The sequence below is a fragment of the Rhizobium mulingense genome (assembly GCF_029194105.1).
Lineage (GTDB): Bacteria > Pseudomonadota > Alphaproteobacteria > Rhizobiales > Rhizobiaceae > Rhizobium > Rhizobium mulingense.
In genome coordinates this window covers 55,515-166,389 of record NZ_JARFVE010000008.1, presented here as the reverse complement: position 1 = coordinate 166,389, position 110,875 = coordinate 55,515, and the positions used below count along the sequence as shown (strand labels likewise).

Annotated in this window: 110 protein-coding genes and 5 pseudogenes (1 of these 115 running past the window's edge); 46 read left to right on the top strand and 69 right to left on the bottom strand. The window is 62.8% G+C overall.

The features are described 5' to 3' along the window. Both PYR71_RS19725 and PYR71_RS19720 read right to left on the bottom strand, forming a co-directional pair. Positions 1-263, bottom strand: partial view of a metallophosphoesterase gene (locus PYR71_RS19725; RefSeq protein ID WP_275620555.1) — the start only. It extends 583 nt beyond the left edge of the window; 263 of the gene's 846 nt are visible here — the first part of the coding sequence; the start codon lies at positions 261-263; its stop codon lies beyond the left edge, outside the window. Positions 264-400: 137 nt separating this feature from the next. Then, a complete protein-coding gene (locus PYR71_RS19720) occupies positions 401-1,003 on the bottom strand; it encodes a superoxide dismutase (protein ID WP_275620554.1) in 603 nt (200 codons plus the stop codon). A 213-nt stretch (positions 1,004-1,216) separates the two neighbouring features. On the opposite strand from PYR71_RS19720, the gene PYR71_RS19715 reads away from it, so the two are divergent. From PYR71_RS19715 to PYR71_RS19705, 3 genes are all read left to right on the top strand, one after another. Next, positions 1,217-1,543, top strand: coding sequence for a hypothetical protein (locus PYR71_RS19715; RefSeq protein ID WP_275620553.1), 327 nt, complete (start codon positions 1,217-1,219; stop codon positions 1,541-1,543). Positions 1,544-1,738: 195 nt separating this feature from the next. Further along, complete coding sequence (locus PYR71_RS19710; protein WP_183919762.1) at positions 1,739-2,392, top strand: class I SAM-dependent methyltransferase; 654 nt, start codon at positions 1,739-1,741, stop codon at positions 2,390-2,392. Between the two features lie 59 nt (positions 2,393-2,451). Further along, positions 2,452-3,183: a sulfite exporter TauE/SafE family protein gene (locus tag PYR71_RS19705; RefSeq protein ID WP_183919764.1), complete on the top strand. Its 732-nt coding sequence runs from the start codon at positions 2,452-2,454 to the stop codon at positions 3,181-3,183. An 11-nt stretch (positions 3,184-3,194) separates the two neighbouring features. Here PYR71_RS19705 and PYR71_RS19700 read toward each other — a convergent pair whose 3' ends face one another. Next, positions 3,195-3,536 (bottom strand): nuclear transport factor 2 family protein, encoded by a 342-nt coding sequence (locus tag PYR71_RS19700; RefSeq protein WP_183919766.1) that lies wholly within the window; start codon positions 3,534-3,536, stop codon positions 3,195-3,197. 113 nt (positions 3,537-3,649) lie between these two features. On the opposite strand from PYR71_RS19700, the gene PYR71_RS19695 reads away from it, so the two are divergent. Continuing rightward, positions 3,650-4,924, top strand: a complete 1,275-nt coding sequence (locus PYR71_RS19695) for an MFS transporter (protein ID WP_183919768.1) — start codon at positions 3,650-3,652, stop codon at positions 4,922-4,924. Here PYR71_RS19695 and PYR71_RS19690 read toward each other — a convergent pair. Then, positions 4,886-5,503, bottom strand: coding sequence for a TetR/AcrR family transcriptional regulator (locus tag PYR71_RS19690; protein ID WP_183919770.1), 618 nt, complete (start codon positions 5,501-5,503; stop codon positions 4,886-4,888). The two genes, PYR71_RS19695 and PYR71_RS19690, sit on opposite strands and share 39 nt — an antisense overlap. Positions 5,504-5,620: 117 nt before the next feature. Here PYR71_RS19690 and PYR71_RS19685 point away from each other — a divergent pair, with 117 nt between their 5' ends. Then, positions 5,621-6,304 (top strand): glutathione S-transferase N-terminal domain-containing protein, encoded by a 684-nt coding sequence (locus PYR71_RS19685; protein ID WP_275620552.1) that lies wholly within the window; start codon positions 5,621-5,623, stop codon positions 6,302-6,304. 7 nt (positions 6,305-6,311) lie between these two features. Here PYR71_RS19685 and nadE read toward each other — a convergent pair whose 3' ends face one another. From nadE to PYR71_RS19665, 4 genes and pseudogenes are all read right to left on the bottom strand, one after another. Further along, on the bottom strand, positions 6,312-7,145 hold the full coding sequence (gene nadE / locus PYR71_RS19680; RefSeq protein ID WP_275620551.1) for an NAD(+) synthase: 834 nt from the start codon (positions 7,143-7,145) through the stop codon (positions 6,312-6,314). A gap of 102 nt (positions 7,146-7,247) precedes the next feature. Next, entirely contained in the window at positions 7,248-8,453 is a 1,206-nt protein-coding gene (locus tag PYR71_RS19675; protein ID WP_275620550.1) for an adenylate/guanylate cyclase domain-containing protein, read from the bottom strand. Between the two features lie 23 nt (positions 8,454-8,476). Next, positions 8,477-10,095: pseudogene (locus tag PYR71_RS19670) on the bottom strand (DHA2 family efflux MFS transporter permease subunit). A gap of 72 nt (positions 10,096-10,167) precedes the next feature. After that, a complete protein-coding gene (locus PYR71_RS19665) occupies positions 10,168-11,364 on the bottom strand; it encodes an HlyD family secretion protein (RefSeq protein ID WP_275620549.1) in 1,197 nt (398 codons plus the stop codon). Positions 11,365-11,500: 136 nt separating this feature from the next. On the opposite strand from PYR71_RS19665, the gene PYR71_RS19660 reads away from it, so the two are divergent. Beyond that, positions 11,501-12,403: a LysR family transcriptional regulator gene (locus tag PYR71_RS19660; protein ID WP_275620548.1), complete on the top strand. Its 903-nt coding sequence runs from the start codon at positions 11,501-11,503 to the stop codon at positions 12,401-12,403. A gap of 294 nt (positions 12,404-12,697) precedes the next feature. Here the strand turns inward: PYR71_RS19660 and PYR71_RS19655 are convergent, their stop codons facing one another. After that, complete coding sequence (locus PYR71_RS19655) at positions 12,698-13,585, bottom strand: branched-chain amino acid aminotransferase (protein ID WP_275620547.1); 888 nt, start codon at positions 13,583-13,585, stop codon at positions 12,698-12,700. A gap of 248 nt (positions 13,586-13,833) precedes the next feature. Here PYR71_RS19655 and PYR71_RS19650 point away from each other — a divergent pair, with 248 nt between their 5' ends. The 4 genes from PYR71_RS19650 (at position 13,834) to tam (ending at position 18,225) form a co-directional block, all read left to right on the top strand. Then, positions 13,834-14,877, top strand: coding sequence for a zinc-dependent alcohol dehydrogenase family protein (locus tag PYR71_RS19650; RefSeq protein WP_275620546.1), 1,044 nt, complete (start codon positions 13,834-13,836; stop codon positions 14,875-14,877). A gap of 577 nt (positions 14,878-15,454) precedes the next feature. Then, positions 15,455-15,922, top strand: coding sequence for a cupin domain-containing protein (locus tag PYR71_RS19645; RefSeq protein WP_275620545.1), 468 nt, complete (start codon positions 15,455-15,457; stop codon positions 15,920-15,922). Positions 15,923-16,084: 162 nt separating this feature from the next. Next, positions 16,085-17,359 (top strand): hemolysin family protein, encoded by a 1,275-nt coding sequence (locus PYR71_RS19640; protein ID WP_275620544.1) that lies wholly within the window; start codon positions 16,085-16,087, stop codon positions 17,357-17,359. A gap of 95 nt (positions 17,360-17,454) precedes the next feature. Continuing rightward, entirely contained in the window at positions 17,455-18,225 is a 771-nt protein-coding gene (gene tam, locus PYR71_RS19635; RefSeq protein WP_275620543.1) for a trans-aconitate 2-methyltransferase, read from the top strand. A gap of 107 nt (positions 18,226-18,332) precedes the next feature. On the opposite strand, the gene PYR71_RS19630 is transcribed toward tam, so the two are convergent. The 6 genes from PYR71_RS19630 to speB all read right to left on the bottom strand — a co-directional run bounded on the left by PYR71_RS19630 (position 18,333) and on the right by speB (position 24,584). Continuing rightward, positions 18,333-19,370, bottom strand: a complete 1,038-nt coding sequence (locus PYR71_RS19630) for an Ldh family oxidoreductase (protein ID WP_096765031.1) — start codon at positions 19,368-19,370, stop codon at positions 18,333-18,335. A 221-nt stretch (positions 19,371-19,591) separates the two neighbouring features. Continuing rightward, positions 19,592-20,389, bottom strand: a complete 798-nt coding sequence (locus PYR71_RS19625) for an ABC transporter permease (protein WP_275620542.1) — start codon at positions 20,387-20,389, stop codon at positions 19,592-19,594. Beyond that, complete coding sequence (locus PYR71_RS19620) at positions 20,386-21,243, bottom strand: ABC transporter permease (RefSeq protein WP_275620541.1); 858 nt, start codon at positions 21,241-21,243, stop codon at positions 20,386-20,388. The genes PYR71_RS19625 and PYR71_RS19620 overlap by 4 nt, the downstream gene beginning before the upstream one ends. Continuing rightward, entirely contained in the window at positions 21,240-22,274 is a 1,035-nt protein-coding gene (locus PYR71_RS19615; protein ID WP_275620540.1) for an ABC transporter ATP-binding protein, read from the bottom strand. Before PYR71_RS19615 ends, PYR71_RS19620 begins: the two co-directional genes overlap by 4 nt. A gap of 60 nt (positions 22,275-22,334) precedes the next feature. Next, positions 22,335-23,417: an ABC transporter substrate-binding protein gene (locus PYR71_RS19610; RefSeq protein WP_183919800.1), complete on the bottom strand. Its 1,083-nt coding sequence runs from the start codon at positions 23,415-23,417 to the stop codon at positions 22,335-22,337. 108 nt (positions 23,418-23,525) lie between these two features. Continuing rightward, entirely contained in the window at positions 23,526-24,584 is a 1,059-nt protein-coding gene (gene speB / locus PYR71_RS19605; protein ID WP_275620539.1) for an agmatinase, read from the bottom strand. A gap of 174 nt (positions 24,585-24,758) precedes the next feature. Here speB and PYR71_RS19600 point away from each other — a divergent pair, with 174 nt between their 5' ends. Further along, positions 24,759-25,637, top strand: a complete 879-nt coding sequence (locus PYR71_RS19600) for a LysR substrate-binding domain-containing protein (protein WP_183919805.1) — start codon at positions 24,759-24,761, stop codon at positions 25,635-25,637. A gap of 166 nt (positions 25,638-25,803) precedes the next feature. Further along, entirely contained in the window at positions 25,804-27,321 is a 1,518-nt protein-coding gene (gene zwf / locus PYR71_RS19595; RefSeq protein ID WP_275620538.1) for a glucose-6-phosphate dehydrogenase, read from the top strand. A 12-nt stretch (positions 27,322-27,333) separates the two neighbouring features. Here zwf and PYR71_RS19590 read toward each other — a convergent pair whose 3' ends face one another. The 3 genes from PYR71_RS19590 to PYR71_RS19580 all read right to left on the bottom strand — a co-directional run bounded on the left by PYR71_RS19590 (position 27,334) and on the right by PYR71_RS19580 (position 28,709). Then, the gene (locus PYR71_RS19590; RefSeq protein ID WP_275620537.1) at positions 27,334-27,651 is read right to left on the bottom strand and encodes a hypothetical protein; all 318 of its coding nucleotides are present in this window, start codon (positions 27,649-27,651) and stop codon (positions 27,334-27,336) included. A 132-nt stretch (positions 27,652-27,783) separates the two neighbouring features. After that, positions 27,784-28,239 (bottom strand): NUDIX hydrolase, encoded by a 456-nt coding sequence (locus PYR71_RS19585; protein WP_275620536.1) that lies wholly within the window; start codon positions 28,237-28,239, stop codon positions 27,784-27,786. Positions 28,240-28,316: 77 nt separating this feature from the next. Continuing rightward, complete coding sequence (locus tag PYR71_RS19580) at positions 28,317-28,709, bottom strand: hypothetical protein (protein ID WP_004679798.1); 393 nt, start codon at positions 28,707-28,709, stop codon at positions 28,317-28,319. A gap of 207 nt (positions 28,710-28,916) precedes the next feature. Here PYR71_RS19580 and PYR71_RS19575 point away from each other — a divergent pair, with 207 nt between their 5' ends. The 3 genes from PYR71_RS19575 to PYR71_RS19565 all read left to right on the top strand — a co-directional run bounded on the left by PYR71_RS19575 (position 28,917) and on the right by PYR71_RS19565 (position 34,543). Further along, entirely contained in the window at positions 28,917-30,473 is a 1,557-nt protein-coding gene (locus PYR71_RS19575) for a helicase HerA-like C-terminal domain-containing protein (RefSeq protein WP_275620535.1), read from the top strand. Positions 30,474-30,812: 339 nt separating this feature from the next. Further along, a complete protein-coding gene (locus PYR71_RS19570; protein WP_275620534.1) occupies positions 30,813-32,408 on the top strand; it encodes an ABC-F family ATP-binding cassette domain-containing protein in 1,596 nt (531 codons plus the stop codon). Positions 32,409-33,022: 614 nt separating this feature from the next. After that, a complete protein-coding gene (locus tag PYR71_RS19565; protein WP_275620533.1) occupies positions 33,023-34,543 on the top strand; it encodes an ABC-F family ATP-binding cassette domain-containing protein in 1,521 nt (506 codons plus the stop codon). Positions 34,544-34,708: 165 nt separating this feature from the next. Here the strand turns inward: PYR71_RS19565 and PYR71_RS19560 are convergent, their stop codons facing one another. The 3 genes from PYR71_RS19560 to PYR71_RS19550 all read right to left on the bottom strand — a co-directional run bounded on the left by PYR71_RS19560 (position 34,709) and on the right by PYR71_RS19550 (position 36,821). Continuing rightward, positions 34,709-35,488, bottom strand: coding sequence for a VOC family protein (locus tag PYR71_RS19560; RefSeq protein WP_275620532.1), 780 nt, complete (start codon positions 35,486-35,488; stop codon positions 34,709-34,711). A gap of 46 nt (positions 35,489-35,534) precedes the next feature. Beyond that, entirely contained in the window at positions 35,535-36,002 is a 468-nt protein-coding gene (locus PYR71_RS19555) for a DUF1579 domain-containing protein (protein WP_275620531.1), read from the bottom strand. A 90-nt stretch (positions 36,003-36,092) separates the two neighbouring features. Continuing rightward, on the bottom strand, positions 36,093-36,821 hold the full coding sequence (locus tag PYR71_RS19550; RefSeq protein ID WP_183919823.1) for a DUF899 domain-containing protein: 729 nt from the start codon (positions 36,819-36,821) through the stop codon (positions 36,093-36,095). An 86-nt stretch (positions 36,822-36,907) separates the two neighbouring features. On the opposite strand from PYR71_RS19550, the gene PYR71_RS19545 reads away from it, so the two are divergent. Continuing rightward, complete coding sequence (locus PYR71_RS19545; protein WP_183919825.1) at positions 36,908-37,426, top strand: MarR family winged helix-turn-helix transcriptional regulator; 519 nt, start codon at positions 36,908-36,910, stop codon at positions 37,424-37,426. Positions 37,427-37,689: 263 nt separating this feature from the next. Here the strand turns inward: PYR71_RS19545 and PYR71_RS19540 are convergent, their stop codons facing one another. After that, positions 37,690-38,112, bottom strand: coding sequence for an organic hydroperoxide resistance protein (locus PYR71_RS19540; RefSeq protein WP_038687646.1), 423 nt, complete (start codon positions 38,110-38,112; stop codon positions 37,690-37,692). Positions 38,113-38,355: 243 nt separating this feature from the next. Between PYR71_RS19540 and PYR71_RS19535 the strand changes: the two genes are divergently transcribed. Then, a complete protein-coding gene (locus PYR71_RS19535) occupies positions 38,356-38,838 on the top strand; it encodes a MarR family winged helix-turn-helix transcriptional regulator (RefSeq protein ID WP_275620530.1) in 483 nt (160 codons plus the stop codon). A 28-nt stretch (positions 38,839-38,866) separates the two neighbouring features. Here the strand turns inward: PYR71_RS19535 and PYR71_RS19530 are convergent, their stop codons facing one another. From PYR71_RS19530 to PYR71_RS19485, 10 genes are all read right to left on the bottom strand, one after another. Beyond that, the gene (locus PYR71_RS19530; RefSeq protein WP_183919831.1) at positions 38,867-39,100 is read right to left on the bottom strand and encodes a hypothetical protein; all 234 of its coding nucleotides are present in this window, start codon (positions 39,098-39,100) and stop codon (positions 38,867-38,869) included. Between the two features lie 166 nt (positions 39,101-39,266). Beyond that, positions 39,267-39,503, bottom strand: coding sequence for a 30S ribosomal protein S21 (gene rpsU / locus PYR71_RS19525; RefSeq protein ID WP_009996690.1), 237 nt, complete (start codon positions 39,501-39,503; stop codon positions 39,267-39,269). Positions 39,504-39,557: 54 nt separating this feature from the next. Beyond that, on the bottom strand, positions 39,558-39,842 hold the full coding sequence (locus PYR71_RS19520) for a cold-shock protein (protein ID WP_097582792.1): 285 nt from the start codon (positions 39,840-39,842) through the stop codon (positions 39,558-39,560). 234 nt (positions 39,843-40,076) lie between these two features. Continuing rightward, the gene (locus PYR71_RS19515) at positions 40,077-40,286 is read right to left on the bottom strand and encodes a cold-shock protein (protein WP_004676036.1); all 210 of its coding nucleotides are present in this window, start codon (positions 40,284-40,286) and stop codon (positions 40,077-40,079) included. A gap of 246 nt (positions 40,287-40,532) precedes the next feature. Next, positions 40,533-41,267 carry a L,D-transpeptidase family protein gene (locus PYR71_RS19510; protein ID WP_183919833.1) on the bottom strand — a complete coding sequence of 245 codons (735 nt, stop codon included), beginning with the start codon at positions 41,265-41,267 and terminating at the stop codon, positions 40,533-40,535. A 141-nt stretch (positions 41,268-41,408) separates the two neighbouring features. Next, positions 41,409-42,215 (bottom strand): L,D-transpeptidase, encoded by an 807-nt coding sequence (locus PYR71_RS19505; RefSeq protein ID WP_183919835.1) that lies wholly within the window; start codon positions 42,213-42,215, stop codon positions 41,409-41,411. Between the two features lie 199 nt (positions 42,216-42,414). Further along, on the bottom strand, positions 42,415-43,338 hold the full coding sequence (locus PYR71_RS19500; protein ID WP_275620529.1) for an alpha/beta hydrolase family protein: 924 nt from the start codon (positions 43,336-43,338) through the stop codon (positions 42,415-42,417). Between the two features lie 120 nt (positions 43,339-43,458). Further along, the gene (locus PYR71_RS19495) at positions 43,459-45,084 is read right to left on the bottom strand and encodes a cisplatin damage response ATP-dependent DNA ligase (RefSeq protein ID WP_275620528.1); all 1,626 of its coding nucleotides are present in this window, start codon (positions 45,082-45,084) and stop codon (positions 43,459-43,461) included. A 198-nt stretch (positions 45,085-45,282) separates the two neighbouring features. Continuing rightward, positions 45,283-46,293, bottom strand: coding sequence for a ligase-associated DNA damage response exonuclease (locus PYR71_RS19490; RefSeq protein ID WP_275620527.1), 1,011 nt, complete (start codon positions 46,291-46,293; stop codon positions 45,283-45,285). A 45-nt stretch (positions 46,294-46,338) separates the two neighbouring features. Continuing rightward, entirely contained in the window at positions 46,339-47,145 is an 807-nt protein-coding gene (locus PYR71_RS19485; RefSeq protein ID WP_275620526.1) for an alpha/beta fold hydrolase, read from the bottom strand. A 122-nt stretch (positions 47,146-47,267) separates the two neighbouring features. Between PYR71_RS19485 and PYR71_RS19480 the strand changes: the two are divergent. After that, positions 47,268-48,235, top strand: a pseudogene (locus PYR71_RS19480) (glycerophosphodiester phosphodiesterase family protein); the annotation flags it as partial. A gap of 2 nt (positions 48,236-48,237) precedes the next feature. Here the strand turns inward: PYR71_RS19480 and PYR71_RS19475 are convergent. Continuing rightward, a complete protein-coding gene (locus PYR71_RS19475) occupies positions 48,238-50,535 on the bottom strand; it encodes a sensor domain-containing protein (protein WP_275620525.1) in 2,298 nt (765 codons plus the stop codon). A 231-nt stretch (positions 50,536-50,766) separates the two neighbouring features. Between PYR71_RS19475 and PYR71_RS19470 the strand changes: the two genes are divergently transcribed. Next, a complete protein-coding gene (locus PYR71_RS19470) occupies positions 50,767-52,134 on the top strand; it encodes a TIGR03808 family TAT-translocated repetitive protein (RefSeq protein ID WP_275620524.1) in 1,368 nt (455 codons plus the stop codon). Positions 52,135-52,181: 47 nt separating this feature from the next. Here PYR71_RS19470 and PYR71_RS19465 read toward each other — a convergent pair whose 3' ends face one another. Together PYR71_RS19465 and PYR71_RS19460 are read right to left on the bottom strand one after the other, a co-directional pair. Further along, positions 52,182-52,646: a YbhB/YbcL family Raf kinase inhibitor-like protein gene (locus PYR71_RS19465; protein WP_275620523.1), complete on the bottom strand. Its 465-nt coding sequence runs from the start codon at positions 52,644-52,646 to the stop codon at positions 52,182-52,184. 19 nt (positions 52,647-52,665) lie between these two features. Continuing rightward, on the bottom strand, positions 52,666-52,905 hold the full coding sequence (locus PYR71_RS19460) for a hypothetical protein (protein WP_275620522.1): 240 nt from the start codon (positions 52,903-52,905) through the stop codon (positions 52,666-52,668). A 216-nt stretch (positions 52,906-53,121) separates the two neighbouring features. On the opposite strand from PYR71_RS19460, the gene PYR71_RS19455 reads away from it, so the two are divergent. Further along, entirely contained in the window at positions 53,122-53,787 is a 666-nt protein-coding gene (locus PYR71_RS19455) for a glutathione S-transferase family protein (RefSeq protein ID WP_275620521.1), read from the top strand. Positions 53,788-53,869: 82 nt separating this feature from the next. Here PYR71_RS19455 and PYR71_RS19450 read toward each other — a convergent pair whose 3' ends face one another. Then, positions 53,870-54,766, bottom strand: a complete 897-nt coding sequence (locus PYR71_RS19450; protein WP_275620520.1) for a LysR substrate-binding domain-containing protein — start codon at positions 54,764-54,766, stop codon at positions 53,870-53,872. Between the two features lie 112 nt (positions 54,767-54,878). Between PYR71_RS19450 and PYR71_RS19445 the strand changes: the two genes are divergently transcribed. From PYR71_RS19445 to PYR71_RS19425, 5 genes and pseudogenes are all read left to right on the top strand, one after another. Then, entirely contained in the window at positions 54,879-55,079 is a 201-nt protein-coding gene (locus PYR71_RS19445) for a hypothetical protein (protein ID WP_275620519.1), read from the top strand. A gap of 37 nt (positions 55,080-55,116) precedes the next feature. Then, the gene (locus PYR71_RS19440; protein WP_275620518.1) at positions 55,117-55,482 is read left to right on the top strand and encodes an MmcQ/YjbR family DNA-binding protein; all 366 of its coding nucleotides are present in this window, start codon (positions 55,117-55,119) and stop codon (positions 55,480-55,482) included. 294 nt (positions 55,483-55,776) lie between these two features. Beyond that, positions 55,777-56,571 carry a phosphodiester glycosidase family protein gene (locus PYR71_RS19435; RefSeq protein WP_275620517.1) on the top strand — a complete coding sequence of 265 codons (795 nt, stop codon included), beginning with the start codon at positions 55,777-55,779 and terminating at the stop codon, positions 56,569-56,571. A gap of 340 nt (positions 56,572-56,911) precedes the next feature. Further along, complete coding sequence (locus PYR71_RS19430) at positions 56,912-57,469, top strand: DUF2087 domain-containing protein (protein ID WP_183919862.1); 558 nt, start codon at positions 56,912-56,914, stop codon at positions 57,467-57,469. Between the two features lie 29 nt (positions 57,470-57,498). After that, positions 57,499-58,002, top strand: a pseudogene (locus tag PYR71_RS19425) (ABC-2 family transporter protein); the annotation flags it as partial. Positions 58,003-58,018: 16 nt separating this feature from the next. Here the strand turns inward: PYR71_RS19425 and PYR71_RS19420 are convergent. Both PYR71_RS19420 and PYR71_RS19415 read right to left on the bottom strand, forming a co-directional pair. Next, on the bottom strand, positions 58,019-58,639 hold the full coding sequence (locus tag PYR71_RS19420; protein WP_275620516.1) for a glutathione S-transferase family protein: 621 nt from the start codon (positions 58,637-58,639) through the stop codon (positions 58,019-58,021). Between the two features lie 343 nt (positions 58,640-58,982). Then, a complete protein-coding gene (locus PYR71_RS19415; RefSeq protein ID WP_275620515.1) occupies positions 58,983-59,339 on the bottom strand; it encodes a DUF4406 domain-containing protein in 357 nt (118 codons plus the stop codon). Between the two features lie 127 nt (positions 59,340-59,466). Here PYR71_RS19415 and PYR71_RS19410 point away from each other — a divergent pair, with 127 nt between their 5' ends. After that, positions 59,467-60,222 carry a DeoR/GlpR family DNA-binding transcription regulator gene (locus PYR71_RS19410; protein ID WP_275620514.1) on the top strand — a complete coding sequence of 252 codons (756 nt, stop codon included), beginning with the start codon at positions 59,467-59,469 and terminating at the stop codon, positions 60,220-60,222. Here the strand turns inward: PYR71_RS19410 and PYR71_RS19405 are convergent, their stop codons facing one another. From PYR71_RS19405 to PYR71_RS19385, 5 genes are all read right to left on the bottom strand, one after another. Continuing rightward, entirely contained in the window at positions 60,223-61,230 is a 1,008-nt protein-coding gene (locus tag PYR71_RS19405) for an asparaginase (RefSeq protein ID WP_275620513.1), read from the bottom strand. 737 nt (positions 61,231-61,967) lie between these two features. Then, positions 61,968-62,963: an NAD(P)H-quinone oxidoreductase gene (locus PYR71_RS19400; RefSeq protein ID WP_275620512.1), complete on the bottom strand. Its 996-nt coding sequence runs from the start codon at positions 62,961-62,963 to the stop codon at positions 61,968-61,970. Positions 62,964-63,041: 78 nt separating this feature from the next. Beyond that, positions 63,042-64,859 carry a GGDEF domain-containing protein gene (locus PYR71_RS19395; protein WP_275620511.1) on the bottom strand — a complete coding sequence of 606 codons (1,818 nt, stop codon included), beginning with the start codon at positions 64,857-64,859 and terminating at the stop codon, positions 63,042-63,044. Between the two features lie 159 nt (positions 64,860-65,018). After that, positions 65,019-65,261 (bottom strand): ribbon-helix-helix domain-containing protein, encoded by a 243-nt coding sequence (locus PYR71_RS19390; protein ID WP_010032767.1) that lies wholly within the window; start codon positions 65,259-65,261, stop codon positions 65,019-65,021. 159 nt (positions 65,262-65,420) lie between these two features. Beyond that, positions 65,421-65,969 carry an HdeD family acid-resistance protein gene (locus PYR71_RS19385; RefSeq protein WP_275620510.1) on the bottom strand — a complete coding sequence of 183 codons (549 nt, stop codon included), beginning with the start codon at positions 65,967-65,969 and terminating at the stop codon, positions 65,421-65,423. 142 nt (positions 65,970-66,111) lie between these two features. Here PYR71_RS19385 and betI point away from each other — a divergent pair, with 142 nt between their 5' ends. From betI to PYR71_RS19365, 4 genes are all read left to right on the top strand, one after another. Beyond that, positions 66,112-66,699 (top strand): transcriptional regulator BetI, encoded by a 588-nt coding sequence (gene betI, locus PYR71_RS19380; protein WP_275620509.1) that lies wholly within the window; start codon positions 66,112-66,114, stop codon positions 66,697-66,699. Between the two features lie 11 nt (positions 66,700-66,710). Beyond that, positions 66,711-68,174 (top strand): betaine-aldehyde dehydrogenase, encoded by a 1,464-nt coding sequence (betB, locus tag PYR71_RS19375; RefSeq protein WP_275620508.1) that lies wholly within the window; start codon positions 66,711-66,713, stop codon positions 68,172-68,174. Between the two features lie 199 nt (positions 68,175-68,373). Further along, on the top strand, positions 68,374-70,026 hold the full coding sequence (betA, locus tag PYR71_RS19370; RefSeq protein ID WP_275620507.1) for a choline dehydrogenase: 1,653 nt from the start codon (positions 68,374-68,376) through the stop codon (positions 70,024-70,026). A 78-nt stretch (positions 70,027-70,104) separates the two neighbouring features. Next, on the top strand, positions 70,105-70,542 hold the full coding sequence (locus tag PYR71_RS19365; protein WP_275620506.1) for a VOC family protein: 438 nt from the start codon (positions 70,105-70,107) through the stop codon (positions 70,540-70,542). Positions 70,543-70,614: 72 nt separating this feature from the next. On the opposite strand, the gene PYR71_RS19360 is transcribed toward PYR71_RS19365, so the two are convergent. Continuing rightward, positions 70,615-71,088 (bottom strand): DUF6644 family protein, encoded by a 474-nt coding sequence (locus PYR71_RS19360; protein ID WP_275620505.1) that lies wholly within the window; start codon positions 71,086-71,088, stop codon positions 70,615-70,617. Positions 71,089-71,094: 6 nt separating this feature from the next. Beyond that, complete coding sequence (locus PYR71_RS19355; protein WP_275620504.1) at positions 71,095-71,481, bottom strand: DUF6152 family protein; 387 nt, start codon at positions 71,479-71,481, stop codon at positions 71,095-71,097. Positions 71,482-71,623: 142 nt separating this feature from the next. On the opposite strand from PYR71_RS19355, the gene PYR71_RS19350 reads away from it, so the two are divergent. Continuing rightward, on the top strand, positions 71,624-72,967 hold the full coding sequence (locus PYR71_RS19350; RefSeq protein ID WP_275620503.1) for a chloride channel protein: 1,344 nt from the start codon (positions 71,624-71,626) through the stop codon (positions 72,965-72,967). A 35-nt stretch (positions 72,968-73,002) separates the two neighbouring features. Here the strand turns inward: PYR71_RS19350 and PYR71_RS19345 are convergent, their stop codons facing one another. Further along, a complete protein-coding gene (locus PYR71_RS19345; protein ID WP_323115747.1) occupies positions 73,003-73,914 on the bottom strand; it encodes a LysR family transcriptional regulator in 912 nt (303 codons plus the stop codon). Positions 73,915-74,014: 100 nt separating this feature from the next. On the opposite strand from PYR71_RS19345, the gene PYR71_RS19340 reads away from it, so the two are divergent. After that, positions 74,015-74,776 carry an SDR family NAD(P)-dependent oxidoreductase gene (locus PYR71_RS19340; RefSeq protein WP_183919358.1) on the top strand — a complete coding sequence of 254 codons (762 nt, stop codon included), beginning with the start codon at positions 74,015-74,017 and terminating at the stop codon, positions 74,774-74,776. Positions 74,777-74,845: 69 nt separating this feature from the next. On the opposite strand, the gene PYR71_RS19335 is transcribed toward PYR71_RS19340, so the two are convergent. Further along, positions 74,846-75,292 carry an RrF2 family transcriptional regulator gene (locus tag PYR71_RS19335; protein WP_183919360.1) on the bottom strand — a complete coding sequence of 149 codons (447 nt, stop codon included), beginning with the start codon at positions 75,290-75,292 and terminating at the stop codon, positions 74,846-74,848. Positions 75,293-75,712: 420 nt separating this feature from the next. Between PYR71_RS19335 and PYR71_RS19330 the strand changes: the two genes are divergently transcribed. The 8 genes from PYR71_RS19330 to PYR71_RS19295 all read left to right on the top strand — a co-directional run bounded on the left by PYR71_RS19330 (position 75,713) and on the right by PYR71_RS19295 (position 85,222). Further along, positions 75,713-76,453, top strand: coding sequence for a phosphoadenylyl-sulfate reductase (locus tag PYR71_RS19330; protein WP_275620502.1), 741 nt, complete (start codon positions 75,713-75,715; stop codon positions 76,451-76,453). A gap of 115 nt (positions 76,454-76,568) precedes the next feature. Continuing rightward, positions 76,569-77,522, top strand: coding sequence for a sulfate adenylyltransferase subunit CysD (cysD, locus tag PYR71_RS19325; RefSeq protein ID WP_011424472.1), 954 nt, complete (start codon positions 76,569-76,571; stop codon positions 77,520-77,522). Position 77,523: 1 nt separating this feature from the next. After that, positions 77,524-79,020, top strand: coding sequence for a sulfate adenylyltransferase subunit CysN (cysN, locus tag PYR71_RS19320; protein WP_183919366.1), 1,497 nt, complete (start codon positions 77,524-77,526; stop codon positions 79,018-79,020). Positions 79,021-79,481: 461 nt separating this feature from the next. Next, positions 79,482-79,754: a hypothetical protein gene (locus PYR71_RS19315; protein WP_275620501.1), complete on the top strand. Its 273-nt coding sequence runs from the start codon at positions 79,482-79,484 to the stop codon at positions 79,752-79,754. A gap of 640 nt (positions 79,755-80,394) precedes the next feature. After that, positions 80,395-81,165 (top strand): SDR family NAD(P)-dependent oxidoreductase, encoded by a 771-nt coding sequence (locus PYR71_RS19310; RefSeq protein WP_275620500.1) that lies wholly within the window; start codon positions 80,395-80,397, stop codon positions 81,163-81,165. 240 nt (positions 81,166-81,405) lie between these two features. Continuing rightward, a complete protein-coding gene (locus PYR71_RS19305) occupies positions 81,406-81,846 on the top strand; it encodes a lipid-binding SYLF domain-containing protein (RefSeq protein WP_275620499.1) in 441 nt (146 codons plus the stop codon). 331 nt (positions 81,847-82,177) lie between these two features. Further along, on the top strand, positions 82,178-82,819 hold the full coding sequence (locus PYR71_RS19300; RefSeq protein ID WP_275620498.1) for a peroxiredoxin-like family protein: 642 nt from the start codon (positions 82,178-82,180) through the stop codon (positions 82,817-82,819). Between the two features lie 105 nt (positions 82,820-82,924). Then, positions 82,925-85,222, top strand: a complete 2,298-nt coding sequence (locus tag PYR71_RS19295; protein ID WP_275620497.1) for a PBP1A family penicillin-binding protein — start codon at positions 82,925-82,927, stop codon at positions 85,220-85,222. A 73-nt stretch (positions 85,223-85,295) separates the two neighbouring features. On the opposite strand, the gene PYR71_RS19290 is transcribed toward PYR71_RS19295, so the two are convergent. After that, complete coding sequence (locus tag PYR71_RS19290; protein ID WP_275620496.1) at positions 85,296-86,162, bottom strand: LysR family transcriptional regulator; 867 nt, start codon at positions 86,160-86,162, stop codon at positions 85,296-85,298. A gap of 71 nt (positions 86,163-86,233) precedes the next feature. On the opposite strand from PYR71_RS19290, the gene PYR71_RS19285 reads away from it, so the two are divergent. Next, positions 86,234-87,205: a quinone oxidoreductase family protein gene (locus PYR71_RS19285; RefSeq protein ID WP_275620495.1), complete on the top strand. Its 972-nt coding sequence runs from the start codon at positions 86,234-86,236 to the stop codon at positions 87,203-87,205. 234 nt (positions 87,206-87,439) lie between these two features. After that, positions 87,440-88,393, top strand: a complete 954-nt coding sequence (locus tag PYR71_RS19280; protein ID WP_275620494.1) for an NmrA/HSCARG family protein — start codon at positions 87,440-87,442, stop codon at positions 88,391-88,393. A 40-nt stretch (positions 88,394-88,433) separates the two neighbouring features. Here PYR71_RS19280 and PYR71_RS19275 read toward each other — a convergent pair. Both PYR71_RS19275 and PYR71_RS19270 read right to left on the bottom strand, forming a co-directional pair. Further along, positions 88,434-89,337: pseudogene (locus PYR71_RS19275) on the bottom strand (LysR family transcriptional regulator). Positions 89,338-89,449: 112 nt separating this feature from the next. Beyond that, positions 89,450-90,487, bottom strand: a complete 1,038-nt coding sequence (locus tag PYR71_RS19270) for a LacI family DNA-binding transcriptional regulator (RefSeq protein ID WP_275620666.1) — start codon at positions 90,485-90,487, stop codon at positions 89,450-89,452. A 504-nt stretch (positions 90,488-90,991) separates the two neighbouring features. Between PYR71_RS19270 and PYR71_RS19265 the strand changes: the two genes are divergently transcribed. Both PYR71_RS19265 and PYR71_RS19260 read left to right on the top strand, forming a co-directional pair. Continuing rightward, positions 90,992-92,494 (top strand): DegQ family serine endoprotease, encoded by a 1,503-nt coding sequence (locus PYR71_RS19265; RefSeq protein ID WP_275620493.1) that lies wholly within the window; start codon positions 90,992-90,994, stop codon positions 92,492-92,494. A 434-nt stretch (positions 92,495-92,928) separates the two neighbouring features. Further along, positions 92,929-93,129, top strand: coding sequence for a hypothetical protein (locus PYR71_RS19260; protein WP_096770843.1), 201 nt, complete (start codon positions 92,929-92,931; stop codon positions 93,127-93,129). A gap of 320 nt (positions 93,130-93,449) precedes the next feature. Here the strand turns inward: PYR71_RS19260 and PYR71_RS19255 are convergent, their stop codons facing one another. The 18 genes and pseudogenes from PYR71_RS19255 to PYR71_RS19170 form a co-directional block, all read right to left on the bottom strand. After that, positions 93,450-93,635, bottom strand: coding sequence for a hypothetical protein (locus PYR71_RS19255; protein WP_275620492.1), 186 nt, complete (start codon positions 93,633-93,635; stop codon positions 93,450-93,452). 147 nt (positions 93,636-93,782) lie between these two features. Further along, positions 93,783-94,211: a DUF1515 domain-containing protein gene (locus PYR71_RS19250; protein WP_275620491.1), complete on the bottom strand. Its 429-nt coding sequence runs from the start codon at positions 94,209-94,211 to the stop codon at positions 93,783-93,785. Positions 94,212-94,236: 25 nt separating this feature from the next. Further along, positions 94,237-95,259 (bottom strand): phage tail tip lysozyme, encoded by a 1,023-nt coding sequence (locus PYR71_RS19245; RefSeq protein ID WP_275620490.1) that lies wholly within the window; start codon positions 95,257-95,259, stop codon positions 94,237-94,239. Continuing rightward, positions 95,256-95,378 (bottom strand): annotated as a pseudogene (locus tag PYR71_RS19240) (tail fiber domain-containing protein); the annotation flags it as partial. The pseudogene PYR71_RS19240 and the gene PYR71_RS19245, both read right to left, overlap by 4 nt. 23 nt (positions 95,379-95,401) lie before the next feature. Further along, the gene (locus PYR71_RS19235) at positions 95,402-95,719 is read right to left on the bottom strand and encodes a hypothetical protein (protein ID WP_275620489.1); all 318 of its coding nucleotides are present in this window, start codon (positions 95,717-95,719) and stop codon (positions 95,402-95,404) included. Beyond that, positions 95,716-96,720 carry a tail fiber domain-containing protein gene (locus tag PYR71_RS19230; RefSeq protein WP_275620488.1) on the bottom strand — a complete coding sequence of 335 codons (1,005 nt, stop codon included), beginning with the start codon at positions 96,718-96,720 and terminating at the stop codon, positions 95,716-95,718. Before PYR71_RS19230 ends, PYR71_RS19235 begins: the two co-directional genes overlap by 4 nt. After that, a complete protein-coding gene (locus PYR71_RS19225; RefSeq protein WP_275620487.1) occupies positions 96,686-97,102 on the bottom strand; it encodes a GNAT family N-acetyltransferase in 417 nt (138 codons plus the stop codon). The genes PYR71_RS19230 and PYR71_RS19225 overlap by 35 nt, the downstream gene beginning before the upstream one ends. Beyond that, the gene (locus tag PYR71_RS19220; protein WP_275620486.1) at positions 97,099-98,922 is read right to left on the bottom strand and encodes a hypothetical protein; all 1,824 of its coding nucleotides are present in this window, start codon (positions 98,920-98,922) and stop codon (positions 97,099-97,101) included. The genes PYR71_RS19225 and PYR71_RS19220 overlap by 4 nt, the downstream gene beginning before the upstream one ends. Continuing rightward, positions 98,919-99,626 carry a phage adaptor protein gene (locus PYR71_RS19215; RefSeq protein WP_275620485.1) on the bottom strand — a complete coding sequence of 236 codons (708 nt, stop codon included), beginning with the start codon at positions 99,624-99,626 and terminating at the stop codon, positions 98,919-98,921. The genes PYR71_RS19220 and PYR71_RS19215 overlap by 4 nt, the downstream gene beginning before the upstream one ends. Before the next feature lie 244 nt (positions 99,627-99,870). Beyond that, on the bottom strand, positions 99,871-100,437 hold the full coding sequence (locus PYR71_RS19210) for a hypothetical protein (RefSeq protein WP_275620484.1): 567 nt from the start codon (positions 100,435-100,437) through the stop codon (positions 99,871-99,873). A gap of 241 nt (positions 100,438-100,678) precedes the next feature. Then, positions 100,679-101,464: a hypothetical protein gene (locus PYR71_RS19205; RefSeq protein WP_275620483.1), complete on the bottom strand. Its 786-nt coding sequence runs from the start codon at positions 101,462-101,464 to the stop codon at positions 100,679-100,681. Between the two features lie 21 nt (positions 101,465-101,485). Further along, positions 101,486-102,460: a phage major capsid protein gene (locus tag PYR71_RS19200; RefSeq protein ID WP_275620482.1), complete on the bottom strand. Its 975-nt coding sequence runs from the start codon at positions 102,458-102,460 to the stop codon at positions 101,486-101,488. Positions 102,461-102,492: 32 nt separating this feature from the next. Further along, complete coding sequence (locus PYR71_RS19195) at positions 102,493-103,524, bottom strand: hypothetical protein (RefSeq protein WP_275620481.1); 1,032 nt, start codon at positions 103,522-103,524, stop codon at positions 102,493-102,495. Positions 103,525-103,559: 35 nt separating this feature from the next. Continuing rightward, positions 103,560-103,871, bottom strand: a complete 312-nt coding sequence (locus tag PYR71_RS19190) for a hypothetical protein (RefSeq protein WP_275620480.1) — start codon at positions 103,869-103,871, stop codon at positions 103,560-103,562. Between the two features lie 16 nt (positions 103,872-103,887). Next, on the bottom strand, positions 103,888-105,978 hold the full coding sequence (locus PYR71_RS19185; RefSeq protein ID WP_275620479.1) for a hypothetical protein: 2,091 nt from the start codon (positions 105,976-105,978) through the stop codon (positions 103,888-103,890). Continuing rightward, positions 105,978-107,549 carry a terminase large subunit gene (locus tag PYR71_RS19180; RefSeq protein ID WP_275620478.1) on the bottom strand — a complete coding sequence of 524 codons (1,572 nt, stop codon included), beginning with the start codon at positions 107,547-107,549 and terminating at the stop codon, positions 105,978-105,980. The genes PYR71_RS19185 and PYR71_RS19180 overlap by 1 nt, the downstream gene beginning before the upstream one ends. Further along, on the bottom strand, positions 107,515-107,985 hold the full coding sequence (locus tag PYR71_RS19175) for a terminase small subunit-like protein (protein WP_275620477.1): 471 nt from the start codon (positions 107,983-107,985) through the stop codon (positions 107,515-107,517). The genes PYR71_RS19180 and PYR71_RS19175 overlap by 35 nt, the downstream gene beginning before the upstream one ends. Before the next feature lie 19 nt (positions 107,986-108,004). Next, positions 108,005-108,241 carry a spike base protein, RCAP_Rcc01079 family gene (locus tag PYR71_RS19170; protein ID WP_275620476.1) on the bottom strand — a complete coding sequence of 79 codons (237 nt, stop codon included), beginning with the start codon at positions 108,239-108,241 and terminating at the stop codon, positions 108,005-108,007. A gap of 180 nt (positions 108,242-108,421) precedes the next feature. On the opposite strand from PYR71_RS19170, the gene PYR71_RS19165 reads away from it, so the two are divergent. Beyond that, positions 108,422-108,715, top strand: a complete 294-nt coding sequence (locus PYR71_RS19165; RefSeq protein WP_275620475.1) for a hypothetical protein — start codon at positions 108,422-108,424, stop codon at positions 108,713-108,715. Between the two features lie 411 nt (positions 108,716-109,126). Beyond that, positions 109,127-110,029 (top strand): dienelactone hydrolase family protein, encoded by a 903-nt coding sequence (locus PYR71_RS19160; RefSeq protein ID WP_275620474.1) that lies wholly within the window; start codon positions 109,127-109,129, stop codon positions 110,027-110,029. A 200-nt stretch (positions 110,030-110,229) separates the two neighbouring features. Here PYR71_RS19160 and PYR71_RS19155 read toward each other — a convergent pair whose 3' ends face one another. Continuing rightward, positions 110,230-110,763, bottom strand: coding sequence for a YidB family protein (locus tag PYR71_RS19155; protein WP_275620473.1), 534 nt, complete (start codon positions 110,761-110,763; stop codon positions 110,230-110,232). Positions 110,764-110,875: the final 112 nt, after the last annotated feature.

The following is a 110,875-nucleotide window of genomic DNA, read 5'->3' as shown; positions in this document are numbered from 1 at the left end:
TTGCCGAGCAGGAAGAGCGCCTCGTGCCTAAGCTTCTCATAGACCGGCAGGATATCGTCGAAGCTTGAAAAGCTGCGGTCGATGACATCGCCGAGCGTCATGACGAAGCTCAAATCTTCGCCGTTGAAGATCTCGATCGCCTCGGCGACCTTGGCGAGGCTGTTGGCGTAGTAGCGGTTCATTGCCGCATGCGGAGGGATGGCCGCATATTGCGGATCGGCCATGATGCCGAAGCGGAACAGGGGAAGGGCGGACGAGGACATGGGGCGTGATTAGGTTCGGCCGGTAACAAGGATGTGACGACGGATATGAAAACGAACACCCGGCGTTCGGGGAGAACGCCGGGTGCAAGATCAACGAGGCCGAGACATCGCCGCGGAAGGCGGCAAGTCGGTGCCGCCTACTTCGTGGCTTCTTCGTAGCGTTCGAGGACGTAGTCCCAGTTGATCAGGCTGTCGATGAAGGCTTCGAGATATTTGGGGCGGGCGTTGCGATAGTCGATGTAATAGGAGTGTTCCCAGACGTCGACGCCGAGGATCGGGGTGGCGCCGTGGACGAGCGGGTTTTCGCCGTTCGGGGTCTTGGAGATTTCGAGCTTGCCGTTCTTGACGGAAACCCAGGCCCAGCCGGAGCCGAACTGGGTGGCGCCGGCATTGGCGAAATCGGCCTTGAACTTGTCGTAGCCGCCGAGATCGGAGGTGAAAGCCGATTCGAGCTTGCCCGGCAGCTTGTTGCCGCCGCCACCCTTCTTCATCCACTTCCAGAAATGGATGTGGTTGTAGTGCTGGGCGGCGTTGTTGAAGAGGCCGGCATTGGTGCCGAAGGACTTCTTCACGACGTCTTCGAGCGAAAGATCCGAAAGGCCGGCTTCGGCGGCGAGCTTGTTGCCGTTGTCGACATAGGCCTTATGGTGCTTGTCGTGGTGAAACTCCAGCGTTTCCTTCGACATGAAGGGGGCAAGGGCTTCGTAATCATAGGGAAGTTCAGGCAATTCGAAAGCCATGTCAGATCTCCTCTTGGCAATAGATTGCGTCATCGGCAGGTGAGGCGGAACATAGGAGGGGAACGGGGGAGAGGCAACCGGCGAAATATCAAAAAACGACCGGCCGGAGGAAAATTTGCCTCAGTTTCAGAGCTGACATCGCACGCGCAAATCGCCTGACATACCCGCCCGGAAAACGGCCTCGAGCGCAATGCTCAACAAGGGAGATCCGATATGAACAGGAATATAATCCAGCTTCCGGCCGCAGCCGCGCTTGCTTGTCTCGCCGGCGCGACCCATGCCTCCTCCGACGAGGCCTGGCAGCAGTTCGCGGCCGATGTGGAGGCCAAATGCAGGAAGGCGGCAGTCGCGCTCGAGAAGCCTGCCGTCAGCGTCGATCCTTTCGGCAGCGCCCATTACGGGCTCGCTCTGGTGACGGGAAAGCCGAAAGGCGCCAAGGGGCTTGTCGCCCAGATCTGCGTCTATGACAAGCAGGAGAAGTCGGTCGAGATCGGTAGTGCGATGGATGTCAAGAAGCTTGGATTGGCGCCGGCCAAATAGCCGGCCGCGGTCACGATTTGCGACTCCAGTTGCATCCGGGCGGAACCCAAGACCACCCTTAGGAGTTGACGTTCCGGGTTTTTAGAGCGCCGCGCGTCTGTGAGAGGCGCCGAGGCGCTCTATGTTTGTGATAAATGCATGATCCTTTTATAAAATTGATTCCGATTCTTGGGGTTGTGCGCAGGAGGCATAGGCATGTCGGAACTTCGCAACCGGGCGGAAGATCAGCAGAAAATCTATCAGCGCTGGGCGCCGATCTATGACCGCGTCTACCGCGGCATCCTGCGCGACGGCCACCGCAAGCTTGCCGCCCTTGCCGCTGCGGCCGGCACCGACATTTTGGAAATCGGCGTTGGCACCGGTCTGACGCTCGCCCACTATCCCAGCCGCTGCCGGGTGACGGGCATCGACATTTCCGAACATATGATTGCGCGTGCGCGCGAAAAGGTGCGCAGCGAAAACCTGCGGCATGTGCAGGCACTCGAAGTGATGGACGCGCATGCGCTGGGCTTTGCCGACCAGTCCTTCGACGTCGTTTGCCTGCCTTTCGTCATCACGCTCATCCCCGATCCCGAGCGGGCGCTCGACGAGTGCGCCCGGGTGCTGCGGCCGGGCGGTGAGATCATCCTGGCCAGCAAGCTCGGCGACGGCGCCGGCCTGCAGGGCGCGATCGAGGCGGCGGTGGCGCCGCTGGTGCGGCACATCGGCTGGTCCTCCGCCTTCCGCATCAACCGCATCCTCGCCTGGGCCGAGCGTCGCGGCGACTTTTCCGCGAACGATATCTTGCCGGTCTTTCCAAACGGCTTTTTCAAGATCGTCCGGCTGAAGCAGCGCGGACTTTCGGCCTGAGGTCAAAAGTTTCTCACGCGTCGCCGATTCTGATGCTACTGTTCGCCTGAGGGGACTGCATGACATCGGATATCTTCTTTTTCATCGCCGTCGGCTTCTGTGCGCAGATCGTCGACGGTGCGCTCGGCATGGCGTTCGGCGTGCTGTCGACGACGAGCCTTCTCGCCTTCGGCCTGCCTGCTGCCAATGCCAGCGCCATGACGCATGTGACGGAAATGTTCACGACGGCCGCTTCCGGCCTGTCGCATGCCTATCACCGCAATGTCGACTGGCGGCTGGTGGCGCGGCTGGCGCCTGCTGGCATGATCGGCGGCGCGATCGGCGCCTATCTGCTGGCCAATATCAACGGCAAGGTGATCGAGCCCTTCGTGTCGGCCTATCTGATGGCGATCGGCCTGCTGATACTCTACAAGGCCTTTCGCCCGCCAACCAGGCGTGAAGTGCGCGACTGGGCGGTGCCGCCTGTCGGGTTTTGCGGCGGCATGCTCGATGCGATCGGCGGCGGCGGATGGGGACCAGTCGTCACCAGCACGCTCGTCGGGCGCGGCCATGATTTGAAACGGGTGATCGGCTCGACCAATTTCACCGAATTTGCGGTAACGCTGACGATTTCGCTGACCTTCATCCTGACGCTCGGTTGGTCGGAGCTCAATTCGGCGATCGGCCTGATAATCGGCGGCGTCGTCGCCGCCCCTTTCGGCGCGATCCTGGTCAAGCGGCTGCCGGTGCGGGCCCTGATGGTGGCGGTCTCCATGGTGATCATCACAACATCGGCCATGCGGATCTTCTAACTGCGCCGAGCCTACAGATTCCGGCCGAAATAGACCTCCACCGAGGCGATCTTACCGCCGCGGAAACGCAGGCTCTCCATATTGTGGAAGCTTGTGCCGTCCAGTTTTTCGACGCGGTAGCGAACAGCCGCCTCATCGCCATCGACCGCCAGGAACTCGATGTCGATACGGCGGAACAACGGCTCCTTCGGCCAGCAGCGCTCGAAATAGGCAGCCCGGTCGATATGGTCGTCACGCGGACTGGAAAATGTGAAATCCTCCGTCAGCATGGTGCCGACTTTATCCTTGCGGTCTTCGAGATAGGCGGCGTAGAGATCACGGACGGTCTGCTGCCTCGTGCGCATATCGTTCATGGCAATCCTCCGATTAACCGGTTGCATCACGCAATCGGTATGCTCTAGCACATTTACCCTAGATGATCCAGTTTCGGCGCAATTGTGCCCCGTGGTCGACGCCGAGGCAGGGAATGACCGATATGAAAATGGATGCGGCGAGCGTTAAGGCAGGCTCGATCTACTGGAAGCGCAACCTTGCGATCTCGCTGATCGGCTCCTTCACGACGATCGTGGCAATGACGCTGCTACTTCCCTTCTTGCCACTCTACGTCGAGGAACTCGGCGTCAGCGACCATGCGGCAATCGTGCAATGGTCCGGCATTGCCTACGGCGCCACCTTCCTGGCTGCCGCTCTCGTCGCGCCCCTCTGGGGACGGCTCGGCGACATCTACGGCCGCAAGCTGATGCTGGTGCGTGCCAGCCTCGGCATGACGCTGGCGATCTCGCTGATGGGCCTGGCCGGCAATGTCTGGCAGTTGGTGGCGCTGCGGCTCTTCGTCGGGCTTGCGGGCGGCTACTCCTCCGGCTCGATGGTGCTGGTGGCGACGCAGACGCCGAAGGATCGCTCGGCCTGGGCTCTCGGCGTGCTCTCCTCCGGCATCATGGCCGGCAATCTCGTCGGGCCGCTCCTTGGCGGAGTGCTGCCGCCGATCATCGGCATCCGCGGCACGTTTCTCGCCGCCGGCGGCATGATCTTCCTCGCCTTTCTCGCCACGACCCTGCTGATCAAGGAGGAAAAATCGCAGGCCCGCAAACAGGCGGCCAAGGCGAGCGGCGGTTGGAAATCCATCGCCGACAAGCGGCCTGTGATCGCCATGCTGGCAACCGGCATGCTTCTGATGCTCGCCAATATGTCGATCGAGCCGATCATCACCGTCTATGTCGCGCAGATCGTGCCCATCGCAACGCAGGTGACGATGATCTCGGGCCTCGTCATGTCGGCGGCCGCCCTCGGCAGCATACTTTCCGCCTCCTGGCTCGGCAGGTTGGCCGACAGGATCGGCCATTGGTCGGTCATTGCGGGCGCGCTCGCCGCCGCCGGGCTGCTTCTGGTCCCACAGGCCTTCGTCACCAGTTCCTGGCAGCTGATCATCCTGCGCTTCCTGATGGGGGCTGCCCTTGGCGGGCTGCTGCCCTGCATCGCCGCCGTCATCCGCCACAGCGTGCCGGACAGTGCGGCCGGCAGCATTCTTGGCCTCTCCGTCTCCTCGCAATATGTCGGCCAGGTGGCCGGCCCCGTCCTTGGCGGCTTCGTCGGCGGGCATATCGGCATGCGGGCGGTTTTCCTTGGCACCTCGGTGCTGCTCCTTGCCGGTGCCGCCTACGCCTGGATGGTGCGCCCTGGAACGATTGACGCCGGGTCGAGATCAGCGCCGGGCGCTGCCGCAGATCAGCTCGACGCCTGAGCGGGCGATCGCCTCGAGCATCTCTCGGCTGTCGCCGGCGCGGGCGCGCACCGCGAGCGAATGCATGACGGCGGAAGCAAGCCTTGCCAGCATTTGCGGATCGGTTTCCGCGGGAAGTTCACCCCTTTCCACGGCAAGGCGCATGCGCTTTTCGATTTCGCCGTCGAAATCGCTGAGGCTGCGGCCGAGCACCTCGCGAACCCGTTCACGCTCGACCGCTTCGACGGTCGCCGTGCCGATCAGCAGACAACCGCGGGCGGCGGTTTCGCCATGCAAATAGATATCCAACGCGCCGGCGTAGACGCGGGCGAGATTATCGCGCAGCGGCAGTGACGGATCGAGCGCCTGGGCCAGCGTATCCATGCCGTCCTGCCGATAACCCTCCAAAGTATCGAGATAGAGATCCTCCTTGTCGCCGAAGGCGCCGTAGAGGCTCGGGCGGTTGAGGTTGGTCGCCGCGCTGAGATTGTCGAGCGAGGCGGCGGCAAAACCTCTGTCCCAGAAGACGTCCCGCGCCTTGGCGAGCGTTGCCTTGGCGTCGAAGGCCCTCGGGCGGCCACGCTTCTTCTCATTCTTCATATTTTGTACTGCTTCGCATTAAATTTCTTGACGAAGGTTATTTTATGCGAAACAGTACAGAAGTTCAATGATATCGAACAGGCGGCGCCGACCGCCTGCATGAGAGAGGAAATCGCCATGAAACTCTATATGAACGCCGCGGCCTGCTCGCTTTCACCGCATATCGTCTGCCGGGAGCTGGGGCTTGATATCGAGCTCGTCGAAGTCGACCGGAAGACCCACCGGACGAGCGACGGCAGGGACTATCTTGCCATCAACGGCAACGGCTATGTGCCCGCGCTGATGCTCGACGACGGCAAGGTGCTGACCGAAGGACCGGCGATCGCGCAGTTCCTCGCCGACAGCGTCCCGCAAGGCGCCGCGATGCTGCCGGAGGTCGGCAACCTCAGACGCAACGAGGTGCAATCCTATCTGAATTTCATATCCGCAGAACTGCACAAGCCGATGGTGCTGCTGTTCGAGCCGGCTTATGCCAGCGTGCATGAGCGGATCCGCGCTCAGGTCTCGAAGCGCCTTTCCTGGCTGAGCGGCCGTTTTGCCGGACCCTATCTGACCGGCGAGGCCTTCACTGTGGCGGACGCCTATCTCTTTGTCTGCCTGAACTGGTCGCCCTGGACGGAGATCAATCTCAAGCAATGGCCGCCGCTGCACGGCTTCATGGCCCGCGTGGCGGCCCGCCCGAAGGTGCGCGAAGCATTGCGGGCCGAAGATCTCGAGGCCTTCGATGCCGACGGTGTGTATTTTGCGCCGAATGCCTATCTCGCCTCGTCGGACTGGACGCGCGTGCCGGTGCAGCCTTAAACGCTCCTCAGAGCGCGTTGGCGGCTACCGGCAGCGCGCGTTTATGGGCGGTGGCGCGATAGGCGGCGAGAATACGGCGGCGGGCGATCTCGCCGACCGGCCGGCCTTCGAGAAAATCGTCGATCTCGTCATAGCTGACGCCATAGGCCTCCTCGTCGGGGCGCAGCGGCCGCTGGTCTTCCAGATCGGCGGTCGGTACCTTGAAGATGAGCTCGTCGGGGGCGCCGAGCCGCTTTGCCAAGAGGCGGACGCGGCGTTTGTTGAGGCCGGCAAGCGGCAGGATATCGGCGGCACCGTCGCCGAATTTCGTGAAGAAGCCCATGACTGCTTCGGCCGCATGATCGGTGCCGATGACGAGGCCGCCAAGCGCGCCGGCCAAAGCGAACTGGGCGATCATCCGTTGGCGGGCCTTGATGTTGCCGAGGATGAAATCCTGCCGGCCGGCATCGGCGAAGGCAAGACCGCCATCCTGAGCGGCGGCCAGCATCGCATCCGTCGCCGCCTTGATGTTGACCACCATCGAGCGGTCGGGACCGATCGTTGCAAGCGCCCTCTCCGCATCGGCCTCATCAGCCTGGACTCCGTAGGGAAGACGCACGGCAATGAATTCGGCCGCATGGCCGCCGTCACGCAACTCGCGCACGGCCTTCTGAGCCAGCAAAGCCGCCGTCAGCGAATCGACGCCGCCGCTGATGCCGAGGACGTAGCCGCGCATGCGCGAGCCGACGAGATAATCCTTGAGGAAAGCGGTTCGCCGTTCGATCTCTCGCTCAGGATCGATATCGGCGGCGACACCCAGTTCGCGGATGATCTCGCCTTGTTCGTCGAACAGCACGGTCATAAGCTCCTCCTCCCCGCTTGCGGAATTCCGGCGCCACTATGGCGAAAAGATGGGGGAAGACGAAGCCGTTTCGGGCAGACCTGCCATGCATGCACCGCACACCTACCGCACGATCGTAAACAGCTCCGCCGGATCGGCAAACCCTTTCAGCCTATGCGCCCCGACCGACAGCACATCCCCTGCCCCGGCGTCCCGACGGAACGGTGCCGACATCAGCAAGGCCTCTCCCAGTTCGCCGCAGGCGGTCTGGATGCGGCTGACCAGGTTGACGTCGCGGCCGATCAGGGTGAAGTCGAGGCGGCGGCCGGAACCGATATTGCCGTAGCTGACTTCGCCGTAATGCAGGGCGATGCCGGCCTTCACGCCGATACCTTCATATTGGAAATGGTCGATCTCATCGAACATGGCGCGGGCTGCCGCAAGAGCAGCGCCGCAGGAATGGGCCGCGTCATAGCCGGGGAAGAAGGCGAGCACGGCGTCGCCCATGAATTTCAGCAGTTCGCCGCCCTCGCGGGTGATGGCCGGCACGATCCTGTCGAAATAGGCGTTGAGCATGCCGAGCACGGTGCTGCCGGGCAGCCGGTTCGACAGCTCGGTGAAGCCGCGCAGATCGCAGAGCAGCAGGGCTGCCTCCATCGATTCGATCTCACCCCGGCGGATGCGTCCGGCCAGAATCCGGCTTGCCGTCAGCGGACCGATATAGGTATCGAGCAGGCTGAGCTCGACCTGGCGAAGAATGCGCAGCTCGCTGGTGTTGCGCAGCGCCGGCAGGATGCGCTCGATCACTTGGCGCTCCGAGACGGTGAAACCGCCCGGCCGCCTGGTGCCGAAGACGGCGGCGCTGACCGGGCCGTCGACATTGCAGAGAGGCGCGATGACGAGCTGCATCAGGCCGCGATCGGCAAAGACATCGATATGCTGCCAGCGGCCATGGACGCTTTCGCCAGGCCCGACGATCAGCGGTTCCCTGGTTTCCATGACCTTGCGCAGCGGCGTGTTCGCAATAGCGACCCGCGCGCCATGTTCGCGGTCATGGATCTCGACCGGCTCGCCTGGCGCCCAAGCAATGGTGCGGCCGATAAACTCCGGATGCAGCGTCATCAGATGCAGGGTCATCCGATCGACCGGCAGGCCGAGCGCCTGAAGCCGGCGGCCGAGGCCGGAGACGAGGCCGGCTTCATCGAGCGCGTGGCATTCGTCGCCGGAAAGCCACTCGATGATCGAGAGCAGCGCGCCTGTGCTGACGGCATGACCAGTGGCCTTTGGCTGAAATCGGTCGAGATCGGGAGCATGGATTGCTGAGGTCATGGAGTTCTCCTCCCGGAGACGGGTTAGTGGGCGCCACCGCCGGCGAGCTGACCGGCTTTTTCAGCAGCAGGCTTGCCAGCAGGGCGACGACGAGGGCGACGCCAAGCAGGAAGAAGGTGTCACTGAAGGCCATGATATTGGCCTGCCTGCGTATCTTGAGCGCGATGGCGACGACGGCCTTGTGGCTGGCGAGCGCCTGATCGCTGACGCCGTGGCTCATGAAGTAGCCGGTCAGCCTGGCAATGCGATCGCGAGTGGCTTCCTCGAATACCGAGACCGAATGCGTCAGGATGTTCGAATGGAACTGTTCGCGCTTCGACAGGAAGGTCTGCAGCGAGGCGATGCCGACCGCGCCGCCCAGATTGCGCATCATGTTGAAGAGCGCCGAAGCCGAACCGGCATTTTCCTTCTCGATGCCTGATGTGGCGATCGCCGACAGCGGCGTGAAGACCAGCGCCTGGCCGACGGCGCGGACGATGTTCGGCCAGAAGAGCTGGTCGCTTGCATAGTCGCCGGTCATGTGGACGTTCATGAAATTCGAGGCGGCGAAGAGGGCAAAGCCGATAACGATCAGCAGCCGGACGTCGAACCCTTTCATTAGGCGAGGCACCAGCGGGATCAGCAGTAGCTGCGGAATGCCGGTCCACGCGAGAACCATGCCGATCTGCTCGGAATTGTAGCTCTGGATGCGAGTGAGATAGATCGGCAGCACGAAGACCGAACCGTAAAGCGCGATGCCGAGCAGGAAGTTGGCGACGATGCCGAAACCGAAATTGCGGCGCAGCAGCAGGCGCAGGTTCAACAGCGGCTGGGCCGTTCTCAGCTCGATGACGATGAACAGGCTCAGCGAGACGGCGGCGATAACGGACAGGCGGAGGATGAAATCGGAGCCGAACCAGTCTTCCTTGTTGCCCTCTTCCAGCACGGTCTGCAGGGCCGCGAGGCCGATCGCCATGGTGATGATGCCTGGCCAGTCGCCCTTGGACAGCAGCTTCAGGTTCATCGGCGCCCGATCGAGCGAGGCCCAGAGCAAGCCGACCATCAGCGCGCCGGGCACCAGGTTGACGTAGAAGATATGTTCCCAGCCCCAGTTTTCGGTGAGATAACCGCCGATCGTCGGCCCGATGGCCGGTGCGAAGGTGGCCGACAGGGCAAAGAGCGCCAGGCCGATCGGCTGCTTGGCCTTGGGCAGCAACGTGATGATGATGGTGAAGGCCATTGGGATCAACACGCCGCCGGAAAAGCCCTGAATGGCGCGCAGGATGATCATCTGCTGCAGGTTGGCCGCGAAGGCGCAGGCGACCGAGAAGATCAGGAAGAGAATGGCGTTCGCCAGCAGATAGTTGCGCAGCGAAAAGACCCGCGCCAACCAGCCGCTGAGCGGAATGACGACGATCTCGGCGATCAGGTAGGAGGTCGAGATCCAGCCGCCGTCATCCGTGCCGGCGCCGATGGCGCCCTGGATATCGGCAAGCGAGGCATTGACGATCTGGATGTTGAGGACCGCCATGAAGGCGCCGAGCGTCGAGCCGACGACAGCCGACCACATGCGAAGCGCGCTCATGGCGGCAGGTGTGGCGGGCGCTGCTGCGGCGGGGCGCGCAAGCGAATTGCCGTTTGCGGCGATCTGAAGAGTGGCCATGACCTGTCTCCTTCCAGCTGGTGCGGAAACTTTCCGATGATGGGGTTCGGCGATCTTTCGGAACGAGAAGGATTATCCGGAGGCCCGGGAAGCCTCGCTCTGGGCAGCCTTGGTATCGACTTCGGGCTCGACCGACATGCCCGAGCGCAGCAGTCCGCTCAAGGCCTCGTCGTCGATGACGATCTTGACGGGGATGCGCTGGACGATCTTGGTGAAGTTGCCGGTGGCGTTGTCAGGCGGCAGCAGCGAGAATTCGAGACCGCTTGCCGGCGAAACGCTGTCGACATGACCCTTGATCGATATATCGGGAAAACTGTCGACCTTGATCTCGACCGACTGGCCGGGACGGACATAGGTCAGCTGCGTTTCCTTGAAATTGGCGACGACATAGACTGCGTGCAGCGGCACGACGGCCATCAACTGGGTGCCTGAAGTGACATACTGGCCGACGCGGATCGAGCGGGCGCCGACCGTGCCGTCGACGGCGGCGACGATGTCGGTGTAAGACAGGTTGAGTTCGGCCTGGTGGGCAGCCGCGGCCGCCCGGTCGCGCTCGGCAACCGCCTGTTCGCGTTGGCTCCGGAGCACCGGCACCTTGTTTTCAGCCGCGACGAGGGCCGCCCGGTCGCGCTCGACGGCGGCAGCCGCCTGGTCACGGGCCGACTGGGTCTGTTCGGCGCGCGACTGGGTGCCGGCACCGCTGGTGATGAGGCGGGCCGAACGCGCGGCGTCGGAGACGGCAAAATCGAGCGAGGCCTGCGAGGCGTCGATCGTCGCCCTGGCCTGCCCGATGACCGACTGCTGCAGGGCGATCTGGGCATCGATATTGGTGATGGCGGCCTCGGCCGCCTTCAGATCGGCTCTCGCCTGCGAGAGTGCGGCCTGGAAATCGCGGTCGTCGATGCGGGCAAGCACCTGGCCTGCTTTGACCACGTCGTTGTCGTTGACCAGCACCTGCCTGACATAGCCGGCGACCTTCGGGGCGACGGTGGTGTAATCGGCCTTCACATAGGCATCGTCGGTGGATTCGATGAAGCGGCCGACGGTCCAGTAGCGGTGGCCGAAATCACCCGCGAAAGCGACGCCGGCAAGCAGCGCGGCGGCGATGACGGCGCGCTTGACGATGCTGCGGCCGGTCTTTTCAGGCGCTGCGATAACCGGGGTTTCGGCAGCGGGCATCGCAGGCGCCTGGGCGGCCGGCGCCTCGGCCAAAATCCGCTCGGCCTCTCCGGCAATTTCGAAATCCTGCTTGCGGGGTAGTTCGACCATCGTCTCTTCCTTCGTCTGGCGCCCCGTTTCGGCGAGGCTTGTTCGATGCGAGGGAAGATGCGCTCTGCCATTCACTTTGATAATCTGCTTATATCGGGAGGGATCATCAACTCTCAGCGGATAATCCGAGGGCGATATGGATCGGCTGACAAGCCTTGCAGTCTTCGGCCGGGTGGTGGAATGCGGCGGTTTTTCCGCTGCCGCGCGCCGGCTCAACATGTCCGTCACCATGGTCGGCAATCATGTGCAATCGCTGGAGGAGCGGCTCGGTGTCAGGCTGCTCAACCGCACGACGCGCAAGGTCAGCCTCACCGAAACCGGCAAATATTATTATGAGCGCTCGTCGCAGATCCTCGCCGAACTCGATGAGGCGGACCGCACGGCGAGCGCGCTGAGCACGACACCTCGCGGCACGCTGAAGGTCTATACCAGCGGCGCCATCGTGCGTTTCCTGCTGCCTGTGGTGAGCGAGTTCATGGAGCTTTATCCGTCGATCTCGCTCGATTTCAGCGTCGGCGAAGGGATGGTCGACATGATCGAGGATGGCTACGATCTGGTGATGCGCACCGTGCCGCCGCCGGACTCCTCGCTCATCGCCCGCAAGCTGACGCCCTGGCGCCATATGCTCGTCTGCTCACCGGCTTATGCCGAAAACCATCCGATGCCGACGAAGCCGGCCGAGGTTGCTGATCATAATTGCCTGCAATATGCCTATTACCCCTTTGGCGACGAATGGCGCTTCGAGGATGGCGACGGCAGCAAGGAGAGCGTCAAGATCGGCGGTAATGTCGTCTCCAACAGCGCGGAGATGCTGCGTTTCCTGACGCTGAACGGAAAAGGCATCTTCCTGGCGCCAAGCTTCGTCGTGTTCGACGACATCGCCGAAGGGCGGCTGGTGAAGATCATGCCGGACTACCGGCCGGTGGAATTCAACATCAACGCCGTCTATCCCAACCGCAGCCACCTGCCGACCAAGGTGCGGCTGTTCATCGATCTCTTGGCGGAGAGATTTGCGGAGCATCGGAAGTGGATGACGTGAGGGGCGCGGGTGTAGCCGCCCCCTCTGCCCTGCCGGGCATCTCCCCCGCAAGGGAGGAGATTGGCAGGAAGCCATGCCTCGCCTTCCATTTACGGCTCATGACGGCCCGTTGTTTAGGGAAGCCATCGCGCCCATCCGATCTCCCTCCTTGTGGCGGATGCCCGGCAGGGCAGAGGGGGTGTATCCCGATCTCAATTCTGCCGGCGGGATCGCGCCGGCCCTGCGCTTGCGCTCCGCGTTCGTCGTTGCAATCGATTCACTGGATCGATTGCTCCCTCTCCGCGGGGCCGCTGCTCACTCTTCACTTTCGCTTCTTCCGTGGGCCCAGTTCATGTAGAGCTCCAACGCCTTGCGGGTGACGGGGCCTTCCTGGAAATCGCGGTCGTCGAGGCGGGTGACGCCGACGACTTTGGAATAGTTGCCGGTGGTGAAGATTTCATCGGCGGCCAGGAAATCCTCGACGGCCAGGGTTGCTTCCACGACGTCGAAACCGGCCTTGCGGAGCAGGCCGATGACGCGGGCGCGGGTGATGCCGGCGAGGAAGGTGCGATTGGCGGCCGGAGTCATCACCACGCCGTCGCGGACCATGAAGACGTTTGAAGAGGCGGTCTCGACGACATTGCCGTTCAGGTCGCGCACCAGAGCATTATCGAAGCCGCGGCTGCGGGCTTCGGCGATCATGCGGCCGCTATTGGGATAGAGCGAACCGGTCTTCGCCTCGGTCATCGCCGTTTCCGGCGACGGGCGGCGATAGGGCGAAACGGTGAGGCTGCTGCCGCCATGACGCCCCATCGGCGCCTCGAACAGGCAGAGCGCGAAGCGGGTCGATGCCGCGTCGACAGAGACGATGCTGCCGGGCGAACCGTGTTCGCCCCAATACATCGGCTTGATGTAGATCGCCGTCGCGCCGTCGAATTTGCCAACGCCTTCCCAGGCGAGCGCGGCGATCTCCTCGGCCGACTTCACCGGCTTCAGGCCCATGGCGAGCGCCGAGCGGTTGATGCGCTGGCAGTGCAGATCGAGATCCGGGGCGATGCCGTCGAACCAGCGGGCGCCGTCGAATACCGTGGAGCCGAGCCACATGGCATGCGAGGTCGGCCCGATCAGCGGCGGATTGCCGGGAAGCCATTCCCCATCGACGTGAGTCCAGGTGGTGGAACGCGGTGATGTATCGACGGCCATTGCTGCTCTCCCTTGCATATCCGGGAAAGCAAAAGCCTTGGCGGCGAGCCGGGTCAAGGACAAATCCCGGCCGCAAATACGGAAGCAAGAAAATGCCGGGGGATGGCGCCGGGCCGCAATATTCGTGCGCGACGACTGCGGCGTCGGCGATGGGTGCATCAGCAAAAATGATGGAATCTCTGTTGGAATGGCTGCCCGCCGCATGGCATCATGGACGCTTGAGCGGAGAGACGTGAAGGAGGACGCCGGTGAAAGCCATGTATTACGAAGCATTCGAGCAGGCCCCCGAAATCCGCACCCTCCCCGATCCGACGCCGACAGAGGATGGCGTCGTCATAGCGGTCGGCGCCAGCGGGCTCTGCCGCAGCGACTGGCACGGCTGGATGGGGCACGATCCCGATATCCGCCTGCCGCACGTGCCGGGGCACGAGCTTGCCGGAAAAGTCGTCGCCACCGGCCGCGGCGTGATGCGCTTCAAGGTGGGCGACCGGGTGACCGTGCCCTTCGTTTCCGGCTGCGGCCATTGCAGCGAATGCCACTCCGGCAACCAGCAGATCTGCCCGAACCAGTTCCAGCCGGGCTTCACCCATTGGGGCTCCTTTGCCGAATATGTGGCGATCGACTATGCCGACACCAATCTGGTGCATCTGCCGGATACGATCGACGATGCGACGGCGGCAAGCCTCGGCTGCCGCTTCGCCACCTCGTTTCGCGCCGTCGCCGACCATGCGCGCACCGGACCCGGCGAATGGATCGCCGTGCATGGCTGCGGCGGCGTCGGCTTGTCGGCGATCATGATCGCCACTGCGCTCGGCGCCAATGCGATCGGCATCGACATATCGGAGGAGAAACTCGCCTTCGCGCGCGGCTGCGGGGCGGTGGCGACGGTCAATGCCTCAAGCGTTGCCGACGTGGCCGAGGCGGTGCGCGAGATCACCAAGGGCGGCGCGCATGTCTCGATCGACGCGCTCGGCCATCCCACCACCTGCTTCAACTCGATCAAGAACCTGCGCCGCCGCGGACGTCACGTGCAGGTGGGGCTGATGCTTGCCGAGCACGCGACGCCGCAAATCCCGATGGCTCAAGTGATCAGCAACGAGCTGGAGATCTACGGCAGCCACGGCATACAGGCCTGGCGCTACGACGCCATGCTGTCGATGCTGGCAGCCGGCAAGATCGCCCCGCAGAAACTGATCGGACGGCGCATCAGCCTCGAGGAGGCCGTGCCGGCGCTGATGGTGCTCGACAAGGCGGAGGGGACGGGAATCAGCGTCATCACGCAGTTTTCGTGAGAGAAGTCCGGCCTCTCGCCTGTGGCAAGCACGGGAGGCAGAAAACGGCGTTTATCTCTTCCTCCGACTGAAGAGGGAAGCAGGCGAGTGCTACACGCCTCTTCTCCCCAGCGGGGAGAAGGTGCCGGCAGGCAGATGAGGGGGTGCGCGGCGAAGCCGCGATGCGCTGAGCGCAAGCGAAGAGCAATAGATAGGATTTGCCGTGTGGCCCCCTCATCCGACCCTTCGGGCACCAGCCTGGGCGAGCCGCGGGTCTCGCCCGTCCTTCGGACTGCAAAGAGCGCGCGCCAATGGATCGAGCCTTCGCCGAGGCTCCAGTGGCGTCGGACGGCCGGAACAGCCGCCGCGTTCTGTGCGCCTCTTCTGTGTCGCCGGAATTAGGCGCGGGCGGCCGGAAATGCGGCCTCCGCATATTTGTCGCAGCCGGCGGGCCTTGCGAAAATGGCCGGCGGCACCGATATCGCCGTCGCCGGCTTGCCGACGGAGATCGTCGCCAGCCACGACGACAGGGCTGTTGTCAAAGGCGGCGGCAAGCTTTAACGGCTGCCGCGCAAACAAAAATCAAGAAGAAGGAGACATGATGTCCAACTCATTTGTGAAAACGCATGCCAGCGACGACGCAAAGCGCTTCTTCGTCCTCGGCGACCGGGTCGAGCGACGGGTTCGTATCCGCGGAAACTGGCTCAACGTCTTCGACGTCACCGTGCCATCAGGCAGCCGGACCCCGAAACATGCTCATGCAGGCCCTGAGGTGTTCCGCATCCTTGAGGGATGCCTGACGATCTGGCGGCTGACCGACAACGGCCCCGAGGAGATCGAGGCCGGCGCCGGCGACATCGTCACCATCGCGCCCTTCATGGTGCACGGCTACGCCAACCGCGGAAACGTTCCGGCGGTGTTTTCCGCTGTCGTCGATCGCGACATGGCTGAATTCATCGAAGCGGAAGGCGCAAGCGAGCCACCGCAGACCAGCCCTTCGGGGGAAACCATCGCCCGCATGACGGCGGCCGCCAATGCCTATGGGATTACCATCCTGGCGGCGTGATGAGACCTTCCGCCTGGTTCGCGCTTGCCGTCTCAGGCATTTCCAAAGACTGAGGGAACCGACATCGATCTTAAACGACGATGGAAGACGATCGGCGATGCGTATATATAGCCTCGTCGAACGCCTCGCCGCGTCGCCTGATTAATAACGAATAGGGTCCCTGTGTTTCTGGAAATTGGAATTGTGGCGTTTCTCACCATTCTCAATGGTGTGCTCGCCATGTCTGAGCTGGCTGTCGTGTCTTCTCGAACAGCCCGCCTGAAGGTTCTCTCCGACAATGGCAGCAAGGGTGCGGCCCAGGCCATCAAACTTGCCGAAAACCCCGGCCGCTTTCTCTCCACGGTTCAGATCGGCATCACCCTGGTCGGCGTTCTCTCAGGCGCCTTCTCAGGGGCCACGCTCGGCGGCCGTCTGTCCGGATGGCTGGAAGCACAGGGAATGTCGGCGGCGGCTGCCGACGCTGTCGGCGTCGGTTCGGTCGTCGTGGCGATCACCTATCTCTCTCTCATCGTCGGCGAACTTGTTCCGAAGCAGATCGCGTTGCGGGAACCCGAAGCAGTCGCGGCGAAGGTCGCACCCGCCATGGCGGTGCTTTCAAGAATCGCCCTGCCCCTCGTGTGGCTTCTGAACGCCTCCGGAAACCTGGTTCTCAAGCTGCTGGGCCAGACAGGAAAAAGCGGCGATAACGTCTCCGACGAGGAGATCAAGACAGTTCTGGCCGAGGCGCAGTCCGCGGGCGTGATCGAAAGCGAAGAGTCCGCGATGATTTCAGGCGTCATGCGGCTGGCGGATCGCACCGCCCGGGCGCTTATGACGCCCCGGCGCGACGTCGAAATCATCGATATCGACGACAGCCTTGACGAAATTCGCGCTCAGCTGCACCGGACGAAGCGGTCTCGGCTGCCCGTTCGAAAAGGCAGTTCGGACGAGGTAATCGGCATTCTTCCGGTCAAGGATTTCTACGATTCGATGTCCGAACACGGCAGTGTCGATATCAAGGCCCTGACGCAAGACGTACCTGTGGTTTCAGACCTTTCAACCGCCATTCATGTGATCGAAGCGATCCGGAAATCGTCGGTACACATGGTGCTGGTTTTTGACGAGTACGGCCATTTCGAGGGAATTGTTTCGTCGGGCGACATTCTGGAAGCGATCATGGGCGCTCTGCAGGAGGGGCCGGTCGACGAGCAGGCCATCGCTCGCCGCGACGACGGCTCCTACCTGGTGTCCGGCTGGACGCCGATCGACGAATTCGCCGAATTCCTGAATCTCAAGCTCGACGACGATCTCGAATATCAGACTGTGGCCGGCCTGGTGCTGGAAGAGCTGAAACATCTGCCGGAACTGGGTGAGAGCTTCACGCGAGACGGATGGCGCTTTGAAGTCATCGATCTCGACGGCAGGCGCGTGGACAAGATACTTGTGTCTGCGGCGTGAAAGCCGGCGCCTTGAGATCGTCGAGCTCGACGAAGGGACACCGACAGGATCGGCATCCGCCACGGGAAATGTGGTCTGACATCGGGAGGTACGCCATGGCATGGTCCGCCAGCCAATATGTGAAATTCGAGGACGAGCGCACGCGACCGGCGCGTGATCTCCTGGCGCAGGTGCCGCTGCAGAGCATCGGCCGCGCCGTCGACCTCGGCTGCGGGCCAGGCAATTCGACCGAACTCATCATCGAGCGTTATGGCGCCGAAGGCGTCTCCGGGCTCGACAGCGACGTCAATATGCTCGAGGCGGCCCGCAAGCGGCTTCCCGGCACCGCCTTCGTCGAGGCGGATCTTGGCAGCTGGCAGCCGAAGGAACCCGCCGATCTGCTCTTTGCCAATGCCGTCTTCCAGTGGCTTCCCGATCATCTCGACATTTTCGAGCGGCTGATGGACGGCCTTTCGAAAGGCGGCGTTCTTGCCGTGCAGATGCCCGACAATCTCGGCGAACCCTCGCATCTGGCGATGGAAGAGAGCGCCCATGCCGGCCCGTGGAAGGCCGCCTTCGAGGAAAAGGGCGTGCGCCGCCAGCCATTGGCTCCGCCCTCCGCCTATTATTCCAGGCTGATTGCCAAGGCGGCGCGCATAGATATCTGGCACACCATCTACAATCACCCGATGGCGGATGCGGCGGCGGTCGTCGAATGGGTGAAAGGCACCGGGCTGATGCCCTATCTCGCCCATGCCGGCGAGAGACATCGCGAGGCATTCCTGGCCGATTATCGGGAACGGGTGGAAAGGGCCTATCCGAAGCTGTCGGACGGGCGGGTGCTGCTGCGGTTCCCGCGGATTTTCATGGTAGCGGTGAAGAAATAGCCGGCTGCGGCCGGATGCTCGCTCGCACCAATGGTTTCGCAGCTTGTGTCGATCAATTTGTCGCTGCCCGCGGAGCCGCTGCACATTTCCGGGCAACGTGCATTCGTCTAGTTAACGGCAGCCAATCCGCCCGCCAACAGCGCATCCAGTTGGGCAATCTCAGCTGCGGTCAGGCTGATACCTTTGGCTTCCGATTGGATGCGCGCGGCGAAGCGGCGCTGCGACGGAAGCCGCGCACCTTGTCCGACGATCGTTTCGAAGAGCACTTCGGCGCGCGCGAATGGGTCGCCGGGGCGGCCTTTGGCGAAGGCTTCGGGTGACATTGCAATGATCAGTTCGCCATGGAACGGCGCCAAGATCGTCGTGCCGAGGTAGTCTAGAACCTCGGGGCTGGTGAGATCGCCGATCATGATGCCGGCGAGCAACTCTATCATGGTGGCGATGGCGGACCCCTTGTGGCCGCCGAAGGGCATCATTGCACCTTCGAGGGCAGCAACCGGGTCAGTGGTTGGATTGCCGGCAGCATCAATCGCCCAACCTTCCGGCAGTTGCTTGCCGGCGCGGCGGTGCAGTTCGATCTCGCCGCGGGCGGCCACCGAAGTGGCAAAATCGAACACATAGGGCGGCTGGTCCTTGCGAGGCCAGCCGAAGGCAAACGGATTGGTGCCGAGCAGAGGCTTGCTGCCTCCGGATGGGGCAACCGTCGCATAGCTCGGGCACATCGCCAATGCTGCCAGACCGCGCGCGGTTACCGCCTCGACCTCTGGCCACAGGGCCGAGAAATGCGAGCAGTCGTTGATGACCATGGCGGCGATGCCGAGCCGCGTTGCGCGTTCCGCCAGCGCGGGTACGCCGAGTTCAAACGCCGCATTGGCGAAACCGCCCTGCGCATCGACTCTGACGATGGCGCTGCCGTCATCCGGCGCGAGAGCAGGAACGGCATCGGGCTTCACCTTGCCGGCCTTTACCGTGCGCAGCGCACCCTCGATGCGGTAAATGCCGTGCGACTTGCAGGCATCGCGTTCTCCGGCCACGATGACATGCGCCAGAGCCGCCGCCTGGATCTTGTTCAATCCTGCGCGCTCGAAGATGGCAAGGACTCGATTTTGCAGGGCTTCCACGCTCATCATAACGGCTTCAGTCATGCGATTCTCCATCCGAAATTAAGCTCGGTTTTCGCCGCCCTGCCTTCTTTGAGCGCCACACGCGGCAAAGTCTTCAACTGTCCTGCAGCCCAGTTGCGCCATCGTTGCCGTTAGTGCGACTTTCAGGATGTTCATCAAATGATCGCCGCCGCGACGCCCATGGCGGCAGAGGCAAACAGCAGGACGCCCTTGCGTTCCGTCGCGGCGACGGATTGCCTCGATCAGGGTTCGCTGGAGGTCATCGCGCCCAGCAGTTTCGGCAGGTCGCCGAAGCGTGCGACGAGACTGAAGACGATCGCTGCCGTCGCCACAAACAGGACCGTCACCGCCGCCATGGTCGGCGTGTAGCCGTAACGCAGCGAATTGAAGATCTTGATCGGCAGCGTTTCCAGCGTGAAACCGACCGTCATGTAGGCAACGATATATTCGTTGAGCGACAGCACAAAGGCAAAAGCATAGCCGGACACGATGTAAGGCGAGATCAGTGGCAGAACAACGGTTCGGAACACGGCACGATCATCGCCGCCCAAGGTCGAGGCGGCCTCCACGAGCGAGCGGTCGATGGCCGAAAAGCCGAGCGAAATGGTCACCAGCGGCAGCGTGACGAAGAAGATGGCGTGGCCGATCACCGCCGTCCAGGGCTGGCCGTAAAATCCGGTCGTGGCCCAGAAAGTCAGCAGGCCAAGCGCCGTGATAACCGGCGGCAGGGTAAAGGGCGCCACGCCAAGCAACTGGAAGATGTTGGCCCAGGGCGCGTAGCGGCGCCAAAGGAACCAGGCGAGCGGCAAGGCGATCAGCACCGCCAGCGCCGCCGACGACAGCGCCAGTACAAGTGACGCGATTAGCGCGTTGCGCCATTCCATGTCGAGAAAGATCTGACCGTACCAGCCGAGCGAGAAGCCTTGCGGTGGGAAGGTGAGGCTCTGCTTGGCGTTGACCGACACGCCGGCGACGACGATCAGCGGCAGAGCCAGAAACAGCCCGACCAGCCCGAAAAAAACGTTGCGGAGAATGGTCATGCGAGGGCCCCTCCCCGGCGGCCAACGAGAAGGGTCAGCGCGACAAGGCCCAGCGTCACCAACACCAGGAACACCGCCATCGCAGCCGCGAAGGGCATGTTCGATTGATAGATCGCCTGGTCGGTAATGTGCACGGAAAGCGTCCAGTGCTGCGGGCGGCCGAGCAGTTGCGGCAACAGATAGGACCCGAGCGCGAAGATGAAGACCATGATCAGCGTGGCGACGATCGTATCGCGCAGCGCCGGCACTACAACGGTGAAGAAGGCTTTGACAGGCGAAGCGCCGAGCGTGCGCGCGGCCTCAGACAGGGTTGGATCAAGCCGCACCAGCGCCGGGTAGAGCACCAGGACCGTATAGGGGAAGGCCTGATAGACCATGCCGGTGAATACGGCGCCGACGCTCGGCGTTAGGGCGACTGGTTGCTGCATGAGGCCGAGCCACACGAACAGGTTGGTGATGCCGGCCGTGCGCGAAAACAGCGTCGACCAGGCGAAACCGATGATTACCTCGGACAGGGACAGGATCGAAAGGAGTGCGACCAGCCAGACCACCTGGGTGCTCCGCTTCATCCGGATCAGCAGATATGTGAAAGGCAGGGCCAGAACGACACACATAACGGCCACCGCAATCGCAAGGATCAGCGAGAAGCTGAGCACGCCGCCGAAGAAGGCCGAGAGGAAGCGGACATAATTGTCGAAGACAAAATCAGGCGTGTAGAAGCCGCCCTGCTGGCGCTTGAAGAAGCTGACGGAAATCATCGTGCCGAAAGGCACGACAAAGAAGACGATCAGCATGATCGCCGGGAAGGCTAGTGGGGCATAGTCGCCAAGCGTCCGCGGGGCATCGCGTCTCATTGCTCGAGCACCACGCAGTCCTTGTCGGTGAGCGCAATACCCACCTTCTGACCCACCGCGACGTCAGGGCGCTCGCGCGGCGTAGAGACCGCAATGAACTGCTGACCGCCGACATTGACAAAGGTTTCGATGACCCCGCCCAGATCGCGCACAAAGGTGACCTCGCCCGTCAGTGCACCGGCCTTCGGCGGGCCCAGGCGTACATCTTCCGGCCGGATCGAGAGCGTGGCGCGCTCGACGCCCGCCGACAGCGACAGGGCGGTGACTGGCTGCCCCAGTATATTGACCGCGCCGCCCTCTCGCCTGGCTTCGACCAGATTTGTCTGGCCGATGAAATCAGCGACGAAGCTGTCTGCCGGTCGACGATAAATTTCGGTCGGCGACGCCGCCTGGCGTATCTGACCGCCGTTCATGACCACGACCGTATCGGCCATGGTCATCGCCTCACGCTGGTCGTGCGTCACGGCAATCGTGGTGATGCCGAGCCGCTGATGAAGCTGGCGGAGCTCCACCTGCATGGCTTCGCGCAACTTGGCGTCGAGCGCCGATAGCGGCTCGTCGAGCAGGAAGAGTTTTGGCGAAATCGCCAGTGCCCTTGCGATCGCGACGCGCTGCCTCTGGCCGCCAGAGAGTTTCGACACGGCGCGATCGGCGTAACCCGGCAAATAGATCATCGCCAGCAGCTCTTCGACCCGCTTCGCCTGCTCTTCCTTGGAACGGCCGCGAATGCGCAGTGGATAGGCGATATTCTCGCCAACAGTCAGGTGCGGGAACAGCGCCAGCGACTGGAAGACCATGCCAAGCTCGCGCTGGTGCGTCGGCGTCCTGGTGATGTCGTTTCCATTGAGCGTGACGCGGCCCGCTGTCGGCAGATCGAGACCTGCGATCATGCGCAGTAAGGTTGTCTTGCCGCAGCCGGAAGGGCCGAGCAGACAGACGAACGCGCCGTGCGGCACCGTCAGGTCGACATTGTCGACGGCGCGAAAGGCGCCGAATTCCTTGACGATATTCTGTAGCGTGAGTCCCGACATATGCCTCTTCCTAACCGGATGGGCGGGCCCCCGACGAGGCCCGCGAAAGAACGATCAGTGTCAGCCGGCGATCATTTCCGTCCACTTCTCGTTCAGCCAGTCGGCCTTGGAGGTGTACATGTCGTAATGCGGAATAATCGGTTCGATGTCGGAAGAAACCGCCGCAAATTCCTTCTCGTTCAGGTCGGTCGTTTCGCGCTTGACCGTTGGCGACGTGCCTACCTTGCGTGACAGCACAGCCTGGACAGACGGCTGACACATATAGTCGATGAAGATATGCGCCTCTTCCGTCTTCTTCGACGCCTTCGACAGCGCCCAGGAGCCTGCGTCCTGAATGCCGCCCTCCTTCGGGAAGGTCGAGCGAACGGGCTGGCCGTCCGCGGCGGCGAGGCCGGTCACGTCATGATAATACTGTCCCATCGGGATTTCGCCCGACTTTAGCGCCTGTTCGAACTGCGCCTCGTCGCGATACCACAGGCGGACATTCGGCTTCAGCTCGGCCAGCTTGGCGAACACCTTGAGGATGTTCTCCTCGGTGTCGAGCGCTTGTGCGCCGCCGAAATAGGTCTTTGCCGTCACATCGAGCAGGAATGAGTTGGAGACGAGTGCCAGCAGACCAAGCTTGTCGGCATTGGCGGGATCCCACAGTGCGGTCCAACTTGTCGGCGCTTCCTTGTAAACATCGGTGTTGGTTACCAGCGTGATGAACCACGAGACTGCCCCGATGCCGGCAACCCGGCCATCCGGATATTTGTTGATGAAGCGCTCAAGCAGATTGCTGGAATTCTTGATCTTGGCAATGTCGAGCGGAGCCCATAGTTCTGTGGCCTGCCCCTTGCGCATCGCCACCTGCGACATCATCGAAACGTCTGCCGGCGCCTGGCCTGCCTGGGCTGCCTGCTGCATCTGCACCAGCCAGGCCTCGCCGGTCGGCTCTGCGATGGATTCAACTGCGATGCCGGTTGCCTTGGTGAACTCCGGAAAGATGTTCTTGTCGAACGAGTTCTTGAAGTAGCCGCCATAAACGCCGACCTTCAGCGACTTGTCCTGGGCGCGCAGCACATGCGGCATTGCCAGCATGGCAACGCCCGCACCGATGCCGACGCCGAGCACGGTGCGGCGGTTCATTGTCAACTTCGTCATGGTCATTCTCCTCACCGATGCGGCGCCGCCGCTTCCCTCTGTCAATTAAATCGAGGCCTTTGCAGCCTTCTTGTCATTCCGGGCCGCCTTGAGCTGCGGCCAAGGCCGTCAGGCTGCGCGGCGGATTGCCGGGCTGAACACCATCAGGCTCAATATTTCGAACAGCATCTGCGCGCCCGCATGAGCCGTGTTGGTGGTCGCGTCATACTGCGGCGCGACCTCGACGACATCGCCGCCGACCAGGTTCACGCCCTTGAAGCCGCGTATCAGCTCAAGGACTTCGCGGGTGGTGAACCCACCGATCTCCGGCGTGCCGGTGCCCGGGGCGAAGGACGGATCCAGGCTGTCGATATCGAAGGAAAGATAGGTCGGCCCGTCGCCGATGACGGCCTTCGCCTTTTCGATAATCGCAGGGATGCCGATCGCTGAGATCTCCTCGGCATGGATCACCGTCATGCCCGAGGCGTAAGAAAACTCCCAGAGATACTCGGCCGAGCCGCGAATGCCGATCTGAACCACGCGCGTCGGGTCGAGCACACCGTCCAGCACCGTGTTGCGGAACGGGCCGCCGTGGTGGAACTTGGTCAGATCGTAAGCGCCGCCGGTATCGCAATGGGCGTCGATATGGATCATGCCGACTGGCCGTTCCTTGCCGACGGCGCGCAGAATCGGATGAGTGATCGAGTGGTCGCCGCCTACGGAGAGCGGCAGAACGCCTGCCGCCACGATCTGCGCCACGCGTTTTTCGATATCCTCGTGCGACAATTCCAGCCGGTAGCGGCTCTGAAACGCCACGTCGCCAATGTCTGCCACGCGCAGTTCCTGAACCGGCGCGCAGCCGAGCACGTGATTGTAAGGCCCGATGCGCTCAATGGCGCGTAGCGCGCGCGGCCCGAAGCGCGAGCCCGGGCGATTGGTCACGCCAAGATCCATCGGCACGCCGAGGATCGCCACCTGCAAGTCGCCGAAGTCCGGGTTTTCGTTGTCGACCTGCATGAGCGGGGCGGAGAGGAATGTCGGGATGCCTGAATAGGGCGCGAGCCGGGTGCCGCTCTTGTTGAAGATCTTCTCGGCCACCTTGCGGAACTCGGGGTCGTGCAGCTCCCCGCCGTGGCTCTCGCCATATTTGGTTCGGAGTTCGGAAAGCTTGGTTTCATTCCAGGACATGGCGGCCTTCTCGAGTGCGATGATGCTGCTATCAGATATGGAATTCAGTCGTCCTCGGCTGCAGCTCTGCGGCAGAGTCCCGATGGCTTCTTTCGATCATTGAACGGCAAGCTTGCTGGAAAATCAATTGATATTAATATGCAGTTTCGTGCGAGTTTTTCTCACAGGTCCATCATGTCCAGCCGCCTTCCGCCACTCAACCCGCTACGCGCCTTTGAGGCCACTGCCCGTCATGGATCGGTTTCCGCCGCGAGCCGCGAGCTGAATGTCACCCACGGCGCTATCAGCCATCAGATACGCACATTGGAGGAATCTCTCGGCGTGCGCCTGTTCGAGCGCGGCGGCAAATGGCTGAAGCTGACAAGCCAGGGCGCATTGTTGATGCCGGTCGTCTCCAACGCGTTTTCGGAGATCGCAGCAGCGAAAGCCGCGATGACCCGGCCAGCGACCGGCGGCACGCTACGGGTGACCTGCGTTGCGGCAGTGCTGTCGCTCTGGCTGATGCCGCGGCTGCAGGAGTTCACCGATCAATATCCCGACATCCAGCTCGACCTGCGCGCCTCGAATGACCCGAACAATCTGAGCTCCCCGGATGTCGACCTGTGCATTCTCTACGGCAGCGGCAATTGGCCCAATTATTGGTCGCGCCTGTGGAGCCGGATGGAGCTCTTCCCTGTCGTCAGCCCGGCACTCATGAACAGGCGGCCGCTGCGTTCCCTGCGCGATCTGCGCGACCACATGCTCCTGAACGCCGATCGCGGCAATGAATGGAACACCTGGCTTGCGGCCGCCGGCGTTGCGATGCCGGCGCGCCAGCACATGATGAGCGACGCGCGCCTGTCGATCGAGGCGGCCATGCACGGCCATGGCGTGGCGCTCGGCGACAATATCACCACCGCGCACATGATCGCACGGGGCGAGCTGATCGCGCCATTCGACCTTACGGTTCCGGCCAACGACGCGGTCTATGTGGCATGCCGAACCGAGGCTCATGCGACGCCGATCGTCCGTGTCTTCATCGACTGGTTCTATGCTTCGCTCGTCCATAACTGAGGGCTGTTTAATTGATCGGGCGCCAACCATGACATTGCACACCTCTCGCAACCAGCGGGTCTGGGCACTGCTGGCCCGTAATGTCAAATGCCTGTTACCCCTCGCCGCCTATGTTGCGGCGGAAGCGGCAGGCTTTATAGTCGGACACAAATCTCGGAGATGACACATGAACGCTGCCCCCACCCCGCCGGTCACCCTCGTCATCTTCGGCGCCACGGGCGATCTGACGCGCCGCCTCCTGGTGCCGGCGATCATCAACCTGACGCGCCAGCGCCTCGTCGGTGAGGATCTCAGTATTCTCGGCATCGGCATCGAGCCGGGCGACGATGAATTCCTGCGCGGGCGGCTCGACGCATTCCTCAACCACCTCAACGCCGATGAGCAGTCGGTCAAGGACGAAGCCTGGGAGAGCCTGCGCCGGCGCATAAGCTACACATCGGGTGATTTCACCAAGGACGAAATTTTCCTCGAGATCGGCAAGCGTCTGGGGCCGGATGCCAATGCCGCCTTCTATCTTGCCGTGCCGCCGTCCTTCTTCGGTTCGATCGTCGAGAAGCTCGCCGCCCATGGCCTGACCGACGAGAAGGATGGCACCTTCCGCCGTGTCGCCATCGAGAAGCCATTCGGCACCGACCTTGCCTCGGCACGGGCGCTGAATGCCCAGATCCTCGCCCAGATCGAGGAAAGCCAAGTCTACCGGCTCGACCATTTCCTCGGCAAGGAGACGGTGCAGAACCTGATGACGGCGCGTTTTGCCAATATGATAATCGAGTCACTGTGGAACAGCCGCTATATCGATCATGTGCAGATCACCGCCACCGAGATCGTCGATGTCGGCAGCCGCGGCAAATTCTACGATGCCACAGGCGCGCTGCGCGACATGGTGCCGAACCATCTCTTCCAGCTGCTGGCGATGATCGCCATGGAGCCGCCGAACAGCTTCGACGCCGAAGCGATCCGCAACGAGAAAAGCAAGGTGCTGAAGGCGCTGCGCATCTACACGCCAGAGGAGGCAAAAACGCACGGCGTGCGCGGCGCCTATACGGCCGGCCGGCTCAACGGCGTCGAGCTTCCTGCCTATCGCGACACCAATGACGTCTCGCCGGACAGCCGAACCGAGACTTATGTGGCGCTGAAGCTCTATGCCGATACCTGGCGCTGGGCGGGCGTACCCTTCTATCTGAGAACCGGCAAGGCGCTCACGGCGCGCGACACCGAGATCGTCATCACCTTCCAGCCGGTGCCCTTCGCGCAGTTCCGCGAGACCGAGGTCAATCGCCGCCTGCCGCCGAACCGGCTAGTGATCCAGGTTCAGCCGGATGAGGGCATGAGCATGGAGATCTCGATCAAGTCGCCGGGGCTTTCGGTCGATACCACGCCGGTTTCCCTCGACTTCCGCTATGCCGACAAGTTCGATATCGGCAAGACCACAGGCTATGAATCGCTGCTCTACGACCTCTTCATCGGTGACCAGACGCTCTTCCAGCGCGCCGACGGCATCGAGGCCGGCTGGGCGGCGGTGCAGCCCTTCCTGGACATCTGGGCAAAGGACGAGAGCATGCCCGAGACTTACGCCCCGGGCAGCATGGGGCCGGCCTGCGCCGACCGCCTCATCGAGCGCGACGGACGCAAATGGCATGAACTCGGCGTCATCCTGCACAGCGAGGCGAAGAACGGCAAATAGCGCCCTTCCCCTTTATCGACCTTCACGGCATGCGGGGCTGACGGAGGCGCCGCTTTTGCCGCCTTCGGTGGCCAGCGCGCCCCGGGCCTTGGGCGGCGGGCAGCGCGCCCAGTCGACGCGGCCGCTCGGGGCGCCGTTGTCGATGCTGCCGGTTTCGATCGAATCGAGCGGGATGACCAGCCCCCTTTGTGTCTCGGCGCCCGGCGACGTACCCAGCGGCGGCGTGCCGTCGATCCGGCCGCTGGCATCCATGCCCATGTTCGACTGGGCGAGGACCGGCGTGGAGAGGCTGAGGAGAGCAATCGACGTTGCTGCAATAAACCTGCGCATGATGCTGTTCCTTCTGGTGTCGGCGATGAGACAGAAACAGCGATCCGGCTTTGCTTGTTCCCAACGGAACGGGCGTCGGCGATCAAAGTTTGGCGAACAGACTACCGGCTGCGGGGAAACGCCTGCTCGGGCTTAATCGCGCCAGCGTGACCGCACCGTCTCGAGGCCTGTCGGATAAAGATCGAGGCCGGCATCGCGCACCGTGTCGCGGCCGAACCAGCGCGCCATCGCCGCTGTCTCGTCCAGCTCGGAATAGCGGATTTCGTCACGATCGTAGAGGGTTTTCTCGGCCAGCTCGATATCGGCGGCGAAGATGAATTCGTGACCGGTCACGCCATGATGCTCGAAGATGTTTTCGAGCAGATGCCAGGGGCCGACGATGCGGATCGCCGTTTCGAGCTCCTCCCGGATTTCGCGGTGCAGGGCCTGTTCGCGCGTTTCGCCGAATTCGATCGAGCCGCCGAGCGGGCGAATGCCCTTGATGCGGCCGCCGTCATCCTCCACTTCCGCGGCGAGCAGCCGATCTTGCCTCCAGGCGAGGCCGATCACTTTCACTCTGATCTGCTGCGGCGGGCGCCAGACGGTCATGCAGCTCTCCTTCGGGGCGCTGACAAATAGAAAAGCCTCGCAGCGAATACCGCGAGGCTCCTCTGTTCCGCCAACGTTCAAACGAACTGGCTGAGCCCCGGAACCGAGGCGACGACTTCGTCGACGACCTCTTCGCCGGCATATTGCTTGGCAATGGCGATGGTTTCCTTGGCGAGCGAAGTGATCTCGCCCATGCCGAGGCCCTCGCCCATCAGCTGCTGGCCGAGGCCCATGATGCCGCCACCGCCGAGAGAGCTCATCAGCCCGCCAAGCAGGCCGCCACCGCCGGCACCGGCGCCGTTGAACTGGGCGACGAGATCAGCGCCGCCGGGGATCGCCTCGATCATCCGCGCGACTGGGCCGTCTGCCGCCTCGCGCTGCAGGAAGCCGAGCATCATGCCGAGCGCCTTTTCGGCCAGATCCGGCGCAATACCCACGCGATCGGCGATCTGGGTTACAATTTCATTCATGTCAGCCTCCTTTTGACGTTAACGTCAACGTTATTCGAAGTTCGATCGCAACTCAAGCTGCGCTTTCAAACGGCGGTTTTGCTTTCCATGCAAACAGTTGTCCGCATGCTTCCGCCTGCTTATAACAGTGAAACGATGGTTCGATGAAGGCGGCGCAAGCCCAAGCCTTCTCAACAAATGGCGCGGGCGCCGAAGGGAGAGTTGCGGATGATCGAGGACGGCAAGATTTTCATCGGCGCGAGCCGCAATCCCGACGATAGCATCAACAAGCCGGAATATCTCGACCTGAAATTCGGCAACCGCCACGGCCTCGTCACCGGCGCCACCGGCACCGGCAAGACGGTGACGCTGCAAGTGCTGGCGGAAGGCTTTTCCCGGGCCGGCGTGCCGGTGTTTGCGGCCGACATCAAGGGCGATCTTTCCGGCATCGCCGCCAAGGGCGAACCCAAGGACTTCCTCACCAAACGGGCCGAGCAGATCGGCTTTGCCGACTATGAATTCGACCTGTTTCCGGTGATCTTCTGGGATCTGTTCGGCCAGAAGGGCCACAGGGTACGCACCACCGTCGCCGAGATGGGGCCGCTGCTGCTCTCCCGACTGATGGATGCCTCCGAACCGCAGGAAGGCGTCATCAACATCGCCTTCAAGATCGCCGACCAGGCCGGGCTGCCGCTGCTCGACCTTAAGGATTTCACCTCGCTGCTCAACTATATGGGCGAGAACGCCACTGCGCTTTCTACCCAGTACGGGTTGATCTCCAAGGCCTCGGTCGGCTCGATCCAGCGGGCGCTGCTCGTTCTCGAACAGCAGGGTGCGGAGCATTTCTTCGGCGAGCCGGCGCTGAAGATCACGGACATCATGCGCACCAGCAATAACGGCTATGGTCAGATCTCGGTGCTTGCCGCCGACAAGCTGATGATGAACCCGCGCCTTTACGCCACCTTCCTGCTCTGGCTGCTGTCGGAGCTGTTCGAGGAACTGCCGGAGGTCGGCGATCCCGACAAGCCGAAGCTGGTCTTCTTCTTCGACGAAGCGCATCTGCTCTTCAACGATGCACCGAAGGTCTTGGTCGAGCGCGTCGAGCAGGTGGTGCGGCTAATCCGCTCCAAGGGTGTCGGCGTCTATTTCGTGACGCAGAACCCGCTCGACGTGCCGGAAACGGTGCTCGCCCAGCTCGGCAACCGCGCCCAGCATGCGTTGCGCGCCTATTCGCCGCGCGAGCAAAAGGCGGTGAAGACGGCCGCCGAGACCTTCCGCCCGAACCCTGCCTTCGACTGCGCCACCGTCATCACCAATCTCGGTACCGGCGAGGCGCTGGTCTCGACGCTGGAAGCCAAGGGCGCGCCGTCGATCGTCGAGCGCACGCTGATCCGGCCGCCGTCCGGCCGCGTGGGCCCGCTGACCGACAGCGAACGCCAGCAGGTCATGGACAGGAGCCCGGTTCTCGGGATCTATGACGAAGACGTCGACCGTGAATCCGCCTTCGAAATGCTTGCGGCGCGCGCTAAAAAGGCGGCGGAAGCCGAGGCCGCCAAGCGGGCGCAGGAAGAAACGGCAGAGCAGCCAGGCACGACCTCCGGCTGGAACCTGCCGGGTTTCGGCGGCGATGACGACAACCGCCAGGGCCACGGGCAGTCGCGCGGCCGATCGGGCTACCAGCGGGAAACGGTGGTCGAAGCGGCGATGAAGAGCGTCGCGCGAACGGTCGCTACCCAGGTCGGTCGGGCATTGGTGCGCGGGATATTGGGGAGCTTGAAGCGGTAGAGTCCGCGCCGAGCCCCATCCGACCTTCGGGCCACTTCTCCCCGAGGGGAGAAGGGGACGTGTCGCGACCTCCTCTCTGTGCTTCGAAAGACGGGTGAGACGCGAGGTTCACCCGCATCGATGCCGGAAGGCTGATGAGGGGGCGCCGAATTCCCATTCCTTTGCCCCGGTGTAAGGCTGGCACGATCGCGACCACCCTGAATACCTGCCCTGCCTTGAACCTTCGGCCTTTCTTCCCTAAATTCCCCGCCATCGACCATTTCAACAGGATGTGTGCCGCAATGGATTTCAACTCGATCGCAATGCCAATTCGCCTTGCCAACGGGGAAATCCATAACCATGCCTGCATCCATCACTCTCTCGCAAATTTCCTGGGCCACGCCTGAGGGGCGGCCGCTTTTTTCCGATCTCGATTTAAGTTTCGGCAGAGACCGCAGCGGTCTCGTCGGGCGCAACGGCGTCGGCAAGACGACGCTGCTGAAGCTTGTCACCGGCGATATCAGGCCGCTTTCCGGATCGATATCGATCAATGGCCGCCTCGGGGTGCTGCGCCAGAGCGTTCAGGTCGCGGCTGACGAAACCATCGCCGATCTCTTCGGCGTGGCCGCCGCGCTCAAGCTTCTGCGTCGTGCCGAAGCCGGCGAGGCAACGGCCGACGAGCTTGCCTCGGCGGACTGGTCGCTGGAGGCCCGCATCGCCGCCGCGCTCAACCGAACCGGACTCGACGCGGAGCCGCAAACGCTGCTTGCCGCACTCTCCGGCGGGCAGCGTACACGGGCCGCGCTTGCCGCGCTCATCTTCAGCGAGCCGGATTTCCTGCTGCTCGACGAACCCACAAACAATCTCGACCGAAAGGGCCGCGAGGCCGTCATCGCGTTGATTTCAGGCTGGCGTGCCGGCGCCGTCATCGTCAGCCATGACCGGGAATTGCTCGAAAGCGTCGATCAGATCGTTGAACTGACCTCGCTCGGCGCGACGCGTTACGGCGGCAACTGGAGCCATTATCGCGAGCGCAAGGCGCTGGAGCTTACGGCAGCCGAACATGACCTCGCCGATGCCGAAAAGCGCATGGCCGAGGTCGCAAGGAAGACGCAGGCTACGGTGGAACGCCAGGCGCACCGGGACAGCGCCGGGCGGAAGAAGGCGGCCAAGGGCGGCATCCCCCGCATCCTGCTCGGCGGCATGAAGGAGCGGAGCGAGACGACCGGCGGCGACAATGCCCGGCTGGCGGAACGCCGGCGCACCGAGGCGCTGGAGGAAGCAAAAGCGGCGCGCGAGAAGATCGAGATCCTGCAGCCGCTATCGATGAGCCTGCCGCCGACGGGGCTGCCGGCAAACAAGATCGTGCTGAAGATCGATGGCGCGACGGCAGGCTATCAGCCTGATGAACCCGTCATCGCCGATCTGTCCTTCGACGTGACGGGACCGGAACGCATCGCCGTCAGCGGACCGAACGGCTCGGGCAAGACGACCTTGCTCGCGCTCATCACCGGCGAGTTGAAAGCCTGGGCCGGCACGGTGGCGGTGATGACCGGTTTCGCCATGCTCGATCAGAAGGTCGGCCTTCTCGATCCGTCGGCCTCGATCCGCGACAATTTCCGCCGGATCAATCCGCAAGCGGACGAAAACACATGTAGGGCAGCACTTGCCCGCTTCATGTTCAGGGCCGATGCGGCATTGCAGACGGTTTCGACCCTCAGCGGCGGCCAATTGCTGCGCGCCGGCCTTGCCTGCACGCTCGGCGCCGCGCCGCCGCCGCTGCTAATCCTCGATGAGCCCACCAACCATCTCGACATCGACTCGATATCCGCGGTCGAGGCCGGGCTGCGTGCTTATGACGGGGCGCTCATCGTCGTCAGCCATGACCAGACGTTTCTCCAAAACATCGGCGTGACGCGGCGGCTGCAATTGCCGCGCGGCGATGCGGGTGGGTGATTTCAGGGGGCAGTGCCCTCCGCCAGCGGCGCCTTCCATTCCCTACCCGGCTATGAGAGCGCGGCATCCTCCGATGTAGCCTCGAGGACACGTTCGGCGCTGCTTCTTGCATCCGCCCGCCAGCGCACCCGTCTCGTCCTTCGGGCCGCCTCAGTATGAGGCTCTTGGGGGCGGCGCGCACCTCTCGCGCCTGCGGTGATGAGCGCGGCATCCTCCAACGTCCCACATGCTGGGGTGCGAAGCCCGAGAGGGCGTAACCTCGAAGCACGCCGCAACATTGCTTCCTGCATCCCTCTGACGCCGCCTCCCTTGCCTCATTTTGCCGGCAATGGTATTTCCATCCTGCAACCCATTCGAGAAAGGAGGATCACGCTATGCAAACTTACTTCCGGCATCATCGCCAGCGTGGTCCCGTCGACGCCCTGCAAATGCGTTTGCAGGGCTGACCAGAGACCGTTTCTCGACATCTCTTCCTGGTCTGCCCTTCGTGGCCAATGCGGCGCCATATCCCAAGCTGCGCGCGCATTTCTGTAACGTCCCGGGCCTGAAAGGCGCAATTCCGTGATGGCTGATGCCCCGGATGCCCCACTCCCGGTCAAGACCAGAGAACGATCATGACACTCATCGCTATCCGCAATCTCGGCGTGACGCTGGGCAACTCCTTGTTTTCCAATCTTAACCTCGTCGTCAATGCCGGCGACCGCATCGGTCTCGTCGCTGCCAACGGGCGGGGAAAATCGACGCTGCTTGCCTGCATCACCGGCGCGCTCGAGCCGAGCGAGGGCGAGGTCACCAAAGCGCGCGGGTTGACCATCGGCCATGTCGCCCAGAATGTGCCGGCCGCCCTTTTCGACACGGCGTTTTACGATGCGGTGCTGCAGGCTCTGCCGGCCGACCAGGCCGAAAGCGAGAGCTGGCGCGTCGACGTCGTGCTGGAATCGCTCGAGGTGCCGGAGGCCATGCGGCGACGGCCGCTGCAGCAGTTGAGCGGCGGCTGGCAGCGGCTCGCCATGCTGGCCCGTGCCTGGGTCGGCGAGCCCGACGTGCTTCTGCTCGACGAGCCGACCAACCATCTCGATCTCGAAAAGATCGCGCAGCTGGAAAGCTGGCTGAATGCGCTGCCGCGCGACGTGCCAGTGATCCTTTCCAGCCATGACCGCGCCTTCCTCGATGCGACGACCAACCGGACTCTGTTCCTGCGGCCGGAACAATCTCCGGTCTTTGCCCTCCCCTATTCCAGGGCGCGCGCCGCCCTCGACGAGGCCGACGCCGCCGAAGCGCGACGCTACGAGCGCGATATGAAGACGGCGGAACAGCTGCGCAAACAGGCCGCCAAGCTCAACAATATCGGCATCAATTCCGGCAGCGACCTGCTCGTTGTTAAGACGAAGCAGTTGAAACAGCGGGCGGAGAAGCTGGAGGATGCGGCAAAACCAGCGCATCTGGAGCGCTCGGCCGGCGCCATCCGGCTTACCAACCGCGGTACGCATGCCAAGGTGCTGGTGACGCTGGAGGATGCGGCGGTGACGACGCCGGATGAAACGCTGCTGTTCAGGACCGGCCGGCAATTTATCCGCCAGGGTGACCGGATCGTGCTCCTCGGCCTCAACGGCGCCGGCAAGTCGCGGCTGGTGACGATACTGAAGCAGGCGATCGAACGGCCGGAGGCGGCGCCGGGCGGGATCAAAGCGACGCCGTCGCTGGTTCTCGGCTATGGCGACCAGGCGCTCGCCGATCTTGCCGACGGCGACACGCCGATCGGCACGATCATCCGCCGTTTCGATGTCGGCGACCACAGGGCGCGGGCGCTGCTCGCCGGAGCCGGCATGACGATCGACATGCAGGCCAAACCGATCGGCCAGCTTTCCGGCGGCCAGAAGGCGCGGCTCGGCATGCTGGTGCTGCGGCTGACGGAGCCGAATTTCTATCTGCTCGACGAGCCGACCAATCACCTCGACATCGAGGGACAGGAAGCGCTCGAAAGCGAGCTGATGGCGCACGAGGCGAGTTGCCTGCTGGTCTCGCACGACCGCAGTTTCGTGCGGGCGGTCGGCAACCGCTTCTGGCTGATCGAGAAGAAGCGGCTGGTGGAAGTGGAGAGCCCAGAAGGGTTCTTTGCTTCGGTGGCGGGGTGATGTGTTGTTTACGGCGTGCCGTGTGGCCCCCTCATCCGCCCTCCGGGCACCTTCTCCCCGTTGGGTAGAAGGGGAATCGAGACGTCGCGGCATATCCCTTCTTCCCTCGGGGAGAAGGTGCCGGCAGGCGGATGAGGGGGCCGCTTGCGATCAAAAGTGGATCAACTACCGCTTCGGCGCCACCAGGCAGAAGAAGGCGCCCTGCGGGTCGGTGGCCTGGATGATCCAGCTGCCGCCGGGGACTTCCATCGGGCCGTTAACGACCTTGCCGCCGCCCGAGGTGACGCGTTCGATCGCGGCATCGAGGGTGGGCACGATGAAATAGTAGCACCAGAAGGGCATCGGCATGTTGTCCGGCTTGGTCATCATGCCGCCGGTCTGCCGGCCGCCATGGGCGAAGATGTAGTAGGTGCCCATCGGACCCATGTCCATCTCGCTGTCCTTCGTCCAGCCGAACAGCTTGGAATAGAAGGCGAGCGCGTCCTTGCCGTTGCCGGAATAGAGCTCGCGCCAGCCGATATTGCCCGGCGCGTCGAAGGCGAGTTCGGGCCAGGTCTGCTCCATCGGCGCCGGCGTCATGATGCAGATGACGGCGCCGTCCGGATCGGCGACCACGGCGAAGCGGCCGACGGTCGGGATGTCTTCCGGCGGACGGCGGACCGCACCGCCATTGGCGGCGAAATCCTTTGCCGACTGGTCGACATCGTCGACGCTGACATAACCCGTCCAGTTCGGCGGAATGCCCTGGCCTTCGAGTTCGGCCGGGAACTCCATCAGACCGCCAACGCCGATCCCGTTGGCCTGGAAGATCGTATAGGTCGGCATGCCCTCCACCTTCATCTCGGAGGTGGTCCAGCCGACGACGGAGCTGTAGAATTTCGCGGCAGCCGCGGTGTCTGGTGTCATCAATTCGCACCAGATGAACTTTCCATGCGTCTCAGACATTATACTCTCCCTTTGTCGGCGCCCCGCTTCGAGTGCGCCGCGATGGTCAGATCTTGCGGGTGTAATGCGCTTCCATGAACTGCTTCCACGAACCGTCGGCCTGTCTGGCGCTGGAGGTGAAGGTGCGGTGATCTGGGTTGATGAAGGTGATCTGCTCGCGGTAATCGGCCAGACCTTCGCCATTGAAGTCGGGTCCCGTCGTATAGAGGTCGAGCACATTGCCGGAGGCATCGACCTCGCCTTCATAGACCCACATGAAGTCCATCATCGAGCCGATCCAGCTGCCGACATATTTGCCCTTTTCGGCGTTGTAGCCGAGCGTCAGGATCGTCGTGGCCTGCTTGCCGTCGGGCATGCGGCCGTGCCCTTCGGCGACGAACCAGATGCCATGCAGCGAGCGGACGGTCTCCGTCCAGTCTTCGCCGCCGCCCATCTCGGGTGCGGTGACGCTCCAGTCGCCGATCAGCCTTTCCAGGAAGGAATGTTCCTTCAGCACTTCAGCCGTCTTCATCATCCTCTTCTCCCTTGAGTGATGGCGACCCCTATTCTTAGAGCATGGCGTCGTCCGGAAACCGCCCCACGAATTTCGGCATCATGTGCCTGCTCAGTGACAGCAGGATGGCGCCGTTTGAGCATCCTCATATTCGTCATGGCGGCGCACGAAATTCATTGTGCCCTGCTCGTTGCGGCCCTTCGGCGCGCGGTCGAGGATCATCAAAGTGCCGATCAGTTCCTCCGGCCCGCGGGCATAACTCGAATAGGTATGGAAGACCTCGCCCTTGTCGTTGCGGTAGAAGGCACTGAGGCCCGGCAGTTCGTCATGGGCCTCGGCCGGCTCAATAGCAGTGAAATTGTAGAAGACCTTGTCTTTGGCAAGATCCTCGGGGCTGAACGAAACGTGATAATCGAAATTGAAATCGCTGCCGAAGGATGACACCCAGGGAAATTTCCAGCCCATCCGCCTTTTGTAGGCGGCGATCTTCTCAAGTGGGGCGCGCGAGACGGCTACCCAGGTGACGTCGTGATGGTTGAGATGCGGCAGGGCGCCGTCGACGTGATCCGAGAGGAATGAGCAGCCGGGGCAGCCGGCCTCCCAATCCGGGCCGAGCATGAAATGATAGATCAGCAGCTGGCTGCGGCCGTCGAAGAGATCGGCAAGCGATTTCTTTCCCTCGGGCGTATCGAAGACGTAATCCTTGTCGACCTTCACCCAGGGCAGCGTCATACGGGCGGCGTTGACGCTGTCGCGCAGCTTTGTCGCCTCCTTTTCCTTCAAGAGCAGGGCGCGGCGGGCTTCCAGCCATTGCTCGCGGGAAACAACTTCGTTCTGCATGGAATGCGCCCTCCTCCGGCGCTGCCGGCGAGCCGGCCCATCTCCTTCTGCTTGACTAGAAAGATTGATATCAATATAAAATGGTCATGTCAAATTCGGTTGAAATTCCTTTTTCTACAACGCTGCTGGTGCGCGACACCTGCCTCTGCCTGCATGCGCAGCGAGCGGCGCGAGCGCTGGCCCGGCTGTTCGACGATGCATTGCGACCGGCGGGGCTGACCAACGGGCAGTTTTCACTGATGATGTCGCTGAACCGGCCGGAGCCGCCGCCGATGGGGCCGGTCGCCACCCTGCTCGCCATGGACCAGACGACGCTGACGGCGGCGCTGAAGCCCTTACAGCGCAAGGGCTGGGTGAGCGTGATAGAAAATCCGAAGGACCGGCGCGGCCGGCTGCTCGTGCTCACCGGCGAAGGCAAGACGGTGCTGGCAAGAGCGCTGCCTATCTGGAAAGAGACGCATGCGGCGCTCGACGACAGGCTGCCGGATGGCGGTGCCACGCGGCTGCGGCAGGATTTGCAGGCGGTGTCGGAGATGAGTGGTGAGGCATCGAAGCCGGCCGCTCGCCGCGCCGGCCGAGTTACAGCGCGGGTGATGGCCGAGTAGAGCTAACTGAGCACGCCTCGGATCCGAGAAATCCTTGGTTTCCAGCGATGCGACCAGAGTGTAGGTGCTCGGGTCAAGCCCGAGCACGACGGAGATTGAGGAGCAGGATTGGCTGGAGGCGAGAGACCTCCCCTTGCTCCGTCGTCCTCGGGCTTGACCCGAGGACCCATGCTGCGAGCACTGCGTTCATGTCAGCAGCAGAAAGCGACCGCCCCGGCTAAAGTCGAAGGCCGTCGCCGGCAGTTTTGCTGAGCGCGCCTCAATCAGGCGACCGTGACCGGAACTTCGGTCGAAGTGCGCATGGCGTGGCTGTAGGGGCAAACGATGTGAGCTGCCGCGGCAAGCTTTTCGGCGGTTTCGCGGTCGAGGCCGGGGATATTGACGGTCAACGCCACTTCGATGCCGAAGCCGGTGCCGTCTTCGCGCGGGCCAATGCCGACTTTGGCCGAGACCGTCGTTTCCTCCGGAATCTTGACCTTCTGCTGGCCCGCGACAAATTTCAGGGCACCGAGGAAGCAGGCGGAATAGCCGGCAGCGAAGAGCTGTTCGGGATTAGTGCCGGTCGCACCGTCGCCGCCGAGCTCTTTGGGAACGGTCAGCGTCACGTCCAGGACGCCGTTATCGGAAACGGCGCGGCCGGCGCGGCCGCCGGTGGCAGAGGCTTGAGTCGTATAGAGAATAGGCATGACAATCTCCTTTGGTTGGCCCTTCGATCGGGGTTGGTTTTCTATATCGCGCAATTAAATTGCACGCAAGTGAATTTTGCAAATTGCATTTCGGGATCGGAAAGAGGACAATCGGCGCCTTAGAACAGGATGATTTTAGGCCGGCTCGGCCTAAAATCTGAATCCTGCTCTACGTTAAAGTGAGAGCATGATGTCGTCCGAAAACCGCTCACACTTTTCGGCCTCATGCTCGGGGATGATGATATGAAAGCGCAAGCGACAAAGACGATCGAAATACCGGAAGAGGAGAAGCGGCTGGAAAAGCAGCTATGTTTCGCCGTCTACGCAACGGCGCATGCCTTCACCCGCGCCTATAAACCGATCCTCGACAGGGTCGGCCTCACCTATCCGCAATATCTGGTGATGCTGGTGTTGTGGGAGCGCAGCGAGCTGCCGGTGAAAACCATCGGCGAACAGCTGGACCTTGATTCCGGCACACTGTCACCGCTGTTAAAACGGCTGGAGCAAAGCGGTCTGATCAAGCGCATCCGCGACCTGCGCGACGAGCGGCAGGTCATCGTGTCGCTGACTCCGAAAGGCCAGGTGATGAAGGGAGAGGTCGATACGATCATGACGGCGATCGGGCAGGCCGCCGGCTGCACGCTGGAGGAGATGGGGCAGATGCGCGACATGCTGCATCGGCTGCGCGGCAATCTCGGCCGGGCCGGCGCCGCCGCCGGCGGCTGAAGCCTCCTGCCCGGGCCTGCTCGCCGAATTACGGCCGCCGCTGAGCGGATTTGGCCGGCGACCTGCGCTTCTTTGCCGGCACCGCTTCCGCTCCGGCTTCCGCCTCTTGCTGCAAACGCATCGCCTTCAGCTTTTCCGTCTTCTTGTCGCGAGCCGAGGCCTCGGCCGCGATGATGGCGCGGGCCGTCTGATCGGTGGTTTCCGCCTTGTCACGGGGTGACAGCTTGGCGGGATTGAAGAATTCTCCCTTGGTGGCAGTCATATACGCCTTTCTCAGGTGCTGGCGATATTGAGCCACGGCCGGGCCGCGATACCGCGGCCGTGATTTCGGGGACGGCCGCGACCCACGGCGGGCCGTGGTTCCACGTTGGCCCGCGGTGTAGCGGCCGGGCCGTGGTTCACGTTGGCCGCGATGCCGCGGCCGGGGATCAGCGGGCGCGGAGAACCTTTTTCGGCGCCGGCAGCAAGCCCTCACGCTGCATCTTCTTGCGGGCAAGCTTGCGCTGGCGGCGAATGGCTTCGGCTTTTTCGCGGGCGCGTTTCTCGGAGGGCTTCTCGAAGGCGCTGCGCGCTTTCATTTCCCGGAACAGACCTTCCCGCTGCATCTTTTTCTTGAGCACGCGCAGTGCCTGATCGACGTTGTTATCCCTGACGAGTACCTGCAAGATGATATCCTTTCTTCGGCGGCGACGCCGCACTGTCCATAATAAAACGCGGGACTATTTCCCAATCCTGATGCTCGAAAGTTTGAGCCAGGACCCGGCGCCGTCCGACTTGGCCACCGCCTCGGGGGACGCCTCACATGGTGATTTCCCGGTATCGATGTCGGCCTCGGTGATGCGGCGTTCGAAATTCTCGGCGTCAAACCTGACGCGATATTGCACATGCCCGTGGTCGTTGGGCAGAATGCTGGCGATTCGGCATCGCTTCTCGGCTTTCGCGGTGCGCGTGAGGCCGGATTTCAGCACGATCGTGTCGCCGACTTTGTAGTTTGGCCTGCCCATTGCAGTGTCCCTCGACTCTTCGGCTGTTCAATTGGTCAATCAAAGACCGCGATCAAAGCAAAAAGGCCGGGCGCGGACCCGACCTCTTCCCGTCACTCAGCCTATCCGCCGCCACTGGTGGTCGGCCCGCCGCCACTGGTGGTCGGCCCGCCGCCATCATTTGGTCGGCTCGCTGCCAGTACATCCGTGGTCAGCGTGCCGCCGTATCGGTGATCGGCGGAGGCGAATGACAAATCATGCAGCCTGCAGGTTGTCGGCGGCGTTCTTGCCCGAGCGCTTGTCGCGAACGAGGTCGTAACGGACCTTCTGACCTTCGGTGAGTTCGCGCATGCCGGCGCGTTCGACTGCCGAAATATGGACGAAAACATCCGTGGAACCATCATCGGGCTGGATGAAGCCGAAACCCTTGGTACCATTGAACCACTTGACGACGCCTGAATTCATAACGATCTCCTTCCAACCGTTTGTGTGCGCCCGGGAAGGATGTCCGCGGGCAATATCGATGTTGAGACGAGATCTGACGAAGCGCTCTTGGCGCATGGACAAAGGTCACAAGCAAAATTCGATAGGCACCATGTAGGCCTTTTGTCGAATTAAGCAATGCTAAATCAGAAATAAAACTTTTCCGAGCGGGGAATTGGCAGGCGGAAGAGAAGCAGAGGCGGCCGGCCGGCGGCCGCCCCGGCGGCATCATTGCCAGACGACGATCGGCGCCTTCGTCGGAACGCGATCGTAGAGATCGATGATATCTTGGTTCAGCAGCCGGACACAGCCCGAGGAGACGGCCTTGCCAATCGAGCGCCAATCGGGATTGCCGTGCAGGCGGTAGAGCGTGTCCTCGCCGTTCGAGAAGATATAGAGCGCGCGAGCGCCGAGCGGGTTCTTCAGGCCCGGCTCCATGCCGCCGTTCTCGATCGAGTATTTGACCAGTTCCGGCTGGCGGGCGACCATCTCGTTCGGCGGCTTCCAACGCGGCCATTTCTGACGCCACTGGATGACGCCCGACCCCTGCCAGGCGAAACCCTCGCGGCCGATGCCGACGCCGTAGCGCATCGCCATGCCGTCGGCCTGGACGAGATAGAGGAAGCGAGACGGCGTATCGACGACGATGGTGCCGGGTGGCTGGCCGGTGGGGTCGAGGACACGCTGACGATAATAGCGCGGATCGATCTCTTCATAGGGAACGGCGGGAATGAGGAAGCCACCGTCTTCGACCGGGCCGTACATAACGGCAAGCTCGGCGCCGCTCGGGACGCTCGACGCTCCCGGCGATTGGAACAGGCGCATGGGCGAACGGTAGATGATCGAGGTATCGCCCGATGTCACGGTGTTGGCGGAGGAGGCGCAGCCGGTGAGCGCGGAGGCCGCCGTCAGAGCCGAAAGGGAAAGGAAGCTACGGCGGGAAAGATGTCTATCGGAACTCATGACGCGGGACTGATTTCCTTTTGATGCGGGAATCCTGGAATAACGACATAAGGAAATCTATCGGCTTGCGCCAAATAAACCATAGCTTCACGCAGACGTGTTCCTGATGGAGCCGACGATATGGGCAGCGCTGTTGCAGCGCTACATCACAACGATCTCGGCCTTGGCTGGAAGGCGATCATAGAGATCGACGACGTCCTGGTTCAGCATGCGCACGCAGCCGGAGGATGTGGCCTTGCCGATCGACTGCCAGTCTGGAGTGCCGTGGATGCGATAGAGCGTATCCTGCCCGTCCTTGAAGATATACATGGCGCGCGCGCCGAGCGGGTTCTGCAGCCCCGGATTCATGCCGCCGTTTTCGGCGGAAAAAGCGCGAACATCGGGCTGGCGCGAGACCATTTCGGCCGGCGGCGTCCAGCGCGGCCATTTCTGCTTCCACTGGACGACGCCGCGGCCCGACCAAGCGTAGCCGTCGCGGCCGAGACCGACGCCATAGCGCATCGCCTTGCCGCCCGCCTCGACGAAATAAAGGAAACGCGCCTTGGTATCGACGACGACGGTGCCGGGGCGCTCGGTCGTCTGATAATCGACCTCCTGGCGCAGGAATTGCGGCTGCATGCGGCTGACCGGGATCGGCGGCAGGGTGAAATCCTCGTCGCGCAGCTCGCCATACATCGCCGCATGCACCGGATTGGTGACCGGCAGGCCATAGGTCTGGTGGAACTGGGTCTTGTAAAGCTCACGCGTCTGCGGCACCGGCTGGTCAGGGATGGGCCGCACCCGGCGCGGATCGACGCCGGGCGGCTGGTAAAAGACCGGCGAGGTTTCCTGAACGAAGCGGGCGGGCGAATCGGCGGCGACATCGGGAATGAGGATGTTGCAGCCGCTGAGCGGCGCTACAGCAATCATAAGCCCGGCAATCGGAAAAACCCGGCGCATAAAATTCATGGGACCACCCTTATCAACGATCGGCGAGACGGCGATATTGCCGGAAGGATGGCATGCTCGGCTGGCGCGAGGCTGGCGTTGGGGTGGGAAAGACCAAGTCGAGCAAAATGATAAACCCGCCGCCAGGGTCGGCGACGGCGAGCTCATGCGTAATCAATCGTCCATTATGCTCCGGCAGCCTTGCCGGCATCGGCAGAGCTTACGCCGCTACTCCGTGGAAGAAGCGGATGCTCTGTTCGATCTCAGCCGGCAGCGCCGAGGTGTGGTTGCCGGCGACCGTGTCGGTTTCGATATGAATGCCGGCGGCGCGGGCGCGGCGGGCGAGCAGATCGGCACGGTCGTTGAAATGCGGCTCTTCGGTGCCGTGAAGCACCCGGATGGGGCATTTGAAGCTGTGGGCGTAACAGAGCGCCGAACGCACCTCGAATTCATGCGCATTGCTGTCGTCGAAGCGGATGTCCTGAGGATAGCGGCTGAAGAAGCGGAAGGCGTTCGGATTGCCGGAAATCGGCGCGGCGGCGCGGAACTTATGGGTGCTCATCGCCGTCAGCATGGTCAGCGTGCCGCCGATACTGTGGCCGGCGATGAACAGGCGCTGGGGATCGACGCCCGGCAGATGCGCCAGGCGCTCGGCGGCGGCGAGAACGTCATCGACCTCGTCGTAAAAGCCGGAGAAATTGCCCCTCTGGCCGTTTTCGCCGCGCAGCGACGGCATCATCACGACATAACCGGCATCCATATAGGGCTTCATCAACTGCCAGTGGCCGGTCCCCATGGCATTGCCGCCGTGCAGGAAGAGCACGGCCGGCTTGGCCGCGCGCTCGCGCTTGTATTTCGACACCCAGGCGACCAGTTCCAGCTCGCCGCCATAGCCGGAGCGGTAGAAGATCTTCTCGGCGTCGGCAGGCGCAGTCAGCGATTCGTATTTATCGGGCGCTGGGCCCTTCTGCAGGAGCTTCGTGCGGAAGTGGCGGCGGACCTCGGCGTAATCGTGCTTGGCAAGGCGCGGCTCGTCCGGCACGTCGAAAGCGGCCGCCACGCGCGGCAGGACGAGCGCGCCGGCAAGACCCGCCAGCACGGCACGGCGTTGCCGGAAAAAGCAATTTTGTTCATGCGAGCTCATGACGCAGCACCCAAATCATTTCCCCGGCCCGCAAGATTTGCACCGGAAACCGCGCTGCCGCCAAGACACATACTGTTGAAAATATCGCCCTGCGTCATTGTTGCGCAGGCGGCCGGCAACTCAGCCTGGCTTGGCGTCGATCATGGCGATCAGCGTGCGCAGGCGGTCGGCCTCGTAAGGTGGCTTATCCGGGCGAAGGCGGGCGATGCGCGGGAAGCGCATGGCGACCCCGGATTTGTGCCGCGTCGAGCGGTTGATGCCCTCGAAGGCGACTTCGACGACGAAGCCGAAATCCCGGTCGGCGCGGACGGCGCGCACCGGGCCGAAACGCTCTGTCGTATTGTTGCGCACGAACTTGTCGAGCAGCTCGAGTTCGGCATCGGTGAAACCGAAATAGGCCTTGCCGACCGGCACCAGCTGCTCGCCGTCCTCGTCGTCGGCCCAGACGCCGAAGGTGAAATCGGAATAGTAGCTCGAGCGCTTGCCGTGGCCGCGCTGGGCATACATCAGCACAGCATCGACGTTGTATGGATCACGCTTCCACTTGAACCAGGGGCCCTTCATGCGGCCGGCCTGATAGATGCTGTCGCGGCGCTTGATCATCACGCCTTCGATAACCGGATCGGGCGGGGCGGCGCGCAAAGCGTCAAGCTCGCCCCAGGACGAGAAAGGCACGAGCGGCGACAGATCGAAACGATCATGGGGGGCGCGGTCGATAATATCGGCGAGACGCTCGCGTCGATCGATATAGGTGCGGCCGCGAATATCTTCCTCATCGTCGAAGAGCAGGTCATAGGCGCGGATGAAGGCGGGGTAATCATCGAGCATCCTCGCCGTCACCGTCTTGCGGTTCAGCCGCTGCTGCAGGTCGGAGAAGGTGCGGGTCGGGCTGTTGGAGCGGGCGGTGCCGCCGACCAGCAACTCGCCGTCGACGACGCCGGAAAAATTGATCGCCTCAAGAATATCGGGAAAGGCGCCTGAAATGTCGTCGCCGGAGCGTGAATAGATCTTGCGCCTGTCGCCGGAGCGGGAAAGCTGGACGCGGATGCCGTCCCATTTCCACTCGGCGGCATAGTCGGCCGGATTAAGACTGGCCAGATCGCCCTCCTCCACCGCATTGGCGAGCATGACGGAATGGAAGATCGCCGGAGTGGCGAGTACCGGTTTTTCACCGCCGCCCGCGAGCCATCGGAACAGCGTCTCGTAAGGCGGCTGCAGGCCGTGCCAGAGGGTTTCGATCTCGGCGACGTCCTTATCGCCGAGATCGGCCAGCGCCTGCTTGGCAAGGCGGGCGGACACGCCGATGCGCAACGCGCCGGTCGTCAGCTTGATGAAGGCGAAACGGCCGGAGGAATCCAGCCGGTCGAGCAGATCGCGGACGTAGCCGCGCACTTCCGTGCGGCCGAGCGCGTTCATGCGGGTGACGACCTCGCCGAGTCGCGGCTGGGCCAGGGCCGAGCGGTCTATGTCCCGCTCATTGTCCCAGACGAGCGAAATGGTCTCGGCGAGATCGCCGACATAGTCGTAGGAATAATGGAACAGCACCTCGTCCATGCGCTCCAGCACCAGATCGCGCAGCATGGCCGGCTTGACGTTGCGCACCTCCAGCGTGCCGGCAATCGCGGCAAGACCGTAGCCGCGGTCGGGATCGGGCGTGTCGCGGAAATAGTCGGTCAGCAGCTTGAGCTTGCCGTTGCGGCTGGGGGTGAGAACCAGGCGGTCCAGGAGGTCGGCGAAGGCTTTCATGATGGCCTCCGTGCTTGGGAAAAAGACCCCTCCCCAACCCCTCCCCACAGGTGAGAGGGGCTAACCCGCGGCGCTGCGCTGCCCTCTTTCGACCTCGTTCGCAGCAGAGATTTTGCGGTGGGACGGTGCGAGACGTTAAGCCCCTCCCCCTTGTGGGGAGGGGATGGGGAGGGGTTTTGGTCCAGCACGCAGCTCATCTCAATCCGCCTCATCCTCATAACCCACCAGATGCAGCGGTTTCGCCTTGATGCCCTGCAACTGACACCAGCGCACCAGCGCCTCCTCGCGGCCGTGGGTCACCCAGACCTCGGCCGGGTGCAGCTCCCGGATCGTTTCGGTCAGTTCCGGCCAGTCGCAATGATCGGAGATGACGAGCGGCAGTTCGACGCCGAGCTGTTTGGCGCGCTGCCGCACCAACATCCAGCCGGAGGCGAAGGCCGGCAATGGTTCGTTGAAGCGTCGTGCCCAGCGGTCGGCAAAGGCCGAGGACGGGCCGATGACGACGGCGCCCTTGAAGGCCGACTTGTCGCGGCTTTCGATCGTGGCGGGCTGCAGCTCGCCGAGATCAATGCCTTGGCCGGCATAATAGTCGCAGAGCTTTTCCATGGCCCCGTGGATATAGATCGGTTCGGCATAACCGGCATCGCGCAGCAGCCGGATGACGCGCTGGGCCTTGCCGAGCGCATAGGCGCCGACGAGATGGGTGCGCTCGGGAAATTGCCGGAGCGAAGCCAGCAGCTTGCCGGTCTCGTCGAGCGGATCGGGATGATGGAAGACCGGCAGGCCAAAGGTCGCCTCGGTGATGAAGACATCGCAGGCAACCGGCACATAGGCCGCGCAGGTCGGGTCGGGACGGCGCTTGTAATCGCCGGAGACGACGATGCGGGTGCCGTTCTTCTCGATGGCGATCTGGGCCGAACCGAGCACATGGCCGGCGGGATGAAAGATCACTTTGACGCCGTTGACCAGCAGCTCCTCGCCAAGGGCTGCAGCCTGCTCGCTGGCACAAAAGCCGTCGCCGTAGCGCAGCCGCATGATGTCGAGCGTCTGGCGGGTGGCGAGCACGTTCACGTGACCGGGCCGGGCGTGATCGGAATGGCCGTGGGTGACGAGCGCCCGCTCCACCGGGCGCACCGGATCGACATAAAATCCGCCTTCCGGGCAATAGAGCCCTTCCGGGGCAGGATAAAGCAGCGCGTCAGCTCTCATGCTGCAAGAGATAGCGGGAACTGGGCGCGAGGCCAGAGGGAACGTTCAAGACGGAAGCCCGTCGAGGAAGGACAGCACTGCGGCGTTGAACTCGGCCGGCCGCTGCAGCGGCGCAAAATGGCTGACGCCCTTGAGATAGATCATCTGAGCGTCCGGAATGCTGCGGGCGAGATATTCCGCATGTTCCGGCTTGATGAATTCGTCATGTTCACCGAGCACGATTGCCACCGGCACGCCGATGCGGTTGAGATCGGCGGCCTGATAATTCGGCTCCGTCCGCATCATCAGGCTGACCGCCTCGACGAAGGGATGAAAATCGTCCGGCGTGGCCGACAGTTCGGCGTAATCCCTGGCATGCCTCGCGAAACAGCGGTCGATGCGCGGGGTGGCGACGAATTCCAGCGTGCCGCTCGGATCCATGTTGCAGGCGAAGAAGAACACTCCCTCGACACGTGACGGCGCCGTCATGGCGAGGATAAGGGCGATACAGGCGCCGTCGCTCCAGCCGATAAAGGCCGCTTTGTCCAGAGAGAGGTCATCCATGACCGCAAGTACGTCGGCGGCCATTAGCTCATAGGTGTAAGGACGGGCTTCGCGGCTGCTGCGGCCATGACCGCGGCTGTCGATCAGCACGACGCGGCGGCCACGTTGGAGCAGCGCCGGGACCTGATAGCCCCAGTTGCCGCTATGGCCGAGACCGCCGTGCAGCAGGATGACGGCCGGCCCGGCGCCGTAGCTCGCATACCAGATGCGGGCGCCCTCCCGCCCGACATGGCCTTCGACTGCGGCCGGCGGCAAGGGGGCCGTGCCGTGGTCTTCGAAATGGATGAGCTCGTCGTCGTGTCGTTCCATGGCGATGACAGTCCTTTCGGGTTTATCGGCGGCCAGCATAGAAAAGCCGGAAAACAGCCCAAGAACAACCAGAATCGCTTTCTAGCTGTTGCGTCCTTCGATGCAATCAGGGGGAGCAATATGGGCAGGATCTTTTCTATTGCGCCGGCGCATTCGCGCTCGCCGCGGCCGGTGTCTATCTCAACAATAGCAGCCTGCTTGCCGAGCATCGGCCGGGAAGCCCGGTGCTGCTCGCCCATCGCGGCATCGCCCAGCGCTTCGACGAGACCGATCTGAAGAATGACACCTGCACGGCGAGCCGCATGCTGCCGCCGAAACACGATTATCTGGAGAATACCATCCGCTCGATGCAGGCGGGCTTTGCCGCCGGCGCCGATATCGTCGAGATCGACGTGCATCCGACGACGGACGGGCAGTTCGCCGTCTTCCACGACTGGACGCTCGACTGCCGCACCGACGGGCACGGCGTCACCCGCGAGCAGGCGATGGCTGACATGAAGAAGCTCGACATCGGCTATGGCTACACCGCCGATGGCGGCAAGAGCTTTCCCTTTCGCGGCCGCGGCCTCGGCATGATGCCGACGCTTGCCGAGGTACTGTCGACCTTTCCGGATCGGCGCTTCCTGATCAACGTCAAGAGCCGCGACCCTTCCGAGGGCGAAAAGCTCGCCGCCGTGCTCAACGGGCTTTCCACCGAGCGACGGGCCGAGATCATCGTCTATGGCGGCGACGAACCGATCGACGTCATCCGCCGGCGCGTGCCCGATATCAAGACCGCCTCGCGCCAGAGCCTGAAGGGCTGCCTCACCGGCTATATCGGCTATGGCTGGACCGGCCTGCTGCCGGATGCCTGCAAGCAGCGGATGATGCTGGTGCCGATCAATATCGCCCCCTGGCTCTGGGGCTGGCCCGACCGCTTCCTCAACCGAATGCAGGATGCCGGAACGGAGGTCTTCGTGCTCGGCCCTATCGCGGCAGCGAATTCTCCACCGGCATCGACGACACCACGCAACTTTCGCAACTGCCGCAGAACTTCTCCGCCGGCATCTGGACAAACGACATCGAAGCGATCGGCAAGGCGATGAAATAAGGTCAGCGGAGCTGCGTCTGCAACAATCGGAGAATCTCCTCCGGCGAAACCGGCCGGGAGAAGCGATAGCCTTGAGCCTCCTCGCAGCGCGCGTGACGCAGGAAATGCATCTGGGCGTCGGTTTCGACGCCTTCGGCAAGCACCGAAAGCTTCAACGTCTGCGCCAGCGAAATCACAGCCGAAACGATGGCGACGGCGGTCTTGTCGCCCGGCAGCGCCTCGACCAGCGAACGATCCATTTTCAGCCGGTCGAAGGGGAAGGTCTTCAGCGCCGCAAGACTGGAATAGCCGGAGCCGAAATCGTCGATCGACAGGCGCACGCCGAGCGCCCGCAGCGATGCCATCATCGCCAGCGCGCGTTCGGCATCTTGCATCACCACGCTTTCGGTGACCTCGAGCTCCAGCCAATGGGATTGCAGGCCGTGACGCTCCAGCGCCTCGGCGACATGGCTTGCGAAATCCGGATCGGCGAACTGCTTGGCCGAGACGTTGACGGCGATCGTCAGCGGCGCCACACCGGTATCCTGCCAGGCGCGTGCCTGGCGGCAGGCCTCGTTCAGCACCCAGAGGCCGAGGGGAACGATGAGGCCGGTCTCTTCGGCGAGCGGGATGAAATTGATCGGCGGCACCCTGCCCTTTGCCGGATGGTTCCAGCGGACCAGCGCCTCGATGCCGGTGATGCGGCCGGTGGCGACATCGACTTGTGGCTGATATTCCAGGAACAGCTGATCACCTGTTATCGCCAGGTGCAGTTCCTCGTGTTCGCCGAGCGGCATGCCGACCGATGTGCCGGCGCCATCGTGATGCTGCAGCGTGTTGCGGCCGAGCTGCTTGGCCCGGTACATGGCGCTGTCGGCATTGGCAAGGAGTTCTTCGGCGGTTGCGCCGTCGACGGGGAAAGCGGCAACGCCGATGCTCGCGGTGATGGCGATATCGCCGCTCTCACCGCGCATCGGCCGGTTGATCGCCTTCTGAAGTTCGCGCAGGCGGCGGGAGATGCCGGCATCGTGGCTCGACTGGTGGACGAGCACCACGAGGAATTCGTCGCCGCCGAGCCGCACCACCATATCCGAGGCGCGGACGCTGTTGGCCATGCGGGTGGCGATCTCCTTCAGCACCTCGTCGCCGGCGGCGTGGCCGCGGCCGTCATTGACGTCCTTGAAATTGTCGAGATCGATATAGGCGACGGTGACCTTGCGGTTGTTGCGTCGGGCCTGATTGAGGATATTGGCCAGCCGCTCCTTCAGGAAGGCGCGGTTCGGCAGGCCGGTGAGATCGTCGTGATGGGCCATGAAATGGATGCGATCGTCGACCCGCTTGCGCTCGATGGCGATGCCGGCGATATGGGTGGCGAGCGCCACCAGCTTCATTTCATGCTCTGTGGGACGGCGGACTTCCCTGGAATAGAGGGCGAAGGTGCCGAGCACATTATTCTCAGAGGTGGCGATCGGCGTCGACCAGCAGGAGCGGAAGCCGAAGGGGGCAACCAGCGCGCGGAAATCCTCCCAAAGCGGATCGCTCATCACGTCCTCGACGATCACGGTCTGGCCGCGCCAGGCGGCGGTGCCGCAGGAGCCGACCTTGGGGCCGATGGTAACGCCGTCGATCAGGCGGCTGTAGCCGCCGGGCAGATTGGGAGCCGCGCCATGATAGAGCCTGGTGCCCTCGCTGTCGAGCAGCAGCACCGATCCGTCGATGCCGATGAGTTGCGCCTCGATCATCAGCACCAGCGCCTCGAGAATCATCGGCAGCGGCTCGTTGCAGGCGATCATTTCGAGCAGTTTCGCCTGTTCGCGATGGAGATCCTCCTGGAGCTTGCGTTCGGTGATATCGCGGGAAACGCCGATCAGCCCGACGATTTCGCCGCTTCCATTGCGCAGCGGTATCTTCGAGGTCAGCCGGCAGACCGGCCTGGGGCTGCCTGGAAGAACGACCGCTTCCTCCATGTCGATCCGAGCTTCGCCGCTCGCCATGATCTGCTGCTCGATGTCGAAATGCCGGCGCGCCACCTCGAAATCGAACAGGTCGAAATCGCGCTTGCCGGTGATCTCTTCGACGCTCCTGAAGCCAAGGTTGCTGGCGGTGACGGCATTGGCGAAGACGAAGCGGCTGTCGCGATCCTTGACATAGAGGAAATCCGGCAGTTCGTGGATGATCGCTTTCAGGCGCAGGTTCTCGACGTCTTCGGAGAGGTGGTAGGCGGTCGACGCCATCATCGCCTCGGTCGCGGCGACGAAGCGCCGCGTCTCGGCCGTCAGGGCCTCGGCCGATTCCCATCGCCTGGCACTCGTTTCGTGCATGACGCCATTCTCCCCCGCCCCGCGATCGTCGTTTCCCTTTAAAGTAGTCCTGAAGTCCTTCGGCTTGCTTAAGTGAAAGAGTGAACAACACGCCAAAATAAGCGGCGAGATCCTGCCCTCAACCTTGGCGGCAACCGCAATTTCGCGCGCCCGGGAAAAGCCTGTGCCATAAGAAGACAGGCGGGATGGCACGTTTCCTGCTAGAGGCGGGCCATGACAGGAGAGCCCGGAATGCCTTCACGCCGCGACATGCTTCTCTTTCTCGCCGCCTCGGCGGTCGCGGGCGGGACGTCGCGCGCGTTTGCCTCGCCGCTGACGGCTGCTGCCCAGCCTGATCTGCGCGGCGCGATCGACGCGGTGGAATATCGCGCCATCCCCGAAAGCGGCGACCGCAAGGCCCGCAACCTGGAGCAGATGATCAAACAGGCAGCGGCCGAGAACGTGCCGGTCTTCCTGCCGCCCGGCACCTACCGGATCTCCAATCTCACCTTGCCCGACAATACCCGCATCACGGGCGTGCCCGGCGCTTCACGGATCGTCTACACAGGCGAAGGCCATCTCTTCGCGGCCGAGAATGTGCGGCGCATCGAGCTTTCCAATCTCGTCATCGACGGCGGCAACCGCTGGCTCGGCGATTATGCCGGCGGGCTCGTGCAATTTACCGGCGTCGACGAGGTGCTGATCGACAATTGCGAAATCGGCGGCAGCCGCAAGCACGGCCTGCAGCTGGAGCGCTGCGGCGGACGGATCGAGCGCAGCCGCGTCTCGGGCGCCGCCCAGGCGGGACTTTATGCGGTGGATTCCGCCAATCTTTCGGTCACCGGAAATACGATCGCCGATTGCGGCAATGGCGGCATTCTCGTGCATCGCTGGAAGAAGGCGGAAGACGGCACGGTCGTTTCCGGCAACCGGATTTCCAACATCCGCGCCAATGACGGCGGCACCGGCCAGAACGGCAACGGCATCAACATCTTCCGCGCCGACGGCGCAATGGTGGTGAACAACCAGATCTCCGACTGCGCCTTTACGGCGATCCGCGCCAACTCCGCCTCGAATATCCAGATTAACAGCAACCAGTGCCGGCGCTCCGGCGAGACAGCGATCTATGTCGAGTTCGCCTTCGAGGGTGCTGTGGTCTCCGCCAACCTGATCGACGGGGCGGCCAACGGCATCTCGATCGCCAACTTCGACGAAGGCGGCAGGCTTGCCAGCGTCACCGGCAATGTCGTGCGCAACCTGACGCTGAAGGGCCCCTACGAGCACGAGGTCGGCTTCGGCATCGGCATTGCAGCGGAGGCCGATACGCTGGTGTCGGCCAATGTGATCGAAGGGGCGCCGCGCTGGGGAATGCAGATTGGCTGGGGCGCCTATCTGCGCAATGTCGTCGTCAGCGGCAATGTCGTGCGCAAGGCCCCGGTCGGCTGCGCCGTCTCGGTCGCCGAGGGCGCCGGCACTGCAGTCATCACCGACAACATCTTCCAGGAAATCGCCGAAGGCGCGGTTCTCGGCTTCGAGTGGGAGAAACGGGTCTCCGGCGAGCTGACGGAGGGCGGCTCGCCCTATGGGCAGCTCACCATCGAGCGAAACCGCATGTCCTGACGGACGGGGCGGCTTTCAAATCTCACGCGCGTGAATTCATAGCGTCGTCACTGCGTCTGATAGGTGCCGGTGACGGTCGCTTCCGCCAAGGCATGTTTCTTTGCCTCCGCCCACATGGCGCGGATGCCGGCGGCATCGGGTGTGAGAAGCTTCGGCACGTCGAGGGCAGCGAGGCGAAAGATATAATAATGCGGGCGATCGCCGGCCGGCGGTTGCGGGCCGTCGTAACGGGCGTTCCCGAAATCGTTCTTGTAGAACCGCGGCGCCTGTTCGGGTGCAGTGTCGACGCTTTCGGCAAGGGTCGTCCACTGCGCCGGGATATTGGCAATACCGCAGTGGCGGAACGTGCCACGGGGGGCATCCGGATCCTCGACCACAAGAGCAAAGCTCCTGGTCTGGTCGGGGGCGCCGCTCCAGGCAAGCGGCGGAAAGAGATTCTCGCCCGCGCGCGCATACTTCTTCGGGATCGGCTGATCCTGCGCGAAGGCTTTGCTGATCAATGTCAAGGTCATGACATTCTCCTTTGTCTTCTCAGGAACGGCCGCTTCCCTTCTTATGCTCGCTTTCCTGGTTGCGGCCGCGCATGATCGCGCGATCGTCGTTTCCGGTATCCGGATCCGGCTTCAGATCGCCTCCTTTGCGATGCGCTTGCCTCGCCTGCGAATTGCGCTGCAGATCTGCTGCGGCGTCGAAATCCTCACCGGCATTTGCCGTCTTCTCGCGTTTTTCGATGACGCGAAGCTGCTGTTCATGCGTCTTCTTCCCCGTCATGACATTCCTCCTGTCTCAGCACACGCCCCTACCTTTAGGGTCGAACCCGCCGGCCTTCTCGTTGTTCCCCAGACCGGGAATTGTGCTGCCGACTGATGGCGATTTCCGGCATTACGCAGCCGCATCAAAAGCTTTCATCGTCCCATCAGCGGCCAGGACTTTTTCGAGCGAGGTCCGGCGTTTACGGTTTCTCCGACACATCGAAAGGGTATGGCCATGCTGACAATTTACGGAGTCTATCGATCGCGCGCCTCGCGCGTCTACTGGATGGCGCATGAGCTGGGGCTCGAATTCCGGTCCGTGCCGGTGCTGCAGGCGAGGCGACTCGCGGAGCCCCTATCCGAGGGAGCGCCGCTCAATACGCACTCGCCTGATTTCGCCGCCGTCAATCCGATGGGGCAGATCCCCAGCATTCGCGACGGCGACCTCGTCATGCACGAGTCGCTGGCGATCAATCTCTACCTCGCCCGCAAGCATGGCGGTCCGCTTGCCGGACAAACCGTCGAAGAAGACGGATTGCTGACGATGTGGACGATCTGGGCAGCCTCGCAGGTAGAGCCGCATTCGGTCAGGATCGTGCTCACCTATGATAACGGTCTCGAAAACAGCGCCGAGGGCAAGGAGACGATCGCAGCCGCCTGCTACGGGCTGCGCCGGCCGCTTGCCGCACTCGAAAGCCACCTTGCCGGTCGGCAGTGGATCGTCGGCGACCGGTTCACCGTTGCCGATCTCAACATCGCCGAGGTGCTGCGCTATGCCCAGAGCGAGGCAGCGCTTTTCGATGCCAATCCGAACATCAAGGCCTGGATCGAACGCTGCCAGTCGCGCCCTGCCTACAGGGCGATGCAGGCGGGCCGCAGCAAGGAACCGGCCGAGGTTTGATCTAAAGCGCGTCGCGCTTTAGCTTTTTGTTTTTGCGCGTGTCGTTACCGCGAAACCGCTGCACACTTTTGCGCGACATGTCTTAGCGGAACAACGCCAGCGTGCCGGCCATTTCCTCGCGGATCCAGGCCTTGAAATCCTTGACTTTCTTCGGCTCGCGCACACCCTCGGCGGTGATGAAATAATGACCGAAGCCGGTCTTGGCGCGAATGCCGAAGGGGGCGACCAGCCGGCCCTCGGCAAGCGCAAAGTGGGCGAGCGTCTGCCAGGCAAGCATGACGCCCTGCCCGGCGATCGCCGCGTCGAGGCAGAGCGAAGCGTCGTTGAAGACGTGGCGGGTCGCAAGCGTCGCGCCCGAGAGCCCGGCCTCGCGCATCCAAACCTCCCAGCTGAACATGGCGCGACCATCGATGACCGCAGGTAACGCCAATATATCGGCAGGTTCGCGCAGTTTCGCCGCCATCTCGGGCGAGCAGACGGGAAAGACCTCCTGTTGCAGCAGCAGCTCGGCCTTCACGTCGGGCCATTTGCCGGTACCAACGCGGATGCCGATATCGACATCGCCGAGCGCCGGATTAACGAGATTGGTGGTTGCGTCGAGCCGCAGCTTGATGTCGGGATAACGCTCGGCGAAACGATCGAGCCGGCAGACGAGCCAGCGGGCGGCGAAGACCGGCGCCACCGAGATGGTCAGGATCGTATCGTCCTTGCGGCTGGCGATCGACACCGCCTGAGAAAGACGGGCAAATCCTTCGTCGAGCGCCATGAGCACAGGCCGGCCGGCTTCGGTAGCGATCATGCCGCGGGCGGTGCGCTCGAAGATCACCTGTCCCAGCTGTGCCTCAGCCTTGATCACCTGCTGGCTGACGGCGCCGACCGAGACACCAAGCTCGTCGGCGGCCGCCTGCAGCGAGCCGAGACGGCCGACCGCCTCCAGCGCCCTGAGGCCGTTGAGATGTACCGTATTCAGGTTCTTCATATAGTTTTTCTATAGCAGCGCCGCGGTAAACTCAATTGAAAATCCGTCCGCGCAAGCCGACATTGCAGCATAGGATCATGATCCAGCACCGCTGGAGAAAGCGAGGCCTGCCGTGTCGTTGCTGAAGTTTTTCTTGAAGCCTATTGCTGGCATCAGCAGGACGCAACCTACCAACACCCCGACCTGGGAGGAGGATCCACTGCGCCATCCAGAGGTCGAGCGCATGTCGCTGCGCGAAATCGCCGATCTGCCGCTCGGGGCGGAGACCGGTTTTCACCCGCAGGAGAGACCTGCGCTGGCGAAATGCGCGTGAAGATATGCTAGGCTCCGCCCGAGAAAAAGGGCGGACAATGGCCGGCGAAGTCGACCTTATCTTCGAACGTCTGAAGCGCCTGGTGGCGGAAGCCGGCCGGCCCGACGTCGAGGAGAGCACCTCCTATGGCAATCCGGCGCTGAAAGTTGCCGGCAAGAGTTTTGTGGCGGTGAAAAACCCCGAGACGATCGTCATCTCGACTTCGCTCGACGACAAGGATCATCTCCTGGAAATGGCACCGGACATCTACTTCCAGACCGATCATTATGTCGGCTGGCCGCATCTGCCGCTGCGCGCCGCCCTGATCGGCGACGAGGAATTGCGGCTGCGGCTGATCGGCGCCTGGCTGTTCCGGGCGCCGAAGAAGCTGGCCAATCGTTTCGGGCGTCAGCCCCGATCATAGGCCGGAGCGCGCTGAACGGCGGGGCGCTGCAGCATGCGGGCGTGGTGGGAGCAAGGCGGCGAAATCATCGGCAGTCAGTTTGACGATCATGTTATTCTCGGAGCTTGAGACGTGCGTCCGCTTTGGCGGGCGAGGGTATTTGCGGGTCGGTCGTAGAAAAACCTTACTTGGAACCTGCATTCGCCCGACGTCACGTCAACCCCGGCGTCGCGAAGCCTATCTGTTTCAGCAAAGAGATTTTCAGTGCCAGCAATTCGAAAAATCCTATTCGGACTCCTAGCAATTTTAACGGTCGTGATTGTCGTCAGCGCCGGCTGGCTCTGGCAGGTCGCGGGTGTCTACGGTTTCAACACCGTCTTGCGGCGCGGTGGAACCTATTGGACCGACATGAAACCTGACGACGAGCGCCTTTCCGCCTCCATGCGTTTGGCGTTGAGCCCCGTGATCCCCGCGGTTCTGCCCGGACCGCTGGTCTGGCACGAGCCGGAGACGGGCTTCGAGGTGGCGGAGCTGCCGGTTCTTGCCGATGGCGGCGAAGTCGATCGGATATTTCTCAGCAGAGTTGACCCGGCCCGCTTTCGATTTGTCACGCATAATGCGGCTGCGGGCGATACCGGCATCGACGAATGGGAAAAGGCTTTGCCTAACGCCGTGCTCATCGTAAACGGCAGCTATTATGACATGCATGGCAGGCCCGACACGCCCTTCGCCAGCGAGGGCATTGCGATGGGTCCTCAGCAATATGACGCGAAGGCGGGCGCCTTCATTGCCGGCAAAGACACTGCCGATATCCGCGATCTGACGCATCAAGACTGGCAGGCAGCTTTTGCCGGCGCGTCGAACGCCATGGTCTCCTATCCGCTCCTGATCGGCGATGACGGGCAGACGCATGTGAATGTGAAAAGCCGCTGGCTGGCGAACCGTACCTTTGTCGCCAAGGACGATTTGGGGCGTGTCGTCATCGGGACGACAAAGGAGGCATTCTTTTCCCTCGACCGGCTGGCAGAGTTTCTCAAGACCTCGCCGCTCAATCTCAAGATCGCGCTCAATCTTGACGGCGGTCCCGTCGCCTGCCGGAGTGTCGGCTGAATGGCTATCGGCAAAAATTCTACGCAAGGTGGGAGTCTCAGGCGGACGGCAACAGAGTAAGCCTGCTCCGCTGGCCGATTTCCGAGGCCAACTGGGCCATGCCGATCATGTTGACGGTCGAACGGAAGTAGGTCGGCCGCATGGTGGGAACTTGAACGTCGTTGAAATATCAGGATTACGATGATAAAAGCTGCCTCGGGTCTGCAGTTCACCCAGGCATCGCCGTTCTTCGGAACACGCTAAACCTGACAATGATGAAGATATGGACACCGATCCCGTGCCATGTCGGAAGGGCGATCACCGATAATCCATCCGGAACGGCACGACCAAAGGATAGGTCATGTCCAGAAAACCCATTCCGCTCGAAGTGAGCGACACGTCGGCATTTGCCAAATCGCTTCGCCTGCAGCTCGTTGCGTTTGAGGGCCTCCCCTCTCATCTCCAGCTCCTGAACATGCTGGCAAGGGCCGCCGGTTATGGAAATTTCCAGAGCCTGCGTGCGAAAACCGATCCCGCCGGAAGCGAGGCGCAGCCGCCGACGCCGGCACCTGTCGTCGATGCCGCGATCGACCGGAAGCACATCGACCGTGTTCAACGCAGCTTCGACGAAGAGCTTCGCCTGATGCGCTGGCCGTCGCGGCGCATGGATCAGATCACGGCGCTTTGGCTCTTGTGGTCGCGCATTCCCGCCGCGAGGGAGATGCCTGAAAAAGAGGTCAATGCCCTTCTTCGCGACAGGCACCTGTTTGGAGATCACGCCTTGCTGCGACGGGAGCTCTGCGAACTCGGCCTGATGCGCCGGACGCGCGACGGCAGTGTCTATCGACGCGTCGAACAGCCGATGCCGATCAACGCGGCGACGATCCTCAGTCAGCGTTCCTCACGCCAGGCGCACTGACTACTGCGGAGGCGCCTGATCGAAGACGGCTCATCAAGCCGTTCAGCCCCTGGGCCTATCTCGTCTTTTCCGGCCTCAATATCGGCTATGCCGGCCATATTATCCTGGCAGTGCCGCTGCTCTGCTGGGCCGTCCTGTCGGTCGACTTCGCCTGGTCTGCCGCGTCCGTGGCGTTCCTGCTTGCCGCAATCGTCAGCGCGACGCTGCTCACCGGCGCGATGATCACCATGATCGGTGCGACGGCACTGATGTGGGTGCGGTCGAACCACCTGTTTTCGATCTTCTTCGGCTTCTGGGAGCTGACGCGTTATCCGCTCAACATCTTTCCCGGCAGCATCCAGCTGACCCTGATCACCGCTGTTCCCCTGGCCCTGACCAGCTCGGTCCCGGTCGGCGCCCTGCTCGGCAAACCCATCCCGATCCTCGGCGATTGGGCCGCGCCCGTAACGCTCGCCGCCGGCCCGGCCTGGGTGCTCATCGCCATGGCCCACTGGCGCTACGCCACCCGCAAGTACCAGGGTGCGGGCGGCTGATGGGGTTGACCCCGCCTCAGCCCCGGTCGAGGGCCAGCGCCCGCTGGACGGCGGGGCGTTGCAGCATGCGGGCGTGGTGGTCGCTGACCTTTGCGAAGCGGGCGGGATCGACACCGTCGGCCGGCAGCCAGTCGGTCATGACGAAGAGATAGGGATCGGCGAGCGAATAGGTCTCGCCCATCACCCAGGGGCTTTCGAACATCTTCTCTTCGATCAGCATGAAGCAATCGGCCATATTCTGCGGCACCTTGGCCTTCATCGCCTCGAGCGCCGCCGGCTCGTCGGCCCAGCGGGAGCCGCGCCGGCGATGGGCATGGTTCACATGCACGGTCGAGCAGAGATAGCTGTTGAAGGATTGCAGCCGCGCCATTTCGAAGGCATCGCCGAGCGGCGCCAGCTTCGCGGCCGGGGCGCTTTCAGCGATGAAGCCGAGGATCGCCGGCGTTTCCGTCAGCATGCCGCGGTCGGTCACCAGCGCCGGCACGCGTCCTTTGGGGTTGATCTTCAGATAATCCGGCGAACGCTGCTCACCATCGGGAAAGCTGAGCTTTTTCGTTTCGAAGGCAAGGCCGGATTCTTCCAGGGCAACAAGGCTTGCGAGCGCGCAGGTTCCAGAGGCGTAATACAATGTCAGCATGGTTCTCGACTCCCTTTCGGGACGTGGTATAGCGCAGCCGTCGCGATGCCGGAACTGGGGAGATTGCGGTTTATCGGCAATGACCGGCGTGCCGTGCGGCCCCCTCATCCGCCCTACGGGCACCTTCTCCCCGAGGGGAGAAGAGGGAGCAAGGCACGCCGATATTGCCCAGATGAACCCACCTGTCCAAAGGCGCCTCATCCAATGGGGTCGCTGGCGAAGCGACATTCTCACTCTTCTCCCCAGCGGGGAGAAGGTTGGCCCGAAGGGTCAAATGAGGGGGTGAGCGGCAAAGCCGCGAATGCGCCAAACGTCAAGCGAAGGGCAACGTGGAGGACTCCCCTCACCCGCAGCCCGGTACATCCTCCAGCCGGTGCCAGACCGGGATGCCGCGTTCCCTTGCGATGCGCACATCGTTGTCGGCGCCCTTGGAATCGCCAGGCAGACGCAGCACACCCTCGCAGAGCTGCAGCAGCCGGCCGGCGACCGGATGGAAGATCTCCTCGTAGAGCGCATCGCCAACCGACTTGCCGCCGGCGGCGTGCCAGATCGGCAGCGCCACCCATTCGCCGATCATCGGCACGTGGCCGGCGGCAAACAACTTATGCGAAGGCTCCTCCAGCCGCTTCAGGTTGGCGGCCATCTTTTCCGGGTCGTCGCCCGTTCCCGACCGGTAAGGCCCGGCAATCAAAATCAGCATCTTTCACTCCATCGCTGAGCATTCCCGGCATCATGCACGGGATGTCCTGAAAATGCATGATATTTCTTGAATGTCGAGTCTTTTCGTGCAACTTTACACATCTCGTTCAATTTCGTGCAGAGAACCCATGCTGACCTCGCAACGTAAAACCCTCATTCTCGACATTCTGCGCCGTGACGGCCAGGTGATCGCCAAGCGCGTCGCCGAGGATTTTTCGCTTTCGGAGGACACGATCCGGCGTGATTTGAGGGAAATGGCGGCGGAGGGGCTGTTGAAACGCGTGCATGGCGGGGCGATGCCGGTGTCGCCCGATCTGCCGGATTTCACCCAGCGCCGCAGTGTCTCGTCCGAGATCAAGGCGCGGCTCGGGGCGAAAGCGGCGGCGATGGTCAAGCCGGGGCAGATGATTTTTCTCGACGGCGGCACGACGACGGCGGAGATTGCCCGGCACCTGCCGCGCGACATGCCGCTGACGGTCGCGACCCACAGCCCGACGATCGCCGCCGAACTGGAGCACCATCCGACGACCGAGGTGATCCTTGCCGGCGGGCGGCTCTACAAACATTCGATGGTGGCGACGGGGGCGGCGGCGATGGCGGCGATCTCGCAGCTGCGCCCCGACCTGTTCTTCCTGGGCGTCACCGCCGCCCATCCGGTGCACGGGCTGTCCACCGGCGATTTCGAGGAGGCGGCGATCAAACGTCATATCGCCCGCTGCTCGGCCGAAACGCATGTGCTGCTGACGCAGGAGAAGTTCGACCTCGTCTCGCCCTGCCCGGTGCTCGCAATTTCCGAGGTGGCAGGGCTGATCGTGCCGGCCGAGATGACCGACGAACGGTTGAAACCCTATCGCGATCTCAATAACACCATCGCCGCGGCATAGTCACTCAGCCAGCGCCGAGGTAACCCTGACATCGCCGACATGGATGCCGTTCCAATTGCGCATCGAGTTCGCGGCAAAGCCCATCAGGGCGGCATGCACCGTCGCTTCCGTCTCGAAGAAACGGGCGAGCGTCGCCGCCACCATGGCCTCGGCGGCGCGGGTGGCGCCATCTTCGCATTTCAGTGCGATGGCGAGGCCCTTTTCCGGGATCGCAGCGCAGAAGACGCCCTCGGCGCCGGTCTTGACGAAGATGCGGCCGGGGGCGACCTGCATCAGTTTCGTGCAGGCGCGGCCGGAGCCGGCGACATAGAAGGGCTCGGCCATGCAGGCCTCGATCAGCCGGCGGGATGCCTTGGCGCGCAAAGGCTCCAGGCCGTTGCCGGTCGCCATTTTGGCAAAGCCGTGGGCAAGGCCGCGCAAAGGCACGGCATAGGTCGGAATCGAGCAGCCGTCGGTGCCGCAGCTTTCCGCGCCGAGCACGGCGCCGGTCAAGCTTTCCATCGTCGCGCGGATCTCGACCTGCAGCGGGTGCTCATAGCCGACATAGCCTTTCGGATCGATATCCCGGTGGCAGCAGGCGCAGATGAAGCCGGCATGTTTTCCTGAGCAATTGTTGTGCAGCGCGGTCGGCGCCTTCAGCGTGCGGGCCTGCTGGATCAGGACCTTCTGGCTCATCGACCAATGGGCGCCGCATTCCAGCGCTTCGGCATTGCGGCCGGCGCGAGACAGCATGGAGGCGGCAAGCGCCACATGTTCGTCCTCGCCATTATGCGAGGCGCAGGCGAGCGCCAGCTCCTTGTCGCCGAAACCATAGGCGTCGGCCGCACCGCTTTCGACAAGCGGCAGCGCCTGCATCGCCTTGCAGGCCGAACGCGGGAAGACGGCGGCTTCGATATCGCCGAGCGAGAAGACGAGGCTGCCATCGCCATCGACGACCGCCACCGCGCCGCGATGGCGGCTTTCGACGAGCAGGCCACGGGTGACTTCGACGGCGACGGGATTGGTCATGGGCTCTCGTCCTGGTGCTGGCGGGATGCGGCAGGCATAACGCGTCAGGGCGCGAAAGCCAACGGGTTTAGGTCTGCCTGTTTGTGGCGGCGCGGGTTCCTCCTGACGGCGCCACCGACGCGGTAGGCAGGATGTTCGGCGGAGACGTCATGCCGCATTCCGGCATCGTCGGCCTTGAACCGACGATCCATGTTCGTTGCTAACGGAGGCCAGCATGGATGCTCGGCTCAAGGCCGAGCATGACGGAGCGTGGGGTGGCTTCTGGAGCAGAACCGCATGCCGGGCGGAGGAAGCCGTATTGATGAAGGCTGCTCGGGTCGCGCGGCCCACCCCGAGTGAAAGCAAGCCTTGGTTGGACGGGTAGCGACGCTATCCTGCAACCAAAATCACATTCGAAGGAAGTGTTTTGCATTCAGGTCTATCCATTTCAGCGTCGATATTGTGGGTCTTTTTCACGCTCAATTGTGGGTCTTTTTCACGCTCGTCTCTCTCGGTTTGGCGTGCTGGTTGGCGCGCTGGCCCAAAAGGACAAGCGTTGGAATCATCCTCGGAGCGCTTCTGGGGTTGGCTTTGATGTCGATTGCGTCAGTTCTGACCGGTTTCCTCGGAAGCGTTCTTCCCTTGGGGCAAATCGATTTCTGGCTCTCCAGTTTGACAGCGCAGATCTGAAGCAGACAATCATCACAGGAATTGACTGAAATGATCGTTTGCGCACCAATGCTGGTCCGAAGCTGACCTCAGACGGTGAGCACGACCTTGCCGATATGGCTGCCCTCCTCCATCAGGCGATGCGCCGCGACGATATCCTCGAAGGCGAAGACCTTGTGGATAACGGGAGCGACGGCGCCGGCTTCCAGCAACGGCCAGACTTCGGCGAGCAGATCGTCGCGGATGGCGCGTTTTTCTTCCGCGGTGCGCGGGCGCATGGTCGAGCCGGTGACCGTGAGGCGCTTGACCATGATCGGCGAGAGATTGACCTTTTCGGCGACAGCGCCGCCGAGAAAGGCGATGATCGACAGGCAGCCGTCCTTGGCGAGCGAGGCGAGGTTGCGCTCGAAATAGGCAGCGCCGATCATGTCGAGGATGATATCGACGCCCTGGCCGGTCTCGGCCTTGATCACCGCGGCAAAATCCTCGCTGCGGTAGTTGATCGCCCGTTTGGCGCCGAGCCTTTCACAAGCCTCGCATTTTTCGCGTGAGCCCGCCGTCGCGTAGACCTCGGCGCCAAAGGCACGGGCGAGTTGGATCGCCGTCGTGCCGATGCCGCTGGTGCCGCCATGGATCAGCACCGTCTCGCCCTCGGTCAACCCGGCCATCTGGAAGAGGTTGGCCCAGACGGTGAAGAAGGTTTCCGGCAGGGCCGCCGCCTTCACCGCGTCAAAGCCCTTGGGAAAGGGGAGGATCTGGCCTGCCGGCAGCAGGCAATATTCGGCATAGGCGCCACCATTTGCGAGCCCGCAGACCTTGTCGCCGACGGCATGATCGGTGACACCCGGGCCGACGCCGACGATTTCGCCGGATAGTTCCAGGCCGAGGATCGGGCTCGCATCTTTCGGCGGGGGATAGCTGCCCTGGCGCTGGGCAATGTCGGGGCGGTTGACGCCGATCGCCTCGGCGCGCACCAGGACCTGCCCCTCTTCGGGCACCGGCAGCGGGCGCCTGCCGATCGTCATCACCTCCGGCCCGCCGAAGGAGCCGAGATCGACGAAACGCATTTCCTGAGGCAATGGCATGGTGCGATCCTCCCTGATCCAAAACAGGGGAATTAAATCAGCACCGCCGGCTTGGAAAGGTTGGAAGCGGCAAGGGCGTCAATTCGCCTCGCCCAGGATGTGGAAGGCGAGGCCCTCCTCGCTCTCCTTGGCGGCCGATTTGATGACGGCGATTTCGGCGCTGACGCGGTTGATATCGTCAATGACGAGGCCCTCTGGCAGCTCGAGCACGCCGATCGAGCAACGCATCAGCGGAAACAGGGCTTCGGCGCCGGTGCGGTCGTGGCCGAGGATGCGGCCGTCGGCGCGGTGCTCTTCGGAATAGAGGTCGAGCACGTCGTCATGGAAATCGCTGATCAGCCGGTCGAGAATTTCCGCCAGCTCGTCCTGCGTCCAGCCGACGACTCCGATGAAGAAGTCGTCGCCGCCGACATGGCCGAGAAAATGCCGCTCGGCGAAGAAATAACGGCGCATCAGCGCAGCAAACAGCGAGATCGCATGGTCGCCGAGATGGAAGCCGTAGGCATCGTTGAACGGCTTGAAATTGTCGAAATCGCAGTAGCAGAAATGGCGGACCTCATCGCCGTCGCGGCCGCACTGGCGCATGAAATCGCGGATGGCGCGATTGCCCGGCAGGCCGGTCAGCGGGTTCTGGTCCTGGGCGGTCTTCAACTGCTTCTCGTTGATGACCTTGATCAGCGAGGCGGCGGAGACGACGCCGGCATAACGCATATTGTCGGTCAGGATCAGGCAGTTGCTGCCTTCCATATTGGCGAAGATCGCCATCAGATGCTCAGCATCGCTGTCGAGGCCGACGATCGGCGCCATCTCGACGAAATGCGAAATGCTGCGCTCATACATCTTGTTCTTCAGGAGATCGCGGCCGAAGGGCTGATAGATATATTCCTTGAGGTGATGCTCGTGGATGATGCCGCGCGGTTCGCAGTTGGCATTGAGCACGGGAAAGAAGGCCTGGCGCGGATTGCGGCGGAAAAGCTCGAAGACGCTGTCGATGGTGTCATTTTCGTAGACGGTCGGCAGGAGCTCGATCTGCTTGCGGATGAGGATCTCGTCGAGCGACTGGCTGCCCCGCTTGCTTTTACCAAGCTCCTGCAGATGCGGGAAGGACGGCGCCAGCTCTGATATATGCGTCGCCGGACGGGAGATGAACCAGCCCTGGACGAGATCGACGCCATATTCGCGGCAGGCGATGAATTCGGCCTCGGCCTCGATGCCCTCGGCGATGACGCGGGTGCCGAGCACATGGGCGATGTTGACAATGCTCTTCAAGAAATGGCGCTTGCGCGGGCTGCGGTCGATCTCGGCAACGAAATGGCGGTCGATCTTGAGGTAATCGACCGCATGATCGCACAACAGTTTCATTTCGCCGTGACCGACGCCGAAATCGTCGATCGCCAGCTTGAAGCCGGCCTTGCGCAACTTCGATACCAGGGCGGAAAATTCCGGCACGCTGGTATTGTCGAAACGCTCGGAGAATTCGAAACAGATCGAAGACGGCGGGATATTCGCGGTCCTTAGATGCTGCAGCAGGTTCTCGACGAGGCGCTCGCCATGCGGGATCAGCCGGACATCGAGATTGAGGAACAGCGTGGCGCTGGAGAAATTCGACAGCGTCGCGAATTTGGCGAGCGCGCGGCTCGCCAGCATCTGTTCGAGCTGCAGCAGCTGGCCGGCCTGATAGGCCTCGTCGAGAATGTCGGCCGGCGTGTCGAAGCCGATGCGTTCCTGGCCGCGCATCAGCGATTCATAACCGAACACCGTGCCGGTGCCGGCCTCGACGATCGGCTGGAAGGCATTCTCGACCACAAGCTTGGCAAGGGTGACGATCTGGTCGCTGGCATAACGGCGCAGGACGTCGGGCTCGACGGGGGCAGCCAGGGATGTGCCGGTTTTCATCTCGGCCGAGCTCCGGTGTGATTTGTTCTTCTTGAGCCAGGACCATGCGGCAGAAGGATCAATGAACCCTTTCGCCAATGTGAAAGTTTTGTGAAAGACGCGAACCATCGTTGCGCGTTCGGCGTTTATTCGAATTCCCCCATGCAATCAGAGGCTTGTTCAGGCGGAGCGACGGCGCTGCGCCTCATGATCGGCAAACATGTCGGCGACGCATCTGCCGCCCGAGGCAACGCTCTCGTCATCCAGGGGATCGGCCTTGATTTCGCCGAGCTTGCGGGCGCTATCCCAGAGGCGGAGCGCCTCGCGGACGACCTCGCTGCTCGAGGCGTAGCCGCCATTATCGACGGCGGCACGGATGCCCGCTGCCTGTTGCGGAGAGATGGAAACGGTGACCATCGGCATGAACTTCCTCCCTTTTTTATTCAGGCAGAACCCTGCCTTTGGGGGACGCATGACCATTTGCGGCGATCGCACAGGACCGCCCGCGGCTGGCGATCTGTCCATAACCCCTTCAGTCTAATCCCCTGTCATCTCCTTGTCAAAATGGGCTTGTCAAAAGCTTCAGCTGCGGATGCCGAGGCCGAAGGCGATCATCGTCCAGCCCTGGATAATGAGATCGGCAGCCAGGAACAGGCCGAGTACCCAGAGGCTGTTGACCGGCCAGCCGAGCGCGATGACGAAACCGGCAAGGGCGGTGATGACGCCGCTGGCGACAATCCAGCCCCAGCCCTTGGCCGGCTTCATGCGCCTGCCGACCCAGGTGCGAAAGACGCCGGCGATGACCAGAGCGAGCGACAGAAACAGCGTCAGCGCCGCCGATGTCAGGATCGGATTGACGAAGGCGCAGATGCCGGCCAGCACATAGAGCAGGCCGCTCAACGCCCAGAAGAGCACGTGATCCCAGCCGCGCACCTGGAAGGCGTGGACGAGATAGATGACGCCGCCGAACAGCATCAGCATGCCGACGTAATAGACGGAGACGACGGTCGCGAGCATCAGATTGCCGAGGGCGATCAGCCCGCAGACGAAGAGCAGCACACCGAGGCCGACGAACCAGATCCATTTCGACCGCAGCTGGGATGTCGGCATTCCGTCAAAGACATCTGTCATAATGCACCTCCCCTTTAATTTTGAATATGTTGCAGCAGAGGTTCGGGAAAAGATCCAAGGCAGCCCCGAATGTGAAAGATTTTTGTTGATTGATCAGTCAATCAACAATATTCTGCTCGCGATTTTATCGGGAGTTGACGGGTTGCCGAAAGTTGGAATGGAGCCGGTGCGCCGCAAGGCGCTTCTCGACGCGGCGCTGCGGGTGATCGGCGATCACGGCTCGCTTGCCGTCACAATGTCCGACATCGCCCGCCAGGCCGGCGTGTCCCCGGCCCTTGCCCATCATTATTTCGGCAGTAAGGAGCAGTTGCTGATCGAGACGATCCGCTCGCTGTTGCGGCAACTGCGCCGCGATACGGTGGCGGCCCTGAAGGCGGCGCGGACGCCGCGCGAGCGGCTGTCGGCCGTCATCCGCGTCAGCTTCCATGCCGACCAGTTCGCGCCCGACACGATCGCCGCATGGCTTGCTTTCTATGCCGAGGCGCAGCGCTCGGAAGAGACGCGCCGCTTCCTGGTGATCTACGCCCGCCGCCTGCGCTCCAACCTGCTTGTCGATCTCAAGGCGCTGCTGCCGACCGATGCCGCAGAACGCGCCGCCGAAGGCGCTGCGGCGATGATCGACGGGCTCTATATCAGGCAAAGTCTGAAATCGGCGCCGATCGGCATCGCAGCCTCGATCGCGCTGACGGAGGATTATTTGAACGCGCTTCTATCCACCCCCGCCCCCTAAGGACAAATGACATGAAAGCCCAGCCGAAAGCCTCGCACTTCATCGATGGCGAATATGTCGAGGATAGCGACGGCGCCGTCATCGAGAGCCTCTATCCCGCCACCGGCGAAGTGATCGCCCGGCTGCATGCCGCAACGCCTGCGATCGTCGAGAAGGCGATCGCCGCGGCCAAGCGCGCCCAGCCGGAATGGGCCGCGATGAGCCCTATGGCGCGCGGCCGCATCTTGAAGCGCGCCGCCGAGATCATGCGCGAGCGCAACCGCGAGCTCTCCGAACTGGAAACGCTCGACACCGGCAAGCCGATCCAGGAGACGATCGTCGCCGATCCGACCTCGGGCGCCGATGCCTTCGAATTCTTCGGCGGCGTCGCGCCGGCCGGGCTTAACGGTTCCCATATCCCGCTCGGCCAGGATTTCGCCTATACCAAGCGGGTGCCGCTCGGCGTCTGCGTCGGCATCGGCGCCTGGAACTATCCGCAGCAGATCGCCTGCTGGAAAGCTGCCCCGGCGCTGATCTCAGGCAATGCCATGGTCTTCAAGCCCTCGGAAAACACCCCGCTCGGCGCCTTGGAGATCGCCGAAATCCTGCATGAGGCGGGGCTGCCGAAGGGGCTCTTCAACGTCATCCAGGGCGACCGCGACACCGGGCCGCTGCTCGTCAACCATCCCGACGTCGCCAAGGTGTCACTGACCGGATCGGTGCCGACAGGGCGCCGCGTGGCGGCGGCTGCCGCCGGCAGCCTCAAGCATGTGACGATGGAACTCGGCGGCAAGTCGCCGCTCATCGTCTTCGATGACGCCGATCTCGATTCGGCGGTCGGCGGGGCCATGCTCGGCAATTTCTATTCGACCGGCCAGGTCTGCTCGAACGGCACGCGCGTCTTCGTGCAGAAGGGTATCAAGGTGGAGTTCCTGAAGCGGTTGAAGGTGCGCACCGAGGCGATGCGGATCGGCGACCCGATGGACGAGGCGACGCAGATCGGGCCAATGGTTTCCTGGGCGCAGCGCGAGAAGGTGATCGCCTATATCGAAAAGGGCAAGGCCGAGGGCGCCACGCTGATTGCCGGCGGCGGCATTCCGAACAACGTCTCCGGCGAAGGCTACTACGTGCAGCCGACCGTCTTTGCCGACGTCACCGACGAGATGACCATCGCCCGCGAGGAGATCTTCGGGCCTGTGATGTCGGTGCTCGATTTCGACGAGGAGGACGAGGTGATCACCCGCGCCAATGCCAGTGAATTCGGCCTCTCCGGCGGCGTCTTCACCGCCGACCTCACCCGCGCCCACCGCGTCGTCGACCGGCTCGAGGCCGGCACGCTCTGGATCAACACCTACAATCTCTGCCCGGTGGAAATCCCCTTCGGCGGCTCGAAACAATCCGGCTTCGGCCGCGAGAATTCGCTGGCGGCGCTGGAGCATTACTCCGAGCTGAAGACGGTTTACGTCGGCATGGGGCCGGTGGCGGCGCCTTATTGAGAGTGGGAGAAGACCCCTCCCCAACCCCTCCCCACAAGGGGGAGGGGCAAGCCCGCGGCATCGGTTTTGCTCTCCTTCGATCGCACCGTTTGCGGCGCTGATTTCGGAGTGAGTAAGTGCCGCAAGTTAAGCCCCTCCCCCTCGTGGGGAGGGGTTTGGGGGGACTTTGAACCGCTGCAAAAGAATCTAAGGGAACGTCATGCAACAAGCAGATTTCGTCATCATCGGCTCGGGTTCGGCAGGCTCGGCCCTCGCCTACCGCCTCTCCGAAGACGGCAAGAATTCCGTCCTCGTCATCGAGGCGGGCGGCAGCGATTTCGGGCCGTTCATCCAGATGCCGGCGGCACTTGCCTGGCCTATGAGCATGAAGCGCTACAATTGGGGCTATCTTTCCGAGCCGGAACCCAACCTCAACAACCGACGCATCACCGCGCCGCGCGGCAAGGTGATCGGCGGCTCCTCCTCGATCAACGGCATGGTCTATGTGCGCGGCCATGCGGAGGACTTCAACCGCTGGGAGGAGCTTGGCGCCAGCGGCTGGGCCTATGCCGACGTCCTGCCCTATTTCAAGCGGATGGAGCATTCGCATGGCGGCGAGGAAGGCTGGCGCGGTACCGACGGGCCGCTGCATGTCCAGCGCGGCGGCTTCACCAATCCACTGTTCCGCGCCTTCATCGAAGCCGGCAAACAAGCCGGCTTCGAGACGACCGAGGATTACAACGGCAGCAAGCAGGAAGGCTTCGGACTGATGGAGCAGACCATCTTTGCCGGCCGCCGCTGGTCTGCCGCCAATGCCTATCTGAAACCGGCGCTGAAGCGGGACAATGTCGGGATCGTCTACGGCCTGGCGCGCAAGATCGTCATCGAGGACGGGCGGGCGACCGGCGTCGAAATCGAACGCGGCGGCAGGATCGAGGTCGTCAAGGCGAACCGCGAGGTGATCGTCTCGGCCTCCTCCTTCAATTCGCCGAAGCTTTTGATGCTGTCGGGCATTGGCCCGGCTGCGCATCTGAAAGAGATGGGCATCGCGGTGAAAGCCGATAGGCCGGGCGTCGGCGCCAATCTGCAGGACCATATGGAATTCTACTTCCAGCAGGTGAGCACCAAGCCGGTGTCGCTCTATTCCTGGCTGCCGTGGTTCTGGCAGGGGGTGGCGGGCGCGCAATGGCTGCTGTCGAAGGGCGGGCTCGGCGCCTCCAACCAGTTCGAGGCCTGCGCCTTCCTACGCTCGGCACCCGGGCTGAAACAGCCCGATATTCAGTATCATTTCCTCCCCGTTGCGATCAGCTATGACGGCAAGGCGGCGGCGAAAAGCCATGGCTTCCAGGTGCATGTCGGCTATAACCTGTCGAAATCGCGCGGCAACGTGACGCTGCGCTCGCCCGACCCGAAGGCCGAGCCGGTGCTGCGCTTCAACTATATGAGCCATCCGGAGGATTGGGAAAAATTCCGCCACTGCGTCCGCCTGACCCGCGAGATCTTCGGGCAGACGGCCTTCGACGCCTATCGCGGCCCGGAGATCCAGCCGGGTGAAGGCGTGCAAAGCGACGAAGAGATCGATGCCTTCCTGCGCGAGCATCTGGAAAGCGCCTATCACCCCTGCGGCACCTGCAAGATGGGCGCCAAGGACGATCCGATGGCGGTGGTCGATCCGCAGACGCGGGTGATCGGCGTCGAGGCCTTGCGCGTCGCCGACAGCTCGATCTTCCCGCATGTCACCTACGGCAATCTGAACGGCCCCTCGATCATGACCGGCGAGAAGGCCGCCGACCATATCCTCGGCAAACAGCCGCTGGCGCGCTCGAACCAGGAACCCTGGGTCAATCCAAGGGCGGCCGTCAGCGACCGGTAATGGCGGGTCTGCTCAAGCGTCCGTTGTCAGACCAGACGACACCCTGTAGCTTGCAACGACACTCGGGAGACTGGAAACATGGCGCTCAAGCGGATGGACAATGTCGGAATCGTCATTGAAGATCTTGGAGGCGCGATCGATTTCTTTCGCGAACTCGGCCTCGAATTCGAAGGGCGGGCGACGATCGAAGGCGAATGGGCCGGACGAGTGACCGGACTGGGCGATCAGCATGTCGAGATCGCCATGATGCGCACACCGGATGGACACAGCCGGCTCGAGCTCTCCCGCTTCCTCAGGCCTGATGTCGTCGCAGATCATCGCGACGCCCCGGTCAACGCCCTCGGCTACCTCCGCGCCATGTTCATCGTCGACGATATCGACGAGACGCTCGAAAGGCTCCGCACCCGCGGCGCACAGCTAGTCGGCGAAGTCGTTCAGTACAAGGACGCGTATCGGCTCTGCTACATCCGTGGCCCTGAAGGGCTTCTCATCGGACTCGCCCAGGAACTCGGCTGAGCCTGACAGACCAGGAATGGTCCGCAAGTCGAAGGGCTTCTGAGGCTATAACGCCGTTTCACGAACATATCGTCAGAGAAATCCGATCCATCGCCCCGCCAATAAGGCGGCGGTCCAAGTTGCCGCCGACAGGGCTGCGGAGAAGCGCAGGCCGGGCCGGATCAGGCCGGTTGTCAGGAGCGTCTTCCACCCTTGCCCGAGATGGACAGCAAGGAGGTTGAGAAGGCCGAACCCGATCAGGGCGAGCTTGGCGAGGAAGGCGGGATTGGCGGCATATTCGACCGCTCGCACGCTGAAGAGACATAAGCCGGTGACGACGGCGGCGGCAAGGCCGATGCCCGCCGCGCGCGACAGAAACGGTGCGATGATCTCTGCCGGCACTTTGCGGAAGCAGCCGGCGAGCCTCAGATCGAGCGGCAGGATGGCGCCGACGAGAAGGCCGATCGCAAGGATATGGCCGGCATTAACGAACATGTAGAGGGTTGCGGAGCGCCGGAGCGCAACCGCGGGCATCGTGGCCGACACCCATTCGAGAACGGCGATCACGACGGATCAGTTCGTCCGGATGCGATCGGGATAGATATCGTAGCGCTTCTCGCCGATGGTGATGCGCACGGCCTTCATCCGCTTCTCGTTGCGATCCTGCGAACGGTTGCCGAGGGCGATCACCTGGTCGCCGGGCTTGGCAACGCCCTCGACGAAACCGGAACGCTCCGTCTGGCGCGGATTGCCGAGTTCGACGCGCCAGACGCCGTCATCGGCGGTCGCCACATCGAGCGTCGGATGCGGCCCGCCCCATGATATTTTCTCGATGGTGCCGCGAAGCTCGATCTGGTCCGCCTCCGCCCATGACCAGCCGTGATGGGCGGCAGCGCCTGTGGCAAGGGCAGCCGACAGGCCGACGGCAGCCAGAACATGCTTTATCGAAAGTGCAAACATGGATCTTCTCCCTACCCGAATGGGCAGGGAGGTGGAGCGCTGCATCAGCGAATAAAGCCATTTCACCAAATCTTGAAGAAAGGGATGGTCCTTGCCCGGCAAACGGGGTTAGGAAGACAGCATTTCCTACATTCGTTCCGGCATGCCAGTGTTGTATCGCAAGTCCCGACTTCTACGCCGCTCCCGTGTTCTCTGGGGTTCTCTAGCGCTCTGGCGTCCGCGGCTGATCTTCTGGTGCGGCGCTTTTGCGATCGGCATCATCAGCGTCGGCTTTGCCAGGCTTGCCGATCTCGCCCAGCGCGCCTTTGCCGGCCTGACCACATCGGGCGAATGGGGCTTCCTGCTGCCGCTTGTCATCACGCCGCTCGGCTTCATGCTGTCGGCCTATCTCGCGGCGCGGTTTTTCCCGAACGCGCAGGGCAGCGGCATTCCCCAGGCGATCGCCGCCCGGCATCTGCGCGATCCCGAAGACCGCACCCGCCTGCTGTCGCTGCGGCTCGTCTTCGGCAAGATCGTGCTGACGGTGCTGGGCCTCCTCAGCGGCGCGTCGATCGGCCGCGAAGGACCGACCGTGCAGGTGGGCGCATCGATCATGCTGGCGGTCGCCCGCTTCGGCGGCATGGCGCAAGCCCGCGGCCTGATCCTCGCCGGTTCGGCGGCCGGCATTGCCGCCGCCTTCAACACGCCGCTTGCCGGCATCGTCTTTGCCATCGAGGAAATGAGCCGGACCTATGAGTCGCGCGCCAACGGTCTTGTCCTGACCGCCGTCATCCTGTCGGGCCTTGCCGCGCTCGGACTTGCCGGCAGCTATAATTATTTCGGCTCGACATCCGTCGCGCCGGCATCGCTGCGCGACTGGGAACTGGTGCTCGTCTGCGGCATCGGCGGCGGCGCCCTTGGCGCTGCTTTCAGCGGCCTTGCGCTCCATGCCGGCCAGCATATCCGCCGTTTCGCGCAGCCGCAGCCGCTGCGGCGGATGGTCCTGCTGGCGGCCGTCTGTGGCCTTGCCGTCGCCGTCATCGGCATGCTCTCGGGCGGCACGACCTTCGGCACCGGTTACGACCAGGCGAAAGGCGCCGTCGAGGGTAATCCGCTCCCCCTCATTTTCTTCCTGGAAAAGCTGGTGGCCGGCTTCCTGTCGATGATATCAGGCATTCCGGGCGGCATCTTCGCGCCTTCGCTTGCCGTCGGCGCCGGCTTCGGCAGCACCGTCGGCCAGTTGATGGGCAGCGGCATTGCGCTCGCGGCGATCCTCGGCATGGCCGGCTATTTCTCCGGCGTGGTGCAGGCGCCGATGACGGCCTTCGTCATCATTCTGGAAATGACCGGCGATCACCAGGCCGTCATCCCGATCATGGCGGTGTCGATGATCGGCTACATCACCTCGCGGCTCCTGTCGCGCGAGCCGCTCTATCACGGCCTCTCACGCGTTTTCATCGCCGGGGCGATCAGAGCCCGGCGCGCCAGGGAACTGCTGGAAAGCTGATCGTGCCACCAGAGGCGTGATCGCATCGATAGCGGTCACTCGGCAGGAAGATTTGCCGAGCTCTCTGGGGCTCCGAACTCCGAAATGATGAACGAGATGATGCTTCGCACGCGTGGAGTCATACGCCGATCCCGGTGATAGACGAGCGACATAGGCCGCTCACGCAAATGCCAATCGGGGAAGAGCTGGACAAGAATGCCGGCCCGGATATCCGAAGCCAACAGGATGGCTGGCTGCATAACGATGCCCAAACCGGCACGAGCGGCCATGCGCACGGCCTGGCCGCTGTTGACGCTGATCGGCAGTCTGGGCACGACCTCAACCTCCTCCTTGCCTTTCGAAAGCCTCCACGGCGAGCGTGCTGCCGGCGTAAAGCCGATGGTTTCGTGGCCCGAAAGCGCGCTTGGATGAGCAGGATTTCCATGTCGAGCGAGGTAATCCGGCGACGCGCAAATCATCATTCGATAGGGAGCCAGCCGACGCGCGATGAGGCGGCTGTCGGGCAGGTCTCCGATGCGGATCGCGATGTCAAAACCTTCGTCGACGATATCGACGTTGCGGTCGGTCAAGGTGATATCCAGCATCACTTCAGGCGCGATCTCTCGATAACGCGGCAAAGCGGGCATCAGCACCTCCGCCCCGAAAGTCGTCGGCGCGGTGACCTTCAAGAGGCCACGCGACTTCGTCTGTGATGCCTCGGCGTCCTGATCCGCAATAGCCACTCGCTCCAGAATGTCCCGGCACTGCTCGAGGTAGCTCTTGCCGAAATCCGTCAGGCTCTGCCGGCGCGTGGTTCTGTTGAGGAGTCGGGTACCGAGCCGTTCCTCCAATGCGGCCACGTGTTGCCCGACCATTGCCGGCGATATGCCGAGCTTGCCCGATGCTGCGCTCATCGAGCCTTCCTGCACCGTTGTTACAAACACCTGCATTGAGCGAAAGAGACCCATTCGATAGTTCTGCTTTTAAATGATTGCGGATTTTCTCCAATTATCATGAGGCGGTGCTCGAATTACAACCGCCTCGACGCAATCATTCAAGGAGCAAGACATGCTGCAAACCCGGTTCATCGGCAAAACGGTTCTCATTACAGGTGCTGGAACGGGGATGGGGCGGGCTGCTGCCATTCGCCTGGCAGCGGAAGGAGCCCAACTCGTTCTCGTCGGACGCCGCCCCGAGCCGATCAATCGACTGCTGTCGGAGCTCGAGGCATCGGGCGGTGCGGCCATCGCAATTGCTGGGGATATCGCCGACAATGAAGCAGTCGCGGCGATTGCCGATAAGACAATCGAACGCTTCGGACGGCTGGATGGGGTCTTCGCCAATGCCGGAATTCTCGGCGAATTCAAACCATTGGCAGTGACTGATGCAAACGATTTCGACGCGCTGATCGACACCAATCTCAAGGGCACCTTCTACACGATCAAACACTGCCTGCCCGTCATGAAAGGCGGCAGCATTCTCATCAATGCTTCGTGGACAGCCGCCGGGGTGATGCCGGGCGCAGGGGCCTATGCCAGCACAAAGGGGGCGTTGCTTGCGATGATGCGAACCCTGGCAGTGGAGCAAGGCGCTCGCAACATCCGGATCAATGCCATCAATCCCGGGATTATTTTCACACCGATGGCGGATGATGTAATCGATCCGAATTTTGCCGCAAGGCTAGCCGCCCACACACCGCTTCGGCGAAATGGAACGTCAGAGGATATCGCAGGTACCGTCGCTTGGTTGCTCTCCCATGATGCCGACTTCGTCACTGGGCAAGAAATCACCGTCGATGGCGGCTATACGATTGGAGGTCTCCGCCCGTAGGGGAGATACCTGTGTCGCTTCAGCGCAAAAGACGCGCGGCAGCGCGGGAGAAAGCCGGCCGATAGCCGATCAGGCGAGCAGACGGGTGACTTCGGCGCCTTGCCGCGGGCCGGCGGCATCGGCGATCGTGGTCGAGAACAGCACCTTGCGGGTGGCGTCGGCGACCTTGGCGAAGACGTGGCGGATTTCACAGGTCTGTTCGCCGTCGCAATCGTCGCATTTTCGGTAGGCGGTGATCGACAGGCACGGCAGCGGCGCGATCGGGCCGTCGATGATGCGCAGGATTTCGCCGAAGGTGATGGTGTGGGCGGGCTTGAGCAGGAGATAACCGCCCTGCTTGCCGCGGCGGCTGACGACGATGCCGTGATGTTTCAGGTCGAGCAGGATCTGTTCGAGGAACTTCTTCGGGATCTTCTGCTGCGCGGCAATGTCAGAAATCATCACCGGTTCGTCGGCATCGGCATCCGCCAGAACCGTCAGCGCCCGCAGCGCATATTTCGCCTTTTGCGTAATCATCTCGGACCGTCGACACACACAGGCAGCGCGAATCTTCGCACCGCTTCAACATTACTTTCGCCTCTATTGCATAGCCAGCATGAACGGAATTTGAACGCGCCGGGGAAAGACTTGAGAGACAAGCACTTCGGCCTTGTTTTTCATTCTTGGCCAAGCTTAAGCAATCTATGCTAAAACAGCGCGTCCCGCACCTTTTTCGGCATCAATTCAGATTTCCAATTGACAGGCTGCGTGTAACTCTACTAAATTTATAGACATTCAGGCTGCCAACGCGGATTTCCATCGGCCGGCGGCTGCTTTTCTGCATTGCGGCAGGTTCGGAGAGATATTTGCTCTTCCGGCCGCAGCTTTCGAAATCCCTTTTTCTGTCCGATCCGGGCTTGAACTGCGATACTCCCGTCAACTAAGGACAGGATTCTCATGGCTGTTATCAATGCGAATGCAGAAGCCGAGGCGCTGAACGACAAGCTGGCAGGCCTCGACCTTGCCGGACGTTTGTCGCTGGTGGCGGGCCTTGGCGGGCGCGTGGTGTTCACCACCTCGCTCGGCATCGAGGACCAGGTGATCACCGCCGAAATCGGCACGCACCGCCTGCCGATCGACATCGCCACGCTCGAAACGGGCCGGCTGTTTGCCGAGACGCTGGCGCTGATCGAGGAGACGGAAGCCCAATATGACATCCATATCCAGCGCTTCACTCCCGAAAAGGCCGATATCGAAGCCTATGCAGCGAAATACGGCCTCAACGGCTTCTACGAAAGCGTCGAGGCAAGACATGCCTGCTGCGGCGTGCGCAAGCTGAAGCCGCTTGCGCGTGCGCTCGAAGGGGCGACGATCTGGATCACCGGCCTGCGCCGCGGGCAATCGGCCAACCGCGCCGAAACGCCCTTTGCCGAATACGACGCCGAACGGCACCTCCTGAAGGTCAATCCGCTCGCCGACTGGGACCTGGAGGCGATCAAGGCCTTCGTTTCGGAAAACGGCGTGCCGGTCAATCCGCTGCATTCGCGCGGCTATCCCTCCATCGGCTGCGAGCCCTGCACCCGGGCGATCAAGCCCGGCGAGCCGGAGCGCGCCGGCCGCTGGTGGTGGGAGCAGGACGAGACGCGCGAATGCGGCCTGCATGTCGCCGAAGAGGCCTCAGCGATCGCCGCACGATAATCAACCCTCACGGCTTTCCCGATCAGGGCGCGGCGACCGCCGCAGCCTTTGGGGAAGCCAACATCAAAGAATTGTTTGCAGGTAGCCGCAAACGACCGATAGCCTGGAGTAAGACATGCCCGATAGCCGTCCGGATACGGAACTCAGCAACCCGCAGAGCGCCAAGGCGCCGCTCGACCCGCATCTGAAGGCGCTGGAAAACGAATCCATCCATATTTTCCGCGAGGTGGCGGCCGAATTCGAGCGTCCAGTGATGCTCTATTCGATCGGCAAGGATTCCTCGGTGCTGCTGCACCTGGCGCGCAAGGCCTTCTATCCCGGCCGCGTGCCTTTCCCGCTGCTGCATGTGAACACCGGCTGGAAGTTCCGGGAGATGATCGCCTTCCGCGACGAGACCGCCAGGAAATACGATCTCGACCTGATCGAGCACATCAATCCGCGCGGTGCGGCCGAAAACATCACGCCGTTCACGCATGGTTCGGCCGCCTTTACCGACATCATGAAGACCGAGAGCCTGCGCCAGGCGCTCGATGCCGGCCAGTTCGACGCCGCTTTCGGCGGCGCACGGCGCGACGAGGAGGCTAGCCGCGCCAAGGAGCGCATCTATTCCTTCCGCACGCCCGATCACCGCTGGGATCCGCGCAACCAGCGGCCGGAACTCTGGAACATCTATAACGGCATGATCCGCAAGGGCGAGAGCGTGCGCGCCTTCCCGCTGTCGAACTGGACGGAAGTCGATATCTGGCGCTACATCCAGGCCGAGGACATTCCGCTGGTGCCGCTTTACTATGCCAAGAAGCGCAAGTTCGTGGAGCGTGACGGCATGATGATCCTGGCCGAGGACCCGCGGCTCGAACTTTTGCCCGGCGAAGTGCGCCAGGAAGGCATGATCCGTTTCCGCACGCTCGGCGACTTCCCGCTGACCGGCGCCATCCGCTCACAGGCGACCACGCTCGAAGAGGTTATCGCCGAACTCGAAATCGCAACGGTGTCCGAACGCCAGGGCCGCGCCATCGACCGCGACCAGTCCGGCTCCATGGAAAAGAAGAAGCGTGAAGGATATTTCTGAGATGACCGCAGCCAATACCGCCGTCTCGGCCGCAACCGCCGTCAGCCTGCCCGCGGCCGAGCCGCAGAAGGCCCAGCGCGATTCCCGCCCGCTGCGTCTCATCACCTGCGGCAGCGTCGATGACGGCAAGTCGACGCTGATCGGCCGCCTGCTTTGGGACACCAAGGCGGTCAAGGAAGACCAGGCCGCTACGCTGCAGCGCGATTCCACCGGCAAGCAGAACGATCTCGGCCTGCCCGACTTCGCGCTCTTGCTCGACGGCCTGCAGGCCGAGCGCGAACAGGGCATCACCATCGATGTCGCCTATCGCTATTTCTCGACCGACAAGCGGTCCTTCATTGTCGCCGACACGCCCGGCCACGAGCAATATACGCGCAACATGGCGACCGGCGCCTCGACCGCCGATCTCGCCATCCTGCTGGTCGATGCCCGCTTCGGCATTCTGGAACAGACGCGCCGCCACGCGACGATCGCCTCGCTGCTCGGCATCAAGCAGTTCGTGCTTGCCGTCAACAAGATCGACCTGACGGGCTATGACCGCGCCGGCTTCGACAAGATCAGCCACGAATTCCGGGAATTCGCGCTGTCGCTTGGCGTCAAGCAGATCACCGCCATTCCGATGTCGGCGCTGAAAGGCGAAAATGTCGTCTATTCCGGCCAGGCCGCCATGCCCTGGTATGCCGGCCCGACGCTGGTGGAGACGCTGGAGCTTGCCACCGTGCGCTCGTCGCAGACGGTCGGTTTCCGTCTGTCAGTGCAGCGCGTGTCGCGCCCGGGCGAAAGCTTCCGCGGCTATCAGGGCACGGTCGCCGGCGGCTCGGTGAAGCCGGGCGACAGCGTCATGATCCTGCCGTCCGGCATGGTCGCCAATGTTTCCAAGATCGTCACCTTCGATCTCGTGCGCAACGCCGCCGTCGCCGGCGATGCGATCACCCTGGTGCTCGACCGCCAGGTCGATGTGGCGCGCGGCGACATGATCGTCTCGATCGACGCCCAGCCGCAGGTCGGCCTCGCCTTCGACGCACAGATCGTCGCGCTGCAGCCCGAGGGCATCGAGCCCGGCAAACGCTACTGGCTGAAGAGCGGTTCGCGCCGCCAGCGCGTCCAGGTGCAGCCGTTAAGCCAACTGGAATTGAAGACCGGCACCTGGAACGCCGCCCAGCGGCTTTACATGAACGCGATCGGCAAGGTGCGCCTGTCCTTCGACGAAGCGGCGATCTTCGATCCGTACGAGCAGAACCGCCAGTCCGGCTCTTTCATCCTGATCGATCCGGAGACCAACAATACGGTCGCCGGCGGCATGGTGACCGGCAAGCGTAGCGAACTCGGCGGCCTGCACACCGGCGACGCCCGCGTCATCCTCTCGCTTCCGGCCGATCTTGCCGAGCAAATCATGGCCAGCGAACTCTTCGCCAGCCGCAGCCACGAGGCCGAAGTGCGCCGCATGACGGCGGCCGAAGCGGCCGACCTCTGGTCGAGCGCTGCAAGCGATATCTGACAGGAGATAGGGGGCCTGCAAGACTGGCCTCTTATGCGAGGTCGAATCCGCCGACGCTGGCTGGCGGATTCCTCGCGAAGGGTGCTGTCGCAAATTTCAATGATGACATCGATCAGACCCTCGGACGTTGCCCGACGGCTTTCGGCCCGAAGCGGCCGAACTCCTAGAACAGCCAGAAAAGGTCTCCATCGTCAGGGCGTCGGGTGTCGTCCAATCCCCTGTCATCAACCCACCTGGAAGAAGACGTCAGTCGGAGCGAACTCGCAAAAGAGGAAAGTTTGCGAGTCCCAGATGGTCACGCCTACAGGTCGTAGATCTCATGAGCCACGACTGCCCACGGCCCTTGGAAGCGACGTGATTGTTCTGCAGTCGGTGGCTCACAAGGATGTGATGAAGAATCGGCGAATATCGGCGGTGGCCAGCGTGTTGTCGTCCAGGGCAGAAACGAAGGAGTTCTTGTGATGAAGATCCATCCCTTGATTACCGCGGCGTTCTTGCTGATTTCCACCTGCGGCGTTGCCCAGGCGGACGACCACCTTTTCCAGGCGGAACAGCATGGATTGAAGTCCGGCGGCACGGCAGCTTCCACGACACATGCCTTTACGACCAATAGTGCCGGTCACAGCGGTACATTGGCGCCCGGCCAGGGAAGTCCGTTCACCGGACACGACACTCAGACGCCGGCCACTGATACGGATGCCGCCAACGACCACGCCAACGTGAAGCTCCGCTGAGGAGGCCAACGGTCACTCAGCGCGAATTGCGATTAGGCTCAGTCCGTTCGGTAGATCGATTTTGAAGGCGCGGGGATTGTGTTTCTTGCGCCTTCATTGTGCATGACAGTCCGCTCCCACTCCCCCTCGCAGCGCGCGGCGTTCGTGTCACGTCGAAGGGATGGCCTCGCAATCACCGCCAGTTTTCTGGTCCCTTGCAGCATGCAGGCGGGTACGTCTAACCGCTGATGCCCTGATGAGCATCGCTCTGGACGATAAGCCGATCGACGGGGCTGCGCAGAGGCTTGCGACGGCTGTTGCGGTGAAGGCCAATGCTGGCCGCACGCGCCCATGCGGCGGCGAAACGGTCTAACGCATGTGGACGCAGGTTCAATGATCGCAAATGGCGCATTGCGGCTGGAGCAGTCGACAGCAATCGGCCCGAAGCGGACATTCCATACAGGACAGGCAGTTGGCGAGTCCCGTATCCCGGGCGGTCGGCCTTTCAGCTGCAGCCCTCCATCGACGCGCGGCAACCAGCACACGCGAAAATGGCATGGCTGCTTGCAGGGCCATCCGGCCCCAAAGCAAAGTAGGCCTGACATCTGGCATCCGCCCACCGACCCTGCCATAAATTGGTTTCATCGAGGGAGGCACCATGATGCAGAAGAATGCGCCGGACTTCAGCCTTGAGGGCAAGGTGACTTTGGTGACAGGAGCGAGCCGTGGCATCGGTCGAGCTTGCGCGCTTGCCTGCGCCGCAGCAGGCTCCGATATTGTTTTGGGGGTCCGCGATGTCGCAGCGTCGACAGGACTGGTTGCCGAACTCGAGGGGACGGGAAGAAAAGCCATCCCTGTCGAACTGGACCTTCCCAACAAAGCCCATATCGCACAAGCCATCGACGCGGCGCTGACGACATTCGGCCGGATCGACGTCCTCATTAACAACGTTGGCGTGGCTCCCGGCGATCTCGCGGAACTCGTTGAGGAGAAGGATCTTGACGAGATCCTCGATGTCAACATCAAGGGCACCTTTCTGATGACGCAGGCAGTCGGGCGTCACATGATCAAGCACAACGGGGGCCGGATCATCAACATCAGCTCCCAGGCCGGCACCGTGGCGCTGCGCGGCGAGGCAATCTATTGCATGAGCAAGGCGGCGATCAATCACCTGACGCGCTGCCTGGCAGCCGAATGGGCACGCTATAATGTCGCCGTGAACACCGTATCGCCGACGTTCATCCATACCGATGGGACAGCACCTTTTCTATCCGATGCCGCCAATCGCAAAGCGACGCTCGATCACATTCCCCTTGGCCGGATCGGTGAAACCGATGATGTCGTGGGTGCCGTCGTCTTCCTGGCATCACCGGCTGCGAGTCTGATCACCGGCGCGAACCTGCTGGTGGACGGTGGATGGTCCGTCGCTTGAGGCCGAGGCTCCTGCACGGCAGCGCAAATCATATCCGGATGAAAACGACAATTCCCCCGGTTTAGATCACCTTCCATCAGCCTCGTTTCGTGGCTACGTCTCCCAGCCGGATTCTGGCCGCTTGCTTGGAACCAATGACGGGCGAGACTGTTTCAGCTGTACTGTTTCAGCTGTGACTTTGGCATGACGCTGGCGTGCCCTCCTAGCTGGGTAAGCCTCGATTTTGAGGAGACTTGCATCATGAAGATTTCGTCCAGAATTCGTTCAGTCGCGGCTGCGGTTATCGCTGCAGCAGGAATCAGCTTTGCCGGCTCCGCGCATGCCGACAGCGGCACGATCAGCTTCTCAGTCTACAAGGCTGCCTTCTTTGTGGGCGGTTCCGGGGGCGAGGGCACGCTGACCTTCCATGGCCGCCGCTATCCCATCTCTGTCGGCGGCATCTCGGGCGGCCTCGCCTTCGGGGCTTCCAAGACCAATTTTCATGGTACCGTTCACCATATTCGCCGCGCCCGAGATGTGACGGGTGTTTACGGTGCGGTGGGCGGTGGCGGTGCGGTCGGCAAAGGAGCCCAGGTGATCGTCATGACCAATGAAAAGGGCGCCCAACTCGAACTCTCAGGCAAGCAGGTAGGTCTGCAAGTCAACGCCGATCTCAGCGGTATTGCCATTACGGTAAAGTAAGGCCGTCACTCCGTTCGTCATCCCTGCAATCTCCCACTACGCTGAATACAAGGTTCGGCGTCACAGGCGCGCGCTGCGGGACGCCGCCAGACCAACAACGAAAATTGAGCTGGATGAGCTTCCGGCCGCTAAAAAAATCAGAGTTTTGCAAAAACGGAGTTTTTCAATTCACAATTCGCTGTTTACGCTTGCCCGCGGGCCAATGTGGGACCATTCTTAGATCGGATCCTGGCGGTGCGGTAAGCGAGAGGTCAGGCCTTGCAACGTTCAATCGCGACCTCGACTTAACGTGGCGCCTTTTCTCGACTGACCCCGAGCGAGGAGGTTGTCCATGTCTACGCGCTCTGTCGACCATCCGCTGCAACCGGGCGACCGGGTCCCGAACGTTGTGCTTGATGCGATCTCGCGTGAGGGGAAGATCGCACTTGACGACTTTCGCGGCCGCAGCCCATTGTTGATCGGTTTGTTTCGAGGCCTGCATTGCCCGTTCTGCCGGCGTCACATCGCGGCGATGGCCTATCTCAACCCGACGCTGCGTGAGAAAGGCGTCCAATCCCTGGCTGTTGTAAACACCCCGGTCGAACGGGCGCGGCTCTATTTCCGTTACCATCCGATACCCGATCTTCACGCCGCTTCCGACCCGGTACGGGCTTCGCACCAAGCCTTCGGCTTACGCGAGATCGGGATCGACGCGCTCATGGCGATACGGATCGATCTTCCGGGCGAGTTGCCCGAGCCTATGGGCGTGAGGGCAATGGACGAATTTCTCAACGAGAAGGAAGGCTATCAAATGACGGAAGCCGATCAGCAGATGATGACCGCCGACCATGGGCAGCTCGTCGGTCAGTTCCTGATCGACCGGGAGGGCATCGTGCGCTGGAGCTCCACTGAAGTTCTGGAGCCTGGGCTGCAGACATACAAGGCACCGAATTCCCAGGAATTGATATCGGTCGCTTCCCAAGTCGCGCTTTGAGGTGTCAATGTCATAGAAGCAGTCCGTCGAGGCCTTTTGCGGTAGAACACGCGGCATCACCCGGCTATAAAGCTCATGCTGCGTTGGCCTTTTTAGCGGTAACCGATGCCCAATTCTCCCGAATCCTCAGGTGAAAGCATTAGCAGTTCGAGCTCGGGTCGCAATCAGAACCTGGATTCGGCAGCGCAAGCGGCCGCCTCGGATTCGCCGGAAACCACCCAAGTCGGCGACGCGAAGCCGCCGAATGGATCCTTCGACCAGACCAGGCAGGCCGTCGGAACTCTGTTGCGTGCGATACGCCATGATGTGCAGGCAAGTTCTGCCTTGGCAAAGATCAAAACCGCCGCAATGCTCCGGGGGACGAAGCTCAGGAGGTCGACGCGACCTGGAATAGGGTCGGCTCCCCTGACATGGATGACGACTGCTTTGGCCAGAGCGGGGCGCCGTATTCGCGATCGTCGCTCAATGCCGCATGAAAGTCGACGGGGCGCGTCGCTCCTGGCGGGCTGGCGGAAGTTCGCTATGGGGTTCGCCCTGCTTGCCTGCCTCCTCGTCGGAAGCGTGCTGGTGTGGGCACTGAAAGACGTGCCCTGGAGCGAAATCCGCGATGGAACGCTAAAGCCGATCGTGGCGCTGGAAACCGCCGATGGGGCGCCGCTGGTAAGACAGGGACCTTATCAAGGGCCATATGCCCGATACGAGCAGTTTCCGCCCCATCTGATCGATGCCGTCCTTTCGATCGAGGATCGCCGGTTCATGGATCATTTCGGCGTCGATCCCAGGGGCATCGGGCGGGCGCTTCTGCGGAACTTGCAGGCCGGCTCGGTGGTAGAAGGCGGCAGCACCATCACCCAGCAACTCATCAAGCTGCAATATCTCGACAGCGACCGAACCATAAAACGAAAGATCCAGGAAGTCGTCATCGCCTTCTGGCTGGAGTGGAAGCTCGGCAAGGCGGAAATCCTGACGCGCTATCTCAACAGCGTTTATCTCGGCGCCGGCGCCACCGGCATGCCTGCCGCCGCGCGCATCTATTTCAACAAGGACATCGGCGCCCTCACCCTGCCGGAGTCGGCGATGCTGGCAGGGTTGCTGCGGGCGCCGAGCCAATGGAATCCCATTGACAATTTCGAAGGCGCCCGGCAGCGCACCATGGTCGTTCTCGACGCGATGGCGGCCAATGGCAAGATCACCGCGCCACAGGCGGCGGAGGCCAAGACGAGCTTTGCCAAACTGCACCCGACGACGCCGACGCCGCGCTCCGGAAGCTGGTTTGCCGACTGGATTTCGCCGCAGGCAAGCGAAATCGCCGGCGCCTCGCCAGGTTCGACCACGGTGCGCACCACGCTGGTGCCGCAGTTGCAGCAGATCGCCGAACGGGTCGTCAAAAAAGCCCTGGATGGTGAAGGAAAGACGGTCGGAGCATCGCAGGCCGCCTTGGTTGCCATGACGCCCGACGGCGCGGTCGTCGCAATGGTTGGCGGGCGCGACTACAAGGCGAGCCAGTTCAACCGCGCCGTCACTGCGATGCGTCAGCCGGGTTCCACCTTCAAGCTGTTCGTCTATTACGCGGCGTTGAAGGCGGGGTTCACCTTGTCCGACCAGGTTCTGGACGCGCCGATAGACATTGACGGCTGGTCGCCGGAAAATTCCGGTGGCGACTATCGCGGCTGGGTAACGCTTGCCGAAGCCTTCGCGCGATCGCTCAACGCCGCGTCCGTGGCGCTTGCCGAAGAGGTCGGTCTGGACAATGTGATCGCCGCAGCCCGCGAACTCGGCATCGATGCGCCACTGGCCGATACCCCGTCCTTGGCGCTTGGCACATCCGAAGTCAATCTGCTCAACCTCACCAGCGCCTATGCGTCCGTCCAACTCGGCAAGGCCCCTGTCAAGCCATGGGGCATCATCGACTTCCAGGCTGCCGGGCAGCCGCAGACGTTTCGGGTTGGCCAACAATCGAAGCCGGATGTCGATCTTTCGCCCTATCAGTCGGATCTCCTCGGCCTGCTGCAGCTGGTGGTTGAGCGCGGCACTGGACGCGGCGCAGATCCCGGCACGTTTGCGGCCGGCAAGACCGGCACGAGCCAGGACAATCGTGACGCCTGGTTCGTCGGCTTCACGGACGCGCTCGTCGTCGGTGTCTGGGTCGGCAATGACGATGACGCGCCGATGAAGGGGGTGACGGGTGGCAGCCTGCCAGCGCATGTTTGGCGGGACTTCATGCGCGAGGCGGCGAGCGAACGGACGCTGAACGGCGTGCGATCGACCGAAGCAGTCGTCGATGGGCAAGGCGCGCCGCAGTCCTGCAACATCACCGCCTGCTCGCGCAGTTACCGCTCCTTCCGGCCGTCCGATTGTACCTATCAGCCCTATTCCGGCGGCCGACGGCTTTGCGAGAAGTGATTCGGCTCCAGAGCGACGGCCATCATCGCCTAGCGTGCGGTGTTTCCGATCAGCCGCAGCAGGTGCCTGCGCGTTACTCCCCCAGAACGTTTTTCAGCGCATCGATGACGACGCGAATGGAGGGGACGTCTTTGATATCCGAATGGACAACCAGCCAGACCTCTCTCGTCAAAGGACGTTCCGTCTCAATGCGCTGCAGACCGCTGGACTCGGTGACGGCGAATTCGGGCAGCATGACGACGCCTGCGCCAAAACTTGCGGTTGCGGCCTGAAACTCCAGAACGGACGACCTCACGGCGATCGGCCGGCCGGCGGCCAGCTCGATCAGCCGCAACTGTTGCGGCGAGGCATTCATGGTTTCGTCGTAGCCGATGAAGGTCCAGTCCTGCGGTGCAACGGTTTCAAGATAGGTCTTTGTTGCGTAAAGGTGAAAGCTTGTCTCGCCGAGCTTGACGATCGAGTAGTCGCCATCCTCGGGACGCGACATCCGCACGGCGATGTCGGCCTCTCGCCTGTTCAGCGAGGCGAGGCGTTTTTCTCCGACAAGCGTGATCTCGACGCCGGGATGGTCGCGCCTGACGGCCGCGATCGGCTGTGCCAGCAGCACGCTCGAGAGTGCGGGGGGCGCGCTGATCCTGACGTGACCGCGCAATTCCGTGGTGCTGCTGCGACCAAGCTGCTCGATGGCCGCTGTCTGGACCGCGACGATAGCTGCGTGCCTGGCAACCTGCTCCCCGTCCTGGGTCAAACTGATGCGCCGTCCGCGCCGGTCGACGAGCTTGCGACCTAGGCTCGCTTCAAGCGACGAAATCCGCCGGCTTACCGTGGCGTGTTCGACGCCGAGCTGCTTTGCGGCGCCAAGCAGCGTTCCCGACTGGGCAAGCGCCAGGAAATGCCGAAGATCGTCCCAGTCGATATTTGTGAATTCTCTCCCAATCATTGTGAAACAATAGGGAATTTTCACACATCGCACCAGCGCTTAATCTCCCGACATAAAGGAGAGCACGAGCGATGACCGACCAAATCATATGGCTGAACGCCCCCGGCGACGTCACCCAGTTCCATGTCGAGCAGCATGATTGCAAGCCTCCCGGTGACGGCGAGATCAAAATTCGCCATGAGGCGATCGGAACCAACTTTCTCGATGTCTATCATCGCAAGGGCCTCTATCCGATGCCGGCCTACCCCGCGGTGATCGGCGCCGAGGCGGCGGGCATCGTCGAGGATGTCGGCGCCGGCGTTTCGATGTTCGGAAGGGGTGACCGCGTCGCCTATGCCGGGCCTCCGGTTGGCGCCTATCGCTCCGCCCGGAATATAGCCGCTGAAAGGGCGATCAAGCTGCCGGATGCCGTTTCCGCAAAAACGGCAGCTAGTTCGCTCCTCAAGGGCATGACGGCCTACATGCTGTTGAAAAAGACTTATGACGTGCGTGGGGGAACGCAGGTTCTGATCCATGCCGCCGCGGGCGGGCTCGGCAGCATCCTCGGTCGCTGGGCCAAATCGCTCGATGCCACGGTGATCGGGACGGTCGGTTCTGCCGAAAAGGCCGCGCTCGCCGCGTCCTGTGGCGCCGATCACCTTATCGTCGGACGAGACGCCGATATCGTCGCGGAAGTGAAGCGGTTCACCAACGGGCTCGGCGTAGACGTTGCCTATGACGGCATCGGCGGCGACATGCTCCTCAAAACCATACGCTCTGTCCGGCCATTCGGCATGGCTGTCACCATCGGTCAGGCCGCCGGTGCCATTCCGCCCGTGCCTGTCGAGGAGCTTCGCCCGGGCAAGGCCCTCTCCCATCCGAGCATCATGGCCTGGTGTGCTGACATCGGACAGTATCGCGAAGCAGCACTCGCTGCAGTCGGGGCGATGGAAATGGGAATCGTTTCGCAGATCGCGGCCGAATACCGTTTGGCCGATGTTGCCAAGGCGCACGAAGAAATGGAATCCGGACGCTCGGCGGGCAGTATCCTGCTGATACCCTGAGCAATAGAGGCGCCGGCAGAGCCTTTGCTTCGCTGGCGCTTCCGGCCATCCCGTTCCTGCCATTTATCCAGAAAACAGCACTATATTATGCATTATAGCTATCTACAGCAGTAGTCCCTGTTGAGCTAAAGCTGCCTGCCATCGGGTGGGCCATCGGCATCGGCCGACCGCCCTTCCGGCACAAAGAGGCCCGGCTCTCCAGCCGGCAGCCAATGACAGGGAAAGATGAAAGCCATGTCTACAGACAACAAGCCACTGATTGCGGTTACCGGTGCAACGAGCAAACAGGGCCGCAGCGTCGTTGCGACCCTTCTTGCAAGCCAGCGCTTCCGCGTCCGTGCTTTCACGCGCAGAAAGGATTCGCCGGAAGCTTTGCGTCTGGCGAAACTCGGCGCCGAGATCGTCCCCGTGCCTCTCGAGCTCGGCCGGCAGAAGCATCTCGTTGCTGCGTTCAGGGGCGCGGACGGCGCCTTTCTGATGACGCCGCCGATCGCCCCGCCGGAGACAAGCGAGGCGCCTCTCGGGCAGCAACTGGCGGATGCCGCCGTGGAGGCCGGCGTTAAGCACATTGTTTTCAGCACGCTGGAGAATGTCGACACGATCACCGGCGGCACGAAATATGCGCCGCATTTCACCGACAAAGCCCGCGTTGCCGATTACATTCGCGGCCTGCCGGTCTCGCATTCCTTCATCATGCCGGCATTCTTCTACACCAATCTTCTCGAATATTATGCGCCGCGCATGGATGGCGACACTCTGCTCTTGCCGATTTATCTTCCTGAAGATTTCCGGGCACCTTTTGTCGATCCGCTGACGGCGACCGGGCCTGTTGTCCTCGAGATCGTCTCGCACCCCGAGCGCTATAACGGCAAGACGCTGTCGATCGTCGGCGATATCATTTCGCCGCGTGAGATGGTCGAAACCTTTCAACGCGTGACCGGCATCAAGGCCGAGTATCGGAATGCTTTCACCAGGGACGGGCTACTGACCTACTTTCCGGAGTTTGCCGCCAACGAATTTCTCGTTCGAGAGATTCTCGGGATGGTCGAATATGCTGTCGAGTATGGCTATTTCGGCAAGGATCACGACCTCGAATGGAGCCGGCGCCTGGTCCCCGAGACGCTTAACTGGGAGCAGTTTCTGCGGACGTCGGGGTGGCGCGGCGACAAGCGGTCTTTCGCAGGTTGAAGCCTGTCTCGCAAAAGCACGGCAGCGGTTTTGCGAAGACCTACGTCGGCCGGATTCCCGGCAGCTTGGCAATCTCGGCGGCAAGAAAGTCGACGAGGAGCCGAACGCGCGCGATGGCTGCACGCTCCGGCACTATCAGCAAGCTCACCGGAACCGGCGAAGGCCGATAGTCTCCGAGCACCACCTCGAGGCGGCCATCGTCGAGAAGATCGTGAACCAGCCAGAGATGGGTCGGGCCGATGCCGCGCCCGGCGGCAAGGGCTTCGCGCGCCGCAAGCCCGTGGTCGACGCGCAGCCGGCCGCTGACCGGGATCACCAGGCTGGTGCCATCGGGAGAGGAAAGAAGGAGCTGATTGCTGCCTGCGACGTTGGACATCACCACGGTTTCGTAGTGTGACAGATCGGCCGGGCCATCCGGCCGTCCCCGGGCGGACAGATAAGCCGGAGCGCCGACCAGCAGCCGCTGGCTCTCTCCGATCGCATGAAGTTTCATCGAGCTGTCGGCGAGAGGTCCAAGACGCAGTGCCACGTCAACGCCTTCGCGAACCAGGTCGATACGCTCGTCCGTCAGGTTGAGGTCCACGCGGATATCAGGATGCCTGTCCTGGAAATCGAAGATCATGCGCGTGACATGCATGACGCCAAGCGCCGCTGTACAGGAAAGGCGAACTGCGCCGGCGGGGGCCTGACGGGCATCTCTGGCTTCTTCCGCAGCCTGTTCGACCAGCCGCAATATCTGAAGGCAGTTGGTATAATAGCGACTGCCTTCCTCCGTCAGGGTGACGCGGGAGGGCCACGCCGACTGCCTCCTCCAGTTCATTGAGGTGCCGCGTCACGGTGGATTGGCCGACGCCCAGCTCCCTTGCGACCATCGACAGGTTGGCGCGCTCGGCGACCCGAACAAAGGTGCGCATTCTGTCAAACGACAAGCCTACCTTATCCATTTTTCAGCAAAGTGATCGTCATATCGTCCATATAGGGAATAATCCCAATGATGCCTAGCGGCTGCTTCAGCAAGGCTCGGCTCCACGTCTATTGTCGCGGTGTCGGAGCGGATTACCGTGTCGAGCCGCGCGGGATGATCGAAAAACCGCAATCGACCCTGTCTTCGTCAGGCGGTTCGTCGCGGATGGCGCGCAGCAGCATGTCGGCGACGCGGTAGCCGATGTCCTGGCGCGGAATGTACACCGTCGTCAGCGACGGCTCGATGAAGGCGGAGAATTCCAGATCGTTGAAGCCGCAGATGCCGAGCTCCTCCGGCACGCGGATGCCGCGCGCCTTGCATTCGATAAGGACGCCGAGCGCCAGTTCGTCGCTCTGGGCAAAGACGGCATCGACATCGGGCACGCGCTCGATCAGGCGGGCAAACAGATCCCGGCCGAGGCCGGTGCGGCTTGGCGCATCGCCGCCGATAATGAGATCGGGATCGAAACGGCCGGCTTGCCGCATTGCCGCCTCGTAGCCCTCAATCCGCCGGCGCGAGCGGACATCCGCGCCGCGGCCGAAGAAGGCGATCCTCTTGTAGCCCCTCGACAACAGGAAGCGGGTGGGTTCGGCGCCTGCCGTATAATGATCGAGGCCGACGACCAGCTTCTGCGGCTCCTGGCTGAGGTCGGTGACATGGGCGATGGGACAAGCGGCATTGTCGATCAGCGGCAGAAGATCGCGATAGGATTCGGCGCCGGCAATGATGACGCCGGCTGGCTTCTGCGTCAGGAAGGATTTCAACAGGCCGGCCTCGCCCTCGGCATGGTGCAGCGTATTGGAATATTGCACGGTGAGATCGGTGTTGCGGAAACGATCCTCGATACCGACCATCAGGCCGGTAAAGCCGTATTGGTGCAAGGCGGGCGTGATGACGGCGACGATGCCGTTGTGGCGGCCGGCCAGCGCCCGGGCGGCGAGATTGGGAATATAGCCCATCTCCTCAACGACGCGCAGGATCTCCTCGCGCAGATCCTCGGAGACGATTTCTGGATTGCGCAGCGCGCGCGAGATGGTGATCGGGCTGACGCCCACCTTCTTGGCCACATCGCTCAGCTTCACAGGCGCGTCGCGCCTGGACTTCCTCCCCCACTCCACCGACTTGCTCATCGTCCCCCGTCTGCCGTCATGGGACTCGACCACCGCCGATTCTCCCTCATTATTTTCTGAAGAAGAAATATTTTAGAGTCTACTAACATCTGATCGTCTCGACATGTTCCGGCAGGCTCAGGATCATCATTCGGCAATTTCGGGCGCGGACGGCGGATCGCCGATCGCCGGCATAAGCCCGCTTAATTGGAAAGGGAGCCATGATGCCGAACGGAAGCTGCCGGCGCCGCAGCCCTCTCGAAAGCAGGGTAAACCGAAGTGAAACCTTACAAATCGGCAATATAAACATGATGGATATTTAATTTGTAAATCGGTCCGGCGCGATCATATGAATCGGCAAGCGCGAATTCTTCCATTCGCCCGGCCGCCGCCCGCGACGACTGCGCGTGCCCCCGAGAGAATTGGCGCCATACGCCATTCGACGCCAGGTCCCATGACATGGAACCACGACGCCATCAAAAGCCAATCTTCTTCCAAAGGGCGACCGCCCAAGGGATTATCGCCATGTCACACATCCTCCGCCAACACCGCACCGCAGCGCTCGTCGGAGCCGCCATCATCGCCGCCGCGGCCTGTCTGCCTTTTGCGATCAACACGTCCAAGGCTTTTGCCGCGCCTTCGGATACCGGCGGCATCCTTGCCGCAAGCGGCTCGTTCGCCTCAATCGTCGAGGCCGACAAGCCGGCCGTCGTCACCATCACCACGACGATGAGGACGACCGATGTCAGCGCCGATCAGCAATCGCCAATGGACGAGCAGTTCCGCCAGTTCTTCGAGGATCAGGGCATCCCCCTGCCCCGGCAGGCGCCGCACAATCAGCCCTCGCAGCATGCGATGGCGCTCGGTTCCGGCTTCATCATCAGCCCCGACGGTGTCATCGTCACCAACAACCATGTCATCGACAATGCTCTCGATATCAAGGTGACGCTCGACGACGGCACCGAACTGCCGGCCAAGCTGATCGGCACCGATCCCAAATCCGATGTCGCCGTCCTGAAGATAGCGGCGGGCAAGCCGCTGCAGACCATCGCCTGGGGCGATTCCGACAAATTGAAGCTCGGCGACCAGATCCTGGCGATCGGCAATCCCTTCGGCATCGGCACCACGGTGACGGCGGGCATCGTCTCGGCGCGCGGCCGCGACCTGCATAGCGGACCCTATGACGATTTCATCCAGATCGATGCGCCGATCAACCACGGCAACTCAGGCGGCCCGCTCGTCGACCGCGAAGGCAAGGTGGTCGGCATCAATACCGCCATCTATTCGCCGAACGGCGGCAGCGTCGGCGTCGGCTTCGCCATTCCCTCCGATGAGGCCAAGGCGATCGTCGCCAAGCTTGAGAAGAACGGCTCGATCGATCACGGCTATCTCGGCGTGCAGATCCAGCCAGTCACCAAGGACGTCGCCGATGCCGTCGGCCTCGACAGAACCGGCGGCGCGCTGGTGGCCGCCGTTTCCGCCGATACGCCGGCCGCCCAAGCCGGCCTGAAACCCGGTGATATCGTCACCTCGGTCGGCGGCGAGGCCGTCAAGACGCCGAAGGACCTGTCGCGGCTCGTCGCCGATCTTTCGCCGGGCACGCGGGAATCGCTCGCAGTCTGGCGCGACGGCAAGACGATCGATCTCAACGTGACCGTCGGCGCCAATGCCGACAGCCAGAAGCAGGCCGCGGCGACAAGCCCGGAAACGCAGGGCCAGGCCTCTGGCCAGCCGAGCCTCGGCATCGGCCTTGCCGACCTGACGCCCGATGTACGCCAGCAGCTCGACCTGCCCCGCTCGGTCAGCGGCGCCGTGGTCGCCAGCGTCAAGCCGGACAAGTCGGCGGCCGCCGCCGGGATCCAGTCGGGCGACGTCATCGTCTCGGTCAACGACCGGCCGGTGCACAATGCCCGCGATGTCAAGGCTGCGATCGCCGAAGCCGGCAAGGCCGGCCGCAAATCGGTGCTGCTGCTCGTCGAGCGCGACGGTCATAAAACCTTCGTCGCCGTGCCCTTTTCCGCGGCCTGAGGCGGCCGTCTGTTGCGACATTCAAAATTGCAGATGGAAAGCCCGTGAAGACGGGCTTTTCCTTGTCTTCGTCCCGCCCCGGCACATGGCTGCGGCCTCCGGACCATTCCTCTCGCCGCGCATGGTAAATTCCGATATTTCCCGCAAAAATCCGACGAGAGCGGTGGTTTTTCGTGCCGGAAAGCGACAGGGAAACAAGAGGTTGCGCCATCGCCTGACAGGCGGGCAGAAACTGACCAGCTGCCGCCAGACGAATTAACCCTACCGGCTTACCATAATATCAGCATCAGCTTGAATGCGCGCCGCCCTATGCCATCGTCTTTTTCACGATTACCCATTGTCCGGGATGGCTCACCGGACTCACAGCCCACCTTTCCCAGGAAAGACCGGCTTCATGCATCAAGGGCGTAGCAACATCAAACGGAGGGTATGCCATGAGCAATGTCGTGGAATTTCGTGCCAAATGCCCGCATGTCGAAACTCTGTCCGACTGCCGCGAGGCGCTTGAACCGCATGTGATGAAGATTGTCGCCGAGGCCGTCGGCTGGGGCTTCCCCCCGGCGGAAGCGGCCATGGTGGTCGCCGATATCGCCGATGATTACATTCTGATGCTGTCGCGTGAGTTGCAGCATTAAACGGCGGCGCGCAGGCAACCGCACGCCACCGTCAGCCAGGAATGACCTGTCTCAGTGGGCCGCGCAGCGCCTGCAGGGGTAGCAGGGGATACAGGAGACGAAAACCCTGCCGCGCGGCCCGTCGATGAAAACACCGGCTCGTGCCGGAAGTTCCCGGCGGAGATACTTGAACAGCGGAGTATTTCCTAACTTATTTCTCGAGGCGGAAATATTCCGTTACCGATAGTCGCGCGCCCCGAGTAAAACTTCGCCGCACAATCTATCCATGCCGGCATTTGTGCTTCCACCTGCGGAAATACAGACGGCTCGGCTGCATGCATTCACCGCCATTTCGGCTGGCGCGGCGGCGCATTGGCCTGGATCTCATGCAACGGCGCGTGAGAGCCGAGCAGCTTTCTCAGCTTCTTCTCCTCCGCCGGCCCAATTCCAAACTTGCGGCAATGCTCAGCAACGTCATGCTCCCGCGGACCGGGAATGCGAACTTGGCGATTGTTCATGCTCTTCATGTCTGTTTCCTCCTGAAAGGAATAACAAACAGGCGCCGGTTTGGTTCGTTAGAAAAGTCTAAAATTTAGGAACCTTTATCTCGCCCTTAATGACACCAATATATCAGGCGCAGTTTCGCTGGATTGCTGTCGATCAACGCCCCCACCTCAACTGATCTTCAACCAATGCCTGAGCGCCGCCACCGCCCCGTCGCTGGCATAGGCGATGATGCCGCCGGTCGTCAGACCGGCAAAAGCGATCAGGCCTGAAATCCCGTAGCCGATCGATTTCATCCGTTTCCACTCCGCGAGCGCCGGGGCGACCGTCTCCTGGTTCTTCTCGACGGTTTCCTTGAGCATGCCGATCTCGGCGCGAATCTGCGCATCGGCGCCGCCGCTGATCGCCACTTTCGTATTGAGATGGGCGATCTGCCTTGTCTGCTCGTCGAGGCGCTTGTGGATCACCGCCCTTCCATCATGAGCATTGGCTTTTTCGTCGCTCATCTCCTGGCGCAGCAGCGCGACGTTTTCCTCGATGCCGGTCAGCCTTCCCTCCACGCGCCCGAGAGCGCGCAGGATGTCGTCATTCGATGTCATATCGGCACCCGTTATGAATTGAATTTCAGTTTTTCGGATTGCGGAATGCCGCCGGCGAATTTGCCTGCTCGGTCCTGCGGGCAGCCTCGCCGCCCGGCTGATCGTAGCCGGCAAATCGCCAGGCATTGTTCATCAGGCGCTGCGCTTCCTCGACCGATCTTGCGGCGTTCAGCCTGGCGACCAGGCGGGGATCCTCCTGCAGGAAGAAGTCGGCCTGCGTCTGCGGGCTAATCGCACCCGGCTGCTCGCCCCTGGCGTCCGCGAAGCTGTAGAGGTTCTGCAGGCGAGCGTCGCGCCACGACATGATGCCGCCCGATGTGCCCTGCTTCCCACTCTGGCTCGGATCGGACCATGAGCCGTTGGCTCTCTTCGGCGAGAAGCTGCTTTCGGCCTGCCCCGTCGAGGCAATGGCGGCGAGTCCAAAGGGATTCGAGACCTTGGTTTTCACCGTCCTCATGAAGTCGCCGTAGAGGGCGCTGTCGACAGGCTGTGCGGCCGATCCGCGGCGATGGCCGGTCGTCCCCTGCGGCTCGCGATAAGGCCGCGGCGTCGGGATTGGTGGATTGCCGGGCAGCGGAGCGAAAGCATCGTCGCCAGGCTGCTCGGACGCCATCGGCTGTTCCTGGCGATAATCCATCGTCACCAGCGGGTCGCGATAAGGTTTCGGCGTTGGAACCGGGGAATTATCAGGCAGTGGGGCGAAGAGGCCAGTGCTAGGCTGAGCGGCCGGGGCCGCAGGCTCTCTGGGGCCACCCTCCGCCGCCGCGGGATCCGGATAGAGGGGTCTCTCGCCGGGAATGGGCGGGTTGTCAGGCAGCGGCGGGAAGTTGTCGTTGCCAGGCTCGCCAGCCCCCGCCTGCTGCTCTTGCCTGCGGATTGCCAGTCCACCCATCAAGGCCTGAACAAGACGCGCGGCCCCTTGCCACGGGGATTGTACCGGGCCTGTATCCATGCCCTGCTGCAGCATGGCATAGGCTAGCTGCTTGCGCCGGTCGCTGAGGTCATCCTGTGTCCTGCCGGTGTTACCACCGAAGTTGGTCGGGATCATGCCACTGCCCTTTCGTAGTCGACGCGGTCGAAGCCGTCTGCACGGTCGAACACTGCGTCGGGATGAATTTTGCGTGCGTCGTCGGACACGAGGCCGATCCAGATCGGGCCGCCGTCCTTCTATCGGTCGAGGATGTCTTGCTTCAGCCGCCGGTCCGGCGCATCGGCTTGCCGCCGAAGAGCAGGGACAGGAAGCCGGGAAAGGCCGCCGCGGGGGCCGAAGGCGCGCCTGCCGGAGCGGCGGTCCCTGCGTCACCTCCCCCCTGCTGCGCTTGCTCCTGCTGGCGGATCGCCAAGCCGCCGAGTCCTGCCTGCGCCAGCCGCGCCGCGCCCTGCCACGGAGATTGCACGGGACTCGCATCCATGCCCTGCTGCAGCATGGCATGTGCCAGCCGCTTTCGCTCGTCGCTAATCTCATTTTGTGTCTTGCCGGTACCGCCGGCGAAGAGGAAACCCCTCATGCCACTGCCCTTTCGTAATCGACGCGGTCGAAGCCGTCCGCATGTTCGAAGACCGCGTCCGGATGGGTCTTGCGCACATCGTCGGACATCAGGCCGAGCTGCATCGGGCCGCCCTCCTTGTAGCGGAAGGCGTAGACCGGCAGGCCGTTCTCCAAAGTGCCGACGCGTCTGATGTCTTCCTTCAGCCGCCGGTCGGATTTCGCCCAGCCGCCAAGGAGTGTTCCGCCGAGGCCGAAGAGGCCGCCCATTGCGGCGTTGGATTGGGCGACCTGCCGGTCGTAGAGGCCCATCTTCTGATTGAAGTTTTCGTTGATCAGCCCGGCCTGGTCGACGGTCGGCAGCTGCGTCGTCGGCGTGTTGACGTAGTTCGGCTGATGCACCTGCGAGCCCGACATCAGTGCCGAAATCTCGTTCAGCGGCTGGTTGCGCTCGGTCAGGATCGAGTTTTGCGCATTCGAATACATGTCGCCGAGATACTGGTCGGAGGCGGCCTGCTTGCGGGTGGAAAAATCGCGCATGGCGTTGTCGTAAGCCGCCGAGCCCATCCCGATGCCCTTATCGGCCAGGCTCTGCTCGAGGCTCGCCTGGTCGCGGTCCCACTGGTTGTTGAAGCCGGATCTCCAGTGATCATTGACATATTTGTCGACGTTGCCGGCACTGAGATCGACATTGGTGCCGAGGATGCCGGAGACCTTGGCCGTCTGATCGTTGGCGAGCCTGGCAAGGCCGAGCTGCGTCTGCTGCGTCTGGTCGTAGATCGCCTGATTCTCGGGCGAATAGGTCTGATAGGCGGAATAGGTCGGCAGCCTATAGGTCTTGCCGTTCTGGTCGGTCATCGTCTGATAGCCGCTGACCTTGTATTCCAGCGCGCCGTCGGGCGTGTACTGGTTGGTGTGGCTGAGGCCCGCATTGGCGATCGCGGTGTCGACGTTGGTGGCCGTCTGCGCCGCTGCGGTCTGGATCGGATCAGGCGCCTTCGGGGCCTTTGGCGTGGAGACCATAGGGAAAATCCTCTTTGATGATTCCGTAAAGCAGGCCGTCGCAATCGCCGAAATAGCCGCGCTGGCGGCCTTCCGGCTCAGCACCGAGTCGGCCAAGCAGCTTCTGCGCATTGCTGTTGTCGGCGCGGGTGCGGCAGGTGGCGCGGCGGCAGCCGAGCTGGCGGGTGACATAGTCGAACACTGCCCGCATCAGCGTCAGCGACAGCCGCTCGGCGGCGAGCGAGATCTCGACATCGTGGCCGGTCCAGACGTTGAAGACGAAGCCGGCGATGATCCGGCCGCGGTCGACATGGGCAAGCGTGGTATAGGGCGGGTGGAATTCCACTCCGATCCTGGCGCCGACCCAGGCGGCGATCTCGGCGCTGGGTTCTGAGACGATCAAATCGGCGCGCCCCTCTCGTAGAGCACCGAGCCGCCGACGACCGCGGCTTCCGAGACGGAGCCCGACGAGCCGGAGATCAGCGCGCGGATCGTCGGTGCAAGCGCCGAACCGGCGCCGCCGGCGGAGGCGAATTTGCGCACCAGCGAAATGCCGGGGAATTTCGAAACACCCCAGACCGCCGTTCCCCATTTCGCCGCCGCACTGTTCTCGACCGACGACAGAAGTGCGGTCGGCACCTTGGTCTGGTAGTCAACCGAAATGCCGCCATACATCAGCGTCGAAACGCCGATCTGCGCCGTCACGCCGATCAGCTTCGACAGCTTGGTCGAAAGCCCGTCGCCGAAGCGGCTCCAGGCGCCGACCATCAGCGCGTCGATCGCCGCGCCATTGTCGTTCGCCCCGACTTCCGCCTCGTAGAGCGTGCCGTCGGCCGCGCCGAAGAACAGCCGGTCCTGCCATGTCGCCCAGCAGGAGGCCGGCATGCCGACGAAGCGGCACCAGGCACCGGTCTCGGTGTTCATCACATATTGATAGGGGCCGAAGGAGGACGGCAGGTTGACGATCGCCATTTGCCGCGCCGGAAAACTCGAAAGCTGCCACTCCTGCGAGGTCGTGCCGGCCGCCGCCACCGTCTCGCGCCAGGTCGGGCCGATCCTTGATGTAATCGCCCCAAGGCTGGTGGCGCCGCGATCGAGCTGCACCGCCTTGGTGATCGGCACGATCCCGTCGGTCGTCATGATCGCCAGATCGGCGCCGACCGACAGCAGGCAGCGGTCGCTGCCGAGCGGCCGGCCGAGCTTGAAGGTGCCGATCAGGCCCCAATTGGAAGCGCTCGACGGATCGGATCCCTGGAAGACGATCACCTCGCCCTCGGAGGAGATCAGCACCAGGCACTGCTGCAGCCCTGTCGCAACCGGGATCGTCCAGACGTTGATCGCCACCAGCGTGCCGCCATATTTCATGTTGCCGCCGACGGGCAGGACCGTGGCCGCGCCGCTGACGGCGTCGGTCGCGAGGTACCAGACATTGGTCGAGTTCTTCTCGATGAACCACAGGCGCGAGCGATAGGCGGTGACGGCGGCAAGCAGCGAGGCGTCGGATATGCCTGTTATCATCGTCGACGCGACATAGGGCGTGGCGGCCGCGCCCTTTTCGAGCTGCGCATTGGTGACCGTTCCCGTCACGGTGACGACAAGCGTGCCGGCCGCCGGGGTGAAGGAGAGCGACACCCGGTTGCCGGCGCCCGTGCCGTTCAAGGTGCCCGAAAAGGCGCCCGAAAGCGTGACAGAGCCGGTGCCGAAGAAGCTCAGCGTATAGGCCGTGTTGCGCACGGCGACATTCTGGGTGGCGAGCGTCGCCGTGCCGACCAGGAAATTGTTCGTCCAGGAGGTGCCGTTGAAAATCAGCGGCGTATCGAGGCCGTTGACGAGGCGCAGGAATTCCTGGCCGGCCGGATTGGTATATTGCTGCACCGACCAATGGGCGCTGGCCAGCCCCGAGACGACGGGCGCGCCGGCAGCACCGCCGACCGTCACGTCGAAGATCTTGTCGCCTGCGGCGGCAAACAGCCGGTTGGTCACGCCGGAATAGGGAATGACCGTCTGCACGTCGGCGCCGAGACCGGTGGCAAAGGCGAGAAAACCGTAGCGGGCGCGCACCCGGTTTGCCTCGGGAAAGAAGTTGTCGAGCTGAAAGGCTGCATCCTCGGGCATATCGGCCATCTCGACATCGGTTCGCCAGCCGCCGATCGGCGCGATCCAGTCCTTACCTGGCGAAACGCGGCGGGTGCGGCCGTTCGGGGGAACAGGTGTGCGGGTCATGGGGTCTCAACCGTGATTGTGCCGGGCCAATAATTTTCCGGCGCCTGTCCCCTCGCCGGCAGCGAGAGGTCGACAGGGCTTGCGGCGCGGTCGGCGCCGATTGCGGCCTCCTTGGATCGTTCGAAGCTGGCGAGCTCCTCGCCATAGTCGAGGCCCTTGGCCCGCTTCCAGCGCCAGATCAGTGAGAGTTCGAGAAGCTCTTCGGGAAAACGGGCGGTATCGGTGTCGTTGGCCCAGTTGCCGGCGGTGGTGGCGCCGCCATTCACCGCCACCCAGAAGCCGGAGATATAGGCATATTCCAACGTCTCGCCGGCAACGTTCGGGTAGATGTCGAGCCTGCCGCCGGCCATGCGCCAGATCTGCGGCACCGGGTTGGCATTGAGGATCTGATGACGCTGCCAGGTCTGCGGCTCCACCGGGCCGTTGAGCGACCAAAGGCGCGAGACGTTCCAGATCCTGGCATTGGCGGCGAAACGGTCCCAGTCGCCGGCCGGCTCGTCCGGCTCGGGGGCAGCACCCGTCGCTGCGAATTGCCGCCTCACCATCAGCGCCGACCAGTCATGCGCCCGCATCAGGTCGCGGCCGGCGCGAGTGGAGAGGATGCGCAGCTGCATGATCTGCGGATCCGCCGAAGACATGACGGCCGTCGGCGGATCGAGGTCGATCTCCGCGCAGACGTTCTGAATGATGGTCAGCAGCGACATGCGGGGGATCTCCGGTTCAGAGCAAAGCTGTGGGCAATAGGTGAATTTGAGAGGGTGTGCCGTGTAGCCCCCTCATCCGACCCTTCGGGCCACCTTCCCCCGCTGGGGAGAAGAGGGACAAGCTGCAAGCCCGCCGGTCTCTTCAAACGCGCGGCGAGGAAGAGACGCCTCCACCAGTCCCTTCTCCCCAGCGGGGAGAAGATGCCGGCAGGCGGATGAGGGGGCGGCTTGTGCCAGCGCTTCCTCAGGCCGCCTGCCGGCTGCGGCCCTTGCCGCCTTCGCCGTCCTTTTCGAGCGCCTCGAAGCGGGCGGCCATCTCCTTCATCTGCGCCTGCAGGCGGCTCACCTCGTCCTTCAGCCGCTCGTTTTCGGCGGCAAAGGCGGAAGCGGCGCTGGAGTTTTCGGCGGTCGCGAGATAGGCGCGGGCGGCCGCGGTCAGCTCGTTGGCGCCCATGCCGATCTTCTGCTTGGCGGTGTCGGAGAGCGCCGCCAGCTGCTCGACGGTATAGATATTGACCGCCTCCAGTTCCTTGATCTGGCTGGGCTTCAGATAGGGCCATTGCGCAAGCGGCGTGCCGGTCAGCTGCTCGCGGGCGGCGGCACCCTCCTTGAAGCGCTTATAGGCGTCGGCGAAGCGGATTTTGTCGTTGTCGTTCACCTCGCGATAGACTTCGGTGTGCTTGTCGCCCGCGATGAAGATGCGGACGAATTCCTTGTCGGCAAAAATCGGCCGGCCTTCCTTTTCGGTCAGAAAGGTCTGTTCGACCGGTTCGAGGCTGAAGGAGGCGTAGATTCCGGTGTTGTCGGGCATGTGCTGGTCTCGCTGTTGATGGCGGGGAGATGCGGGCGCAGAAGCGCCGCTGTGATGTCGTGCCGGTGGCTGCCCCTCACCCTAACCCTCTCCCCGCTCGCGGGGAGAGGGACGTGCCTCGCGGAACGTTGGCGAGGGACGGAGACGTAGCGGCATGTCCCCTTCTCCCCGCGCGCGGGGAGAAGGTGGCGGCAGCCGGATGAGGGGCACGCCACGGGCAGAGAGGTCGTCAGGCTTGGCTTCAATTCACCTTCGACAGAAACGGCCGCATCAGCGTCGCCTCGAGCACGCCCGTCGCCGTGATGGTGACGCCGGTGCCGTTGGCCGTCGCATTGGCCGAGAGGGTGATGCTCTGGACGACGCCGTTCGGGCTGTAGGTGATGCCCGAAATCGTCGTGCCGCCCGCGATACCCGTGCCGGAAACGGCCGCGCCGATGAACGGGCCGGAACCGGCGCTGAGGCCGGCGAGACCGGTCAACAGGCTGGAGCCGTTGACGGTGTTGGCCGTAAACGTCTGGTTGGCGGCGGCGAAGTTGACGTTGGCGATCGCCTTGGTGCCGACGGTCGCCGAGGCCGGGGCGCTTGCCTGGCCTGCGGTGGTGGTGGTTTCGGCAACGACGAGAGCCGCCGTTGCGCTCGCCACCTGCGACGGCGCCTGGCCGTTGCGCTGCAGCCAGAGGTAATAGGTGCCGGCTGCCAGGGTGATGGCGCCAACCGGGCCGCCGGTCAGCGTCGGCGGCTGGGCGCCCCCCGAAAAGACGCCGCAGCGCTGGCCGACGACGGCGCCCGCCGTGGTCAGCAGCGAAGCGACATAGTCCTTGGTCCACTGGAACCACTGACCGGGCTGAAGGGTCGTCTGCGACGCCAGCACCAGCTGGCAATAGACCCATTCGGCTTCACGGTCGCCGCCGGCAACGGCGCCGAGGGCGAAGTTCGGCCCGGGAATACCGGAGCCGGAAACGATCGGGCCTTCGACGACGAACGGGTTCGCGCCAAGACGATCGGACTGGATGGTTGCGATCGACATTTGCTTGTTCCTTTCGTTCGATCAGGCGAACAGCACGCCCTGCAGGAAGGCGTTGTTCATGGTGAGGTTGCCGGCAAAGCCCATGAGCTGCACGAAGGCATCCTGGTTGGTGTTCATGCGCTCGTCGCCGATCGGCGCCATGTCGCGGTCGCGGTGCGGGCGGTAGAACAGGTATTTGGTGTTCAGGAAGAACATCTGGTTGGAAGGCGCGCCGCCGCCGAAGCCGCCGTCGAAGATCACGTCGGCGCCCATGTACTGCAGCGACTGGAAGCCGGCCATGCCTTTGTCGGCCGAGGTGATGCGCTGGATCGCCTGCAGCGATTCCCAGTAGAGGCGGAAGAAGTTGTTGTCGGCGACGACGAGATCGGGGGCGTCGGAGCCGCGCACGCAGGACATATAGAGCCGGTTCATGTAGCTCTGGATGTTGGCGTTGGTGGCCGCCGCGCCGCCATCGGCCGAGGCCGAGAATTTCTGGTTGCGCCAGAAACCCCAGGTGGCGCGCGAGATGCCGCCGACCGTGCCTGATGTCGGCGAGGTCGAGATCAGCAGCTGCAGGCCGCCGATCTGCCGGCCGCCGTCGGCCGTGCCGTCGGAATAGCAGTCGAGCGCGATGTTGTTCTTCAAAGTGGTTTCGGCATTCTCGATGCGCTGCTCGAGCAGGTCGAGGATCGCATCCTCGCCGGAATTCTGCAGCTGTTCCAGGCCGGACATGGAGACGGCGACCGCCGCCTGCTTCAGGTCGTATTCGGCAGCGGTGATGACGTCGGAGGGCTGGACGTTCAGAATGTCGTAGCCGGAATAGCGCTTGAAGGTGCTGTTCTCCTGATATTGCAGCTCCTGGACGATGGTGCGGCCGCCGGAAACCGGCTTCTTGCGGCCGCGGCCGTTGAGACGGGTGAGAAGACCGTTGTTCTTCGTCACGTCGTCGGCGACCGTGCCGCTGCGATTGCGCAGCGTCGTGGTGACGATTTCAGAGAGGTTGGGCGAAATGGGCATCGATCATTCCTTTGATCAGACTTGGCCTTTGATCAGACTTGGCCGCGCGAAAAACGCATGGCGTCGCGCAGCGAGTCGCGGATGGAGGTGGGCTGGCCTCTTGCCGCATCGCGGGTCGGGCCCGGCGCGGAAGAGCCAGAGATGGATCGCGAGGCGCGGCGGGCTTGATCTGCCGCTGCGGCCCTCTGGGTATGCTGTTCTCGGACGAAGGCCGGCGCAGTCTGGCTGATCAACTGCTGGCGAATGTCCGGTCGCATCCAGCATGCGGCGTCGTAGGCGTCCTGAAGTGTCGATGCCCGCCCCGCATTGATGAGGGCGACCATGTCGTCGAGAACGTCTTCGGCATGCGCATTGGCCGGATCGGAAAGAAAGGCATCGACCTGAGTTTCGGTGTCCCTCTTCCGTAAAACATGTTCGACCGTGGCCTCGACATTGATTGGCCGAGGTTGCGGCGCTGCCTGCTCGTGTCGCTGAAGGGCCTCTCCTGCCCAGCCGTTGACCAGGGCGTGAAGGTTGACCCCGGCCACCTTGGCGACATGAAGCACGGTGTTGACGGGATCGCGGATCAGCGCGTTTTCCCATTCGATCGCCCGGCGCATGACATCGGCATGGGTCATGCCGGCCTGGCGGACGATCGGGGTGAATTCTTCGAGCCCCCTGTAATCCTGCAGAACGCGGAAGCCGCGATCGACCTCCTGCTCCCGCTTGGCGATCGCCGCCTGCACTTCGCTCGGCAGATTTGAAAACTGCGCCTTGGCTTCCGCCGACCAGCCGGGCGGAACCCGGTTGCCGACGACGGGCTGTTGCCGGCTGTTGATCTCGCCTTCCTGCTGTGCGCCATGAGCTCCCGGGGCCGCCTGCCCTGTCCGGGCGGCAGCGGCCTGCTCCTGGCCCTTGGGCAGGAAGCGGCCATTTTCGCCGTCGCGCGGCTGGCCCGGCAGATCTCCCGGCCCGCCTTCGACGGTGTCGATCGCCGCCTTCAGGCTGTCGCGGACGCTGACTGGCTTTTCCGCGTCAAAGTCTTCGCTGCCGTTGCCGGCCTCGTTCAGGTCTTCCATATCCATGTGGGAAAGTTCCTATTTCGGGGATTGATGCCCGTTCAGGCGTTGTATTCGGCGTAGACCCGCCGCAATTCGTTGCGGATCGCCTTCCGGTCCGCCTTGGGTTTTTCGATCGGCTGCGGCTTCTCATTGCCGATCTCGACCACGCCGGCCGCCCGATAGGCGGAACGCAGCTTGGCTTTCGAGGTGTAGTGCCGGCCGTCATGCATCGACTGGATCTCGATCGTGTCGCTGACGAAATGCGGCGCCGGCAGGTCCGACTGCGCAAGGTTTTTCACCGGCATGCAATTGTGCGGCCATTTGTCGAGCTGATGCCAGCCGCCGCAGACGCGGCAATAGCGTTCTCTCATGCTGTTGCTCCCCGGCTTACTGATAGCTCGCGCGCATCTGGTCGACCGCCTGCGCCGCCGCCTCGCTGCGTGCCTGCTCGAGGGCGGCGCGATGCTCGATCTCGGCCTGGGCGACGCCAAGCTCGGCCCTGCGCTGTTCGGCGCCCGCTTTCACTTCAGCAGTCTTCAGCTTGAGCATCTCGGCCGGCGAAGGCTGCGGCTCCGGTTTCGGCGCGCTGGCGGCTTGGGAGAGCTGCGCGCCCACCTGCTCCAGCATGCTCTCCAGCTGACGGCCGGCGCGGAAGCCGCGGGCGGCAAAGAGCAGCGTTTCGACCATGACCGGCACCAGCATCGGGCTCTGCTGCGCCATGGCGCCCGCCTGCTGCATGAAGCCGCCGACCATCTGGACGAATTCCATGCGCCGCTGCTTTTCGGCGTCCTCGTCCGGTTCGATCGTCGAATCCGTTTCGATGTCGATCTGGAAGCCGCGGATGCTGTCGTTGCGCAGGAGCTGCACCACCTCGTCAATGCTGGGCTGCGCCATCATCTGCTGCAGCTGCGGCGGCATTTGGGGCGGCGCCATTTCGGGGGGCGGCTGGGCCGGCTGGCCGATCTGCTGCGCCCGCATAGCGGCCTGCTGGGCCGCCATTTGCATCTGCTGCATCTGCATTTGCACCTGCTGCTTCTGAGCCATCGTCGGCAGTTTGATGCCGCTCACCAGCATCAGCGTTTCCGGCTGGAACTGGTCGCAGATGATTTCGCCGGCCAGGCGGATGATGTCGCGGGCGAAGCGGGCAAGCTCGGCCTGGCGGTCGCGAATGCGGATCGAACCCCACTGGCTCTTGATGCGCTGCGCGGTCGCCGTCTCCGAGGCCTGGGTGTCGCCGCGAACGATGTCCGATATGCCGGTGATCTGGTAGACGTCCTCGATCAGCTGCTTGCGCGCCGCCATGCAGGCGACAATCACCTTCTGCACCTCGTCGATCGGCAATGTCACCACCGCCTTCGAGCCGCCCTTGTCGGTGAACGCCGCCCATTCCGGGATCGGCACCATGACCATGTCGTTTTCAGGCCGCATCGCCTTTTCGATCGCCGGCGAGATCGCGCCATCGCCGGAGGGATAGAACACTTTCAGCCGCAGCTGGTCGGTCAGCTTGTTGATGCGCTTGGTCAGCAGATCGATCTCGTCGCATTGCTGCTGGTAATAGACGTAATCGGGAACCGGGATCAGCGAGCTGGTTGAGACCGTGCCATAGGCCGGGCGCGGGCAAGGCCAGAAATGCGTCAGCTCCAGCGGCGGCTCGGAGACTTCGAGCGCCACCGGGGCGCCGTCGGCGATCCAGACGGTATAATTCTCGCTCTTGCACCAGATTTCCCAGACATGGGTCTTGCCCTCGTTCTCGGCGCGCTCGGCCTGGCTGGCGCCTTTGCCGCTCGCCGCCGCTTGCGCCGCTCCTGAAGCCATCGCCTCACGGCCGAAGCGTTTCTCCATCTCTTCGTCGGTCATCGGCACGCGCCGCGCCACCCAGGTCACATCCTTCCAGCGGCGCGCCGGCGAATGCAGGAAATCCGACCAATGGACATAATCGACGCAGATGCGCTCGTCGGCGATCGCCTCCAGCGACGAGCCGCCGATCTCGCTGGACAGGCCATCCGCCGGCGAGTCCGAGGGCTGGACACCCATGTCGAGCGGCTCGAAATCGGCTTCGTAACGCAGCCACACCGTGCCGCGGGCGCAGAGCAGGAAATCGTCGCGCACCGCCCGCATGATCGAATCGAGATCGGCTTCGTCGCCTGTGTAAGCGAGATTGCGCTCGACGATTTCCGAAGCGATGCGCGCCACCGGCTCGGCATCCTTGAAGCGGCGCTCGACGACCGGCTGCGGCACGCGGGCATAGACGGCCGGCTGCAGCACCGCGGTATTGGCCCAGAGCATCGGAAAGCGACGCTTGGCCGCGCTGGTCTGATCCGACTGCTGGTCGAGATAGATCTTCTCGATCTTGGCGCAGCGGTCGTGCCAGGACTTGAAGTAGCGCTGGGCGCGCTCGAGCTCCTGCTGCCAATGGGCGCCGACCTTTGCCGGATCCCAGCGCTGCTCGCCCTCAAAAGCCGTTATCTCGTCTTCCATCAAACACGCTCGCTAAAGGTCGGGGTGGAATCGGCAAATTCGTTGAAGGTCATGGTCTGGAAGGTCGGCAGCCGCTTGGGCTCGGGCTTCAGCGGTTCCGGCGCCAGACCGGTGAAGATGATGGCGAGACCGCCGAAAGCATCCGCCCCATGCGAGGCCCAGTTGTGCAGCGGCTCGTCGCGAAAGACGCCGAGATCCTCGTCCCAGTCCTTGCGGTAGTTGCGCAGGCATTTGATGCCGTCGGCGCAGCCGGCCTGGTCGAACTCGACCTTGGCCAATATGCGCCGGGTGCCGTTGATGCGGTCATGGACATAGGCGCGCTCGACCTTGCGCACCGTGCCGAGGCCGCGCGCCCTGACCTCTTTCAGCATGATTTCGATGCGGGTCATGCCGCCGCGCGTCCATTCCCGCACCTTGATGTCATGCGGCATGTTGTGGACGCCATAGACATAGCCATTGTCGGCCGCGCGCCGCTCCAGTTCGTCGAGCATGCCGTCCATGCCTGTGCCGGTATGCTCGAAATAGCCGATCATCCTCACCCTGCCGGGCAGCACCTGGAACAGCCAGACGCTGTTGGCATCGTCCATGCCGATGTCGGAGATGGTGTGGACGGGATAGCCCTCCACATGCGGAAAAACCCCGACGCGCTCCTCGGCGTCCGCCACCGCCATCTGATCGGCGTAGTAGGCGCCTTCGACGCTCGCTTCGAAAGCTTCGGCTGGCGTCGAGGGATATTCGCGCTTCATGTCGCCGAGCTGGATCTCGGCCTTCTTGACGTACCAGGCCTTCTGGCCCTCCGTCAGTTCGATGCCCTGTTCGGCAAGCTCTCTGAAATATTTGGCGAAGGCATCGCTGATGATGACGCCCTCGGGCGCGATCGCATAGTGCGGCTCCTTCCACCAGGGGAAGAAATGGAACTTGAAGTCGAGCTCGGTCAGCTTCGCCGCCTGGCGCTGCTTGACCTGCGCATCCTCGCAAAGCGAATAAAAATGCCCCTCCTGGCCTTCCGCCGTGCTTTCGACGAAGACCAGCTGGCCGGCTTGCACCGTATTCAGCGCGCCGGTGCGGACTTCCCGCGCCTTGTCGGGATATTTGGCGCAGAGCTTTCCGTATTCCGAAATGTGAAGGTACTGCAGCGTGCCCGAGCGCAGCGAGGTGCCGACGCGGATGCTCGAATTGTTGGCAAGCAGCAATTCGGTCTGGTTGGTCCTGACGACAGGCACGGCATTGTGGATGCCTTCGGGCAGATTGTCATAGGGATATTTGATCTTGTCCCGGAAAATCGTCTGCACGTCGCCGAGCGTATGGGCGATGGTTCCGGCCCTGATATCGCGGTTGAAGACGCAGGCATCGAGCATGAAGATCTGGATGAAAGTGGTCAGCCCCAGCTGCCGGGCCTTCAAGAGCACGTTGAGATAATGCATCTCCTCGAAGAAGGTCATCTGCATCAGGTTCATTTCGAACCTGACGCGTTTGCCCGCCTTGTCGGTGATCCAATAGAGATTGTTCAGCCGCCAGCGCCAGTCGGAGAAGCGGTCAACCGCCGTTTGGAAGTCCGCGGGTCTTGCCATTGATATCTTCCAGCAGTTGCGAGACTTCGCCGGCCACGCCCTGTTCGGGCTCGGCCTTGGCACCGTATTTCTTCGGCCTGAGCTTCTCGGCGACCCATTGGCGGGTGGCGATGCGCAGCTGCGAGCGCCTTATCGCCTCGCCATTTTCCTGCCAGCCGGTGGTTTCGCCCGCAGCATTCTTCTTCTCGATCCAGTCATCGCTGCTGTTGTCGGCAATCTCGACCAGCTCATCGACGAAGCTGTCGGCGAGGATCTCGCGCGCCAGCGCATAACGCGCCCGAAACGCCGCCTTGTCCTCGTCCGCCAGCCAGGAGAGCACCGTCGATTTCGCCGGCATTGTCTCATCCCGGCAGATCGACCGCAGGCTTTCCCGGTCGGCAATGCGATCGCAGATCTTCTCGGCCAGCGCCTGGCTGAACTTGGTCGGTCTGCCCATGGGATCCGCGTCTGAACGCTCAGAACAATGCGACGATATCGGACGCCGTCGTCCCGGTCAGCGCCACGATGGCGGCATGCACCGGCAGGATCGTCCCGGCCGGCACGCTCTTGAAGACAACAGGATCAACGTCGCGCTGCGGCGCAATCGCCACATCGCCCGCCGTGCCAATATAAAGCGCACGCGCGCCGACTATCGCACTGTCATTCGGCGTGACCACTGCGGCGCGGGAGGCCGGCGCAATCGAGGCGTCCATTGCAGTTCTCCTTGTGAGGGGGATATGGCGCAGCCGCGAGTGCCCCTGGCAAGTCTGGCAAAACGCCACTCCACCCTCCGTCATCCCAGGCCTTGAGCCTGGGATCCGTGCCGGGTTCCCATCGAACTGGTGTGGATCCCAGGGTCAAGCCCTGGGATGACGGAGCAAGGGGTGGACTCTGTGGCAAATGAGGCGGCCGGCAAGATGAATAACGCAGGCGGTCGAAGCGACACCGACTTCATCGTCGACATCACCTTGGATTCAATTTTCGCAGCTTGGATTTACGGCAGTGATAAATCATCCGCCGGGGGTGATCAAGCGCTGATTGTCGGTCAAGCGCCCAGTATGAAATCAAGCGTTCTCGAACCATGTGCACGCCAGAATTCCATGCGCCGCTCCGGCTGCGGCTTTGGTGAAACGCTCCCCCACCCTCCGTCATTCCAGCTTGAGCCTGGGATCCATACCCGCTCCTGATGGAGGCCAACGTGGATCAGGTCAAGCCCTGGAAAGCTGAGCAAGGGGTGAGCTCTGTGGCAGATCCGGGTGGTGTATGATGGCGCTGGCCAGAAAGTCTTGGCGAATACGCATGGGATCGAAGCGCGATACCGACTTCATCGCCGATATCACCTTTGAATTCAAAATTCGCAGCTTGGATTTGCGGTAGTGATAAATGATCTCTCAGGGGGTGATCAAGCGCTGATTATCGGTCTCACGCCAGTGTAAAATCGAGCCTTCTCGACCAAGGTGAACGCCAGATTCCACGCGTTGCTCCGGCAGGTTTGGCAAAACGCCACCCACCCTCCGTCATCCCAGGCCTTGAGCCTGGGATCCATGCCCGACCCAGCAAAGCCAACATGGATCCTCGGACGGCAAGCAATACCATCCATGATCATCGAGGATTATATTAGCAGCAGGCCGTCGATTACACGGGTGGAGGAGCCTGTGAAAACCGCGAGACTCTTTCTGTCCGTCGTCACTATTCTTGGCGTCACGCTGGCTGAAAGCCCGGCAAAGGCCGACGAACTGGTGCGGTTCGAAAGCGTGCCCGTGAAGCTCAGCCCGTTTCGTATCCGCAAAGCCCGGGAACTGGGGGAAATTCTCCCGCAGCCGCAAGGCACGCCATTGCTCGGATATTTGTCCCGGCCTCGGGGCGACGGCCCCTTCCCGGCTGTCGTCGTCATGCATGGATGCGATCACATGCGTGCGAGCGTCAGAGAGCTTTGGCCGCAACGGCTGGTCTCATGGGGTTATGTCGTGCTTGTTGTCGACAGCTTCACCACTCGCGGCCTCACCGACACATGTCGAAGCCACCTCCCCGACCGCGTCTTCGACGCCTATGGCGCTTTGGAATTCCTGTCGAAATCAGGGTTCGTCGATGCCCGGCGCGTCGCCTTGATGGGCTTTTCGGCGGGCGGCACCGCGACGCTGGACGCAACGAAAATCGAAGGGTACGAGCAGCTCGTCGAGCGCAAGTTCCGCGCGGCGATTGCCTTTTATCCCGCCTGCGACGCAGATCGTGGCGATGCGACGGTGCCGAACCTGATTTTGATTGGCGAACGTGACAATTGGAGCCGGCCCGAACGATGCCAGAAGAGGCTTGCCCGTTTCAGTGACAATGCCGCGCCCGTCGAACTCAATATCTACAAGGGCGCTTATCACGGTTTCGATGCCCCGGAATTCGCGGTGGGAAAGCGGGTTTCGGGTCATATCGAAAAATACGATCGCAACGCCGCGGCAAAGTCCATCCGGAGCGTGTACACGTTTCTTCGCAAGCACTTGGGAAAGTAGGCACCACGCCGCCCACCCTACGTCATCCCGGATCTTGAACCTGGGATCCATGCCAGCGGCCGGGAGACCTGCTTGGGTCCTCAGGTCAAACCCCAGGTGGACGGAGTGCAAGGCGATCTCTGCGGTTCGAACCTGAGAGACTCGTGGCGATCTCGCAAGGGCGTTTCAGCGATGCCCGCGGCACGGCCGAACGAAAGTGCCTAGACGCCGCTCGGCCGCCCGGATGTGGTCGCCTGACTCGCCGGAGACAAGACATCTTCCTCGGCGGTCGGCAGCCTTCCCTCCGGCGTCAGCTCGTCGACGGCTGTCGGAAGATCGCGGCTCAAGCGCCCCAGAATCTCCTCATGCGACAGGCCGGTATTCCTGGCGATCTCATTCAGAACATCGGGGCCGAGGGCTTCGGCGAGCTCGCCGTCCTTGATGTCGGCGTTCTGGCCGGGGCGCACCCAGGATTCCATCTTGTCGGCGTGGCCGTTCTGCTGGAACGTCTTCAGGAGATCGCCGAGACCGCCGCTGACGATGCCGCCGGAGGTCAGGCCGCCGAGAAGGCCGCCCAGGCCGCCGGAACCGCCGAGCCTGCCGAGAATACCGCCGAGCCCGCCCTGCTGCTGGCCTCCCGCGCCGGATGGCTGCGGGTTCTGCAGGCCGCGCAGGAGCTCGCCGATTTTCTCCCTGTTCTGGTAGCCGGCAACGGCAAGAACGGCGAGAAGCGCCTTCAATTGACCACTCATCATGATGCATTCCTCCGGTGATTGTCAGTACGGTTCAGGCGAACCGCTCCATCTGTTGTCTGCAATTCGACGGGAAAACCGCTTCGTCCGCTCGGCCAGCCGACGTTGCAAAAAA

Excerpts from the sequence above, each read along its gene's own strand:
- PYR71_RS19720 (WP_275620554.1), bottom strand. The coding sequence starts at position 1,003 with ATGGCTTTCGAATTGCCTGAACTTCCCTATGATTACGAAGCCCTTGCC.
- PYR71_RS19715 (WP_275620553.1), top strand. The coding sequence starts at position 1,217 with ATGAACAGGAATATAATCCAGCTTCCGGCCGCAGCCGCGCTTGCTTGT.
- PYR71_RS19710 (WP_183919762.1), top strand. The coding sequence starts at position 1,739 with ATGTCGGAACTTCGCAACCGGGCGGAAGATCAGCAGAAAATCTATCAG.
- PYR71_RS19705 (WP_183919764.1), top strand. The coding sequence starts at position 2,452 with ATGACATCGGATATCTTCTTTTTCATCGCCGTCGGCTTCTGTGCGCAG.
- PYR71_RS19700 (WP_183919766.1), bottom strand. The coding sequence starts at position 3,536 with ATGAACGATATGCGCACGAGGCAGCAGACCGTCCGTGATCTCTACGCC.
- PYR71_RS19695 (WP_183919768.1), top strand. The coding sequence starts at position 3,650 with ATGACCGATATGAAAATGGATGCGGCGAGCGTTAAGGCAGGCTCGATC.
- PYR71_RS19690 (WP_183919770.1), bottom strand. The coding sequence starts at position 5,503 with ATGAAGAATGAGAAGAAGCGTGGCCGCCCGAGGGCCTTCGACGCCAAG.
- PYR71_RS19685 (WP_275620552.1), top strand. The coding sequence starts at position 5,621 with ATGAAACTCTATATGAACGCCGCGGCCTGCTCGCTTTCACCGCATATC.
- nadE (WP_275620551.1), bottom strand. The coding sequence starts at position 7,145 with ATGACCGTGCTGTTCGACGAACAAGGCGAGATCATCCGCGAACTGGGT.
- PYR71_RS19675 (WP_275620550.1), bottom strand. The coding sequence starts at position 8,453 with ATGACCTCAGCAATCCATGCTCCCGATCTCGACCGATTTCAGCCAAAG.
- PYR71_RS19665 (WP_275620549.1), bottom strand. The coding sequence starts at position 11,364 with ATGGTCGAACTACCCCGCAAGCAGGATTTCGAAATTGCCGGAGAGGCC.
- PYR71_RS19660 (WP_275620548.1), top strand. The coding sequence starts at position 11,501 with ATGGATCGGCTGACAAGCCTTGCAGTCTTCGGCCGGGTGGTGGAATGC.
- PYR71_RS19655 (WP_275620547.1), bottom strand. The coding sequence starts at position 13,585 with ATGGCCGTCGATACATCACCGCGTTCCACCACCTGGACTCACGTCGAT.
- PYR71_RS19645 (WP_275620545.1), top strand. The coding sequence starts at position 15,455 with ATGATGTCCAACTCATTTGTGAAAACGCATGCCAGCGACGACGCAAAG.
- tam (WP_275620543.1), top strand. The coding sequence starts at position 17,455 with ATGGCATGGTCCGCCAGCCAATATGTGAAATTCGAGGACGAGCGCACG.
- PYR71_RS19630 (WP_096765031.1), bottom strand. The coding sequence starts at position 19,370 with ATGACTGAAGCCGTTATGATGAGCGTGGAAGCCCTGCAAAATCGAGTC.
- PYR71_RS19625 (WP_275620542.1), bottom strand. The coding sequence starts at position 20,389 with ATGACCATTCTCCGCAACGTTTTTTTCGGGCTGGTCGGGCTGTTTCTG.
- PYR71_RS19620 (WP_275620541.1), bottom strand. The coding sequence starts at position 21,243 with ATGAGACGCGATGCCCCGCGGACGCTTGGCGACTATGCCCCACTAGCC.
- PYR71_RS19615 (WP_275620540.1), bottom strand. The coding sequence starts at position 22,274 with ATGTCGGGACTCACGCTACAGAATATCGTCAAGGAATTCGGCGCCTTT.
- PYR71_RS19610 (WP_183919800.1), bottom strand. The coding sequence starts at position 23,417 with ATGACGAAGTTGACAATGAACCGCCGCACCGTGCTCGGCGTCGGCATC.
- speB (WP_275620539.1), bottom strand. The coding sequence starts at position 24,584 with ATGTCCTGGAATGAAACCAAGCTTTCCGAACTCCGAACCAAATATGGC.
- PYR71_RS19600 (WP_183919805.1), top strand. The coding sequence starts at position 24,759 with ATGTCCAGCCGCCTTCCGCCACTCAACCCGCTACGCGCCTTTGAGGCC.
- zwf (WP_275620538.1), top strand. The coding sequence starts at position 25,804 with ATGAACGCTGCCCCCACCCCGCCGGTCACCCTCGTCATCTTCGGCGCC.
- PYR71_RS19590 (WP_275620537.1), bottom strand. The coding sequence starts at position 27,651 with ATGCGCAGGTTTATTGCAGCAACGTCGATTGCTCTCCTCAGCCTCTCC.
- PYR71_RS19585 (WP_275620536.1), bottom strand. The coding sequence starts at position 28,239 with ATGACCGTCTGGCGCCCGCCGCAGCAGATCAGAGTGAAAGTGATCGGC.
- PYR71_RS19580 (WP_004679798.1), bottom strand. The coding sequence starts at position 28,709 with ATGAATGAAATTGTAACCCAGATCGCCGATCGCGTGGGTATTGCGCCG.
- PYR71_RS19575 (WP_275620535.1), top strand. The coding sequence starts at position 28,917 with ATGATCGAGGACGGCAAGATTTTCATCGGCGCGAGCCGCAATCCCGAC.
- PYR71_RS19570 (WP_275620534.1), top strand. The coding sequence starts at position 30,813 with ATGCCTGCATCCATCACTCTCTCGCAAATTTCCTGGGCCACGCCTGAG.
- PYR71_RS19565 (WP_275620533.1), top strand. The coding sequence starts at position 33,023 with ATGACACTCATCGCTATCCGCAATCTCGGCGTGACGCTGGGCAACTCC.
- PYR71_RS19560 (WP_275620532.1), bottom strand. The coding sequence starts at position 35,488 with ATGTCTGAGACGCATGGAAAGTTCATCTGGTGCGAATTGATGACACCA.
- PYR71_RS19555 (WP_275620531.1), bottom strand. The coding sequence starts at position 36,002 with ATGATGAAGACGGCTGAAGTGCTGAAGGAACATTCCTTCCTGGAAAGG.
- PYR71_RS19550 (WP_183919823.1), bottom strand. The coding sequence starts at position 36,821 with ATGCAGAACGAAGTTGTTTCCCGCGAGCAATGGCTGGAAGCCCGCCGC.
- PYR71_RS19545 (WP_183919825.1), top strand. The coding sequence starts at position 36,908 with ATGTCAAATTCGGTTGAAATTCCTTTTTCTACAACGCTGCTGGTGCGC.
- PYR71_RS19540 (WP_038687646.1), bottom strand. The coding sequence starts at position 38,112 with ATGCCTATTCTCTATACGACTCAAGCCTCTGCCACCGGCGGCCGCGCC.
- PYR71_RS19535 (WP_275620530.1), top strand. The coding sequence starts at position 38,356 with ATGAAAGCGCAAGCGACAAAGACGATCGAAATACCGGAAGAGGAGAAG.
- PYR71_RS19530 (WP_183919831.1), bottom strand. The coding sequence starts at position 39,100 with ATGACTGCCACCAAGGGAGAATTCTTCAATCCCGCCAAGCTGTCACCC.
- PYR71_RS19520 (WP_097582792.1), bottom strand. The coding sequence starts at position 39,842 with ATGGGCAGGCCAAACTACAAAGTCGGCGACACGATCGTGCTGAAATCC.
- PYR71_RS19515 (WP_004676036.1), bottom strand. The coding sequence starts at position 40,286 with ATGAATTCAGGCGTCGTCAAGTGGTTCAATGGTACCAAGGGTTTCGGC.
- PYR71_RS19510 (WP_183919833.1), bottom strand. The coding sequence starts at position 41,267 with ATGAGTTCCGATAGACATCTTTCCCGCCGTAGCTTCCTTTCCCTTTCG.
- PYR71_RS19505 (WP_183919835.1), bottom strand. The coding sequence starts at position 42,215 with ATGAATTTTATGCGCCGGGTTTTTCCGATTGCCGGGCTTATGATTGCT.
- PYR71_RS19500 (WP_275620529.1), bottom strand. The coding sequence starts at position 43,338 with ATGAGCTCGCATGAACAAAATTGCTTTTTCCGGCAACGCCGTGCCGTG.
- PYR71_RS19495 (WP_275620528.1), bottom strand. The coding sequence starts at position 45,084 with ATGAAAGCCTTCGCCGACCTCCTGGACCGCCTGGTTCTCACCCCCAGC.
- PYR71_RS19490 (WP_275620527.1), bottom strand. The coding sequence starts at position 46,293 with ATGAGAGCTGACGCGCTGCTTTATCCTGCCCCGGAAGGGCTCTATTGC.
- PYR71_RS19485 (WP_275620526.1), bottom strand. The coding sequence starts at position 47,145 with ATGGAACGACACGACGACGAGCTCATCCATTTCGAAGACCACGGCACG.
- PYR71_RS19475 (WP_275620525.1), bottom strand. The coding sequence starts at position 50,535 with ATGCACGAAACGAGTGCCAGGCGATGGGAATCGGCCGAGGCCCTGACG.
- PYR71_RS19470 (WP_275620524.1), top strand. The coding sequence starts at position 50,767 with ATGCCTTCACGCCGCGACATGCTTCTCTTTCTCGCCGCCTCGGCGGTC.
- PYR71_RS19465 (WP_275620523.1), bottom strand. The coding sequence starts at position 52,646 with ATGACCTTGACATTGATCAGCAAAGCCTTCGCGCAGGATCAGCCGATC.
- PYR71_RS19460 (WP_275620522.1), bottom strand. The coding sequence starts at position 52,905 with ATGACGGGGAAGAAGACGCATGAACAGCAGCTTCGCGTCATCGAAAAA.
- PYR71_RS19455 (WP_275620521.1), top strand. The coding sequence starts at position 53,122 with ATGCTGACAATTTACGGAGTCTATCGATCGCGCGCCTCGCGCGTCTAC.
- PYR71_RS19450 (WP_275620520.1), bottom strand. The coding sequence starts at position 54,766 with ATGAAGAACCTGAATACGGTACATCTCAACGGCCTCAGGGCGCTGGAG.
- PYR71_RS19440 (WP_275620518.1), top strand. The coding sequence starts at position 55,117 with ATGGCCGGCGAAGTCGACCTTATCTTCGAACGTCTGAAGCGCCTGGTG.
- PYR71_RS19430 (WP_183919862.1), top strand. The coding sequence starts at position 56,912 with ATGTCCAGAAAACCCATTCCGCTCGAAGTGAGCGACACGTCGGCATTT.
- PYR71_RS19420 (WP_275620516.1), bottom strand. The coding sequence starts at position 58,639 with ATGCTGACATTGTATTACGCCTCTGGAACCTGCGCGCTCGCAAGCCTT.
- PYR71_RS19415 (WP_275620515.1), bottom strand. The coding sequence starts at position 59,339 with ATGCTGATTTTGATTGCCGGGCCTTACCGGTCGGGAACGGGCGACGAC.
- PYR71_RS19410 (WP_275620514.1), top strand. The coding sequence starts at position 59,467 with ATGCTGACCTCGCAACGTAAAACCCTCATTCTCGACATTCTGCGCCGT.
- PYR71_RS19405 (WP_275620513.1), bottom strand. The coding sequence starts at position 61,230 with ATGACCAATCCCGTCGCCGTCGAAGTCACCCGTGGCCTGCTCGTCGAA.
- PYR71_RS19400 (WP_275620512.1), bottom strand. The coding sequence starts at position 62,963 with ATGCCATTGCCTCAGGAAATGCGTTTCGTCGATCTCGGCTCCTTCGGC.
- PYR71_RS19395 (WP_275620511.1), bottom strand. The coding sequence starts at position 64,859 with ATGAAAACCGGCACATCCCTGGCTGCCCCCGTCGAGCCCGACGTCCTG.
- PYR71_RS19390 (WP_010032767.1), bottom strand. The coding sequence starts at position 65,261 with ATGCCGATGGTCACCGTTTCCATCTCTCCGCAACAGGCAGCGGGCATC.
- PYR71_RS19385 (WP_275620510.1), bottom strand. The coding sequence starts at position 65,969 with ATGACAGATGTCTTTGACGGAATGCCGACATCCCAGCTGCGGTCGAAA.
- betB (WP_275620508.1), top strand. The coding sequence starts at position 66,711 with ATGAAAGCCCAGCCGAAAGCCTCGCACTTCATCGATGGCGAATATGTC.
- betA (WP_275620507.1), top strand. The coding sequence starts at position 68,374 with ATGCAACAAGCAGATTTCGTCATCATCGGCTCGGGTTCGGCAGGCTCG.
- PYR71_RS19365 (WP_275620506.1), top strand. The coding sequence starts at position 70,105 with ATGGCGCTCAAGCGGATGGACAATGTCGGAATCGTCATTGAAGATCTT.
- PYR71_RS19355 (WP_275620504.1), bottom strand. The coding sequence starts at position 71,481 with ATGTTTGCACTTTCGATAAAGCATGTTCTGGCTGCCGTCGGCCTGTCG.
- PYR71_RS19350 (WP_275620503.1), top strand. The coding sequence starts at position 71,624 with ATGCCAGTGTTGTATCGCAAGTCCCGACTTCTACGCCGCTCCCGTGTT.
- PYR71_RS19345 (WP_323115747.1), bottom strand. The coding sequence starts at position 73,914 with ATGGGTCTCTTTCGCTCAATGCAGGTGTTTGTAACAACGGTGCAGGAA.
- PYR71_RS19340 (WP_183919358.1), top strand. The coding sequence starts at position 74,015 with ATGCTGCAAACCCGGTTCATCGGCAAAACGGTTCTCATTACAGGTGCT.
- PYR71_RS19335 (WP_183919360.1), bottom strand. The coding sequence starts at position 75,292 with ATGATTACGCAAAAGGCGAAATATGCGCTGCGGGCGCTGACGGTTCTG.
- PYR71_RS19330 (WP_275620502.1), top strand. The coding sequence starts at position 75,713 with ATGGCTGTTATCAATGCGAATGCAGAAGCCGAGGCGCTGAACGACAAG.
- cysD (WP_011424472.1), top strand. The coding sequence starts at position 76,569 with ATGCCCGATAGCCGTCCGGATACGGAACTCAGCAACCCGCAGAGCGCC.
- cysN (WP_183919366.1), top strand. The coding sequence starts at position 77,524 with ATGACCGCAGCCAATACCGCCGTCTCGGCCGCAACCGCCGTCAGCCTG.
- PYR71_RS19315 (WP_275620501.1), top strand. The coding sequence starts at position 79,482 with ATGAAGATCCATCCCTTGATTACCGCGGCGTTCTTGCTGATTTCCACC.
- PYR71_RS19310 (WP_275620500.1), top strand. The coding sequence starts at position 80,395 with ATGCAGAAGAATGCGCCGGACTTCAGCCTTGAGGGCAAGGTGACTTTG.
- PYR71_RS19305 (WP_275620499.1), top strand. The coding sequence starts at position 81,406 with ATGAAGATTTCGTCCAGAATTCGTTCAGTCGCGGCTGCGGTTATCGCT.
- PYR71_RS19300 (WP_275620498.1), top strand. The coding sequence starts at position 82,178 with ATGTCTACGCGCTCTGTCGACCATCCGCTGCAACCGGGCGACCGGGTC.
- PYR71_RS19295 (WP_275620497.1), top strand. The coding sequence starts at position 82,925 with ATGCCCAATTCTCCCGAATCCTCAGGTGAAAGCATTAGCAGTTCGAGC.
- PYR71_RS19290 (WP_275620496.1), bottom strand. The coding sequence starts at position 86,162 with ATGATTGGGAGAGAATTCACAAATATCGACTGGGACGATCTTCGGCAT.
- PYR71_RS19285 (WP_275620495.1), top strand. The coding sequence starts at position 86,234 with ATGACCGACCAAATCATATGGCTGAACGCCCCCGGCGACGTCACCCAG.
- PYR71_RS19280 (WP_275620494.1), top strand. The coding sequence starts at position 87,440 with ATGTCTACAGACAACAAGCCACTGATTGCGGTTACCGGTGCAACGAGC.
- PYR71_RS19270 (WP_275620666.1), bottom strand. The coding sequence starts at position 90,487 with ATGAGCAAGTCGGTGGAGTGGGGGAGGAAGTCCAGGCGCGACGCGCCT.
- PYR71_RS19265 (WP_275620493.1), top strand. The coding sequence starts at position 90,992 with ATGTCACACATCCTCCGCCAACACCGCACCGCAGCGCTCGTCGGAGCC.
- PYR71_RS19260 (WP_096770843.1), top strand. The coding sequence starts at position 92,929 with ATGAGCAATGTCGTGGAATTTCGTGCCAAATGCCCGCATGTCGAAACT.
- PYR71_RS19255 (WP_275620492.1), bottom strand. The coding sequence starts at position 93,635 with ATGAAGAGCATGAACAATCGCCAAGTTCGCATTCCCGGTCCGCGGGAG.
- PYR71_RS19250 (WP_275620491.1), bottom strand. The coding sequence starts at position 94,211 with ATGACATCGAATGACGACATCCTGCGCGCTCTCGGGCGCGTGGAGGGA.
- PYR71_RS19245 (WP_275620490.1), bottom strand. The coding sequence starts at position 95,259 with ATGATCCCGACCAACTTCGGTGGTAACACCGGCAGGACACAGGATGAC.
- PYR71_RS19235 (WP_275620489.1), bottom strand. The coding sequence starts at position 95,719 with ATGAGGGGTTTCCTCTTCGCCGGCGGTACCGGCAAGACACAAAATGAG.
- PYR71_RS19230 (WP_275620488.1), bottom strand. The coding sequence starts at position 96,720 with ATGGTCTCCACGCCAAAGGCCCCGAAGGCGCCTGATCCGATCCAGACC.
- PYR71_RS19220 (WP_275620486.1), bottom strand. The coding sequence starts at position 98,922 with ATGACCCGCACACCTGTTCCCCCGAACGGCCGCACCCGCCGCGTTTCG.
- PYR71_RS19215 (WP_275620485.1), bottom strand. The coding sequence starts at position 99,626 with ATGTCGCTGCTGACCATCATTCAGAACGTCTGCGCGGAGATCGACCTC.
- PYR71_RS19210 (WP_275620484.1), bottom strand. The coding sequence starts at position 100,437 with ATGCCCGACAACACCGGAATCTACGCCTCCTTCAGCCTCGAACCGGTC.
- PYR71_RS19205 (WP_275620483.1), bottom strand. The coding sequence starts at position 101,464 with ATGTCGATCGCAACCATCCAGTCCGATCGTCTTGGCGCGAACCCGTTC.
- PYR71_RS19200 (WP_275620482.1), bottom strand. The coding sequence starts at position 102,460 with ATGCCCATTTCGCCCAACCTCTCTGAAATCGTCACCACGACGCTGCGC.
- PYR71_RS19195 (WP_275620481.1), bottom strand. The coding sequence starts at position 103,524 with ATGGATATGGAAGACCTGAACGAGGCCGGCAACGGCAGCGAAGACTTT.
- PYR71_RS19190 (WP_275620480.1), bottom strand. The coding sequence starts at position 103,871 with ATGAGAGAACGCTATTGCCGCGTCTGCGGCGGCTGGCATCAGCTCGAC.
- PYR71_RS19185 (WP_275620479.1), bottom strand. The coding sequence starts at position 105,978 with ATGGAAGACGAGATAACGGCTTTTGAGGGCGAGCAGCGCTGGGATCCG.
- PYR71_RS19180 (WP_275620478.1), bottom strand. The coding sequence starts at position 107,549 with ATGGCAAGACCCGCGGACTTCCAAACGGCGGTTGACCGCTTCTCCGAC.
- PYR71_RS19175 (WP_275620477.1), bottom strand. The coding sequence starts at position 107,985 with ATGGGCAGACCGACCAAGTTCAGCCAGGCGCTGGCCGAGAAGATCTGC.
- PYR71_RS19170 (WP_275620476.1), bottom strand. The coding sequence starts at position 108,241 with ATGGACGCCTCGATTGCGCCGGCCTCCCGCGCCGCAGTGGTCACGCCG.
- PYR71_RS19160 (WP_275620474.1), top strand. The coding sequence starts at position 109,127 with ATGATCATCGAGGATTATATTAGCAGCAGGCCGTCGATTACACGGGTG.
- PYR71_RS19155 (WP_275620473.1), bottom strand. The coding sequence starts at position 110,763 with ATGATGAGTGGTCAATTGAAGGCGCTTCTCGCCGTTCTTGCCGTTGCC.